106 protein-coding genes, 1 tRNA gene and 1 pseudogene (1 of these 108 running past the window's edge) are annotated in these 115,343 nt (G+C 31.6%); 63 read left to right on the top strand and 45 right to left on the bottom strand.

Annotated features, from left to right (window positions below; all coding sequences use genetic code 11):
• A protein-coding gene (locus tag WA327_RS03890; protein WP_336066706.1) for a DUF6427 family protein crosses the window boundary here: on the top strand, positions 1 to 891 show its 3' portion. It extends 33 nt beyond the left edge of the window; only the last 891 of its 924 coding nucleotides appear in the window; the start codon falls outside the window, past its left edge; it ends in the stop codon at positions 889 to 891.
• Here the strand turns inward: WA327_RS03890 and upp are convergent.
• A complete protein-coding gene (gene upp, locus WA327_RS03885; RefSeq protein ID WP_336066705.1) occupies positions 880 to 1,539 on the bottom strand; it encodes a uracil phosphoribosyltransferase in 660 nt (219 codons plus the stop codon). The genes WA327_RS03890 and upp overlap by 12 nt on opposite strands.
• A gap of 110 nt (positions 1,540 to 1,649) precedes the next feature.
• Here upp and WA327_RS03880 point away from each other — a divergent pair, with 110 nt between their 5' ends.
• Both WA327_RS03880 and WA327_RS03875 read left to right on the top strand, forming a co-directional pair.
• A complete protein-coding gene (locus WA327_RS03880) occupies positions 1,650 to 2,258 on the top strand; it encodes a DUF4254 domain-containing protein (protein WP_336066703.1) in 609 nt (202 codons plus the stop codon).
• 23 nt (positions 2,259 to 2,281) lie between these two features.
• A complete protein-coding gene (locus tag WA327_RS03875; RefSeq protein WP_336066699.1) occupies positions 2,282 to 3,298 on the top strand; it encodes a glycosyltransferase family 9 protein in 1,017 nt (338 codons plus the stop codon).
• 186 nt (positions 3,299 to 3,484) lie between these two features.
• On the opposite strand, the gene WA327_RS03870 is transcribed toward WA327_RS03875, so the two are convergent.
• Entirely contained in the window at positions 3,485 to 4,543 is a 1,059-nt protein-coding gene (locus WA327_RS03870) for a ferredoxin--NADP reductase (protein ID WP_336066696.1), read from the bottom strand.
• Positions 4,544 to 4,653: 110 nt separating this feature from the next.
• Here WA327_RS03870 and WA327_RS03865 point away from each other — a divergent pair, with 110 nt between their 5' ends.
• The 25 genes from WA327_RS03865 to WA327_RS03745 all read left to right on the top strand — a co-directional run bounded on the left by WA327_RS03865 (position 4,654) and on the right by WA327_RS03745 (position 26,552).
• Positions 4,654 to 4,992, top strand: coding sequence for a helix-turn-helix transcriptional regulator (locus tag WA327_RS03865; protein WP_336066695.1), 339 nt, complete (start codon positions 4,654 to 4,656; stop codon positions 4,990 to 4,992).
• A gap of 674 nt (positions 4,993 to 5,666) precedes the next feature.
• Positions 5,667 to 6,296 carry a hypothetical protein gene (locus WA327_RS03860; protein WP_336066694.1) on the top strand — a complete coding sequence of 210 codons (630 nt, stop codon included), beginning with the start codon at positions 5,667 to 5,669 and terminating at the stop codon, positions 6,294 to 6,296.
• 1 nt (position 6,297) lies between these two features.
• Positions 6,298 to 6,987 carry a hypothetical protein gene (locus WA327_RS03855; protein ID WP_336066692.1) on the top strand — a complete coding sequence of 230 codons (690 nt, stop codon included), beginning with the start codon at positions 6,298 to 6,300 and terminating at the stop codon, positions 6,985 to 6,987.
• 53 nt (positions 6,988 to 7,040) lie between these two features.
• The gene (locus WA327_RS03850) at positions 7,041 to 8,519 is read left to right on the top strand and encodes a DUF5687 family protein (RefSeq protein ID WP_336066690.1); all 1,479 of its coding nucleotides are present in this window, start codon (positions 7,041 to 7,043) and stop codon (positions 8,517 to 8,519) included.
• Positions 8,520 to 8,538: 19 nt separating this feature from the next.
• Positions 8,539 to 9,246 (top strand): ABC transporter ATP-binding protein, encoded by a 708-nt coding sequence (locus WA327_RS03845; RefSeq protein WP_336066688.1) that lies wholly within the window; start codon positions 8,539 to 8,541, stop codon positions 9,244 to 9,246.
• Positions 9,247 to 9,384: 138 nt separating this feature from the next.
• Entirely contained in the window at positions 9,385 to 11,937 is a 2,553-nt protein-coding gene (locus WA327_RS03840; RefSeq protein ID WP_336066686.1) for a tetratricopeptide repeat protein, read from the top strand.
• Positions 11,938 to 11,950: 13 nt separating this feature from the next.
• Positions 11,951 to 12,340 carry a polymer-forming cytoskeletal protein gene (locus WA327_RS03835; protein WP_336066684.1) on the top strand — a complete coding sequence of 130 codons (390 nt, stop codon included), beginning with the start codon at positions 11,951 to 11,953 and terminating at the stop codon, positions 12,338 to 12,340.
• Positions 12,309 to 12,530, top strand: a complete 222-nt coding sequence (locus WA327_RS03830) for an AtpZ/AtpI family protein (RefSeq protein WP_336066683.1) — start codon at positions 12,309 to 12,311, stop codon at positions 12,528 to 12,530. The genes WA327_RS03835 and WA327_RS03830 overlap by 32 nt, the downstream gene beginning before the upstream one ends.
• Entirely contained in the window at positions 12,527 to 12,922 is a 396-nt protein-coding gene (locus tag WA327_RS03825; RefSeq protein WP_336066681.1) for a DUF6168 family protein, read from the top strand. The genes WA327_RS03830 and WA327_RS03825 overlap by 4 nt, the downstream gene beginning before the upstream one ends.
• Before the next feature lie 105 nt (positions 12,923 to 13,027).
• Positions 13,028 to 14,104: a F0F1 ATP synthase subunit A gene (gene atpB, locus WA327_RS03820; RefSeq protein WP_336066680.1), complete on the top strand. Its 1,077-nt coding sequence runs from the start codon at positions 13,028 to 13,030 to the stop codon at positions 14,102 to 14,104.
• 32 nt (positions 14,105 to 14,136) lie between these two features.
• A complete protein-coding gene (gene atpE / locus WA327_RS03815; RefSeq protein WP_298499142.1) occupies positions 14,137 to 14,328 on the top strand; it encodes an ATP synthase F0 subunit C in 192 nt (63 codons plus the stop codon).
• A gap of 79 nt (positions 14,329 to 14,407) precedes the next feature.
• On the top strand, positions 14,408 to 14,908 hold the full coding sequence (locus tag WA327_RS03810) for a F0F1 ATP synthase subunit B (RefSeq protein WP_336066675.1): 501 nt from the start codon (positions 14,408 to 14,410) through the stop codon (positions 14,906 to 14,908).
• A gap of 7 nt (positions 14,909 to 14,915) precedes the next feature.
• The gene (gene atpH / locus WA327_RS03805; protein ID WP_336066672.1) at positions 14,916 to 15,452 is read left to right on the top strand and encodes an ATP synthase F1 subunit delta; all 537 of its coding nucleotides are present in this window, start codon (positions 14,916 to 14,918) and stop codon (positions 15,450 to 15,452) included.
• 42 nt (positions 15,453 to 15,494) lie between these two features.
• On the top strand, positions 15,495 to 17,075 hold the full coding sequence (gene atpA, locus WA327_RS03800) for a F0F1 ATP synthase subunit alpha (RefSeq protein ID WP_336066671.1): 1,581 nt from the start codon (positions 15,495 to 15,497) through the stop codon (positions 17,073 to 17,075).
• Positions 17,076 to 17,130: 55 nt separating this feature from the next.
• Complete coding sequence (gene atpG, locus WA327_RS03795; protein WP_336066670.1) at positions 17,131 to 17,991, top strand: ATP synthase F1 subunit gamma; 861 nt, start codon at positions 17,131 to 17,133, stop codon at positions 17,989 to 17,991.
• A 108-nt stretch (positions 17,992 to 18,099) separates the two neighbouring features.
• Positions 18,100 to 18,570, top strand: coding sequence for a hypothetical protein (locus tag WA327_RS03790; RefSeq protein ID WP_336066668.1), 471 nt, complete (start codon positions 18,100 to 18,102; stop codon positions 18,568 to 18,570).
• Between the two features lie 19 nt (positions 18,571 to 18,589).
• Entirely contained in the window at positions 18,590 to 19,048 is a 459-nt protein-coding gene (locus WA327_RS03785) for a hypothetical protein (protein ID WP_336066666.1), read from the top strand.
• 53 nt (positions 19,049 to 19,101) lie between these two features.
• Positions 19,102 to 20,556 carry an oligosaccharide flippase family protein gene (locus tag WA327_RS03780; protein ID WP_336066664.1) on the top strand — a complete coding sequence of 485 codons (1,455 nt, stop codon included), beginning with the start codon at positions 19,102 to 19,104 and terminating at the stop codon, positions 20,554 to 20,556.
• Between the two features lie 6 nt (positions 20,557 to 20,562).
• Entirely contained in the window at positions 20,563 to 20,997 is a 435-nt protein-coding gene (gene dut / locus WA327_RS03775) for a dUTP diphosphatase (protein WP_336066662.1), read from the top strand.
• Between the two features lie 35 nt (positions 20,998 to 21,032).
• The gene (locus tag WA327_RS03770; RefSeq protein ID WP_336066659.1) at positions 21,033 to 21,347 is read left to right on the top strand and encodes a GIY-YIG nuclease family protein; all 315 of its coding nucleotides are present in this window, start codon (positions 21,033 to 21,035) and stop codon (positions 21,345 to 21,347) included.
• Positions 21,348 to 21,424: 77 nt separating this feature from the next.
• Complete coding sequence (locus WA327_RS03765) at positions 21,425 to 22,444, top strand: sugar phosphate nucleotidyltransferase (RefSeq protein ID WP_336066657.1); 1,020 nt, start codon at positions 21,425 to 21,427, stop codon at positions 22,442 to 22,444.
• Positions 22,445 to 22,545: 101 nt separating this feature from the next.
• Positions 22,546 to 23,910: a tetratricopeptide repeat protein gene (locus tag WA327_RS03760; RefSeq protein WP_336066655.1), complete on the top strand. Its 1,365-nt coding sequence runs from the start codon at positions 22,546 to 22,548 to the stop codon at positions 23,908 to 23,910.
• Positions 23,910 to 24,683 carry a DUF4292 domain-containing protein gene (locus tag WA327_RS03755; RefSeq protein WP_336066653.1) on the top strand — a complete coding sequence of 258 codons (774 nt, stop codon included), beginning with the start codon at positions 23,910 to 23,912 and terminating at the stop codon, positions 24,681 to 24,683. Before WA327_RS03760 ends, WA327_RS03755 begins: the two co-directional genes overlap by 1 nt.
• A 2-nt stretch (positions 24,684 to 24,685) precedes the next feature.
• The gene (locus tag WA327_RS03750) at positions 24,686 to 25,909 is read left to right on the top strand and encodes a peptidoglycan DD-metalloendopeptidase family protein (RefSeq protein WP_336066651.1); all 1,224 of its coding nucleotides are present in this window, start codon (positions 24,686 to 24,688) and stop codon (positions 25,907 to 25,909) included.
• A 10-nt stretch (positions 25,910 to 25,919) separates the two neighbouring features.
• Positions 25,920 to 26,552: a DUF6705 family protein gene (locus WA327_RS03745; RefSeq protein ID WP_336066648.1), complete on the top strand. Its 633-nt coding sequence runs from the start codon at positions 25,920 to 25,922 to the stop codon at positions 26,550 to 26,552.
• 28 nt (positions 26,553 to 26,580) lie between these two features.
• Here WA327_RS03745 and WA327_RS03740 read toward each other — a convergent pair whose 3' ends face one another.
• Both WA327_RS03740 and WA327_RS03735 read right to left on the bottom strand, forming a co-directional pair.
• Positions 26,581 to 27,090 (bottom strand): acyl-CoA thioesterase, encoded by a 510-nt coding sequence (locus WA327_RS03740; protein ID WP_336066645.1) that lies wholly within the window; start codon positions 27,088 to 27,090, stop codon positions 26,581 to 26,583.
• Positions 27,091 to 27,215: 125 nt separating this feature from the next.
• Positions 27,216 to 28,154 (bottom strand): SPOR domain-containing protein, encoded by a 939-nt coding sequence (locus tag WA327_RS03735; protein ID WP_336066644.1) that lies wholly within the window; start codon positions 28,152 to 28,154, stop codon positions 27,216 to 27,218.
• A 106-nt stretch (positions 28,155 to 28,260) separates the two neighbouring features.
• On the opposite strand from WA327_RS03735, the gene dprA reads away from it, so the two are divergent.
• Positions 28,261 to 29,364: a DNA-processing protein DprA gene (gene dprA, locus WA327_RS03730; protein ID WP_336066642.1), complete on the top strand. Its 1,104-nt coding sequence runs from the start codon at positions 28,261 to 28,263 to the stop codon at positions 29,362 to 29,364.
• Here the strand turns inward: dprA and trpS are convergent, their stop codons facing one another.
• A complete protein-coding gene (trpS, locus tag WA327_RS03725) occupies positions 29,365 to 30,333 on the bottom strand; it encodes a tryptophan--tRNA ligase (RefSeq protein ID WP_336066640.1) in 969 nt (322 codons plus the stop codon).
• Positions 30,334 to 30,411: 78 nt separating this feature from the next.
• On the opposite strand from trpS, the gene WA327_RS03720 reads away from it, so the two are divergent.
• Positions 30,412 to 31,173: a lysophospholipid acyltransferase family protein gene (locus tag WA327_RS03720; protein WP_336066638.1), complete on the top strand. Its 762-nt coding sequence runs from the start codon at positions 30,412 to 30,414 to the stop codon at positions 31,171 to 31,173.
• Positions 31,174 to 31,223: 50 nt separating this feature from the next.
• Here WA327_RS03720 and WA327_RS03715 read toward each other — a convergent pair whose 3' ends face one another.
• From WA327_RS03715 to recA, 4 genes are all read right to left on the bottom strand, one after another.
• Positions 31,224 to 32,696, bottom strand: a complete 1,473-nt coding sequence (locus tag WA327_RS03715) for a hypothetical protein (RefSeq protein WP_336066636.1) — start codon at positions 32,694 to 32,696, stop codon at positions 31,224 to 31,226.
• The gene (locus WA327_RS03710; protein WP_336066634.1) at positions 32,697 to 33,239 is read right to left on the bottom strand and encodes an RNA polymerase sigma factor; all 543 of its coding nucleotides are present in this window, start codon (positions 33,237 to 33,239) and stop codon (positions 32,697 to 32,699) included.
• Positions 33,240 to 33,261: 22 nt separating this feature from the next.
• Complete coding sequence (locus tag WA327_RS03705) at positions 33,262 to 33,672, bottom strand: hypothetical protein (RefSeq protein ID WP_336066632.1); 411 nt, start codon at positions 33,670 to 33,672, stop codon at positions 33,262 to 33,264.
• 94 nt (positions 33,673 to 33,766) lie between these two features.
• Complete coding sequence (recA, locus tag WA327_RS03700) at positions 33,767 to 34,771, bottom strand: recombinase RecA (protein WP_336066631.1); 1,005 nt, start codon at positions 34,769 to 34,771, stop codon at positions 33,767 to 33,769.
• 414 nt (positions 34,772 to 35,185) lie between these two features.
• Between recA and WA327_RS03695 the strand changes: the two genes are divergently transcribed.
• The 9 genes from WA327_RS03695 (at position 35,186) to WA327_RS03655 (ending at position 44,184) form a co-directional block, all read left to right on the top strand.
• Positions 35,186 to 35,647 carry a hypothetical protein gene (locus tag WA327_RS03695; RefSeq protein WP_336066629.1) on the top strand — a complete coding sequence of 154 codons (462 nt, stop codon included), beginning with the start codon at positions 35,186 to 35,188 and terminating at the stop codon, positions 35,645 to 35,647.
• Positions 35,648 to 35,824: 177 nt separating this feature from the next.
• Positions 35,825 to 36,898 carry a rhodanese-related sulfurtransferase gene (locus WA327_RS03690; protein WP_336066627.1) on the top strand — a complete coding sequence of 358 codons (1,074 nt, stop codon included), beginning with the start codon at positions 35,825 to 35,827 and terminating at the stop codon, positions 36,896 to 36,898.
• Between the two features lie 4 nt (positions 36,899 to 36,902).
• Complete coding sequence (locus tag WA327_RS03685; protein ID WP_407942434.1) at positions 36,903 to 38,147, top strand: peptidase U32 family protein; 1,245 nt, start codon at positions 36,903 to 36,905, stop codon at positions 38,145 to 38,147.
• Positions 38,147 to 38,377, top strand: a complete 231-nt coding sequence (locus tag WA327_RS03680; protein ID WP_336066625.1) for a ferredoxin — start codon at positions 38,147 to 38,149, stop codon at positions 38,375 to 38,377. The genes WA327_RS03685 and WA327_RS03680 overlap by 1 nt, the downstream gene beginning before the upstream one ends.
• Positions 38,378 to 38,529: 152 nt before the next feature.
• A complete protein-coding gene (locus tag WA327_RS03675) occupies positions 38,530 to 39,789 on the top strand; it encodes a regulatory iron-sulfur-containing complex subunit RicT (RefSeq protein ID WP_336066622.1) in 1,260 nt (419 codons plus the stop codon).
• The gene (locus WA327_RS03670) at positions 39,776 to 40,258 is read left to right on the top strand and encodes a gliding motility lipoprotein GldH (protein ID WP_336066620.1); all 483 of its coding nucleotides are present in this window, start codon (positions 39,776 to 39,778) and stop codon (positions 40,256 to 40,258) included. The genes WA327_RS03675 and WA327_RS03670 overlap by 14 nt, the downstream gene beginning before the upstream one ends.
• A 10-nt stretch (positions 40,259 to 40,268) precedes the next feature.
• Positions 40,269 to 42,608, top strand: a complete 2,340-nt coding sequence (locus WA327_RS03665) for a transglycosylase domain-containing protein (RefSeq protein WP_336066618.1) — start codon at positions 40,269 to 40,271, stop codon at positions 42,606 to 42,608.
• Between the two features lie 85 nt (positions 42,609 to 42,693).
• Entirely contained in the window at positions 42,694 to 43,395 is a 702-nt protein-coding gene (locus tag WA327_RS03660) for a CoA transferase subunit A (protein WP_336066616.1), read from the top strand.
• A gap of 135 nt (positions 43,396 to 43,530) precedes the next feature.
• Positions 43,531 to 44,184, top strand: coding sequence for a 3-oxoacid CoA-transferase subunit B (locus tag WA327_RS03655; RefSeq protein ID WP_336066613.1), 654 nt, complete (start codon positions 43,531 to 43,533; stop codon positions 44,182 to 44,184).
• A gap of 316 nt (positions 44,185 to 44,500) precedes the next feature.
• Here WA327_RS03655 and WA327_RS03650 read toward each other — a convergent pair whose 3' ends face one another.
• Entirely contained in the window at positions 44,501 to 46,189 is a 1,689-nt protein-coding gene (locus WA327_RS03650) for an ABC transporter ATP-binding protein (protein ID WP_336066611.1), read from the bottom strand.
• A gap of 182 nt (positions 46,190 to 46,371) precedes the next feature.
• Between WA327_RS03650 and WA327_RS03645 the strand changes: the two genes are divergently transcribed.
• A complete protein-coding gene (locus WA327_RS03645; RefSeq protein WP_336066609.1) occupies positions 46,372 to 49,230 on the top strand; it encodes a GEVED domain-containing protein in 2,859 nt (952 codons plus the stop codon).
• A 153-nt stretch (positions 49,231 to 49,383) separates the two neighbouring features.
• Here WA327_RS03645 and WA327_RS03640 read toward each other — a convergent pair whose 3' ends face one another.
• The 13 genes from WA327_RS03640 to hemA all read right to left on the bottom strand — a co-directional run bounded on the left by WA327_RS03640 (position 49,384) and on the right by hemA (position 61,897).
• Positions 49,384 to 50,097: a 3'-5' exonuclease gene (locus WA327_RS03640; RefSeq protein WP_336066606.1), complete on the bottom strand. Its 714-nt coding sequence runs from the start codon at positions 50,095 to 50,097 to the stop codon at positions 49,384 to 49,386.
• Between the two features lie 13 nt (positions 50,098 to 50,110).
• Positions 50,111 to 50,854: an NADase-type glycan-binding domain-containing protein gene (locus tag WA327_RS03635; RefSeq protein ID WP_336066604.1), complete on the bottom strand. Its 744-nt coding sequence runs from the start codon at positions 50,852 to 50,854 to the stop codon at positions 50,111 to 50,113.
• Entirely contained in the window at positions 50,847 to 52,001 is a 1,155-nt protein-coding gene (locus WA327_RS03630) for a serine hydrolase (protein WP_336066602.1), read from the bottom strand. Before WA327_RS03630 ends, WA327_RS03635 begins: the two co-directional genes overlap by 8 nt.
• Positions 52,002 to 52,080: 79 nt before the next feature.
• Positions 52,081 to 52,620, bottom strand: a complete 540-nt coding sequence (locus tag WA327_RS03625; protein WP_336066599.1) for a methylated-DNA--[protein]-cysteine S-methyltransferase — start codon at positions 52,618 to 52,620, stop codon at positions 52,081 to 52,083.
• Positions 52,620 to 53,732, bottom strand: a complete 1,113-nt coding sequence (locus tag WA327_RS03620; protein WP_336066597.1) for a CNNM domain-containing protein — start codon at positions 53,730 to 53,732, stop codon at positions 52,620 to 52,622. The genes WA327_RS03625 and WA327_RS03620 overlap by 1 nt, the downstream gene beginning before the upstream one ends.
• A gap of 71 nt (positions 53,733 to 53,803) precedes the next feature.
• Complete coding sequence (locus WA327_RS03615; RefSeq protein WP_336066594.1) at positions 53,804 to 54,685, bottom strand: hypothetical protein; 882 nt, start codon at positions 54,683 to 54,685, stop codon at positions 53,804 to 53,806.
• 79 nt (positions 54,686 to 54,764) lie between these two features.
• Complete coding sequence (gene hemB / locus WA327_RS03610) at positions 54,765 to 55,760, bottom strand: porphobilinogen synthase (RefSeq protein ID WP_336066592.1); 996 nt, start codon at positions 55,758 to 55,760, stop codon at positions 54,765 to 54,767.
• Between the two features lie 34 nt (positions 55,761 to 55,794).
• Positions 55,795 to 56,160 carry a YchJ family metal-binding protein gene (locus WA327_RS03605; protein ID WP_336066590.1) on the bottom strand — a complete coding sequence of 122 codons (366 nt, stop codon included), beginning with the start codon at positions 56,158 to 56,160 and terminating at the stop codon, positions 55,795 to 55,797.
• A gap of 3 nt (positions 56,161 to 56,163) precedes the next feature.
• Positions 56,164 to 57,066 carry an oxygen-dependent coproporphyrinogen oxidase gene (hemF, locus tag WA327_RS03600; RefSeq protein WP_336066588.1) on the bottom strand — a complete coding sequence of 301 codons (903 nt, stop codon included), beginning with the start codon at positions 57,064 to 57,066 and terminating at the stop codon, positions 56,164 to 56,166.
• Between the two features lie 3 nt (positions 57,067 to 57,069).
• Positions 57,070 to 57,813: an EI24 domain-containing protein gene (locus WA327_RS03595; protein ID WP_336066586.1), complete on the bottom strand. Its 744-nt coding sequence runs from the start codon at positions 57,811 to 57,813 to the stop codon at positions 57,070 to 57,072.
• A 195-nt stretch (positions 57,814 to 58,008) separates the two neighbouring features.
• On the bottom strand, positions 58,009 to 59,034 hold the full coding sequence (gene hemE, locus WA327_RS03590) for a uroporphyrinogen decarboxylase (protein WP_336066584.1): 1,026 nt from the start codon (positions 59,032 to 59,034) through the stop codon (positions 58,009 to 58,011).
• A gap of 27 nt (positions 59,035 to 59,061) precedes the next feature.
• Positions 59,062 to 60,642: a hydroxymethylbilane synthase gene (gene hemC / locus WA327_RS03585; protein ID WP_336066583.1), complete on the bottom strand. Its 1,581-nt coding sequence runs from the start codon at positions 60,640 to 60,642 to the stop codon at positions 59,062 to 59,064.
• On the bottom strand, positions 60,635 to 61,897 hold the full coding sequence (hemA, locus tag WA327_RS03580) for a glutamyl-tRNA reductase (RefSeq protein WP_336066581.1): 1,263 nt from the start codon (positions 61,895 to 61,897) through the stop codon (positions 60,635 to 60,637). Before hemA ends, hemC begins: the two co-directional genes overlap by 8 nt.
• Before the next feature lie 199 nt (positions 61,898 to 62,096).
• Between hemA and WA327_RS03575 the strand changes: the two genes are divergently transcribed.
• Positions 62,097 to 62,990: an AraC family transcriptional regulator gene (locus WA327_RS03575; protein ID WP_336066579.1), complete on the top strand. Its 894-nt coding sequence runs from the start codon at positions 62,097 to 62,099 to the stop codon at positions 62,988 to 62,990.
• Between the two features lie 133 nt (positions 62,991 to 63,123).
• On the opposite strand, the gene WA327_RS03570 is transcribed toward WA327_RS03575, so the two are convergent.
• Complete coding sequence (locus WA327_RS03570; RefSeq protein ID WP_336066577.1) at positions 63,124 to 66,609, bottom strand: TraB/GumN family protein; 3,486 nt, start codon at positions 66,607 to 66,609, stop codon at positions 63,124 to 63,126.
• 155 nt (positions 66,610 to 66,764) lie between these two features.
• Between WA327_RS03570 and hemH the strand changes: the two genes are divergently transcribed.
• Genes hemH through WA327_RS03545 form a run of 5 tightly spaced genes read left to right on the top strand, consistent with a single transcriptional unit; the run spans position 66,765 to position 71,998 of the window.
• Positions 66,765 to 67,808: a ferrochelatase gene (gene hemH / locus WA327_RS03565; protein ID WP_336066574.1), complete on the top strand. Its 1,044-nt coding sequence runs from the start codon at positions 66,765 to 66,767 to the stop codon at positions 67,806 to 67,808.
• Positions 67,809 to 69,158, top strand: coding sequence for an MATE family efflux transporter (locus WA327_RS03560; protein WP_336066572.1), 1,350 nt, complete (start codon positions 67,809 to 67,811; stop codon positions 69,156 to 69,158).
• On the top strand, positions 69,158 to 69,706 hold the full coding sequence (locus WA327_RS03555; protein WP_336066570.1) for a CopD family protein: 549 nt from the start codon (positions 69,158 to 69,160) through the stop codon (positions 69,704 to 69,706). The genes WA327_RS03560 and WA327_RS03555 overlap by 1 nt, the downstream gene beginning before the upstream one ends.
• Positions 69,707 to 69,749: 43 nt before the next feature.
• The gene (locus tag WA327_RS03550) at positions 69,750 to 71,201 is read left to right on the top strand and encodes an ATP-binding protein (protein ID WP_336066567.1); all 1,452 of its coding nucleotides are present in this window, start codon (positions 69,750 to 69,752) and stop codon (positions 71,199 to 71,201) included.
• Positions 71,202 to 71,215: 14 nt separating this feature from the next.
• Positions 71,216 to 71,998, top strand: a complete 783-nt coding sequence (locus WA327_RS03545; RefSeq protein WP_336066564.1) for an enoyl-CoA hydratase-related protein — start codon at positions 71,216 to 71,218, stop codon at positions 71,996 to 71,998.
• Positions 71,999 to 72,074: 76 nt separating this feature from the next.
• Here the strand turns inward: WA327_RS03545 and WA327_RS03540 are convergent, their stop codons facing one another.
• Positions 72,075 to 72,677: a hypothetical protein gene (locus tag WA327_RS03540; protein WP_336066562.1), complete on the bottom strand. Its 603-nt coding sequence runs from the start codon at positions 72,675 to 72,677 to the stop codon at positions 72,075 to 72,077.
• Between the two features lie 207 nt (positions 72,678 to 72,884).
• Here WA327_RS03540 and WA327_RS03535 point away from each other — a divergent pair, with 207 nt between their 5' ends.
• Entirely contained in the window at positions 72,885 to 73,757 is an 873-nt protein-coding gene (locus WA327_RS03535; protein WP_336066560.1) for an AraC family transcriptional regulator, read from the top strand.
• Positions 73,758 to 73,837: 80 nt separating this feature from the next.
• Complete coding sequence (locus WA327_RS03530; protein WP_336066558.1) at positions 73,838 to 74,911, top strand: PA0069 family radical SAM protein; 1,074 nt, start codon at positions 73,838 to 73,840, stop codon at positions 74,909 to 74,911.
• 124 nt (positions 74,912 to 75,035) lie between these two features.
• Here WA327_RS03530 and WA327_RS03525 read toward each other — a convergent pair whose 3' ends face one another.
• The 3 genes from WA327_RS03525 to WA327_RS03515 form a co-directional block, all read right to left on the bottom strand.
• Positions 75,036 to 75,692, bottom strand: coding sequence for an HD domain-containing protein (locus WA327_RS03525; protein ID WP_336066555.1), 657 nt, complete (start codon positions 75,690 to 75,692; stop codon positions 75,036 to 75,038).
• A complete protein-coding gene (locus WA327_RS03520) occupies positions 75,685 to 76,425 on the bottom strand; it encodes a lysophospholipid acyltransferase family protein (RefSeq protein WP_336066554.1) in 741 nt (246 codons plus the stop codon). The genes WA327_RS03525 and WA327_RS03520 overlap by 8 nt, the downstream gene beginning before the upstream one ends.
• Before the next feature lie 85 nt (positions 76,426 to 76,510).
• Positions 76,511 to 76,921, bottom strand: a complete 411-nt coding sequence (locus tag WA327_RS03515; protein ID WP_223077702.1) for a BrxA/BrxB family bacilliredoxin — start codon at positions 76,919 to 76,921, stop codon at positions 76,511 to 76,513.
• Positions 76,922 to 77,165: 244 nt separating this feature from the next.
• On the opposite strand from WA327_RS03515, the gene WA327_RS03510 reads away from it, so the two are divergent.
• Positions 77,166 to 77,978: a DnaJ domain-containing protein gene (locus WA327_RS03510; protein WP_336066551.1), complete on the top strand. Its 813-nt coding sequence runs from the start codon at positions 77,166 to 77,168 to the stop codon at positions 77,976 to 77,978.
• Between the two features lie 26 nt (positions 77,979 to 78,004).
• Here WA327_RS03510 and WA327_RS03505 read toward each other — a convergent pair whose 3' ends face one another.
• Complete coding sequence (locus WA327_RS03505) at positions 78,005 to 80,257, bottom strand: TonB-dependent receptor (protein WP_336066549.1); 2,253 nt, start codon at positions 80,255 to 80,257, stop codon at positions 78,005 to 78,007.
• A 103-nt stretch (positions 80,258 to 80,360) separates the two neighbouring features.
• On the opposite strand from WA327_RS03505, the gene WA327_RS03500 reads away from it, so the two are divergent.
• Positions 80,361 to 81,014 (top strand): metal-dependent transcriptional regulator, encoded by a 654-nt coding sequence (locus WA327_RS03500; protein WP_336066547.1) that lies wholly within the window; start codon positions 80,361 to 80,363, stop codon positions 81,012 to 81,014.
• A 3-nt stretch (positions 81,015 to 81,017) separates the two neighbouring features.
• Positions 81,018 to 81,839, top strand: a complete 822-nt coding sequence (locus tag WA327_RS03495; protein WP_336066545.1) for a ZIP family metal transporter — start codon at positions 81,018 to 81,020, stop codon at positions 81,837 to 81,839.
• 139 nt (positions 81,840 to 81,978) lie between these two features.
• Here WA327_RS03495 and feoB read toward each other — a convergent pair whose 3' ends face one another.
• The 3 genes from feoB to WA327_RS03480 all read right to left on the bottom strand — a co-directional run bounded on the left by feoB (position 81,979) and on the right by WA327_RS03480 (position 85,052).
• Positions 81,979 to 84,075 (bottom strand): ferrous iron transport protein B, encoded by a 2,097-nt coding sequence (gene feoB, locus WA327_RS03490; protein ID WP_336066543.1) that lies wholly within the window; start codon positions 84,073 to 84,075, stop codon positions 81,979 to 81,981.
• Positions 84,072 to 84,305 carry a FeoA family protein gene (locus tag WA327_RS03485; RefSeq protein ID WP_336066541.1) on the bottom strand — a complete coding sequence of 78 codons (234 nt, stop codon included), beginning with the start codon at positions 84,303 to 84,305 and terminating at the stop codon, positions 84,072 to 84,074. Before WA327_RS03485 ends, feoB begins: the two co-directional genes overlap by 4 nt.
• Before the next feature lie 72 nt (positions 84,306 to 84,377).
• Positions 84,378 to 85,052: an SCO family protein gene (locus tag WA327_RS03480; RefSeq protein ID WP_336066538.1), complete on the bottom strand. Its 675-nt coding sequence runs from the start codon at positions 85,050 to 85,052 to the stop codon at positions 84,378 to 84,380.
• A 166-nt stretch (positions 85,053 to 85,218) separates the two neighbouring features.
• Between WA327_RS03480 and rseP the strand changes: the two genes are divergently transcribed.
• Positions 85,219 to 86,559 carry an RIP metalloprotease RseP gene (gene rseP, locus WA327_RS03475; RefSeq protein WP_336066535.1) on the top strand — a complete coding sequence of 447 codons (1,341 nt, stop codon included), beginning with the start codon at positions 85,219 to 85,221 and terminating at the stop codon, positions 86,557 to 86,559.
• A 71-nt stretch (positions 86,560 to 86,630) separates the two neighbouring features.
• A tRNA-Asn gene (locus WA327_RS03470) sits at positions 86,631 to 86,704 on the top strand.
• Positions 86,705 to 86,764: 60 nt separating this feature from the next.
• Here WA327_RS03470 and WA327_RS03465 read toward each other — a convergent pair.
• A complete protein-coding gene (locus WA327_RS03465) occupies positions 86,765 to 88,072 on the bottom strand; it encodes an MFS transporter (protein ID WP_336066965.1) in 1,308 nt (435 codons plus the stop codon).
• Between the two features lie 95 nt (positions 88,073 to 88,167).
• Here WA327_RS03465 and WA327_RS03460 point away from each other — a divergent pair, with 95 nt between their 5' ends.
• Positions 88,168 to 89,193 carry a LacI family DNA-binding transcriptional regulator gene (locus WA327_RS03460; RefSeq protein WP_336066532.1) on the top strand — a complete coding sequence of 342 codons (1,026 nt, stop codon included), beginning with the start codon at positions 88,168 to 88,170 and terminating at the stop codon, positions 89,191 to 89,193.
• Here WA327_RS03460 and WA327_RS03455 read toward each other — a convergent pair.
• The 4 genes and pseudogenes from WA327_RS03455 to WA327_RS03440 form a co-directional block, all read right to left on the bottom strand.
• Positions 89,190 to 90,071: a carbohydrate kinase gene (locus WA327_RS03455; RefSeq protein WP_336066529.1), complete on the bottom strand. Its 882-nt coding sequence runs from the start codon at positions 90,069 to 90,071 to the stop codon at positions 89,190 to 89,192. The two genes, WA327_RS03460 and WA327_RS03455, sit on opposite strands and share 4 nt — an antisense overlap.
• On the bottom strand, positions 90,071 to 91,576 hold the full coding sequence (locus WA327_RS03450; protein ID WP_336066526.1) for a glycoside hydrolase family 32 protein: 1,506 nt from the start codon (positions 91,574 to 91,576) through the stop codon (positions 90,071 to 90,073). The genes WA327_RS03455 and WA327_RS03450 overlap by 1 nt, the downstream gene beginning before the upstream one ends.
• A 79-nt stretch (positions 91,577 to 91,655) precedes the next feature.
• Positions 91,656 to 93,008: pseudogene (locus tag WA327_RS03445) on the bottom strand (sugar porter family MFS transporter); the annotation flags it as partial.
• Positions 93,009 to 93,203: 195 nt separating this feature from the next.
• On the bottom strand, positions 93,204 to 94,154 hold the full coding sequence (locus tag WA327_RS03440; protein WP_336066524.1) for an NAD-dependent epimerase/dehydratase family protein: 951 nt from the start codon (positions 94,152 to 94,154) through the stop codon (positions 93,204 to 93,206).
• Positions 94,155 to 94,308: 154 nt separating this feature from the next.
• On the opposite strand from WA327_RS03440, the gene WA327_RS03435 reads away from it, so the two are divergent.
• The 7 genes from WA327_RS03435 to WA327_RS03405 all read left to right on the top strand — a co-directional run bounded on the left by WA327_RS03435 (position 94,309) and on the right by WA327_RS03405 (position 104,836).
• Positions 94,309 to 94,830 (top strand): hypothetical protein, encoded by a 522-nt coding sequence (locus WA327_RS03435; protein ID WP_336066522.1) that lies wholly within the window; start codon positions 94,309 to 94,311, stop codon positions 94,828 to 94,830.
• A 2-nt stretch (positions 94,831 to 94,832) separates the two neighbouring features.
• Positions 94,833 to 95,339 (top strand): nuclear transport factor 2 family protein, encoded by a 507-nt coding sequence (locus WA327_RS03430; protein WP_336066520.1) that lies wholly within the window; start codon positions 94,833 to 94,835, stop codon positions 95,337 to 95,339.
• A gap of 95 nt (positions 95,340 to 95,434) precedes the next feature.
• Complete coding sequence (locus tag WA327_RS03425; RefSeq protein ID WP_336066518.1) at positions 95,435 to 98,875, top strand: T9SS type A sorting domain-containing protein; 3,441 nt, start codon at positions 95,435 to 95,437, stop codon at positions 98,873 to 98,875.
• Positions 98,876 to 98,976: 101 nt separating this feature from the next.
• Positions 98,977 to 101,082 carry a M13 family metallopeptidase gene (locus tag WA327_RS03420; RefSeq protein ID WP_336066514.1) on the top strand — a complete coding sequence of 702 codons (2,106 nt, stop codon included), beginning with the start codon at positions 98,977 to 98,979 and terminating at the stop codon, positions 101,080 to 101,082.
• Between the two features lie 138 nt (positions 101,083 to 101,220).
• Positions 101,221 to 102,984: a hypothetical protein gene (locus tag WA327_RS03415; RefSeq protein WP_336066512.1), complete on the top strand. Its 1,764-nt coding sequence runs from the start codon at positions 101,221 to 101,223 to the stop codon at positions 102,982 to 102,984.
• A gap of 13 nt (positions 102,985 to 102,997) precedes the next feature.
• Positions 102,998 to 103,522: a hypothetical protein gene (locus tag WA327_RS03410; RefSeq protein WP_336066510.1), complete on the top strand. Its 525-nt coding sequence runs from the start codon at positions 102,998 to 103,000 to the stop codon at positions 103,520 to 103,522.
• A 705-nt stretch (positions 103,523 to 104,227) separates the two neighbouring features.
• Positions 104,228 to 104,836 carry a hypothetical protein gene (locus WA327_RS03405; protein WP_336066509.1) on the top strand — a complete coding sequence of 203 codons (609 nt, stop codon included), beginning with the start codon at positions 104,228 to 104,230 and terminating at the stop codon, positions 104,834 to 104,836.
• Between the two features lie 276 nt (positions 104,837 to 105,112).
• Here WA327_RS03405 and WA327_RS03400 read toward each other — a convergent pair whose 3' ends face one another.
• Complete coding sequence (locus tag WA327_RS03400; protein ID WP_336066506.1) at positions 105,113 to 105,817, bottom strand: hypothetical protein; 705 nt, start codon at positions 105,815 to 105,817, stop codon at positions 105,113 to 105,115.
• 77 nt (positions 105,818 to 105,894) lie between these two features.
• Positions 105,895 to 108,198, bottom strand: coding sequence for a M28 family peptidase (locus tag WA327_RS03395; RefSeq protein ID WP_336066504.1), 2,304 nt, complete (start codon positions 108,196 to 108,198; stop codon positions 105,895 to 105,897).
• Positions 108,199 to 108,308: 110 nt separating this feature from the next.
• Here WA327_RS03395 and WA327_RS03390 point away from each other — a divergent pair, with 110 nt between their 5' ends.
• Positions 108,309 to 108,776, top strand: a complete 468-nt coding sequence (locus tag WA327_RS03390; RefSeq protein WP_336066501.1) for a CBS domain-containing protein — start codon at positions 108,309 to 108,311, stop codon at positions 108,774 to 108,776.
• On the opposite strand, the gene WA327_RS03385 is transcribed toward WA327_RS03390, so the two are convergent.
• The 6 genes from WA327_RS03385 to WA327_RS03360 are packed head-to-tail and all read right to left on the bottom strand — an operon-like array spanning position 108,773 to position 112,679.
• On the bottom strand, positions 108,773 to 109,462 hold the full coding sequence (locus WA327_RS03385) for a hypothetical protein (RefSeq protein ID WP_336066499.1): 690 nt from the start codon (positions 109,460 to 109,462) through the stop codon (positions 108,773 to 108,775). The two genes, WA327_RS03390 and WA327_RS03385, sit on opposite strands and share 4 nt — an antisense overlap.
• A 57-nt stretch (positions 109,463 to 109,519) precedes the next feature.
• Positions 109,520 to 110,611 (bottom strand): DUF2891 domain-containing protein, encoded by a 1,092-nt coding sequence (locus tag WA327_RS03380; RefSeq protein ID WP_336066498.1) that lies wholly within the window; start codon positions 110,609 to 110,611, stop codon positions 109,520 to 109,522.
• 2 nt (positions 110,612 to 110,613) lie between these two features.
• Entirely contained in the window at positions 110,614 to 110,961 is a 348-nt protein-coding gene (locus tag WA327_RS03375) for a hypothetical protein (protein WP_027879173.1), read from the bottom strand.
• Positions 110,958 to 111,494: a GNAT family N-acetyltransferase gene (locus tag WA327_RS03370; RefSeq protein ID WP_336066495.1), complete on the bottom strand. Its 537-nt coding sequence runs from the start codon at positions 111,492 to 111,494 to the stop codon at positions 110,958 to 110,960. Before WA327_RS03370 ends, WA327_RS03375 begins: the two co-directional genes overlap by 4 nt.
• Positions 111,484 to 111,987, bottom strand: coding sequence for a DUF6265 family protein (locus tag WA327_RS03365; RefSeq protein ID WP_336066494.1), 504 nt, complete (start codon positions 111,985 to 111,987; stop codon positions 111,484 to 111,486). Before WA327_RS03365 ends, WA327_RS03370 begins: the two co-directional genes overlap by 11 nt.
• Positions 111,988 to 112,028: 41 nt before the next feature.
• A complete protein-coding gene (locus tag WA327_RS03360; protein ID WP_336066493.1) occupies positions 112,029 to 112,679 on the bottom strand; it encodes a fused MFS/spermidine synthase in 651 nt (216 codons plus the stop codon).
• A 137-nt stretch (positions 112,680 to 112,816) separates the two neighbouring features.
• Between WA327_RS03360 and WA327_RS03355 the strand changes: the two genes are divergently transcribed.
• Complete coding sequence (locus tag WA327_RS03355) at positions 112,817 to 115,240, top strand: LamG-like jellyroll fold domain-containing protein (protein WP_336066491.1); 2,424 nt, start codon at positions 112,817 to 112,819, stop codon at positions 115,238 to 115,240.
• Positions 115,241 to 115,343: the final 103 nt, after the last annotated feature.

Genomic DNA, 115,343 nt, shown 5'->3' with positions numbered 1-115,343 from the left:
ATTAATTTTTTAATTGTGTTTTGTATACTGCTTTTATCCTTTTTTATGTTAGGATTTAAGTTTACCGAAAACCTATCCGTTAATTACGGTTTAGGAGAGAAAATTACTATGTTTTTAGGGGCGTATTTTTCGGTGTTAATACTTCATTTTATAGTAGTAAAAAACGGATTATCACAGCAAAATAATATTGAATTACTAGTAGTTGCTTTATTCTTTTTAGCTGTCCCTCAATCGTTTATTTCTTTAAAGCTAATTGTCTCTAATGTGTTTATTTTATTGGCTTTACGCCGAATGATTAGCATTCGGTCTAAAAAAGAAATCATTAAAAAATTATTCGATTCTGGGTTTTTAATTGGGCTAGCAAGTGTGTTTTATTTTTGGTCTATTTTATTCTTTCCGTTAATCATAATTTCACTATTATTTTTTTCTGAATCTAAAGCAAAATATTATTTCATACCTGTGTTAGGTTTAGCAACTTTAATTATCATTTTGTCTGCAATTTCAGTAATACTTTATGATGATATTTTTTCGATTTTTCCTCAGAGAATAGACTTTAGTTTTAATTATACAGCATACAATTCGTTTCAACTTATTGGTGCAATAACAATCTTATTGTCTTTTGGTTTATGGTCTTCTGTGTTTTATTTAGCAGATATAAAAAAGAAAATGAGAAGCTACAGACCGTCATACAAAATCATGTTTGTAGCCTGTATGTTAGCCAGTGCAATAATTATAATTACTCCAAATAAAAATGGTAGTGAGTTGTTGTTTTTATTTGCGCCATTATCTGTAATTATCATGAATTACATAGAAACGATTACCGATAATTGGTTTAAAAACACGTTCTTATTGCTATTAATCATAGCACCAATAGTACTTTTAGTGTTGTAGTTTTTCACCAAAAGCTAAGTCGCCAGCATCACCTAAACCAGGTACTATGTAGCCTTTACTATTAAGTTTTTCGTCTATGGTTGCAATCCATAAATGTGTGTCTTTTGGCAAGTTTTTTTCTAAATAATCAACACCTTCTTTTGCGCCAATAACTGCGAAGATGTGTAAGTTTTTAGGTGTTCCAAAAGGTTGTAAAGCTTTGTATGTTGCCACTAAAGATTGTCCAGTTGCTAGCATCGGATCTGCCAAGATTAATGTTTTGTTATTTAAGTCAGGACAAGCTAAATATTCAACCACAATTTCAAAAGATTCTGGATTGTCCAAATGATGTCTATATGCCGATATAAATGCATTTTCTGCAGCATCAAAATAGTTTAATAACCCATTGTGTAATGGTACACCAGCACGTAAAACTGAGCATAAAACAATATTGTTGTCATGAGTTTTAACTTCCTTTTCGGCTAAAGGTGTTGTTATTTTTTTAGTAGAAAACTGTAAAGTTTTACTCATTTCATAACTTAAAATTTCACCAATGCGTTCAATATTTCGTCTAAAACGCATACTGTCTTTTTGAACAGAAACGTCTCTAAGTTCAGCTATAAATTGATTTAGGATAGAGTTTTCTTCAGATAAATTATGAACAATCATGACTTAATTTTTAAAGTGAAATACAAATTTATTATTATTTGTAAAGCCTTTTGATGTATAGCTCATTTTATTTTTAAAATGTGTAATTTTACAATCTTAAATTACAAGACATGTTTACAGACAAAGCCAATAAAATTTTTCAAGACGTTATAGAAAAATACCACGTTATCAATACCGTAGATCAACCGTTTGCAAATCCTTACGACGAAAAATCTAACCTTTTAGAACATTTATTATACCGTAAATGTTGGATTGATACCGTACAATGGCATTACGAAGATATTATTAGAGATCCTCAAATAGATCCTATTGCAGCTTTAAAACTGAAAAGACAAATTGATGCCTCTAACCAAGACAGAACAGACATGGTTGAGTATATTGATAGTTATTTTTTAGAAAAATATAAAGACGTTACACCTAAAGCAGATGCGACTATTAATACTGAAAGTCCAGCTTGGGGAATAGATAGATTATCAATCTTAGCATTAAAAATCTATCACATGCATGAGGAAGCAACGCGTGAAGATGCAACCGAAGCACATAGAGAAGCTTGCCAAAAAAAACTTGACGTATTATTAGAGCAACGTGTAGATTTAAGCACTGCAATAGATACACTTTTAGACGATATTTCTAAAGGTGATAAGTACATGAAAGTGTACAAGCAGATGAAAATGTACAATGATGACGAGCTTAATCCTGTGTTAAGAAACCAGAAATAATTTCAATTTAATTATAAGTTGAAATGCAAACAACACAACACATTTTAGTTATACGTCTCTCTGCAATGGGCGACGTTGCTATGACAGTTCCTGTGTTACGGGCATTAACACAACAACATCCAAAGGTCAAGTTAACGGTGTTAACGCGACCTTTTTTTGCGCCTTTTTTTAAACATTTAACCAATACTTCGGTTTTTATTTTTGACGAAAAACAAAAGCATAAAGGTGTTTTTGGGTTGTATAAATTATACAAAGAACTAAAAGCGCTAAATATTGATAAAGTAGCCGATTTGCACAACGTTTTACGTACCAAAATTTTAAAGTTATTCTTTTTCAGAAAGACGTTTGTACAAATAGACAAAGGAAGAGCAGAGAAAAAGGCATTAATAAATGATGAAAGTTTTAAACCCTTAAAATCTACCCACGAAAGATATGCCGACGTGTTTAGAAAATTAGGCTATTCTTTAGATTTATCAAACCCAACGTTTCCTGAAAGAAAAACGCTTCCTAAGTTAATTGTAGAGCAAGTACAACCATCAAAAAAACAATGGATAGGTATTGCACCATTTGCTCAATATCCTTCAAAAATGTACCCTTTGTCACAAATGAAAAACGTTGTTAATGCTTTAGAAGAGCAATACAATATATTTTTATTTGGAGCTAAAGCAGAACAGCAACAATTAAGTGAATTGTCAAATTCTAAAAATGTTATAAACGTTGCTGGTTTATTGAGTTTTGAAGAAGAGCTACATTTAATTTCGAACTTAGACTTAATGTTGTCTATGGACTCTGGTAATGCACATTTAGCAGCCATGTTTGGCGTAAAAGTATTGACAATTTGGGGCGTAACTCATCCTTATGCTGGTTTTGCAGCGTTTAATCAACCACAAGATTTTCATTTGTTACCTGATAGAGAAAAATACACTCAAATACCAACTTCTGTTTATGGTAACAAATACCCAGAAGACTATATGGATGTTGCAGGAAGTATTCATCCAAAAGAAGTTGTAGAGAAAATTCAATTTATTTTAGGAGCATAAAAAAAGCCTCAATTTCTTGAGGCTTACAGATTTTAACTACTAATTCATATTAATATTATCCCTTAAACTAACACATTTGTAGCATTATAATCTTTTGCTAATTTAAAACGTTTAATCGAAGAGATTAAAAAAATTGAACGAAAACGTTTGATTAATCGACTAAACACTTAAATATCCGATAAAATACTATATATCATCATAATCAATGACAATTTTTGATGTTGTAGGATGTGCCTGACACGTTAAAACTAATCCTTCGGCTACTTCGTTATCTGTTAAAATGTTGTTTTGACGCATGGTAGCTTTACCTTCTTTTATTCTAGCTAAACAACTACTACAAATTCCACCTTGACAAGAATATGGTGCATCTAAATCATGATCTAAAGCAGCTTCTAAAACAGATTGTTGCTGTGACATGGTAAATGTTTTTTCTTCATCATCTACAATTACTGTGATAGATGTTGTTCCGTCAGAGATTTCTTCAACATCTTCTACAGGAATAGCAGACGTTGTTGAGAATAATTCAAAAAACACTTTATTGTCTTCAATATTATTTTCTGCTAACACATCTTTTACGGTGTTAATCATACCTTCTGGTCCACAAAGATAAAACGCGTCAATATCTACATGTTTGTATTTATTCTTTACAATAAAGTTAACGGTGCTTTTTTCGATACGACCAAAAAGCGCATTGTTTTCTTGTGATTGACTATACACAAACTGGATAGTTAATCGGTCGCTATATTGATGTTGAATATCTAAAAGTTCATTTAAGAAAATAGTATCGTTTAAAGTTTTATTACCATAAACTAGCACAAATTGACTATTTGGCTCTTCTTCTAAAACGGTTTTTAAAATGCTTAACACAGGTGTAATACCACTACCAGCAGCAAACGCAGCAATAGTTCTGTTTTTTGAAGCGTCAGGTGTAAAAGTAAAACGACCTTGTGGTTTTGCTACCTCTAAAGTGTCACCAACTTTTAATACTTGATTGGCGTATTTAGAAAACGTTCCGCTTTCTACTTCTTTCACAGCAACGGTAAGATTTCCGCTTGACGGAGAAGCGCACAATGAGTAATCACGTCTTACTTCTTTTCCGTCTAAATCTGCTTTTAGTGTTATATATTGACCAGCTTTAAATTGATAATCTTGTTTTAAATGGTTTGGTACGTCAAAAGTTATAGAAACACATTGGTTAGTTTGACGTGTAATATCTTTAATACTTAGCGTATTGAATTGAGACATAATTTTAAATTTTATACAAAAATAATGAAGCCTAAACGGAAAGTCATATAATTATTAAAAAATTAATACCTAAGTTTATTATGCATAAGAAAATTATGTATATTTGATTTATGGCAAATTCTAAATTATATAAAGGTAGTTTAATCACAATTATTTTAAAGCTTTTAAACGAAAGTGATAAAATGTATGGTTACGAGATCACACAAAAAGTAAAAGAAATCACTAAAGGCGAGCTTAAAATTACCGAAGGCGCTTTATACCCAGCATTACATAAATTAGAAGCAGACGGTTTATTAGATGTTGAGGTAAAAAAGGTAGATAACCGTCTGCGCAAATACTATAAACTTACAGAAAAAGGAAACACAGAAACGGTTAATAAACTAAACGAATTACAAGAGTATATTAAGACCATGCAAATTTTAGTAAACCCTAATTTTAGTTTAGAGTAATGAAAAAGTTAAGTAGAGAAGAAATACAATATATAGACCAATATGTTCAAAAAAGTGGGATTAAATGGTTTGATTTAAAAGTTGAATTAGTGATCACCTTACGTATAAAACCGAAAGTGTCTTAAACCAAAATCCAAATTTAGATTTTAAAGAAGCTTTATATCAAGCAAAATTATCCTTTGGTAGCAAAGGATTTAAACCAATAATTTTAGAAAAAACAAAGCAAATAGAAAGACAGTTTTTTAAAGATGTATTTAGATATTTTAAATCCTTTTTTACAGTGCCAAAAATTATAATTACAGTTGTTATAACTTTTTTTTTATTTGGGATGTATACAAGACTAAAGGATAAAGATTTATTTTTTACAAGTCTTATAGGTGTCTTATTTATTTGTGCAATAATATTCTTTTTTAATGCCTACAAAAGAAAGAAACTAAATAATAATTTAAGTTTAACATTAAGCCATATGCTTCAATTTTCAACTTTAATAAATACAATGGTAATTTTCTTAAACCTAGGATATTCTATCCTTAGAAACGACCTTATTAAAGGCAATAACTATATATTTTTTATTTGTATATGGTTAGTTATGTTTTTAATCGCATTATCCATAGAAAATGTTTCTAAGAAAATATATGCTAATCAAAAAAGGCTGTATTTTAAATATTTATAATATGGAGAAGTTAAGTAGAGAAGAAATACAAAAAATAGAAAGCTTTTTACTAAACCTAAACATTAAATTTATTGATGTTAGATTAGAATTAACAGACCACTTAGCTACAGAATTTGAGCAAAATAGCGAATATGTTCTTTTAGAAGATTTTCTTAAAACTAAAGTTAACTTTATTAAGGATTTTGAAACTAAAAGACAAAAATCCATACATTGGAGTTATCAACGATTGCTTTTAAAACAATTATCGAAGTTTTTTTATGTACCAAAGCTTTTGTTTTTCAATGTTTTAATTTTTTTAATTGTTTATGGATTTGTAAATATTTCTCAGTTAAAAAACGGTTATGTAACTATACTGCTGTCCATTTTTACTATAAACATTATAGGTTTTGCTAAAAGAGCATATAATGAAAAAGAATTCAAAAAATTACAAATAGCACAACCACTGTATTCCATTATGGCTTTGCCATCGTTGTTTTTATATTTTGCAAATCTTATTAAAGAGCCATTACTTGAACAGCCAATTATTTTTATAGTTTACTTTTTTATAGGGTTATTAATTAATATATCGGGTTTAATGGTATTATTGAGGAAAAAGAAAGATATACAAGAATATTACAAAATGATTAAATAATTTGAAACTAACTAAAGAGCAAATACAAAACCTATATTCGTTTACAAGAAATCATTATGTGTATCATTACGACTTACAAACCGAGCTTGTAGATCATTTAGCTAATGATATAGAATCTATTTGGCAAGAAAACCCAAAGTTGTCTTTTGAAGAAGCAAGAGACCAATCCTTTAAAAAATTTGGTGTTTTTGGTTTTATGGATGTGATAGAGCAACGACAAAAAGCAATGAATAAGCGATATTATAAATATTTACTTAAAGAATTAAAATTATGGTTTTCTATCCCAAAAATAATAATAACTGCAACTTTATTTGTTACTTTTTTTACATTACTTCAAACAAGTTATGCTAAATATTTTTTCTTTATAATATTTGGTGTATTAGCAATTTGGACAATGTATAGAAGTATACAGCTTAATAGAGAATTTAGAAAAAGAAAAGAGATTTCAAGCAAAAAGTGGTTATTAGAAGAGCTTATTTTTAAACAAGCAGGAAGTATTGGTATAATTTTCTTATCTCAATTTTATAATATCTCAATGTGGAGTGATGTTTTTATATCTAATACCAAATTAGTTCTATTAACTGCAGCAATTTTTACACTCTTATATTTAGTTAATTATATAAGCTTTAGAGTTATACCAGACAAAGCAGAAAAGATACTAAAAACAACCTATCCAGAATACAGCTTGTAACAAATCCGTAAATTTAGCTACCAATACATAAAACCAAACCAAAATACTAATCTATGATAAGCAAATTTATAAGTTTAGAGTGGAAGCAGTTTTTTCGTTCTGCTAGTTTCGGAAAAAGCTTAGCGCTAAAAATTTTAATGGGCTTTTTTGCTCTTTATTTTATAGTTACTTTTTTAGCTTTAGGTGTAAGCCTTTACCCTGGTCTTAAAAAAGCGTTTCCTGATCAAGATCCTTTTATAATTGTAAACAAAGCTATATTCTATTGGGTTTTAATGGAGCTTTTGATTCGTTTTTTCTTTCAGAAACTACCAGTAATGAGTGTTAAGCCGCTACTTACACTTCCAATTAAAAGAAACACTGTAGTTAACTACGTTTTAGGGAAATCGGCTTTGTCTTTTTTTAATTTTTTACCACTTTTTGCAACAATACCTTTTAGTATTGTTTTAGCTTTTGAAGGTTACTCCAAATCGATAGTAATTACTTGGGTAATTGCTATGGTACTAATCTCTTTAATTAGCAACTTTTTAAATTTTATTATTGAAAGTGTCTCGTCAGAAACCGAGTTATCTTTTCTACCAATAATCGTAGTTGCAGGTGGTCTTTTTGCTTTAAATTATTTTGAAATTCTAGATATTTCAGGATTGCTGTCTACAGCTATTTTAGCTATTGCTAATCATCCAATTTACTTATTAATTTTAGTTGCGATTTTGGGTATTTGTTATTGGTTTAATTTCAAAATCTTAAGACAAAAACTGTATTTAGATCATTCGCTTAAAGCTAAAGTTAAAGAAGTTAATACTTCTAATCTTGGTTGGACAAAAAACTTCGGAGACATTGCTCCTTTTATGCAATTAGACTTACGTTTAATATGGCGTAATAAAAGACCAAAATCTTCAGTATTTATTTTAGTTGTTGGTTTGCTTTATGGATTATTCTTCTATCCTAATCCACAATTTCAAGATTCACCAATGATATTTGGTTTTGTAGGTATTTTTGTAACTGGTATTTTCTTAATCAATTTCGGCCAATTTATTCCAGCTTGGGATAGTGGCTATTACAAAATGCTAATGAGCCAAAACATTAAATACGAGCAGTACCTAAAATCTAAATACACATTAATGATTTTAAGCGTGATCATAATGTTTGTGCTTAGTATTCCGTATGTGTATTTTGGATGGAAAATTTTAGCAGCGCACTTTGCGGCAGCTATTTATAATATTGGTGTTAATAGCTATGTGATTATGCTTGGCGGAAGTTTTAACCGTAAAAAAATAGATCTTAACCAACGTGCTGCTTTTAACTATCAAGGTACTGGCGCAGTACAATGGATTATTGGTATACCATTATTAATCTTACCAGCAGCAATTTTTGGCTTGACTTCATTTTTTATCAATTTTCAAGTCGGTCTTTTTGCACTAGCCTTTTTAGGTTTAATAGGTATTGTGTTTCATCAAAAGTTAATGAAACTAATCACAAAAAAATACCTTGATTCTAAATATAAAATGATTGACGCTTTTAGTCAAGACAACTAACCTTAATTCACTTTTAATCATGATAAAGACAACAAACCTTTCAAAAAAATATAGCAGTAAAGAAGTTTTAAATATTTCAACTTTAGAAATTCCAAAAGGACAAAGTTTTGGATTAGTAGGAAATAACGGAGCAGGAAAAACCACCTATTTTAGTTTACTTCTTGATTTAATACAACCAACAACTGGTCAAATAGAAAATAACGGAGTAATCGTTAATAAAAGTGAAGACTGGAAACCGTTTACCTCTGCATTTATAGACGAAAGCTTCTTAATTGGCTACCTAACACCAGAAGAATATTTTTATTTTATTGGTGATTTACGCGGACAAAACAAACAAGACGTAGACAATTTATTAGCGCAGTTTGAAGACTTTTTTCATGGTGAAATATTAAATCAGAAAAAATATTTACGCGATTTAAGTAAAGGAAACCAGAAAAAAGCAGGAATTGTCGCAGCATTAATTGGTAATCCAGAAGTAATTATTCTTGATGAGCCTTTTGCAAACTTAGACCCAACAACGCAAATTAGGTTAAAACAAATCATAAAAGATTTAGCCGAAAAGCAAGGTGTAACTGTATTAGTGTCAAGTCATGATTTATTGCACGTTACCGATGTATGCGAGCGTATAGTGGTTTTAGAAAAAGGTCAAATAGTAAAAGATATAAAAACTAGCGAAGCCACTTTAAAAGAATTAGAGGCGCACTTTTCTGGCACAGCAGAAGTGTAATATCTTATAGTTTTTTCTTGGTAAATTGCCTTGCGTTAAGTTATTTCAAAAAAGATGCTTATTTTTACGCTCTTACATGCAAAATAATATAATAAAATAGCATGTAATCAGTTATGTATTACACAAAATACAACCGCATTGAAAATAGCATTTAAAATAAGTTTAGCCATTACGGTCATTGCGCTAACAATTACCAGCTGCTCTCGTAAAAAAGACAGTTTTATAAGTCGTAATTTTCACGCAGTAACCGCAGAATATAATACGTTATTTAACGGTTACAACGCGTTAGAGCAAGGACGTAATAGTCTTAATGCCACTTATTTTGATAATTATTGGGAAATACTTCCTGTAGAGCGTATGCAAGTTACAGATGAAGTTGTTTTACCAGGTCAATCCAAAAATTCTGATTTTACAAAAGCTGAAGAAAAAGCAGTAAAAGCCGTTCAAAAACACGGTATGAATATTCAAGGTAAAGAGCACAATCCACAAATAGATGAAGCTTATTTGCTATTGGGTCAAGCCCGTTATTTTGACCAACGTTTTGTACCAGCCTTAAACGCTTTTAATAAAATTTTATCAAGTTATGGCGATTCTGATAAAATCAACACAGCAAAAGTATGGCGAGAAAAAACCAATATGCGATTAGAAAATAACGAAATTGCTATTGAAAACCTTAAACGCCTATTAGAACAAGAAGATCTAGAAGACCAACAACTTGCAGATGCCACATCTACTTTGGCACAAGCTTATATTAATTTAGAGCAGTTAGATAGTGCAATTGTGCATATAAAAACAGCGTCTAAAGCTACAAAAAAGAATGAAGAAAAAGGTCGTTTCAACTTTATAAAAGGTCAGCTTTACAATGCTTTAGAAGATAAAGATAGCGCAAACATAGCTTTTGATGAGGTTATTGATTTAAACAGAAAAATACCACGTCAATATCTTATTGCTGCTGAAGTGGAAAAAGCTAAAAATTTCGATTATGAAAACGGTAATAAAATTGAATTTTTAGAACATCTAACTAAGCTTGAAGAAAATCGTGAAAACCGTCCGTTTTTAGATAAAATTTATTATCAAATTGCCGAGTTTCATTTAGAAAATAAATTCGATTCTTTAGCAATAGCATATTACAATAAATCACTTCGCACCAACTCTAAAGACAAAATTTTAGTAGCCAAAAACTACGAAACTTTAGGTAATTACTATTTTGACAATACAGAGTATAAACTAGCTGGTGCCTATTACGACAGTACTTTAATCAATATGGTAGAAAACAGTAAACCATACCGTGTAATTAAAAAGAAAAACGAAAATTTAGAAGATGTTATCTTTTACGAAGGTATTGCAGAAACTAACGATAGTATTTTAAAGTTAGTTGCTATGCCAATAGCAGAAAGAGAACAGTTTTTTGTAGAATATACAGATAAATTAAAAGCTAAAGCCGAAGAAGAGCAAGAGCGTTTAGAAACCGAAAAGCGCATAAAAGATTTTCAACAAAATACTCCAGATACTAAAAGCGGTTTTGGTCCACCACGTGGTGCTTCGCCAGCAGGTAACGCAGCAAGTTTCTATTTTTATAATCAAGAAACTGTAGCTTACGGTAAAAACCAATTTGATCAACTTTGGGGAGAAAGAAGTAATGAAGATAATTGGCGTTGGTCAACAAACGGTAGAAGTGGATTTGCTAATCAAGACGCAATTGCTTCTGCAGGAGAAAATAGTTCTGAAAACGAAAAATTCTCTCCAGATTATTATTTAAAACAATTACCAAGCACAGATAAAGAAATTGATAGTATAATGAAAGATAGAAACTATGCTTACTATCAATTAGGTTTAATTTATAAAGAGAAGTTTAAAGAATACGAGCTTTCAAAAACTAAATTTAAAACGCTTTTAAAAAGTGCTCCAGAAGAACGTTTAATATTACCTTCAAAATATAATCTGTATAAAATCTATGAAATTTTAGGACAAACAAATGAAGCTGAAATTACTAAGCAAGATATAATAAGTAATTATCCAGATTCTAGATATGCCTTTATTTTACAGAATCCAAATCAAGCAGTTGCAGACAATGAAAGAAGCCCAGAAAATCTTTACGAGCAAACCTATAAAAAACTTGAAGAGCAACAATATCAATCTGTTATAGAAGATAGTGACCAATATATAAACTACTTTGACGGCGATCCAATTGTGCCAAAATTTGAATTACTAAAAGCAACAGCAAACGGTAGATTAAATGGTTACACAGCTTACATGGATGCCTTAAACCAAATAGCATTAGATTACGCCAATACCGAAGAAGGTAAAAAAGCTCAAGATTTAGTAAATAGCTTACAATCTTTAGATAGTCAGGCATTTGTGCCAAACGATATTTCTAAAAACTTTAAAGTAGTGTATCAGTTTGAAAGCAACCAAACAGAAGATATCAAAGAATTTAAAGAAACATTAGATAAAGTCATTGAAAAAATAACATATTATGATTTATCAACGTCTATAGATGTTTATAACAAAGACAAAACGTTTTTAGTAGTACACGGTATAAAAAGTATAGATGGTGCAAAAGGCTTTGCAGATATAGTAGAAGAAAAGGATAAAAAGAAAATAGCAAGACCATTTTTTGGAATTTCGCAAGAAAATTACCAGATTATACAAATACACAAAAACTTAGATACATATATAGCAAATCAATAATCTCCCCTAAATTATGAAGAAGAGCAAAAATCAAGAACATATTTCTATCCAAAATATAATAGCAAAAGGAACAAAAATTGTAGGCGATTTTATTAGTGAAGGTGACTTACGAGTGGATGGAATTATTGAAGGAAACATACAAACACCAGGAAAAGTTGTAGTAGGAAAAGACGGCGAAATCTCTGGAAAACTATCATGTAGTAATGCTTATTTTGAAGGAAAACTTACTGGAACTTTAGAGCTTAGCGGCACATTAACATTAAAGTCTACAGCGCATATTGAAGGCGACGTTATTACCGAAAAATTAGCTGTAGAACCAGGAGCTACATTTAACGTAACTTGTGAGATGAAATCTTCTGTAAAAGATATAAATGGAACCTCAAAAACCCAAAAAACAGCTTAAGCAACTTGCTGCATTAACGGGTATTGCAATACAAATGGGTGTGACTATTTATTTGTTTGTTTTACTTGGTAAGTGGTTAGACTCTAAATATACAGAATCAGGTAAAACCTTTTTAATAATATGTACTTTAGCAGGAGTAGCTATTTCTCTTTATGCAACTTTAAGGCAAATCAAAAAACTTAATCCTTGACACTTAAATGGATAATAAATAATTGTCTAAAGCTAAGTCTCGTTGCTTTGGTATTTTTTGTAATACATGTTTATATCAACAAAAATATTGATACCGAAATTACAAGTAGACAAATTATTTATTCATACATCATAAATTATTTATTAGCCTGTGGCGTAATTGTGCTTTTATTTCTTTTAAAAAAGAAACTAAAAGACCAATTAGGTTTTATATTTATGGCAGCTAGTTTATTAAAGTTTGTATTCTTTTTTCTTCTTTTTTATCCATCATATAAAATGGATGGTGATATGACTAAGCCTGAGTTTTTTACCTTCTTTATTCCGTATGCAATTTGCCTAACGATAGAGTGTATAATTTTAGCCAAATTTTTAAATAATTTAGATAAATATTAAAGCCTAATTATAAGCCTATTAAATAATATTAAATTTTGTTTTTTGATTTTGATATAAAAGCATACCTTTGCACCGATTTTTAAGCCACTATTTATAATAAGTGATATGCAAAATATTATTTCTATAAAAACAATTAGTTTACTATTACTTTTTGTATCATCTTTTTCTTTTGCTCAAGAATATACTGAAGAGCACGTAGATAAAAGTATAAAAACTGAAATTAAAGAATACATTAATCATCACTTACTTGACTCTCATGATTTTAGCTTGACGTCATATACAACAGATAGTGGAGAGCATAAATATATTGGATTTCCGTTACCTGTAATTCTTTGGGATAATGGTTTACAGGTGTTTTCTTCATCAAAATTACATCATGGAGAAGCTGTAGCAGAAGTTAATGGTAACTACTACAAATCTTTTCACGGTAAAATTTACAAAACCGATGCAGAAGGAACAATTAACTTAGACGATCACGATCATCCAACAAATACTAAGCCTTTAGATTTTTCGATCACTAAAAACGTATTTACAATTTTTATTGTAGGCTTATTAATGTTTTTTATGTTTAGTCGTATGGCTAAAAAATATAAAACGGGAAGCATGCCAAAAGGTATGGGTAGATTTTTAGAGCCAATTATACTTTACATTAGAGATGATATAGCACTTCCAAATATTGGAAAAAAGAAATACAAAAGGTATATGCCATATCTATTAACTGTATTTTTCTTTGTTTGGATTATAAATTTATTAGGATTAACGCCTTTAGGAGTAAACGTTACAAATAACATAGCAGTAACTTTAGCGTTAGCTTTAATTACTTATCTTTTAACAACATTTACAGCTAATAAAAATTATTGGGGACATATTTTCTGGATGCCTGGTGTGCCAGTTCCAATGAAAATTATTTTAGCACCAATAGAATTATTAGGAACAATTATTAAACCTTTTTCATTAATGATTCGTCTTTATGCAAATATTACCGCAGGACACATCGTATTAATGAGTATCATAGGTTTAATGTTTATATTTAAAAACTGGTTAGGTAGTTCATTATCATTTGGTTTAGCATTTGCTTTATCATTATTAGAATTATTAGTTGCAGCATTACAAGCGTATATTTTTACAATGTTATCTGCACTATACTTTGGTTCTGCGGTAGAAGAACACCACGACCACTAAAATAAGAATGTTTAATTTTTAATATATATATTATGACAGGTTTAAATTTCGTAGGAGCTGGTTTGATCGTTATCGGTGCTGGTTTAGGTATTGGTAGAATCGGTGGACAAGCAATGGATGCTATTGCACGTCAACCAGAAGCTTCAGGAAAAATCCAAACTGCTATGCTTATTGCAGCAGCACTTATTGAAGGTATTGGATTCGCAGCGTTATTCGCAGCTTAAAAACATAAAAACAGCTTTAACGGTTGGTTAAAGCTGTTTTTTAAACTAAAAAATATTTATTAAAAAACTATAGATATAAATGGACAAGTTAATTAACGAGTTTTCAATTGGACTATTTTTCTGGCAACTAGTATTATTTGTTGGATTAGTCTTACTTTTAAGAAAGTTTGCATGGAAGCCAATTCTTGATGCAGTAGAAAAAAGAGAAGAAGGTATCCAAAATGCATTAGATGCAGCAGAAAATGCTAAGTTAGAAATGCAAAACCTTCAAGCAGATAACGATAAGTTATTAAAAGAAGCACGTGCAGAGCGCGAAGCTATGCTTAAAGAAGCACGTGAGCTTAAAAACAAAATGATTGAAGACGCAAAATCTGAAGCTCAAGAACAAGCAAACAAAATGATTGAGCAAGCGCAAGCAGCAATTGAAAGCGAAAAGAAATCTGCTATGGCAGAATTAAAAGGTCAAGTAGCTGGATTATCTTTAGAGATAGCAGAAAAAGTAGTACGTCAAGAATTATCTAACAAAGACAAACAAGTCGAATTAGTTGAGTCTATGTTAGGAGACGCTAAATTAAACTAGTCAAAAAATGGCAGGAGAAAGAGCAGCAATACGTTACGCAAAAGCAGTATTAAGTTTAGCTACAGATAATAATACAGCAGATGCTGTAAACACAGATATGGAGCTAATAAAAAATACAGTTGCTGAGAGTAAAGATTTAAAAGATATGCTTTACAGTCCTGTAATACGTTCATCTGTTAAAAAAGCAGCATTGTTAGAAATCTTTAAAAACGCTAACAAAGCAACAGTTAATTTGATAGATGTACTTATTGCTAACAAGCGTACATCTCTATTACCAGAAGTAGCTTCTAGTTATGTAACACTTTTTGAGCAACAAAAAGGAAATCAAATTGCAGAAGTAACTACAGCAGTACCTTTAACTAAAGAGTTAGAAGAAAAAGTACTAGAAAAAGTAAAAGAGCTTACAGGTAAAGAAACAGCAATAACAAATATAGTAGATGAAGACATTTTAGGTGGTTTCATCCTAAGAGTTGGCGATACACAATACAACGCAAGTATTGCAAACCAATTAAGCAAATTAAAAAGAGAATTTACAATAAATTAAATATAGTTAGATTTAAATCTAACATCTAATATCTAAATAAAGATGGCAGAAGTAAAACCAGCTGAAGTATCAGCAATCTTAAAACAACAATTGTCAGGATTTGAAGCAAACGCTTCTTTAGACGAAGTTGGAACAGTATTAACAGTAGGAGATGGTATTGTACGTGCTTACGGATTATCAAATGCTCAATACGGAGAGTTAGTAGAATTTGATGGTGGATTAGAAGGTATTGTACTAAACCTAGAAGAAGACAATGTAGGTATTGTATTATTAGGAGGATCAACTGGAGTAAAAGAAGGTTCTACAGTAAAACGTACTAACCGTATTGCCTCTGTTAAAGTAGGAGAAGGTATTGTTGGTCGTGTTGTAGACACTTTAGGAAACCCAATTGATGGTAAAGGACCAATTGTTGGTGATACTTATGAAATGCCATTAGAGCGTAAAGCGCCAGGTGTTATCTATCGTCAGCCAGTAAACGAGCCATTACAAACAGGTATTAAATCTGTAGATGCCATGATTCCTGTAGGACGTGGTCAACGTGAGCTTGTAATTGGTGACCGTCAAACTGGTAAAACAACAGTTTGTATAGATACTATCTTAAATCAAAAAGAATTTTACGATGCAGGACAACCTGTATATTGTATATATGTAGCAGTAGGACAAAAAGCGTCTACAGTTGCAAACATTGCTAAAACTTTAGAAGAAAAAGGAGCTTTAGCTTATACTACTATTGTAGCTGCAAATGCATCAGATCCTGCTGCAATGCAAGTTTACGCACCATTTACAGGTGCTGCAATAGGTGAGTATTTTAGAGATACTGGTAGACCAGCTTTAATTGTATTTGATGATTTATCAAAACAAGCGGTTGCTTACCGTGAGGTATCTTTATTATTACGTCGTCCACCAGGACGTGAGGCGTATCCAGGAGACGTTTTCTACCTTCACTCTAGATTATTAGAGCGTGCTGCAAAAGTGATTGCAGATGATGATATTGCTAAAAACATGAATGATTTACCAGAATCATTAAAGCCTGTAGTAAAAGGTGGTGGATCTTTAACAGCATTACCAATTATCGAAACACAAGCTGGAGACGTTTCTGCATATATCCCAACTAACGTAATTTCGATTACAGACGGACAGATTTTCTTAGAGTCAGATTTATTCAATTCTGGTGTACGTCCTGCAATTAACGTAGGTATTTCGGTATCTCGTGTTGGTGGATCTGCGCAAATTAAATCAATGAAAAAAGTATCAGGTACGTTAAAATTAGACCAAGCACAGTTCCGTGAGCTAGAAGCATTTGCTAAGTTTGGTTCAGATTTAGATGCTGCTACTTTAAACGTAATTGAAAAAGGTAAGCGTAACGTAGAAATCTTAAAGCAAGCACAAAACGACCCTTATACAGTGGAAGATCAAGTAGCAATTATTTATGCTGGATCTAAAAACTTATTAAGAGATGTTCCTGTAGAAAAAGTAAAAGAATTCGAAAGAAATTATATTGAGTTCTTAAACGCTAAACACAGAGATGTTTTAGATACTTTAAAAGCAGGTAAATTAACTGATGAGGTTACAGATACATTATCTGCAGTAGCAAAAGACCTTTCAGCTAAATACAAAGCTTAAAAATAAATTAATGTCACTCTTCTGTGTAAGAAGAGGCTTTATAATAAAGTAAAGAATGGCTAATCTTAAAGAAATACGTAGTAGGATAACTTCGGTATCTTCAACAATGCAAATAACCAGTGCCATGAAAATGGTATCTGCTGCAAAGTTAAAGAAAGCCCAAGATGCTATTACAGCAATGCGACCTTATGCAGATAAGTTAACAGAGCTTTTACAAAGCTTAAGTGCAACTTTAGATGCAGATACAGGAAGTAAGTTTGCAGATCAACGTGAAGTAAAAAGAGTATTAATTGTAGCAATATCTTCTAATAGAGGATTATGTGGTGCTTTTAACTCTAACATTATCAAACAAACTAACAATTTAATAGGTAATGTTTATGCTGACAAAGAAGTATCTGTATTAGCAATAGGAAAAAAAATAAACGATGCTTTTTCAAAAAGAGGAATCGTAATTGCTAATAAAAGTGAAATCTTTGATGATCTTACTTTTGATAACGTTGCAGAAATAGCACAAATGCTAATGGATAAGTTTGTTACAGGCGAGTTTGATAAAATTGAAATCGTTTACAACAAATTTAAGAATGCAGCAACACAAATAGTAATGACAGAACAGTTTTTACCTATTGTTCCAATACAACAGGATGAAAACGTTAATTTAGATTACATTTTTGAGCCTTCTAAAGCCGAAATAGTAGAAGAGTTAATCCCTAAATCTTTAAAAACTCAGCTTTATAAAGGTGTAAGAGATAGCTTTGCGAGTGAGCATGGAGCACGTATGACAGCAATGCATAAAGCAACAGATAATGCTACAGAGTTAAGAGATCAATTAAAATTAACTTACAACAAAGCACGTCAAGCAGCAATTACTAATGAAATATTAGAAATTGTTGGTGGTGCAGAAGCATTAAATAATTAATAGTGCTAAACTCAAAGCAATTATAAAAAATAAAAAGCCTTATCAATTTTGATAAGGCTTTTTTTATGGAATGCAATTTGATTATTATATTTATAAAAAACTAAGCTCATGATTAACTTTTTTAAATACATCACGTTTACATTTATAGTATTTGCATTTTTTTTACAATGTTCTAGTGTCCAAAAACTTCAAGATAGTGTAAGTTTTAAAATAGAACAACCTTATTATCAAAACTGGGTTGCAGGAGTTAAAAATGGCGGATCAGGTATTAATATATTTATTCCTGTAACTAACTTAAAGACTAATATATCATTAGACAGTTTATATTTTAGAGGGCATAAAGTTTTATTAGAAACTAAACCAAATAATCCAAATCTGTTTATAGGACGTATTTTAACTGAAGCTAATCAAAATGAAGATTTCTCTCCTAATACAGAAGAAGAAACTTCTTTCGATTTAAAAGAAAATGAAGCAGTTGTCATTTATACCGAAAACGATAAAAAGAAGTATTATAAAATTGATAATATAAAAGAAAAACAAACTGAGTATTTTCCGAGTGCGCCACCAAAACAAAATTAATTATTAACCTACTTACATTATGAAAGCCCTTAAATCAATAACACTAATTGTGTTATTTATTTGTATTTGTAATTGTTCACCTTCTAAATACGCATTACAAAAACAAGCACCAATTCAATTAACGCAAACCTATTTACAGCATTGGACAACCGGTGTAGCTATTGGTAGCTCTGGTGTCAATCTTTATTTTTCTAACCTTTATCCAAACCATTCAAGTATTAAAATGGATAGTGTGTACTTTAGAAAAATGAAAGGAAAACTAACACCTTTAAAAGGTCAATATTTTTCTCGATTAACAAAAAGATTAACTAATGAAGAAGGAAATGCACTAACAACTAAAGGTTTTTTTCCTTTTCAATTAGAAAATAGAGAATGTGTAATTAGTTATATAGAAAATGGTACAACTAAGTATTACAAGGTTTCAAATATAGAAGAAAAAGAAGGTGTTTACTATCCAGAAGGACCACCAATTAATTAATGTTTTTATTACTGTAACAAATTCAATACATTTAGGTCAAAATAAACAACCTTTTGAGCGGATTTAAATCTCTTTTTAAGCAAACATTTATTTATGGTTTAGCAACAGTACTACCCAGAATGTTAAGCTTTATACTTGTGCCATTATACACAGATCCTTCAGTGTTATCAAGAGCTGAATATGGCGAAGTATCTTTTATTTTTGCTTATTTCGTTTTATTTAATGTGGTTTTAGCCTACGGAATGGAAACCGCGTTTTTTAGATTTTTTAATAAAGAAGAAAATCAAAAAAATGTTTTAAATACATCAGCAACATCTTTAACAGTAAGTAGTTTAGCTGTTCTAGGTATTGCTTTTCTTTTTAGAAATCAAATTTCATCTTTAATTGAAATTGACTTACAATACTTAAACTTAGTCTTTTTAATATTGCTTTTAGACGCATTAGTAATTATTCCATTTGCTTGGTTAAGAGCTACAAGTCAACCTACAAAATACGCTATAATTAAGATTTTAAACGTAGCTGTAAACTTAGGACTAAATGTGTTTTTATTAGTCTATTTAAAAGATTTAGCCGAAACTAACTCCATTTTCAATTCTATTTATAAACCAAAATTTGAAATCAATTATATTTTCATTTCTAACGTCATTGCAAGCGCATTAACGTTACTTTGGTTGTTACCATTTTATAGAAAAGTGAAGTTTAAAATAGATATTAAACTTTGGAAAAAGATGATGAACTATGCTTTACCTGTACTTATTGCAGGCGTTGCGTATTCTATAAATGAAACCTTTGACCGAATTCTTTTAAAAGAATTATTGCCCGAAAATATAGCAGATGACCAAATAGGTATGTATTCTGCATGTTATAAACTAGCGTTATTTATGACGCTTTTTGCAACAGCTTTTAGATTAGGCATAGAGCCTTACTTTTTTAGTCATTCAAAAGCTAAAGATCCACAAAAAAATTATGCCAAAATATTAGAGTTTTTTATTGCATTTGGGGCAATTATCTTAGTAACGGTAGTTGTTTTTGCAGATATAATAAAACCTATAATTATCAGAAGTGAAGCTTATTATGACGCCATGTGGATAGTGCCTTTTATCCTATTAGCAAACTTTTGTCTTGGTATTTATCATAACCTATCCGTTTGGTACAAAATTACAGACAGGACTAAATATGGCGCCTATATTTCGGTTTTTGGTGCAGTAATTACATTGTTAATCAATTACATTTTAATACCTAAAATAGGATTTAAAGGCTCTGCAATAGCTACACTTTGCGCTTATAGTTTAATGATGTTTTTATCTTATTTCTTCGGAAGAAAATACTATCCAATTCCTTACAATTTAAAGAAAATAGTCATTTATTTATTGGTGTCGATTAGTTTCTCTTTCATCTATTTTTATAATTTTAGAGGTAATTATTTTATTGGTTTTACTGCAATAATTGTACTTTTAGGCATAGTTTTTCAACTTGAAAAAAATGAAATTAAAAAACTACTCAAATAACATTTCATGCAAATAAAAATCATTAATAAATCTAATCACGCTTTACCAAACTACGAGACTATAGCGTCTGCTGGAATGGATTTAAGAGCAAATATTGAAGAGTCAATAACCTTAAAACCTTTAGATCGTACCATAGTTAAAACAGGTTTATTTATTGAGTTACCAATAGGTTTTGAAGCGCAAGTTAGACCTAGAAGTGGTTTGGCAGCAAAAAAAGGAATAACCGTCCTAAACGCGCCAGGAACAATAGATGCAGATTATAGAGGAGAAATAGGTGTTATCCTTGTCAACCTTTCTAACGAAGATTTTACGATAGAAAACGGCGAGCGTATTGCACAGTTAGTAATTGCAAAACACGAACGTGCCGAATGGATTGAAGTAGAAACTCTTTCTGAAACATCTCGTGGAAAAGGAGGTTTTGGCAGCACAGGAGTCAAATAATTCATGCGAAAGCAGGAATCTCTAAGCAGGTAAAAATGAAACTTTGGTACGTCTATAACATGACAAATAAACCTAATGGAGTTTTATACATAGGTGTAACTAACAATATAGATGAAAGAGTTAAGGAGCATAAGTTAAAAGTATACCCTAAATCATTTACAGCTAGATACAATTGTGATAAATTAGTTTATTTTGAAGAATATGAAAATGGTTTAATTGCTAAAAAAAGAGAAAAGCAATTTAAAAAATGGAAAAGAAACTCGAAAATTGAGTTAATAGAAGAAATGAATCCTAACTGGACAGATTTGAGTCTGAATTGGAATCACAACTTTAATAAAATAAGAGAATAAATTCCTGAAAAAAGAAATCTAAAACCCAAAAAATAAGTTTAATTAAAAAAGATACCTGCTTTCGCAGGCATAAAAAAATGAAAATAATAGTACCTATGGCGGGAAGAGGATCTCGTCTAAGACCACATAGTTTAACAGTCCCAAAACCATTAATTCCTGTTGCTGGACAACCAATTGTACATAGATTAGTAAAAGATATCGCAAAGGTTTTAAAACAACCAATAACCGAAGTTGCTTTTGTTTTAGGTGATCCAGCTTGGTTTGGAGACGATGTGGTAGATAGTTTAACAGATTTAGCGACAAGTTTAGGTGCAAAAGCCTCAATCTATCGTCAAGATCAACCTTTAGGTACAGGTCATGCTATCATGTGTGCAAAGGACAGTTTATCAGGACCAGCAGTAATCGCTTATGCAGATACTTTAATACGTGCAGATTTTAATTTAGATCCAGAAGCAGACTCAGTAATTTGGGTAAAGCAAGTAGATCAACCAGAAGCTTACGGCGTTGTTAAATTAAATGACAAAAAGGAAATTATAGAGCTTGTAGAAAAACCACAACAATTTGTTAGCGATTTGGCAGTTATAGGTATTTACTATTTTAAAGAAGTAAGCCAATTAAAAGATCAGCTACAAAAGGTATTAGATAATAATATTATTAATGGTGGCGAATATCAAATTAACGACGGAATTAAAGGCATGATGGCAGACGGAAAAGTCTTTAAAACAGGCGAAGTTAGCGAGTGGATGGACTGCGGAAACAAGACCATAACATTAGATACAAACCAACGTATGTTAGGCTTTTTACAAGCAGATGGAGAAGAGCAACTTGTTTCTGATTCTGTTAAAAATGAAAATTCAAGTATCATAGAGCCTTGTTATATCGGAGAAAACGTAGTACTTAAAAATGCAACGGTTGGACCATATGTTTCTATTGGTAATAATTGTGTTATCGAAAACTCAACCGTTAAAAATAGTTTAATACAAAACCAAACTAGTATAAAAAATGCTAATTTAGACGAAGCTATGATTGGTAATCACGTTAAGTACGACGGTAAGTTTACTAAAATTAGTATTGGAGATTATTCTGTTTTGGAATAAATTTCTGCGAAAGCAGAAATCTTATAGACATAAATTGGAATAATTATTGACCTAATTAAACTAAAAAATCACTTAAACCTTAGTCACAATAGGTTATTTAGATGAAAAAAACGCTTTACATCTTATATTTCCTTTTCGGAATGTTATGCATTCCGCAGACTAATTATGCCCAAATAGATTTTAATAAAACACCAAATGACGACTTAGGAAATTTTGAAGACGAATTTCAAAATAATTTCTACGAAGCTATGAAACAACACGGTATAGAAAATTATGACCGTGCTGTAGATAACTTAAAACGTTGCTTAGAATTAGACGATTCTCATGTGGTTATTTATTATCAATTAGGAAAAAACTACAACAAGCTTAAAAATTTTGGAGAAGCTGAAGATGCATTAAAAGATGCATTAAGAATAGAGCCTGATAACGAATGGGTTTTAGACGAGTTGTATCATGTTTACATTCAGCAAAAAGAATATAACAAAGCCATAAAAACTGTAAGACAATTGGTGAAATACCATCCAGATTATAAAGAGGATTTAGCCAATATTTATGTACAAACAGGTAATTTTAAAGATGCGCTTAAAATTTTAGACGAGTTAGATGAAGAGTACGGTATTACAGACGATAGAGACTTACTACGTAACCGTATTTACAACGCAACAGGTAGAAAAAAAGATCAAATTGAAAATCTTGAAGATCGAGTAGATAAAAACCCAGAATCTGAAGAAACTTACTTAAGATTAATCTATCGCTACAGCGAAAATAACGATAAGAAAAAGGCTTTTGAAACAGCAAAAAAACTATTAGAAATTAACCCAAAAAACGAGCTTGTTCACTTAGCATTATATAAGTTTTATTTAGATGAAGGTAGCCACGATAAAGCAATTAATTCTATGAAAATTGCTTTACAAAGCTCAAAAATTAATCCAGATTCTAAAATAAAAGTGCTGGCAGATTTCGTGAAATTTGTAAGTAAAAATCAGCAATACGAACAAGATTTAGTAGATGTTACCGCTATGCTAACAAAAATAGAATCTAGTGGTAAAACGTTGGTAGAACTAGCTCAATATTATTTACTTAAAGGCGAAAAACAAAAAGCAATAAACTTTTACGAACAAGCATTGCAAAAGGAAGAAGAAAACTTTGGTATTTTAAGAAATATCATCCTTTTACATATAGATTTAAAGCAATTTAAAGAAGCCGAAGCACGTAGCCAAGAAGGTATAGAAATTTTCCCATCACAGCCTGTTTTATACCTTACGCATGGCGTATCTTTAAACTATCTAAACAGACCAAAAGAAGCTATAGAAAGCTTAGAAATGGGCTTAGATTACATTATAGATGACAAACCAATGGAAGCCGATTTTTACAATCAATTAGCCAAAGCTTATACGGCAACAAACAATTTAACTAAAGCAAAAACGTTTATTGATAAAGCAAAAAAATTACAATTATCTAATTAATGACTATTAAAACTCAATTTTCTCTGTATACAATACTATTCTTGTTTGTATTTGTTGGTTGTAAATCAACCAAAACTATTGTTGCCAATGGCGAACTAAACAGTAGATTAACAGCAAGACAATTAATCAAACAAACCGAAAAAGTAGAATCAGATTTTAAAACTTTAGTCGGTAAAATGAAAATTGAATACATCGAAAAAGATAGATCTGAAGGGACAACAGTTAGTCTTCGTATAGAAAAAGATAAAACCATTTGGATGAGTAAATTAGGTTTGGTAAAAGCACTAATAACACCAACAAGAGTGGCGTTTTATAACAAACTAGACAATACTTATTTTGATGGTGATTTTACGTATTTAAGTAATCTTTTAGGAACAGAATTAGACTTTCAAAAAGTACAAAATATGCTTTTAGGTCAATCTATGTTTGCTCTTAATGATAAGGATTATGAGATTGATTTATTTGACCAATCTTACCAATTAAAGCCAAAAAAACAACGCGATTTATTCGAGCTTTTTTTAATGTTCAATCCAAGTCATTTCAAAATGGACTCGCAGCAAATTGCACAACCTAAAGAACGTAGAATTTTACAAATAGACTATCTATCTTATCAAAAAGTAGACAATCTAACCTTGCCTTCAGAAACAAAGATATTTGCTATAGAAAATGAAGATCAGTTAGTGATTAATTTAGAATTAAAATCTGTAGATTTGAATGAAGATGTACGTTTTCCGTTTAGCATTCCTTCAGGATATAAAAAAATAGAATTATAACCATGAAATTCAACCAGTTTCTAACTCTTTCATTAATGTTTTTGTTGCTTGGCATCACTTCCGCGCAAGCGCAAAACAATAAAAAAGACCAGCTTGAAGCAAGACGAATAGAGCTTAGAAACGAAATAAAAAAAATAAACAATCTTCTTTTTTCTAACCAAAACAAAAAGAAAGATCAAACGGCTTTAATAGAAGACTTAAACTATAAGTTAAGTGTGACCAATAATCTAATAAAAGTCACCAATCAACAAGCTAATTTATTAACAAGATCTATCAATAACAATCAAAAAGAAATTTCGCAATTGCGTGACGAGCTTACCATTTTAAAAGAAAATTACGCAAAAACAATTCAAAAAAGTTATAAAAATAAAAGCGAACAAAGCCGTGTAATGTTTTTATTGTCTTCAGATAATTTTAGACAAGCTTATAAGCGTTTACAGTACATGAACCAATATGCGAAGGTACAGAAACAGCAAGCCGAAGACATAAAAGTAAAAGCTAAAAAACTTCAAGATTTAAACTTAGACTTAGTTAAGCAAAAAGAAGAAAAAGATAAGTTAATTGCTGAAAACAAGGTCATTCAAAATCAATTAGAAGCCGATAGAAAGCAGCACCAATCTATAATGGCAGAGATTAAAAAAGACTTAAATAAGTACGCATCTCAAATAAAAGAAAAGCAACGCGAAGCTGCCGAAATAGATAGAGAAATAGACCGAATTATTAAAGCAGAAATAGCAAAATCTAATAAAAAAGCAGGCAAAACTTCTACCTACGAATCTGGTTTTGCACTTACAGCAGAAGCAAAATTAGTAGCAGCAGACTTTTTAAATAACAAAGGAAAATTACCTTGGCCAGTAGAAAAAGGAGTTGTTAGATTACGTTATGGTAAACAACGCTCTTTAATAGACCCAAAACTAGAAATACAAAGTAATGGTGTGCGTATAGCTACCGAAAAGGACGCAAAAGTTAGAGCAGTTTTTAAGGGTAAAGTTTTAGCTGTTATGGTACAAAAAAAGAGTAATCCTGTAGTGTTAATACAACACGGTAATTACATTACAGCTTACGGAAACTTAAAAACAGTTTACGTAAAAAAAGGTGATGAAATTTCTACAAAGCAAGATATAGGCGAAGTGTTTACAGATAGTGATGGACAAACTATGCTTAAGTTTAGTGTTTATAAAAACAACGCATCACAAAACCCTGCAGAATGGGTTTATAAAATGTAATTATTAGGTTATGAAACAATTATTAATTACAACAATAGCATTAATTACCTTTTTTTCTTGTAAGGCTCAAAACCCAATCATTCCATTATATAATGGAAGCGATTTATATGAGACAGAAAATGCATATTATAAAGATATAGATGGAGACTTTACAAAATTGGTAGGAACATGGCAATATACAAATGGGAATGAAATTTTGACTTTAAAATTAAGAAAGGAAGAATTAAGCTATTATAATGAAGATAATGATATTTCATTTTATGAAGATTTAATGTATGGAGAGTTTAAATACATAGATTCAAACGGAACAGAAGTTATCAATACCTTAAACCAAATAGATAGCTTTAATGACATTTCAGAACATTTGATCTATGGTGGTTATATAAAAGGAAAATACAGTTATCCCGTTTGTGAAGACTGTTCTGAAACAGAAAGAAGAGTAGAAGTCTTAATTGAAGATCCAGAAAGAAGTTATTTTGATTATGAAATGGAAATAAGACATATACCAGAAGACCAATTAGCAGGTAATCCAGAGCAAATAAAAATTAGAATAAAACCAGGACATTTAATGACTTACGAAGAAGGACAACCAAGTGATCACAGATTACCAACTTATCAAGAAATAGTTTTAGAAAAACAGTAAACAGTTAATTAAGCTAATAAAAAATAATTTACTCAAACAAAGCTTTTAACTCAGTAGCATCTTTTGGTTGCATTTTACCTGCTAACACTAAGCTTAGTTGCTTACGTCTTAAAGCTGCAGCGTAACGCTCTTTTTCAATGTCTGTTTCTGGGACAAGTTCTGGTACTTTTACAGGTCTTCCTATTTCGTCAACAGCTACAAAGGTGTAAATAGCTTCATTAGCTTTTGTACGTTCTCCAGACTCACGATCTTCAATCCAAACATCAATATATATTTCCATAGAGCTTTTAAAGGCTCTAGACACTTTAGCTTCAACAGTAACAACACTTCCTAAAGGTACAGCTCTATTAAACGCTACGTGATTAACAGATGCAGTTACCACAATACGTCTACTATGGCGTCTTGCACTAATACTTGCAGCACGATCCATACGTGCTAATAATTCACCACCAAAAAGATTATTTAACGGATTAGTTTCACTAGGTAATACTAAATCGGTCATTGTTGTTTTTGTACTTTCTGCAGTTTTTGGTGTCATGTCTTAAATTTTTTGCAAAGGTAAGGCGATTTGTAGTTTTAGTTTTAGCTTTTTACAAATAATTATGAAAACAAAAAGCCTCACAATTTAATGTTGTGAGGCTTTTATTATTTGTTTAAAATAGCTTAGTCTAATTGTTTAATAAGTAGCCAAGCGTCTTTATTACTGTTTTTTCTAATACTGTTTAAGGCATTATAAGCATCTTCTCTAGAAGTATAACTTGCATAAATTACTTGATGTAAACCATACTTATTAGTACCTATTTTTCTCGCTTTATAGCCTTGAGCTCTTAATTGCTCTACTTTTTTATCAGAGTTTTCTTCAAATCTAAAAGCACCAGCAACCAAATGATAATTACCTGTTTGTTTATTTACGTTTAAAGTTACGGCTGGTAAAGGATTACTAATTACAAAAGTAGCTTCTTGTATTTGATCTTCTAATTGTGCATCTGCTTCTTCTTGAGCTATTTGGTTATGGTTTTCTATGTTTTTGTAGTAATTATTTACTCCAAAACCACTTAAACCTAAAGCAATAATAGCAACTGCAGCATATTTAAGATAAGGTCTGCTTTTACGTTTTTCTTGTGTAATAGCAATGGTTGGTACTTCTTTTTCAATAGTTTCAACCTCTTTTTTGTATTCTTCTCTAGTTACAGAAGGACTTACAAATTGCGATAACCCAAACGCATCTGTTAAATAATTAAGGTGATAAGATGGTGTAAATTCTATTTTACCTTCGTTATTTAACTTTAAATCTCCAATGTTTTCAAAGGTTAAAGTTTCACCTTCGGTTAAGTAAGATTTTAAAGATTTAACACGCATTGCAATGTTTTGCGTAGCAACTTCAAAAGGTATTTTTTCTACATCGGCAATGTAACGGGCTAAAAGTCCGTCATTATTTTGTATTTGTTCATTAAACGATAATACTTTTTTTGGCGGATAAAACGCGTTGGTAGAATCGTGTACTGTAGCCGATTTACGTTGTGTTAAAAAAGCACCAAACTCTGGCACAGTCACACAATCGTAACGGTATAACAAATCGCTGATGTAGGTTTCTAATTGCATAAAAACAAAGTTATAAATTTTTAAAAGCGAATAAAATTTAGACCCTATTATTTATTAACAGCAATAAATTTCTTTTCTTGTAGCTTAAAAATCAGAATAATATAAAATGAAAGATAGCCAATTACTGCATATTTTAGCCTTACAACACGTATCAAAAATTGGTGATACGACTGCAAAAAAGCTAATAAATCACTGCGGAAGTGCAGAAGCTGTCTTTAAAGAGAAAAAAAGCAATCTTCTAAAAATTGATGGTATTGGTGAAATTCTGTTAAGCGAATTACATAAATCTAATCATCTTGAAGCTGCAGAAAGCGAGTTAAAATACATAAAAGAAGAAGGTATTAATTGCCACTATTTTTTAGATGAAACTTACCCCGAAAATTTAAAACATTGTTTGGATGGTCCTATTTTATTGTTTTCTTCAGGGAATATCAACTTAAATAATCAACACATTATTAGTATTGTTGGTACTAGAAAAATAACAACATCAGGTATTGCTTTTTGCGAAAAATTAGTAGAAGATTTAGCAATATATAAGCCTATAATTGTTTCAGGTTTTGCTTATGGTACAGATATAACCGCACATAAAGCAGCAATAAAAAACAAATTGCAAACCATTGGTTGTTTAGCGCATGGATTAAACCAAATTTATCCTAAAGTACATAAAAAATATGTGGCTGAAGTAGAAAATAATGGCGGTTTTTATACTGATTTTTGGAGTAGTGATACTTTTGATCGCAACAACTTTTTAAAACGAAATCGTGTTATTGCAGGTTTAAGTCAAGCAACCATTGTTATAGAATCTGCAGAAAAAGGCGGAAGCCTTGTAACTGCAGATATTGCTAATTCTTATAACCGAGATGTTTTTGCGGTACCAGGTCGCATAACAGATAGCCAAAGTGTTGGTTGTAATAACCTAATTAAGCAGCAAAAAGCACATTTGCTATCTACACCATACGATATTCCATATATGCTTAATTGGGAATTAGAAGCGTTAAAAAAGCCACCAATACAAAAACAGTTATTTGTAGAGTTAGATGCAGATGAAAAAATAGTATATAACTACCTAAAAGATAACGATAAAGAGCTTTTAGATGTTATTGCTATAAACTGCAAATTACCAACTTACAAAATGGCAAGTATTTTACTTAATATGGAGTTAAAAGGTGTAGTTAGACCTTTACCAGGAAAATTGTTTGAGCTTATTTAATTAATATCCAACCTTTTCTCTAACTCTAGCTAATACATTATCTGCTACTTTTTTGGCTTTTTTTGCACCAATAGCTAACGCTTCGTCTATTTTATCTAAGTTTTGCATGTAAAAGTTATAGCGTTCTCTTTGAGCTTCAAAAGTGGTTAAGATTAACTCGTAAAGCGCTTGCTTAGCATGACCGTAACCGTAATTACCATTTTCGTAATTGGCTTTCATTGTTGCAATTTGTTCTTCGTTGGCTAATAAGCTGTAAATAGCAAAACAGTTACACGTACTCCAGTCTTTAGGTTCTTCTAACGGTGTACTATCTGTTTCAATACTCATTATTTTTTTACGAAGTTGCTTTTCTGGTAAAAAGATGTTGATGTAGTTATCTCTACTTTTGCTCATTTTTTCGCCATCTGTACCAGGAATAAGCATGGTGTTTTCTTGCAGTTTTTCTTCAGGTAAAACAAAAGCTTCACCCATTTTTGCATGAAAACGAGAGGCAACATCTCTTGTAAATTCGATATGCTGAAGTTGGTCTTTACCCACAGGAATAACCTCTGCATCATACAATAAAATATCTGCAGCCATTAGCATTGGATACATAAATAATCCAGAGTTTACATCTTCTAAACGGTCTGCTTTATCTTTAAAACCATGTGCTAATTGCAATCTTTTAAAAGGAAAGAAACAGTTTAAATACCAAGCAAGTTCTGTAACTTGAGGGATATCACTTTGTCTATAAAACACTGTTTTTTCTATGTCTAATCCAAAAGCTAACCAGGTTGCAGCAACAGAGTAGGTGTTATGTCTTAACTCTTCTGCATTTTTAATTTGTGTCAAGGTGTGCAAATTTGCGATAAACAAATAAGATTCGTTATCACTGTTTTCTGATAATTTTATAGCAGGTAAAATTGCACCTAAAATATTACCTAAATGTGGTGTTCCTGTACTTTGAATTCCTGTAAGTATTCTTGCCATGATTAAATTTAATTCTGAATGGCAAAGGTAATTTTTTTAGTAGAATAGCTCAATTAATTTAATTAGTTTTGAACCCAGATGAAGTTAATTAAGTACATTTTTTGGACATTTTACCGTATTTGGTTTTACATTTTGGTAGCCTTGCCAATAGTTGTGCTATTTCCTTTGCTTTTAATTTCTATTTCTAAAGAGTCTTGGTATCCTTTCTTTTTTAGGTTGGCGCGCTTTTGGGCACGTTTTATTTTAGTTGGCATGGGTATGCCAACTAAAATAAATTATTTACAAAAAACCGAGCGTAAAAAAAGCTATATGTTTATTGCTAATCATACATCTATGATTGACATTATGTTAATGTTGGTAGCGGTAAAAAATCCTTTTGTTTTTGTTGGTAAAGCCGAGTTGGCAAAAATTCCGTTGTTTGGGTTTTTCTATAAACGTACGTGTATTTTGGTTGATCGTGGTGACGCAGAAAGCAGAAAACGTGTTTTTATGAGAGCTCAAAGACGATTAAAACAAGGTTTAAGTATTTGTATTTTTCCAGAAGGAATGGTGCCTGAAGAACATATTGATTTAGCCGAGTTTAAAGATGGTGCTTTTAGACTAGCTATAAACCACAAAATACCGATTGTACCATTAACGTTTGCAGATAATAAAAAACGTTTTTCTTATACCTTTTTTAGTGGTGGACCAGGTGTATTAAGAGCGACTATGCATCCTTTTATACCGACATTAGATTTAAGCGTTAATGATACTAAGTCTTTAAATGAAAAGGCTAGAATTATCATAGCTAAGCAATTGGAGAGTTATAAAAGAAAAAAAGCTACTCTTGGCACAGAATAGCTTTTTTGTAATAGCAGTTTTTCTTCTATTTGAAGAAGAACAACTAAAACTTAGAATTTGTAACTCAATCCAGAGTATAACCCTATAATATAAGGGTTAAAGTCTCCAGAAGTGTTGTTGTATGCATTTATTTGATATTTAAAGGTAGGTTCTATATTAAGTTGTATATGTTGTGAGAAATCATAATAAAGACCGATACCTAAGTTAGTAGAAAAACTAACATTATTTATATTGTTTGCCTTTCCGATTGTTGTTTTAAACCCTGCTAATTCAGAAACAACTTCATTATCTTCTAGAAAAAAAGTACTTACACCACCAATTATGTTTAAACTAAATCTTTTATCAAGAATAGCGTACTCAACTTCTAAAGGAACTTCATAATATGAAATACGTTGACTAAGAGCTGCATCTCTCTGTATGCCTAGAGAAGATGCTTGTAAAACGGCATTATCAGTACTCATTAAATTTAATGACTGATTATTGACAGGATAAAGAGAAATGTTTCTTAAAAACTTTTCACTATTACTAACATTTTGAAATACGATAACATCATCTGTATCAAAACTTAAATTCAATCGGTTAATACCTGATCTTATTGTAAGTTTTTTGTTTAATGCGTAGCCAACTTTTACTCCATAGCTAGTGTTAATCTCTCCTGTTTTATTATTTGTGTTAAACTCTTCATCAATGTGAGAACCTTCGCCAAAACTGTTGTAGTAAACAGGTGCAGCATTAGCATAGACGCTCCACCTGTTGTAATTTTCTTCTTTTTCATTATTTGGTTCTTCGTTCTCTGCTTCTGTAATAGCAGTTTCTATAGCATTTTCTTGTTCTTCTTCTTTAGTGTTTGTGTCTAAAAGAGATGTGTTAGATTCATTTTCTTTTGATGAATTTTGTGCTAATGTATTATTATAGGTTTCTTGATTTAAAGTCTCGTTCTGTTCGTTTATAACTTTTTTGTTTTCAACTTTATTAAAAGCATAATTAGAATTGTTTTCTTTTTTTGAAGACTCAGCAATTTTATTGTTTTGTTCATTTAAACTTGCTGATTTGTTGTAATTTGAACTATTACTTTTTTGTTTAGAATTTTTAAAAGTATTGCTGCTAGAAGCAGTTAAATATGTTCCTTTATTTGAGTTACTTCTAAATTGTTTATTAGATGAATCTTCTTTACTTTGATTAGGATTTGAAACAATTTTTTCATCTTTCTTTAAAGTTTCGCCTTTTGATTCTTTTTTAGATGAATTTGATTTAGTATTAACCTCTTTTTTTTGAGGAGAATCTACAATGATTGGTGTTATTTCTTTTTCAGAATTTGATAAAGAGTTTCCTATAAGTAGTAATATTAATAATGATACTGCAATACCTGAAAGCTTTACCCAAAACGGAATAACAAATACAGATCTATCGTCTTTTTCTTCTTCAAGTTGATTTTGAATGTTTTGCCATACTTTTTTGTTTGGCTTAGCATCAAAGTCTTTAAACTTTTCTTGAAATAATCTATCTAAATTCTTTTTACTCATTTATAAACTTTGTGAATTATTTCCGCTAGTATAAGTTGTTATTTTTTCTTTTAAAATCACTCTAGCTCTGGCTAGATTAGATTTGCTAGTACCTAAATTAATTTCTAGCATTTCTGAAATTTCTTTATGCGAATACCCATCTAGGACGTATAAATTAAAAACTAGTCTATATCTATCGGGTAATTCTTGTATGCAGCTTAACAAAAAGTCTAAGCTTACATTGTTTTCATCTATATCTACTTCTTCGTCTTCTATTGCATCTTCATTAACAATATCAAATACTTTCTGTTTTCGGTAGCGTTGTAAAGCAGTGTTGATTGTAATTCTTTTTAACCAGCCTTCAAAACTTCCTTTATTTTTATACTGTTTAATTTTTTTAAATATGGTTATAAAACTGTCTTGTAAATTGTCTTCAGCTTCTGCATAGTTACGCGAATACTTTAAGCAGATAGAGAATAATTTACTTGAAAAAAGTTCATATAATTCACTTTGTGCTTTAGTATCATTTTTTTGACAGTTATATATGAGCTGGTCTAAACTCAATGCATATTTTATTAATTAAAACTTATTGTTCTACTGGTACTTCTATTATTAGATACATATCTTCACCGTTATCATCTACTCCTTGCCAAAAGTTAAAAACATAAGTTTCTTCTTGTTCAGCTCTTACTGTAAATGTAGTTTCAGACTCTTCTACAACTTCGATGCAGTTATTGTTATTTTCTAAAACTTTAGCCAAAACAGCAACTGTACGTTCATTATTATTTTTGGTATAATAAATGTAATCAAATTGATAACAAGAATTTGGTCTTGTATAAGTTACTGTAATTTCATGATCTTCTCCTTGTGTAAAGAATTCAGGCGCATCTACACTTAATATAGGTAAAAACTCTCTATGAAAGGTTACTTCGTTACCATCATCTAAACTGCATGATAAAAAACTTAAGCTTATAAGTAATAAAATTATTTTTTTCATTAGTATTTAATGCTATTAACTAATTAATAGATGCATAAGGATTAAAAAGGTTGCGTATAAAAATAAAAAATCCCGAATTAATCGGGATTTTATTTTATTGTTCTTCTTTTATTGCGGCTTTTATTTTGTCTTCTAGTTCTTCAAATAATTCTGGATTATCTTTTATAACTAGTTTTACAGCGTCTCTACCTTGACCCAATTTTGTGTCTTCGTAACTAAACCAAGATCCACTTTTCTTTACAATGCCTTTATCTACAGCTACGTCTAAAATTTCTCCAACTTTACTAACACCTTCACCGTACATAATATCAAATTCTGCGGTTTTAAATGGCGGTGCTACTTTGTTTTTAACTACTTTAACTCGTGTTTTGTTACCCATTACATCTCCGTTAGAATCTTTAATTTGTGTAGATCTTCTAATATCTAATCTTACAGAAGCGTAAAATTTAAGAGCATTACCACCAGTAGTAGTTTCTGGGTTACCAAACATAACTCCAATTTTTTCACGTAATTGGTTAATAAATATTACGGTACAATTGGTTTTGCTAATAGATGCAGTTAACTTTCTTAATGCTTGAGACATTAAACGTGCGTGTAATCCCATTTTAGAGTCACCCATTTCACCTTCAATTTCACTTTTAGGTGTTAATGCAGCAACCGAATCGACTACAACAATATCAATAGCGCCAGAGCGGATTAAATTATCTGCAATTTCTAAAGCTTGCTCGCCATTATCTGGTTGAGAAATAATTAAATTATCAATATCTACACCTAATTTTTCGGCATAAAAACGGTCAAAAGCATGTTCAGCATCAATAAACGCAGCAATACCACCTGCTTTTTGTGCTTCAGCAATTGCATGTAAGGTTAATGTGGTTTTACCAGAACTTTCTGGTCCATATATTTCTATAACTCTACCTCTTGGATAACCACCAACGCCTAAAGCGATATCTAAACCTAAAGATCCTGACGGTATAGCGTCTACATCTACCACTGCAGCATCACTCATTTTCATTACTGTTCCTTTTCCGTAGGCTTTATCTAGCTTATCTAGTGTTAGTTGTAAAGCTTTTAGTTTTGCTTCGTTTTCTTTGCTCATTTTCAGTACTTTTTATAAAATTTCAATGCTAAAATACTACTTTTTTAACCATTTTTATTTTTCTCACGCAACCTTTTTAAAGTTTTTGCATCTACTTAACAAAAGAGGGAAAAAATAGCTATGAAAAAGAAAAATTTATTCCTCTTTTAGATATTAATTCTAAACTGCTAAGGAATGAAATATTTAAAAAAAATAATCTTGATTAATGCATTAGGCGTTTCAATCTCTATTTTCTTAAATAGCAGTTGTAAAGCCGATGGAGGTTAACTCGTAACATTTTTTAATCGAAAAATTAAAAAATTATTAACGAGTTAGTCTGTTAAAAGTCCTTTGTAAAACACAAAGGACTTTTTTCTTTTATAGAAAAATATTTCTTTTATTTGTAACGTATTGAAGGATTACTCATTTATTTTAATGAAATACAACGAACAATTTTCTTATATTATTTTGGTATTATTCTTTATCAATTGTAAGCCTGTGCAACCTTTCAAATCAATTAAAGAGGAAAGAAAAAGTATGGTCTTAGTCAATAAAGAATTAGATATTAGTAAAAACCAATTAAGACAAATAAAAAAAGAAGATTCTGTTTTGTTCTTGTTGTCAAAATCTTTGAAAAACTCTGTAAAACCAGAACGGTTAGAACGTAGATTAGATTCTTTTTACCAAAAAAGGTATACAAAAAAGGAATTACTAGTAATGTTAGAATTAGAGTATATCTTTAGGAATGACAAAAACCCAAATATAGAACTAGACAGAAGTAAAAAACCTAAACAAGGCATAGATATTACTAATGTTGATGATGGCTCAAAGTTTTTAGATAGTTTAATTGAAAAAAATGTTAAGTTAAATGTTAAGAATAAAGATTCTTTAAATTAAAAATTCTTGTGTACTATATAAAGTCCTTTGTAAAAAAACAAAGGACTTTTTTCTTTTTAAATTTTAAGTGTTTGTTTTTCAAAAAATTAATACCAAAATACAGCCTTTAATCTTGCAATACCCATTTTAAATTCTACCTTTGCACCGATTTATTAACTCTTAAAACGTAAGTATAGCATGCAACTGTACAACAAATTAAGCGCTAATGAACGTGCAGAACTTATTGAAAAAGCAGGTAAAGAACGTCTTACTTTGTCTTTTTACAAATATGCGCGCATTAGCAATCCACAAGAATTTAGAGACCGACTGTTTATTAAATGGAACAGTTTAGATGTTTTAGGTCGAATTTACGTCGCTACCGAAGGTATCAATGCTCAATTATCGCTTCCTGCCGAAAATTTTGAAAACTTCAAAACTCATTTAGACAGTATTGACTTTTTAGAAAATGTTAGACTTAACATTGCTGTAGAGCAAGACAATATGTCTTTTTTAAAACTAAAAGTTAAGGTTCGTGATAAGATTGTTGCCGATGGATTAAACGACGATACTTTTGACGTGACCAACAAAGGAATACACGTTAATGCCGAAATGTTTAACGATTTAATCGAAGACGAAAACACGGTATTAGTAGATATGCGTAACCACTACGAAAGCGAAATAGGTCACTTTAAAAACGCCGTAACGCCAGATGTAGATACCTTTAGAGAATCTTTAGATATTATAGAAGACGATTTAAAAGCACACAAAGAAGACAAAAAATTAGTGATGTATTGTACTGGTGGTATTCGTTGTGAAAAAGCCAGCGCCTATTTTAAACACAAAGGGTTTAAAAACGTTTATCAACTTGACGGCGGAATTATAGAATACACAAGACAAGTCAACGAAAAAGCTTTAGAAAATAAGTTTATAGGAAAGAATTTTGTGTTTGACGAGCGTCGTTCAGAAAAAATTAGTGACGATGTTATTGCACAATGCCACCAATGCGGTAAACCTTGTGATACACACGTAAACTGTGCAAATGATGCTTGTCATTTACTATTCATTCAATGTGACGATTGTAAAGCTGAAATGGACAATTGTTGTTCTTCAACTTGTAAAGAAATAAACGCACTGCCTTACGAAGAGCAAAAAGCATTACGTAAAGGACAAGGAAATAGTAACGACATCTTTAAAAAAGGACGAGCAGACCATTTACCATATAAAAAAGACTTGCGTAATATTTTTGAAACCCTAAAAAGTAAACAAGATTAGTACGATGCAAAAGATAGAATTAATGGCGCCTGCAGGAAATTTTGAATCCTTGCAAGCGGCTTTAGATAATGGTGCAGACTCGGTTTATTTTGGTGTAGAGCAACTAAATATGCGTGCTCGTGCGTCTATTAATTTCACTTTAGACGATTTAGAAGAAATCTCTAAACGTTGTCAAGCCAAAAACGTAAGAACTTACCTAACGCTTAATACTATTATTTACGATCACGATTTATCTATCGTAAAAACCTTGGTAAAAAGAGCGAAAGAAGCTAATATTACCGCCGTAATCGCAATGGATCAAGCGGTAATTGCTGTAGCTAGAGAGTTGGGTATGGAAGTTCATATTTCAACACAAATTAATATCACAAACATCGAAACGGTTAAGTTTTACGCTATGTTTGCAGATACAATGGTGTTAAGTAGAGAGCTTAGTTTACGCCAAGTAAAACACATTACAGATCAAATTGAAAAAGAACAAATTAAAGGACCATCAGGTCGTTTAGTAGAGATTGAAATTTTTGGTCACGGTGCGTTATGTATGGCGGTTTCTGGTAAGTGTTATATGAGTTTACACTCGCATAACTCATCTGCAAATCGTGGTGCTTGCAAACAAAATTGCCGAAAAAAATATACCGTTATCGATCAAGAAACTGGTTTTGAAATGGAATTGGATAACGAGTATATCATGTCACCAAAAGACCTTTGTACTATCGACTTTTTAGACCAAGTAGCAGATGCTGGAATCAAAGTTTTAAAAATTGAAGGTCGTGGTCGTGCACCAGAATATGTGGCTAGAGTCATCAAGTGTTACCGAGATGCAATTGATAGTGTAGAAAATGGCACTTACGATAAAGACAAAGTAATTGGTTGGATGCAAGAGTTAGAAAAAGTCTACAATCGTGGTTTTTGGAGTGGTTACTATTTAGGTCAAAAATTAGGCGAATGGAGTAAAGGTTCAGGCTCGCACGCAACGCAAAAGAAGGTGTATATTGGTAAAGGCGTTCATTTTTATCCAAAAGCTAAAATTGGTGAATTTAAAATTGAAGCGTACGATTTATCATTAGGTGACACTTTGTTAATTACTGGTCCAACAACAGGCGCAAAAGAGTTTGAGCTTAAAGAAATGTTGGTTAATGACCAAGCTTTAGAAAAAGGAACAAAAGGAGACTCAATCACCATTCCGTTAGAGTTTAGAGTAAGACCATCAGACAAACTTTATAAAATTGTAGAAAATAAAGTAGAAGCTTAATGGTTGTTGTTACCTTACAAAGAAACAAGTGTATTGGCTGTAATTACTGTGTAGAGTTGGCACCAAATCAGTTTAGGATGTCAAAAAAAGACGGTAAAACCGTGTTGTTACATTCAACCGACAGGAAAGGTTTTTTTACCCTAAAATCTAACGATTACGAAATTTTAGAACCTTGTACTGAAGCTTCAAAAGCATGTCCGGTAAATATAATTTCGGTAAAAGACATTTAAAAACGCCTAAATTTTATTATTTTAAAGTCATAAGAATAATCTTATCTTTACAAATTGAAGTGGCTCATTTTCCGCGAAAGCGGAAAAAGCTACAAATTATTAATCGTCATCTAAAGCTAACTCCTTTAGATTCAATATATACATAAAATAGTATGGCTTGTCAAAGTTGCGCTACAGGAAAGGATGGACAGCCTAAAGGTTGTAAAAATAACGGAACGTGTGGTACAGATAGTTGCAATAAATTAACGGTTTTTGATTGGTTAGCAAACATGTCTTTGCCTAACGGAGAAGAACCTTTTGATTGGGTAGAAGTACGTTTTAAAAACGGACGTAAACACTACTATAAAAATACCGAAAACTTAACGCTTAGTATTGGAGATATTGTAGCTACTCAAGCACAATCTGGTCACGATATTGGTATGGTTACCCTTACGGGAGAACTAGTGCGTGTACAAATAAAACGCAAGAAAGTAGATACCAAAAACGATGTCTTAAAAATCTACCGTAAAGCATCACAAAAAGATATAGATATTTGGAGTGAAGCAAGAGACCGTGAAGAACCAATGAAGGTTAAAGCGCGTCAATTTGCTATAGATTTAAATCTAAAAATGAAAATCTCTGATATCGAATTTCAAGGTGATGCAAGCAAAGCAACCTTTTATTACACTGCTGAAGAACGTGTAGATTTTAGAGAGCTAATTAAAGTATACGCTAAAGAGTTTAGAATAAGAATAGAGATGAAACAAGTTGGCTTTCGTCAAGAAGCTTCAAGACTTGGTGGTATAGGTTCTTGTGGTCGTGAGTTATGCTGCTCTACGTGGTTAACAGATTTTAGATCGGTAAGTACAAGTGCAGCGCGTTACCAGCAATTATCACTTAATCCGTTAAAATTAGCTGGTCAATGCGGTAAGTTAAAATGTTGCTTAAATTACGAGCTAGACGCGTATTTAGATGCTTTAAAATCGTTTCCTAAAACAGATACAAAATTATATACCGAAAAAGGTACAGCAGTATGCCAAAAAACAGATATTTTTAAAGGACATATGTGGTACGCTTATGAAGGCGAATGGATGAATTGGCACTTAATTACCATAGAACAAGCCAACGAAATTATAGAAATTAACAAACAAAAAAAGAAAGTTGCTAGCTTAGAAGAATACGCTGCAGATCTAACAGTAGATACTAAAACCGAATTTGAAAACGTTGTTGGTCAAGATAGTTTAACACGCTTTGATAAACCAAAACACAATAAGAAACGTAAAACTAATAAAAACCGTAAGCGTAATAAGCCAAAAAAAGTAGAAGCTAATAGTAATACAAATACTAATAGCAACTCAAACAATCAAAAAAGAAGAAATAAAAAACGTCGACCAAACAAAAACAAACCAAACAACAATAATGAAAACAAATAATATAATTGTTTTATTACTATTTGTTTTAGTGATGTCTTGCGACTCTAAAGCTGTTTATGACGAGTATAAAAGCGTGTCTACAGCTTGGAATAAAGAAGATGTTGTAAGTTTTAAAATTAATCCGCCAGATTCCATAAAACCTTACAACTTGTTTGTTAATTTAAGAAACACCAATGCTTATAAATTCAGTAATTTATATTTAATTGTTGAAATGAAATTTCCTCACGGAAAAGCAATAACAGACACTTTACAATACGCAATGACGAAACCAAATGGCGAATGGCTTGGCGAAGGATTATCTTCTGTAAAAGAAAATAAGCTGTGGTATAAAGAAGGTGTTATTTTTAAAGAAAAAGGAGAATATAAAGTAAACATACAGCACGCCATGCGCCAAAACGGAAATGTAAATGGCGTAGTAAATTTAGAAGGTATTACAGACGTAGGTTTTAGGATAGAAAAAACAGAATAAACAAGCATAGATGGCAAAAACTAAAAAACAAGAAACAACAGGTTTTGAAAAATTCGTTAGATGGTTTTGGATGCTTTTTTTAGGAGGCATTCTTTTAATCGTTTTAATATTCTTTTTAGCATCTGTTGGTGCTTTTGGTGAAATGCCAGACCATACCCAATTAGAAAACCCAGAAACCAATTTAGCTACCGAAATTATTTCTTCAGACGGTAAAACATTAGCTAAATTTTATTTAAATGATAACCGTACACCAGTACGATATGAAGACTTACCTCAAAACTTAATAGATGCTTTAGTAGCTACAGAAGATGCTAGATATTATGATCATTCAGGTATTGATGCAAGAGGATTATTACGTGCAGTTTTAAAACCAGGAAGCGGTGGAGCAAGTACCATTTCTCAGCAGTTAGCTAAACAATTATTTCATGGTGAAGGATCAAAAAATATTGCAGAGCGTTTAATTCAAAAAGTAAAAGAGTGGATTATTGCAGTTCGTTTAGAACGTCAGTATACTAAAGAAGAAATTATCGCTCAGTATTTTAATATCTATGATTTTGGTAATAATGCTGACGGTATTAGATCTGCAGCAAGAATTTACTTTGGTAAAGAACCCAATGAGCTAACGGTTAAAGAATCAGCCATGTTGGTAGGTATGTTTAAAAATTCCTCTTTGTACAATCCAAGACGTAATGAAGAAGGTGTTCATAATAGACGTAATGTTGTTCTATCACAAATGACCCGTTATGGTGTTTTAGATGAAAAAGTTAAAGATTCACTTCAAAAAACAAAACTTGATTTAAACTTTAATCCAGAATCACACAACGACGGTACAGCAACTTATTTTAGAGAATATCTTAGAGCATTTCTAAAAGACTGGGCAAACGATAAGAAAAACTACAAAGCAGACGGTTCTAAATACAATATTTATCAAGACGGATTAAAGGTGTATACAACTATAGATTCGCGTATGCAAAAATATGCAGAAGATGCAGTTGTAAAACACATGAAAAAATTACAAGCAGAGTTTTTTCATCAAAATACACCAGACCGTAACCCAACAGCACCATTTTTAGATTTAGATAAAGATGAAATTGAAAGCCTTATGCAACGTTCTATGCGACAATCAGAACGTTGGAGACACATGAAGTACGATTTAAAGAAATCTGAAAAAGAAATTATAGCGTCTTTTGATAAACCAACAGAAATGACCATTTTCTCTTGGGAAAGAGGAGAAATAGATACCATCATGAAACCAATGGATTCTATGCGCTATTACAAGCACTTTTTACAACCAGGTTTAATGAGTATGGATCCTCAAACCGGACATGTTAAAGCTTGGGTTGGTGGTATGAATTATAAACACTTTAAATATGATCACGTAAAACAAGGTAAGCGTCAAGTTGGATCTACATTTAAGCCATTTGTTTATGCAACTGCAATTAATCAGTTACATATGTCACCATGTGATAAATTACCAAAAGCACCATATACTATTGAAGCTGGTAAATTTGGAAACCAAAAAGCTTGGGCACCAAAAAATTCTGATGGAGATTACAGTGGAGAGATGACACTAAAAGCAGCATTAGCTAACTCGGTTAATACTATAACAGCTAGATTAATGGATAAAGTAGGTCCAGAACCAGTAGCTAAACTAGCAAGAGATTTAGGTGTCGAGTCAGAAATACCAGCAGTACCATCTATCGCATTAGGAACACCAGATATTAGTTTATATGAAATGGTAGGCGCTTATTCTGCATTTGCAAACCAAGGTGTTTATACAAAACCAGTTATGGTAACTACCATAGTTGATAAAAATGATACTGTTTTATATCAATTTGTTCCAGAAACAAAAGATGTTTTAAGTGAAGAATCAGCATACGTAACAGTTAAATTAATGGAAGGTGTAACCACTGAAGGATCAGGAGCAAGATTACGTCGTACTTGGATGCCAACTAGTGGTGTTTATACCGAAATTATTACTGGTTACCCTTACGGTTTTACTAATCCAATAGCAGGAAAAACAGGAACTACACAAAACCAATCAGACGGTTGGTTTATGGGTATGGTACCAAATCTAGTAACTGGAGTTTGGGTTGGTGCAGAAGATAGAGCAGCGCATTTTAAATCCATTACTTACGGTCAAGGCGCCTCTATGGCGTTACCAATTTGGGGAATGTACATGAAAAGCTGCTACGAAGACAAAGAATTAGAAGTGTCTAAAGACGAATTTGAAAAACCAAAAGACCTTTCGATAGTTGTTAATTGTGATAACTACGAAGAAGACAATAACTCTAACTCAAATGGGTTAGATATGCCAGAAGAAGACGTACCAGACGAATTAGAATTCTAAAATTCTTCAACAATAAATTTTAAAAGCCATTCTTTTCAGAATGGTTTTTTTTATTCTTAAATTTAAACCACTAAAAAACTAAATGATGATAAAAAAAACCGTTAATACAGTTCAGGAAGCTTTAGATGGTGTAGAAGATAACATGACTTTTATGTTAGGTGGTTTTGGGTTAAGCGGAATTCCTGAAAATGCAATAGCTGAATTAGTAAAACGAAACGTGAAAAACGTGACTTGTATTTCTAACAATGCAGGAGTTGACGATTTTGGCTTAGGGCTTTTACTTCAAAAAAAGCAAATTAAAAAAATGGTATCTTCTTACGTAGGAGAAAACGACGAATTTGAAAGACAAATGCTGTCTGGAGAATTAGATGTAGAGCTTATTCCACAAGGTACATTAGCCGAAAGATGCCGAGCAGCTCAAGCTGGTTTTCCTGCTATTTATACACCAGCAGGTTACGGTACCGAAGTTGCCGATGGTAAAGAAACCAGAGAATTTGATGGTAAAATGTATGTCTTAGAACATGCCTTTAAAGCCGACTTTGCTTTTGTAAAAGCATGGAAAGGTGACGAAGCAGGGAATCTTATTTTTAAAGGAACAGCACGTAATTTTAATCCAGTAATGTGTGGCGCAGCAAAAATTACAGTTGCTGAGGTAGAAGAATTAGTGCCGGCAGGAGAATTAGATCCTAATCAAATACATATACCAGGTATTTTTGTACAACGTATTTTTAAAGGAGAAACTTTTGAAAAACGTATAGAACAGCGTACAGTAAGACCAAAAAGTTAGATATAAGTCTAAAGTTAAAAGTATTTAAAGTGTCTAAAGTTATATTAATCAATTAACAGAAAGTCCTTTATACTCTAAATATTAATTTTGTGCCTAACTTTAAGTATTTAAGGCACTTATAACTTACAACTAAAAATGTTAGATAAAAACGGAATAGCAAAACGCATTGCAAAAGAAGTTAAAGATGGTTACTACGTTAATCTAGGTATTGGTATACCAACTTTGGTGGCTAATTTTGTAAGAGACGATATAGAAGTAGAATTTCAAAGTGAAAACGGAGTACTTGGTATGGGACCATTTCCGTTTGAAGGTGAAGAAGATGCAGATATTATTAATGCAGGAAAACAAACTATTACAACCTTACCAGGAGCTAGTTTTTTTGATAGCGCCATGAGTTTTTCTATGATTCGTGGTCAACACGTACATTTAACCATTTTAGGTGCAATGGAAGTTGCTGAAAACGGAGATATTGCAAACTGGAAAATACCAGGAAAAATGGTAAAAGGTATGGGAGGAGCAATGGATCTTGTAGCAAGTGCAGAAAATATTATCGTTGCTATGATGCATACCAATAGAGCAGGAGAGTCTAAATTACTTAAAAAATGTTCTTTACCATTAACAGGTGTTGGCTGTGTCAAAAAAATAGTGACTAATATGGCTGTTTTAGAAGTTACAGAGCAAGGCTTTAAATTACTAGAACGTGCTCCAGGAGTATCTGTTGAAGATATTAAAAATGCAACTGAAGGCACATTAATTATTGAAGGTGATATACCTGAAATGGATGTTTAAGACTTCCTTTTAATAATTATTTTCTGTAAGTAATTTCACAAAATAAGAATCTAAAAACCGATGAAATGTTAAAAATTTATGCATTTCATCGATTTTTTTTACATTTAAACTGATTAAATGAAAATAAATTAGATATTAGCAGTCCCAAATTTTACCAAATAGATATTCCCATATCTACCATAAACTTTTGCTTATGTATTATACTTCAAATCTACCTGAACAACCTATAAATTACATAAGCAAAGTTTTTGTTACTCTAAAAAACACATTTAGATTAACTAAAAATCTTTTAGTACTTACAAAAAAGTTATTTATGTTATAATCCTTTTGGGATAGCTTCTATTAATTTTTTGGTGTAGTCTTTTTTAGGTGAAGCATAAATAACATCTGCATCATCTAGTTCTTCTATTTTACCTTTATTCATAACCAATAATTGATCGCTCATATATTTAACAACTGCTAAATCATGAGAAATAAAAATATAGGTAAAACCAAAGTTTTCTTTTAATTCATTAAGAAGATTTAAAACTTGCGCTTGTACAGATATATCTAATGCCGAAACAGACTCGTCACAAACAATTAGTTTTGGTTGAAGCGCAACTGTACGTGCTATACCAATACGCTGGCGCTGTCCTCCAGAAAACTCATGCGGATAACGATTAAAAGCACTTTCATCTAAACCAACACGGTTTAAAATGTCTATTGTCTTTTCTATTCTTTCAGTTTTTGAGTTGTAAAGCTTATGTACTTGCATAGGTTCCATAATTGCTTGTCCAACGGTTAAGCGTGGATTTAAAGACGCAAATGGATCTTGAAAAATAATTTGAATGTCCTTACGTAATGCTTTTTCTTCAGCTTTATTAAGAATTGTAATATCCTTTCCTTTGTAAAAAATGTGACCTGATGTTGGTCTGTTAAGTAATAAAATAGCATTTCCTAAGGTAGATTTACCGCAACCAGATTCGCCAACCAGACCTAAAGTTTCACCTTCATATAACTTAAAACTAACGTTGTTGACTGCTTTAAAACTTTCAGGTTTAGAGAAAAGACCAGATTTAGAAATGTATTCTTTTTCTAAATTAATGACTTCAAGAATCGGTGTTTTGCTATAAATTTCTTTGTGAGTTTTTGCTCTTAATTCGGCACTAATAGTTTCTTTAGAAACCGTTTTTTGCATGACATCTTTTATGGTTGGAAGTCGTTTAAGCCTTTCGTTTAAAGAAGGTCTAGCTTTGATTAGTGCTTTGGTATATTCGTTTTGTGGATGTTTAAAAATAGAATCGGTTTCATTTTGTTCTACAATTTCACCTTGATACATCACTAACACACGTTGTGCAATTTCAGAGATTAAAGACAAATCATGAGTAATAAATAAAATACTCATTTTAGTGTCCTGCTGAAGTTCTTTCAACAATAAAATAATATCCTTTTGTACGGTAACATCTAGTGCAGTTGTCGGCTCGTCGGCAATCAATAATTTTGGTTTACATGCAATAGCCATAGCTATCATAACGCGTTGTTTTTGTCCGCCAGAAATTTCATGAGGATACGCTGTATAGGCACGATTTGGGTTTGGTAGTTTTACCTTTTCAAAAAGTGAAATCACTTCTGCTTTGACTTCTTTTTTGCTTAATGATGTGTGTTTAAATAAAATTTCTTCTACTTGTTTACCGCAACGCATAGATGGATTTAAAGAACTCATAGGTTCTTGAAAAATCATAGCAATCTCGTTACCTCTTATATTTTGAAATTGTTTATCGTTAAGTGTTGTTAATTCGGTAGTATTAAAAATGATGTCTCCAGAAGTAATTTGACTTATTTTTTTTGGCAATAATCCCATTATTGCTAGTGATGAAACAGACTTCCCAGAACCTGATTCGCCAACAACACCAACAATTTCATTTTCAAATATGTTGTATGAAATATTTTTAATAATTGGTTTTAATCCATTTTCAGATTTAAAACCAATAGAAAGGTTTTTTATTTGAAGTAATTTTTCGCTCATTTTAGGTAAAAGTAATCAAATTCTTTCAATGCGATACGGTTAAAACCGTAGGTAAAGTCTTATAAGATTTTTTTAAGTGTTTTTTATCGAATATGTTAAGTATTTCTTATTTAATTAATTGTTTTATTGATACATTCAGAAAATATTTCACAAATTATTAACTAATTTATTAATCATTACACATGAAAAACAAAATTACTTTAACAATTTTAGGCTTGTTTTTTGTAGTTTTTGCATTTGCACAACAACGTCACTGTGCAACTATGGAAAACTTAGAACACAGAAAACAGTTAGATCCTAAACTTGAGCAAAGAATGGCTCAAATTGAGGCGTTTACTAAAACTAAAGTTCAGCAAATGCAAAGTAACACCAATAGGGTAGATGGTAGTATAATTACCATACCTGTTGTGGTTCATGTTTTGTATCGAAATTCTACCGAAAATATTAGTGTAGCTCAGATACAATCTCAATTAGACGTATTAAATGAAGATTTTAGAAGAACAAATCCAGATGCAGATAACACGTGGTCGCAAGCAGCAGATACCGAGATTCAATTCTGTCTAGTAACTGTAGATCCTAACGGAAATGCTACAACAGGTATTACCAGAAAACAAGTAACTAGACAAGATTGGGGAACAAGTGATGATATGAAAAGATCATCTACTGGTGGTGTAGACCCATGGAATACAAGTGAATATTTAAATATGTGGATTGTCCCAAAAATGACAAGTGGCGGAAGTACTATTTTAGGGTATGCACAATTTCCTGGCGGAAGTGCAGCTACAGATGGTGTTGTAATGGCGTATAATTATTTTGGACGAGTTGGTAATGTTTCTGCACCTTTTGATGGTGGTAGAACAACAACTCACGAAGTTGGTCACTACTTTAATTTAAGACATATTTGGGGAGACTCTAACTGTGGTAACGATTTTGTTAGTGATACACCAACACATCAAACAGCTAATTATGGTTGTCCAATAGGACAATCTTCTTGTGGATCTACAGATATGCCACAAAACTATATGGATTACACAGACGATTCTTGTATGAACCTATTTACACAAGGTCAAAAAAACCGTATGCGTGCTGTTTTAGAAGCTGGTGGAGTTAGAAGAAGTCTTGCTTTATCTGACAAATGCGGTGCTGCTCCACAACCTACATGTAACGATGGTGTACAAAATGGAGATGAAACTGGTGTAGACTGTGGCGGATCTTGCACACCTTGTCAAACAGGTCCTCAATACTGTGCTTCTCAAGGGAACAATGTTAATGACGAATATATTTCTAGAGTACAATTAGCAAGCATTGATAATGCTTCTGGTGCACAAATGTATTCAGATTTTACAAGTATATCTACAGACTTATCTAAAGGTTCTGGTTATACAGTAACTGTTACACCAACTTGGACAGGAACTACTTATTCAGAAGGATATTCTGTATGGATTGATTATAACCAAGATGGAGATTTTACAGATTCAGGTGAGCAAGTTTGGACAAATGCAGCAACACAAAACTCACCAGTTAGTGGAAGTTTTACTGTACCAGCTTCTGCAACAAACGGAGCAACAAGAATGAGAGTTTCTATGAAATATAACGGTATTCCAACGTCTTGTGAGGCATTCTCTTATGGTGAAGTTGAAGATTATACGGTTAATATTATAACAGGAACACCAGATACAACGCCACCAGTAATTACTTTAACAGGAGCATCTACAATTAATTTAGAAGTTGGAGACACTTATACTGAATTAGGAGCAACTGCGACAGATAATGAAGATGGAGATATTTCTTCAAGTATCGTAATAACAGGAACTGTTAATACAAATGCAGCAGGAACATATACAAGATTTTACAATGTAAGTGACTCAGCAGGAAACGCTGCTACACAAGTAACAAGAACAGTAATTGTTACACAACCAACAACAGGATCTTGTACAGGAGGCATTAGTGCATTCCCTTATTCTGAAAGCTTTGAAAATACTTTAGGTGCTTGGACGCAATCAACGTCAGATGACTTTAACTGGACTGTTGATGCCAACGGAACGCCTTCTAGCAACACAGGACCATCTAGTGCAAGTGCTGGTACATATTATGTGTTTATGGAGTCTTCTTCACCTAATTACTCAACAAAAAGAGCAATTTTAAACTCACCTTGTTTTGATTTAAGTGCAGAGTCACAAGCAACTTTTAGTTTTGATTATCATATGTACGGCGCAACTTCTATGGGAAGTTTAGCTTTACAAGCAAGTGATAATAACGGAGCAACTTGGACTAACGTTTGGAGCCAATCAGGTAACCAAGGTAATTCTTGGCAAACAGCTACTGTAGATTTAAGTGCTTATGTTGGTGGTACTGTTCAATTACGTTTTAACGGTGTAACAGGTACAACTTGGCAAGGTGATATGGCGGTAGATGCCATTAACTTATCTACTTCTGGTGCCGGTAATGCAGGTTGTTCTAACGTGACATTATCAATTACTTTTGATAATTATCCAGAAGAAACAGCTTGGACATTAACTAACAACTCAGGTCAAACAGTTGCATCTGGTGGTACTTATGGATCACAAGCAGATGGTTCTACTTTAAATATTCCTGTTGGATGTTTAGATGATGGTTGTTATAACTTTACAATTACAGATACTTACGGAGATGGTATTTGCTGCTCATACGGAAATGGTTCGTACACGTTAACTAACACAGATACTGGTGCTACATTGGCTTCTGGTGGTTCGTTTACAAGTTCAGAAACTACTAATTTCTGTCTAACGAATAATGTTAAAACATTTACTAGCACAGTAACTAATACAAATGATTTTGATAAGCAGTTTAAACTATATCCTAACCCTGTTAAGCAAACACTTAATGTAGATTTAGTTGGTTTTGAAGCACAAAGTTTTGAAATTAAAAATATGCTTGGTCAAACAGTATTAAAAGGTACTTACAAATCTAGCATAGATGTATCTAAGTTTAATAGCGGTATTTATATTTTACAATTGAATATTGGTGAAAAAACCAAAATCAAACGATTTATAAAAGAATAATCCCTCAGCTTACCAACCAGCCATTAAACTGAAAAATCCAGAGTGAAAGCTCTGGATTTTTTTATTTTCAGTCACCTCAAATGTGGTCTAGAGGTAAAAAAACTTAGGTCTTGACTGCGCTCGAACTGACAACTTTAATTTTGAATAAAGGTTTTAAACATGAAGTATTTCGTCATCCTCTAATAAATTATCACCTCTTAATCGCAATAACACTTGTGCTACAGCAATAGTGTCTTTTTCGCAATAGGTAATAATTCTGTCTATATTATTTTCTTCATAATAAACTCTAAAAACTTCACTACCATCAATATCATCTTTTGGCGAAGGTATGCCTAAAACATTAGTTAATAATTTAAGAGAAGTAAAGGTTTTATAGTCACCAAACTTCCATAATTCTAAAGTGTCAAGATGAGGTACTTCCCAAGGTTTTTTACCAAAAAGGTTTAGTTTATATGGCAATTCCATATTATTTATAATCATGCGTCTAGCAATGTATGGGAAGTCAAATTCCTTACCATTATGCGCACAAAGTAAATGTTTTGCGTGACTAAAATGAGTAGTAAGCAGGTTTTTAAAATCTTGTAAAAGTTGTTGTTCTTCACCATAAAAAGAGGTTGTTCTAAACACTCTTGTATCACCATGAATTTTAAAATAACCAACCGAAATACATATAATTTTACCAAACTCAGCCCAGATACCTGCACGTTCATAAAATTCTTCTGCGGTAAAATCGTCTTTACGTTGGTATTGCGATTTGTGTTCCCAAAGTGCTTGCTTAGTAGCATCTAAATCAGAAAAATGTTGCGTTTCCGGAACCGTTTCAATATCTAAAAATAATATGTGTTCTAGGTTGAGTTTGCTAATCATTATACTTAATTATTTAATGAACACCAGTACCGTCAAAGTAAATTTCTGTTATTGCGGTATCATTGTATTTATTGCCTTTATAAATATCTAATATTTCAAAACGTAGTACATTATCTTCATTTTCTCCTTTACTCCAATTATAATCAAAAACAAATTCTTGTGAGGATCTATTATCTTTTAGATTTAATATGGCGAATGGTTTATTATTAACGTAAAGTTTTAATTTTTTTACTCTATTGTTATTTTTCCAACTTTTTTCAGTTTTCATGTAACCATTACTAACAAAAATTTTATTTACTGGAGGACTATGCTTTTTAAAATGATACTCAAGATATTCACCTATTCCAGAATCATCTTTTCCTTCTACCCAAGCAGTTTCATAGCTTAAGTCATTAGCTTTTTTTGCATCATAACTAAACGTTTTCATGGATTTTAATTCTGAGGATGCTATTACTTTATAATTACCGCCGCCACAATACCAGCTACATCCGCCATCAATAATATCCCAGACACTTTCAGTTGTTTCATCATAATTCTCATAAAGTTTTTCTAGCTCTTTATTTTCTTGGTCTGTTAACTCTACTTTTTCATCACCATACTTTTTAGAGTACAATTCATAAAATCGTTCTAAGTTTTTTTGAGCTTCAATACTTAAATCAGGGATAACTTCACTGATAGGATTTAATTCTTTAACTTCATTTTGATTAATGAAGATAATTGATAAAATTGATATAACTGCAAGATAAATTTTACTCATTCTCCAACATTTTATAAGCTTCTTCTATATACGTTGAAATATCTGGTGTAAAAGTAGCTACAGCATCACCAGGTCCTTTGCTATGTCCAAGCCTAACAATAATCACGTTATCTTCTGGCTCTACAATAACATATTGTCCTAAATGACCGCGCATCATAAAAAAGGATTTATCGCCCATAGTTTTTAGCCACCATCCGTAACCATATTGCGGACTTTCTTTAAATCTAGGTATTACTGATTTTGCTATAAATGTCGAATCTAATACTTGTTGTCCATTCCATTTTCCGTGGTCTTTGTATAGTTTTCCTAAACGTGCAAAATCTTTAGCATTACTTGCAATACAGCAATAGGCTTTTACCAAATCGTGTGCTTCGCTGTCTAATTGCCAAAGGGTTTGATTTTCGCTACCTAAGGGTTTCCAAAAACTTTCTTCTAAATAGTCGTATAGTTTTTTACCTGTTGCTTTTTCTATAACCATAGCAAGCATTTGTGTGTCACCACTTGCATATTTAAAGGCTTGTCCTGGTTCATTTACAACTTTTAAACCATTTATTACTTTAGCTAAGTCATCATCAAAATAAGCACGTGTGGTGATTGAAAATGGCGAATAATAAGCTTCATCCCAATTGGTACCAGAGCTCATTGAAGATAAATCTCCAACCGTCATTTTTGAAGCTTTTTCATCACAAAAAGCAGGTAAAAAATCGCAAACTGGCTGATCTAAACTTTTTATATGACCTTGCATTATGGCTTTACCCAACATGGCAGAGACATAACTTTTTGCCATAGAAAAGGAGTTAGATTTTGAGTTTTCATCATAACCATCATAATACTTTTCAAACCAAATACTATCATTTTTAATGATTACATATGCTATTGTGCCTAAGTCTTTATTGGTTTTTTCTAAGGTTTCTGTTGGCGCTACGCTGTTGTAGTTTTTATGATTTGCCCAAGGTTGAGGTTGACCAATATTTATGGTTGCATTGTCGAATTTTTTGTAATCATCAAGAAATGCTGTAGTATAACCACGAAGATAAATGGTACGTACAGCTTTTATTAAATAGTCAGTATCGGTAATGTAAAGTACTGCAATTAATAGCGCAAAAAGGATTACGATAACTTTTAGGGTCTTTTTAAGAAATTTCATTTAGTGATTTATTTAGTTGAATAAATATAACAAAACTTTGAAAGTAAATTCTGTTTTTAGCCGAATACTTATTCTTAAACTAAAATAAGCTTTGCTGTTTGTATGGGCTTTCGTGCTCTAATAACCATTGTTTACGGTGTAAACCGCCAGCATAACCAGTTAAACTTCCATCGCTTCCAATAACGCGATGACACGGAATAACAATCCACAATGGATTTTTACCATTAGCATTAGCAACAGCTCTAATCGCTTTTACATCGCCTAATTGTTGTGATAATTTAAGGTAAGTCGTTGTAGTTCCGTAAGGAATAGTTTGCAAAGCTTTCCAAACTTTTTGTTGAAAATCTGTGCCTTGCGGATTTAATTTTAAACTGAAATATTCTCGCTTACCTTCAAAATATTCGTTAAGTTGATAAACACAATCTTGTAAGATTTCTGGAATTATATCGGTTAGTTTTTCTTTAGATTCCCACTTTCGTGGGAATGACAAATTATCGGTTTCGCCTTCATTATAATCGGCGAGTTCATTATTATTTAATACCGAAATTGAAATTATGCCATCTTCATCACCTTCTATTTTAGTGACTCCTAAAGGTGAATTGATGTAGCAGGTTTCCATTATTTTCCGTTTTCGATGATACCTAGTTTTTTAGCGCGTGCCTCCCAGCTTTTTCTTGCTAAATGTTGAAGGTCTGAAACGTTATCACTTTCGTCCATAATTTCAAGACCTAAAAGGGTTTCAATGACGTCTTCCATAGTTACTAATCCGCTTACGCTACCATATTCGTCTACCACTAAAGCCATGTGGTTACGGGTTTCAACCAATTTTTCAAATAAGATAGGAATAGGTAAATCTCTTTCGACGATTATGATGTTTCGTTGTAAATCGGCAAGTTTTTTATTACCGTTACCAAGTGCCATTTCTTTAAAGATTTCGTCTTTAAGAACTAAGCCCTTTATATTGTCTTCTACATCAGTATAAATTGGAATACGAGAAAAACGAAGGTTTAAATTTTTGTTGAAAAAATCTTCTACCGTAGTCATATCGTTTTCTATTTTCATGACGGTTCTTGGTGTCATGACGTCTTTAGCTTTAACTTCTTTAAACGTTAGTAGGTTTTTGATGATTTTGCTTTCGTTTTCTTGAAAAACGCCTTCTTCATGCGCCATATCGGTCATAGCATGAAAGTCCTCGCGACTTAACACACTACCATGATGTCCTTTACCACCAATTAATTTTGTGGTTAATTGCAATACCCATAAAATACCGGTCCATTTTAACGGAAATATTAAAACATTTAAAGCTTTTGAGGTGAAATTAGCTAACTGTCTCCAGTAGGTAGCACCAATGGTTTTTGGGATAATTTCTGAAGCAACTAAAATAAGAATGGTCATTATAGAAGACACCACACCAACCATTAAGTCTTCTGTAAACTGTATGCCAAAAATAGTTTTTGTTTGTGTGCCATAAAGCTCTGCATAAGCTGCTTTGGCTTGTACACCAACTAAAATAGCACCAACGGTATGAGCAATTGTGTTAAGGGTTAAAATGGCAATTAAAGGTCGGTCTACATCTTTTTTTAAGATTTCTAAATTTTCTGCGTAGTGTTTACCTTCTTGTTTTTTTACATTGATAAATGTAGGTGTAATACTAAGTAAAACCGCCTCAAGAATAGAGCATAAAAACGAAAAGAAAATAGATATAAAAGCGTAAAATAGGAGTAATCCCATGGGTTGTTTTTGTTTTAGTTTATGCTAAGTTAATGAAATAGAAATTATCATTAAAATATTAGTCTTTGCTATTAATTTCTTACTTCTAAGCCATAATTGAATGACTGAATTTTTTCTTTACTATAGAAGGGCTCACTCCATTGATATACACCATTTATTGTGTAGTAATGCATTTCTCTAAAATTTGAGTTTTTTCTTAGTTGAACAATGCCAAAAGACGGTTTATTGATAAAACCATTATCTAAATAATAATTTTCATCGTATAAAGATACAACTACAAAAATGCCATTTTTAGGAAAAGGGATTTCTTTGATTTTGGCTAAATTAATTTCAACTAATGGTTGATTTTCAAATTTTCCTACAACTAAATCCTCCTTAAAAATTGGTTTATCAGGAATGTTATTTACAGTATCACAGGTCATTAAATTAACTTTAAAAGGAATGAATTTACTATTAGAAATTGCCTTTTTATTTTTTGATTTTAAAATAATTTTTTTGATAAAAAAATTTGTTTTTTCTTCATTTGGAACATAAACAGCTATTTTAAAACCGTAAGGAAACATCAGGTCTTTATTACCATAATTTAACTCTCTTATAGATTTTTTTGGCAATAAAACTTTAGTTACTTTTTTAACTTTACTTAAAAATACTTCATCTAGAACAGTAGAGTTTTCTTGTAAATAAATAGTGTCATTTTTAATAATATCATCAAACAAAAGGTTTTTCGTTCTAAATTCGAGATGAGATATACTTAAAGTATCAATTTTGGTGTCTAGATTTAATTTAAATTTTCCCTTTTCATTTGAATAGGTTTTTAATTTTCCATCAATAATTATGTGAGCATATTCAATTGAAGTTGAATCTATTTCACTTAAAAGTTTAAATTCTTTTATAGACTGTGAGTAGCTATAATTAAAAACAAAAAAGGTTATATAGATTATCTTTTTTAACATTAAAGTAATTTTACAACATCCTTAGCAACCCTTCGACTACGCTCAGGATGACAGATTATGTTTGTTTTTTTTATAAAAGTTAAATATTATTAATAATCTTAACAACATCCTTAGCAAAATACGAAGCTATAATATCAGCACCAGCGCGTTTAATAGCAGTCACTTGCTCCATCATAACAGCATCGTAGTCTAACCAACCTTTTTCGGCAGCAGCTTTAAGCATCGCATACTCACCAGACACTTGGTAAACCGCAACAGGCACGTCCACTTCGTTTTTAATCTCACGAACAATATCTAAGTAGCATAATCCTGGTTTTACCATGACGATGTCTGCACCTTCGTCTATATCCATTTCAGTTTCTCTTATAGCTTCAAAACGGTTAGCATAATCCATTTGGTAGGTTTTTTTATCTTTTGGTACATCAACCATATCTACAGGAGCAGAGTCTAACGCATCACGAAAAGGTCCATAAAACGCAGATGCATATTTGGCTGAATAACTCATAATGCCTGTGTTGATAAAACCTTCGTCTTCTAAAGCCTCGCGAATGGTTAAAATACGACCATCCATCATATCACTTGGTGCGACAAAATCGGCACCAGCTTTGGCGTGAGAGACGCTCATTTCTGCTAAAACTTCAGCAGTATCATCATTAATAATTTGTCCGTTGTCTACAATACCATCATGACCGTAAGACGAAAATGGATCTAAAGCCACATCTGTCATTACTAAAATCTCTGGACAGGCATTTTTTACTGTTTTGATAGCGCGTTGCATTAATCCGTCTGGATTTAAAGCTTCTGTCCCTTTATTGTCTTTTAAGTTATCAGGTACTTTTACAAATAGTAATACCGATTTTAAGCCTAACTTCCATAGCTCTTTGATTTCATGTTCTAATAGATCTAAGCTGTAACGATAGTAGTTTGGCATAGAAGCAATTTCTTCTTTTATGCCATTACCTTCTACCACAAAAAGTGGTACTAAAAAATCGTTTGGAGATATGATGGTTTCTCTAACTAAGCTTCTAATGGCTTCGTTAGTTCTTAGTCTTCTATTTCTTTTTAAAGGATACATGTAATTGTGTTTTTAAGTATTTAACTTAAGTGATTTATTTTGCAAAACCTAGATAATACCAACGGTTATTTTCTTTTACAAATTTAGAATTTTCATGGATAACATCTGGTTTTCCGTTTTCAAAAAAGAACGCATTAAATTTTACCGTATCTACTGTAGTTTCTAATACTTCTAATTTTAACCATTGAACAGATTTTGCCCATTTTTCGATATTTTTCTTGTCTTTTATAGGTCTTGTACTTTTATGATGTGTTTGCATTAGATAATCGCCATTTGCTAATACAAAAGCAGAATATCTTGAGCGCATTAATTGCTCAGGTGTTTCTGTTTCACCTCCATTTTTATGAAAGATTTCGCAGCACTCTTTATAAGGTTTTTGTGATCCGCAATAGCAATCCATAAGTTACACCCAGTTTTTAGGGTTTTTTAATACGTCCAATAATTTAGCTTCGTCACTACCTTCTTCTGGGTTATGGTCGTAAACCCATTGTACATGTGGCGGAAGACTCATTAAAATACTTTCTATACGTCCGTTAGTTTTTAAACCAAATAAAGTGCCTTTATCATGTACTAAATTGAATTCGACATAACGACCACGACGTATTTCTTGCCAATCGCGTTGTGCTTTTGTGTATGGTAACTCTTTACGTTTTTCTACAATAGGAAGATAGGCTTGAAGGAAACTATTACCAACTTCGGTTACAAAATCGTACCAGTTTTCCATGCTCATATCTTCGGTTGCTTTGCAATAGTCAAAAAATAATCCGCCAATACCTCGTGCTTCGTTACGATGTGTGTTATGAAAATACTCGTCACAACGTGCTTTGTATTTTGGATAAAACTCAGGATTGTGTTTATCGCAAGCGGTTTTACACACTTGATGAAAGTGTTTTGCGTCTTCTTCAAAAAGGTAATAAGGTGTTAAATCTTGTCCGCCACCAAACCATTGGTCTACAATATTTCCATCTTGGTCATACATTTCAAAATAGCGCCAATTAGCATGTACTGTTGGCACCATTGGACTTTTTGGGTGAATAACTAGACTTAAACCGCATGCAAAAAAATCGGCATCTTCTACGCCAAAATACTTTTGCATACTATCTGGTAATTTACCATGTACTCCAGAAATATTTACACCCCCTTTTTCAAACACATTTCCGTTTTGGATCACGCGTGTACGTCCGCCGCCACCTTCTGGTCTAACCCAAATATCTTCTTCAAATTTGGCTTCTCCATCTATAGCTTCTAAACCAGCAGTAATTGTGTTTTGTAAGTCTTGTATGTATTGATAAAATTTATGTTTCATTTTTTAATTTTTATCTGCTTTAATCAGTTGTACAGTTTTTAAAGACGCCGCAGTTACAGATAATGGTAATACTAAAATAACGCCAATAACAGGAATAAGTAAAAATAGCATAAAAACAATGCCATTACCTATAGCAACACCACGATAGCGTCTTACAAAGTCTATACTTTCACGGTATTTAAAATGACGCTCTAAGGTGTAATCCATATTACCAAAACCAGCGTAATAAGCTTGTGTTAAAAAGAGTAATATACTTGAAGCTATACCAATAACAGGAATAAAACTAATTAGTAATATTGGAATGGTAAGTAGTAATTCTTTAACTAAATTTCTTAGATTTATTTTGATACCTCTTGATAATTGTTCTGAAAACGAGGTGTTACGATGTTGGTGTTTTTGGATACCTGTTAAATGTACTTCAATTTTTTCTGAAACTGGACTCATAAAAGGAGCAGAAAGTGCCATTATAATATGCTTGTAAAGAATTAATCCTAAAGCAACAACTACAAAACCACCAATAAAAGATGAAATGGTTGTAAAGGTCTCTTTTCCCCAATCCCAAAACCATATTTTTGCAATAAAATTACCAATATTATCCGATAATCCGTAAGCCGAAACTCCAATAATTACGGCTGTTACAAAGCTAATGATGATGGGAATGAAAAAATATTTCCAGAGTTTTAATTTTGAAATTAAGCCGAAAGCTCCTGTATAACCTTGTAACCCTTGTAGTATGTTTTTTATCATAACTTTAGTTTAAAAGTTGTGCTTTGACTACGCTCTACTTGAGACGTTAGCGATTGAGGCTTTGTTGAAGCTCTTTTATTTGCCATTAAAAGCAAATAAAAAGCGACTGCCGAAAGCGCGACCTACTTTTTATGTTTATTAGTAGAATTTTTTGACTAATTGTTACTTAAAAAAGTAGGTAACGCCCAAAAAATGTTAGGCTTTATAGTTTTTTACAGCATCTATAAATGCTTTTGCGTTTTCTAAAGGGATGTCTGGTAAAATACCATGACCTAAATTTACGATGTATTTATCTTTGCCAAATTGGTTAATCATATCGGTCACCATGTCTTTAATTTTTTCTGGTGAAGAATATAATCGTGTTGGATCAAAATTACCTTGTAAAGTAATGTTTCCGCCAGTTAAATAACGTGCGTTTTTAGGAGAACACGTCCAGTCTACACCTAAAGCAGATGCGCCAGATTTTGCCATAACGTCTAACGCAAACCAACAACCTTTACCAAATGCAATTACAGGAGCATCTTCTTTTAAAGCATCTATAATTTGTTGAATGTATTTCCATGAAAACTCTTGATAATCTTCAGGAGAAAGCATTCCGCCCCAAGAATCAAACACTTGCACAGCGTTACAACCTGCTTTTACTTTTTCTTTTAAGTAGGCAATGGTTGTATCTGTTATCTTTTGAAGCATTTGATGTGCAGCAACTGGATTTGTAAAACAGAATTTTTTGGCTTTATCAAAGTTTTTACTGCCTTGTCCTTGTACACAGTAGCATAAGATTGTCCATGGAGAACCTGCAAAACCAATTAACGGAATCTCGTCATTAAGTTTTTCTTTTGTGGCTTTTATAGCTTGGTATACGTAGTCTAATGCTTCTGTAACGTCTGGTACAATTACATTGTCTACATCTTGTTGTGTGCGAATTGGATTTGGTAAATAGGGACCAAAATTAGGTTTCATTTGTACCTCAATATTCATGGCTTGAGGAATTACTAAAATATCGCTAAACAAAATAGCTGCATCCATACCGTAACGACGTATAGGTTGTACGGTAATTTCACTTGCTAATTCTGGTGTTTGACAACGTGTAAAGAAATCGTATTTGGCTTTAATTTCCATAAATTCTGGAAGGTAACGACCTGCTTGACGCATCATCCATACTGGTGGACGTTCAACAGTTTCTCCTTTTAATGCTCTTAAAAATAAATCGTTCTTAATCATATTTTTATGTTCCGTTAAAACGGTTTTTTACTTGTTGGTGTAAAAGTCATTTACTAATTCTATAACGCTTTCTACAGTTGGTACTTTGGCAATGCGTACATCTTCAAAATGTTTGCTTGCTTCTTTTGCTGTAGTTTCTCCAATGCAAAACGCAATACCTTTAGCAACGTTTTCTTTTTTATAACTCTGTACTGTTGAAGGACTGTAAAACATAACGCCTTCTACAGATTCAGGTACTTTTAAACTATCGTATTTAGTTTGATAAGCTTCGATTTCGTTTACCTTGATATTGTTGCTTTCTAAAATGCTTGGTAAATCGTCTAAGCGTAAGTTACTACAGAAATAAGTAACTTCTGTACCTTCCATATATTCAACTAAATAATTGGCTAGTTTTTTTGCGTTTTTTTCGCTGTGTTTAACTTTACCAATTCGTTTTTCTATTAGTTTTTTGGTGCGTCTTCCAACGCAGTAGATATTTTTAAATTGAAGCTCGATAGGAGAAAAGCTTGTTAATAAAGCTTCGACTGCATTTTTACTTGTAATAACAACGTTTTCAATTTCGTTTTTTACAAATCTTGGATGAATACGATTAAGGCTTATTTTAATAAAGTCGCTACTTTCTGGCGTTACTTTTTCGTTGAATAAGAATCGTTGATCTTCTGTAAACGATTTTGTTGAGTAGATATTTACTTCTTTATTCTCGTCCTTTAGTTGATCCATTAAACGTTTTCCGCCGCGTTCTATAATATATTCTGCAGCCCATTCGGCTAAATCATGATGCTCACCGACAGCTTTTGTGCGTTTAACTTCAATTTTTTTGGTACCATCTTTACTTAACAATACACCGTGAAAGTGAATTTCGTCATTTTTAATGTAAGCAGATCCACCAATTGGTGCAGTACAGCCACCTTCTAATTTATTTAAAAATTTACGTTCTATGGTTGTACAGATTTCTGTCTCTTCGTGATTAATTTCTGAGATGATGTTTTTAGTCTCTTCGTCTTCATCTAAAACAGCAACCATAATAGCGCCTTGTGCTGGCGCAGGAACCATCCATTCTAAATTTACAGAGTTTTCGGGTCTTAAATTAAGACGACCAATACCTGCAGCTGCAAAAATTGCTCCGTCCCAATCATTATCTTCAAGCTTTTGTAAGCGTGTGTTTACGTTACCTCTTAAATCTACGACGTTATGGGTTGGATAGCGGTTTAACCATTGCGCGCGTCTGCGTAAGCTACCTGTAGCAATGGTTCCTTTTTTTGAAGCTAAAAACTCTTCATTTTTTTTAAAAACTAATGTGTCTCGAATGTTACCACGTTTTAAAACAGCACCTTGTACAATGCCTTTAGGTAATATTGTTGGGACATCTTTTAAAGAATGTACTGCAATGTCTATATCGTGATTAAGCATTGCTATATCTAAAGTTCTAGTAAAAATTCCGGTTATTCCAAGCTCGTAAAGTGGTTTGTCTAAAACGATATCTCCTGTAGATTTTACAGGAACTAATACGGTTTTATGACCTTTTTCTTCTAATAATTTTTGGACAACTTTGGCTTGGTAAAGGGCTAGCTCGCTATCGCGAGTTCCTATTCTAATGGTTTTAGACATTGGTTGTGGTGTTTTCTAATTGAAACACTTTTTTTATAAGTTCTAGACTATCGTCTGTTGAGGTTAAATCGTCTTTTAAATGATGCGCAAAATGATTAGTAATTTTTTGAATGATGTTATTACTAATTAATTCGGCTTGTTCTTCGTTAAAGTTAGCCATTTTTTTGCGTTGCGTATCTAATTCAGAAGTTTTAAAGTCTAATAATTTATCTTTTAAAGCTTTAATTGTAGGTGCAAATTTGCGGGTAGTTAACCACGCGTCAAATTCGGTTTTTATATCTTCAATAATAGATTCTGCTAAAGGAATATGCTTTTTTCTGCGTTCTAAAGTCTCATCGGTAATTTGTGATAAATCATCTAAATGAACCAATTTTACATTTTTTAAATCGGTTACATCTTCGTTTACATTTTTAGGTATCGATAAGTCTAAAATTAATAAGCCTTTTTTAGATTGAATAAGATGTTTATCAACCGTTGGGTTTTGTGCGCCTGTAGCTACAATTAAGATATCTGCTTTATTAATTTCTTCTTGAAGGTTTGCATAATCTTTTACAATAAGATTAAATTTTCCTGCAATAGCTTCGGCTTTATCCTTTGTGCGGTTAATTAAAGTGATGTGCGAATTCTTAGAGTGTTTTACTAAGTTTTCACACGTGTTACGACCAATTTTTCCTGTTCCGAACAATAAAATGTTCTTTTCTGAAACATCATCTACATTGTTCAAAATATAATGAACTGATGCAAAAGACACACTAGTTGCGCCTGTAGAAATATCGGTTTCGGTTTTTATACGCTTGCTAGCTTGTATAACCGAGTTAAGTAAACGCTCTAAAAACGGATTTAATAAATTAAGCGCTTTAGACGCTGAAGCACTTTTTTTAAGTTGCCCAATAATTTCAAAATCACCTAAGATTTGGCTGTCTAAACCAGAGCCAACCTTAAATAAATGCGATACTGCATCATTACCTTTATAGATGTAAGCGTATTTTTGAAACTCTTCTACATTACCTTTTGAGTTATCACAAAGTAATTGAATTAGCTGATATGGATGTTGTGCAAAACCGTAAATTTCGGTTCTGTTACAAGTTGAAGTGACTACTAAACTTTCTATTCCGTTGGCTTTGGCTTGTTGTAATAACGCACTTTTAGAGGTTTCATCTAAACTAAAATGACCTCTAATTTCTGCATCTGCTTTTTTATAACTTAAACCTAAGGCATAGAAATACGTGCCTAACGATTTTTGATAATGCTCCATGTTTTACCTGACTGGGACTTTATTAGGCTACAAATTTATACAGGAAGCTAAATAAAAAATAACGCTAAAAGAACTTTTAATATCGATTAGCGTTTTTTATGCGTCTTTTTTTCAAAACAATAACAAATGTCATATTTTAGCAGTGAATACAATGGTTTTAAGCTCTTTTGTTTAGAATCATTCTAAATAAAAGCTAAATATGTCGCTTTCAGCAACTAAAAAAAATAACGCTACAGGTTCTTTTGAAGAAACACAGGTTGATGATGAAGTTTTTGTATTAACTTATCAAAATGAAACTTCTGAAAATCAGATTATTGAGCGCTATATTGATAACAGTTACATCCAATTTCATTTTTGCTTAAAAGGCTTTAGCACCTTTGTTTTTAATAATGGAAATTACCGTTTAGATATTAAAGAAGAAACGTCTTTATTGCTTTATAATCCTGAACGTGATTTGCCTATTTACTTAGAAGTTAACCCAAATTGTTGGTTGGTTACGTTATTGATTTCAATTGAAAAATTTCATGGATTATTTTCTCAAGAGGCTAATTATATTACGTTTTTAAGTGAAGATAATCGCGATAAAAAATATTACAAAGACGGAAAAATTTCGCCATCTATGGCTATTACATTAAATCAAATTGTAAATTATAATTTGAATTCGTCTATCAAAAATTTATACTTTAAAGGAAAAGCTTACGAGTTGTTAAGTCTTTATTTTAATAAAGGTGAAGATGCAGATATAGAGCAATGTCCGTTTTTAGTAGACGAAAGTAATGTGGCAAAAATTAAAAGAGCTAAAGATATTATTATTGCAAAAATGGCAGAACCGCCAACGCTACAAGAATTATCTGAAGAGATAGGATTGCCATTAAAAAAACTAAAGGAAGGATTTAAACAAATTTATGGCGATTCTGTATTTAGCTTTTTGTTTGATTACAAAATGGAAGTTGCTAGAAAATTATTAGAGTCTGGAAAGCATAATGTAAATGAAGTAGGACTGCGTGTTGGCTACAGTACAGCAAGCCATTTTATAGCGGCTTTTAAGAAAAAATATGGGATAACACCTAAAAAGTATATTTTATCAAAATAAAAAAGCTGTCTGAAAACTGTCATTCTGAATGAAATGAAGAATCTCTTGGAATTACAAAGTGTCGATTAAATCTAAATAAGATTCTTCGCTTCGCTCTGAATGACAAAAAAATAGTATTTAAACAGTTTTTTTATTAATCGTTAAGTCGTTTTCGGTTTTTGTGTATGACTAGTTCTAAGACTTCTTCAATAAGTTCTTCGTCTTCTTTGTTTTCGTCTATGTAATCACCGCTATATCCAGATTTATAAAATACTTTTGTTTGTAATTTTTTAGGATCTTCTGGTTTTAAAAATGCTGCGTAGTAGAAGCGTTTATCTTCGTCTTTTTCACGTTTTTTGATAAACATGTAGAAGTAAATTTCACCTTCTTTATCATTATCGGTAATAAATTCTCTTTTACCAACAAAGTGAATAGAATCGCGTTCTTCTTGAATAGTTTTACTTTCAAAAAGAGTAGATTTTGCGTACATCTCTTGAGTTATTTTTTCTTTTAAATAAGGTTTAAATAACTTGTGTCTATACATTTTATCTACTAAAGTCGATTGGTTTTTAAACTCTTCTATTGTTTTTTCTTTAAGCTTTTCAGGTATGCTTTCGTTAGCTTTTTCTAATAAAACATAATAGGTTGTAAGTGCTTGATTATTGTTGCTATCTAACAGTTTTTCAAAGAAGATTTTTACGTTTTGCTCGTTTCTGTAAGGGAATAATAATTTTACATACTCTGGTAAAATGCTACTATAAGATCTGTAACCATAATTGTTGCTGTTACTTAAGCTACGTTTTACTTCAATCTTACCATCGGTTAAAATTTGCTTTTTATACTTTTTGTAAATTTTTGTTTTTACAACGTTACTATCTTTAAGGCGTGTTAAAAGCTCGTAAATTGGTTCTTTGTACTCTTTAATTGTGGTGTACTGCATGATGTTTGGAAACAGCGTCTTTTTAAGTTCTAAAGAGTCGCGATAACTGTAAAACATATAATTTATAGATTTATCTAACGGTAAATCTTTGCTTAATAAATCTAAAAACTGCTCGTAAGATTTTTTAGATTTTTTATTGATTAAAGATTTTAAGATGGTTGTTTGAATATCTGGCTCTGAGTAAGAATCTAGATATAGTTGTCTTAAAAAAGCATCGGTACGCGGATCTTCTAAATCGCTTAATTCTGAAATTAAAAAGGTTTTTAAATCTTCTTTATTCTCTGGAAATTCGAAATTTTTAATCAAATCTATCATTGTACTAGCATTAGCTTTGCTAAACTCAACTTTAGACTCTGCATTAAAGACAATACTATCATTATCTCTTAATGCTTCATAGAAAATATTGGTTTTATCGCTAAATACCGATTTACCTAAAAGTGTATCTAATGGTTCAAATGAATCATAAAATTTAGTGATAAATTCTGAAGGCCCAGAAATAGAATCTGTTAAGGTTTTAAGTTCAAAAAGCGCACCTTCTTTAAGGATGTTTTTTACTAAAATTTCTTTAGCACTTAAAGAGTCTTTTATGGTAAAATCATAATAGTACTTACCATCTTTTTGATACTTTTTCTTATCTACAACTTTATACTTTTTAAAGTCGTCAGTGTAGTCTTTATAGCTGCTGTAAGGGTTTAGATCATCATCTACTTCTTGCCATAAACTATCAATATTTTTATACATCTGTAAGTCATGAAATTTAACTTTAGAGATGTTTATTTGCTCGTTAGCTTTAGAAAAATAAGTGGTGTTTTTTGTCTTTTCTTCGTAGTCTTTTTTCTTACTACTGTAACCATAATAGTTATCATAAGATGGCGCCTTGGTGTTTGTGACTACTGAAAAATAAAGCGTTGTATCTGTAATTTTTTTAAACCCATCGTGCTTGGTAGCTTTAAATTTAAATGAATCAAAAAAGGCTTTTGCTTTTTGATCATCTTCACCAACATAACCTAACAAATAATAACTTCCGTCTTTTACAATACTTTTAAGATGAATATTTTCTGTACTAGTCGAATCTTTTTTGGCAATACCCATATAACTATAATATGGTGTTTTCTCAAAGCTTCCTGTATGGTCTTCAATTTCTAAATCTTTATAAAAGTTTGTGACAATAAATTTAGCTTCAAACTTATCTTCTTCAATGTAATATGTGTCATTATAAGCGCCTTCTTTTAAGAAATAGTAGTTGTTTCCAACTTTACCTTGTATAAGTTTTTGTCCAGCATTTTCAAGGTTTTCTGTAACTATATATTTAGGAAAGTTAACCTCGTATTTATTATAGTTTGAAGTGAAGTTTTCAAACTCTGAAGTTGGTTTTTTAAAAGTAATAGAATCAAAAATATCTGCTTCTTGGTTTAAAACATAGTCTTTTGGACCAGCTAACTTTACAATGATTACCTCTAAAGGTGTTTTGTAAATATGGTATTTTTGATAGTCTCCTTTTTTAGTTTTGTTTAAAACACTTATACCAGGATATGGTGAAGTAATTTCTTCTTTCTTAATAATATCTCCAGGAATATCTTCAAACAAAAAGTCATTTAAACGCTCTAAAGTAATGTCTTTTTCGTGCGGTAAATATTCAAAAGTATTAAAACGATTAATGGTTAAATATGCGCCATTAGTCATGTCTGGAGAGATGTAATATTTTTGACTTCCGTAAGCAAATTCAAATAACTCGGTAAAACTATTGATACTTATAAATTGATCTGGCGTACTATTTAAAGTTGTTTTTTCTGGTAGGATGTAATCCTCAATCGCGTCTTTTTTTGCTTTACCAACTTCGGTTTGTTCAGATAGTAAAGGTTTTACGGTGTATCCTTTCTTTCTAAATAACTCTAACATACCTTTTTTGCCAGGTAAATGTGCTGCGCCAACACCAGCAAATACAGTTTTGGTTTGCATTAAGCTATCCATAACATGTACCATATTTGCATTACGTTTGTAAAGCATATGCTCTCTAAAAAACTCGGTATTTGTTGCTTCACCAATAGAGTCTAAAAGCTTTAAATTTCTGTCTCTATAGGTGTTTTCTTGAACTAAATATGGACTTTCTTTTTCGTAAATTTTCTGCAACCAAGGATCGATTTTAGACTTTCTGGCATTATACTGCGCTTTTCCAACTAAAAAACGAGATTCTTCTAAATCTTCTAAACTAAAAACTTCTTTTTCTTTTTTCTTACCAGCTTGATAGATAAACATATCTAGGTAAGTTTCTTCTTCAAAATTGTCAGAATAGCCATCTTTACGGTATAAATAGCCGTTAATCATACGGTTATCTGCTCTTATGCTTCCTCTAATTTCAACTTCTTCAGGATGATCAATGCCCATTAAATTAGAGTAAAAGTTTTTATCGTAATTTCTGTAGCTATAATTTTGAGGAGAAAGTATAAGTGTTTCGTAATTGAAAGGTAACCAAGATGATGGATCAGACTCTAATGCTACGGTTTCACTTTTATCTAAAGCTTCAAAAAAAACATCGTCTAATCTAAACGCCACTTTTTTACTAACATGCATTGTACCATAAATGTATGATGGTTTGGTTAAACCATTACCAGATATTTCCCATAATAAACTTTGATTTTTTTCCTGAGCAATTGATGTAAGCGAAATTGCGCAAATAAGCGCAACAATATATTTTTTCATATGTTAAAACAGTATAGGTAAGGTAAATATATTAAACTAAATTAGATAACAAAGGTTTTGATTATATAATCATAGACTTTTAGTATTTTAACGAATAAAAATAAGACGGTATTATAAAATTAGAGTTGTATTTTTACAGTCTTAAATTTTTGCAAATGAAAAAAGGAGTACTTCTAGTTAATTTAGGCTCGCCCGATAGCCCAAACCCAAAAGATGTCAAAAAATATTTAGGCGAATTCTTGATGGATCCGCGTGTAATTGATGTGCCACAATGGGCAAGAACCCTTTTGGTAAAAGGAATTATCCTTAACACAAGACCAAAACAAAGCGCTAAAGCTTATCAAAAAATTTGGTGGGAAAACGGATCGCCATTAATTGTGATTAGTGAAGAATTACAGCAAAAAGTGCAAGAACAAGTAGAATATCCTGTTGCTTTAGCGATGCGCTACGGAAGTATAACCATTAAAAAAGGGTTACAAGAACTGGTAGATAAAGGTGTAGAAGACGTGTTTTTAATTCCTCTTTATCCGCAATTTGCTATGGCAACTACCGAGACTATTTTGGTGTTAGCTGAAGAAATCAGGCAACAACATTTCCCTAATTTAAAGATTGAAAGCTTGCCAGCGTTTTATAATAAACCAGAGTATATCAAGACGCTTTCAGAATCGATAAAATCTCATTTACAAGATAAAAATTACGACCACTTATTGTTTTCTTACCATGGTGTTCCAGAAAGACACATTAGAAAAAGTGATATTACCAACGGACATTGCAAACCTAGTGATATAATAGATTGTGCATGTTGTAAAACTGAAAGTAAAGCACATGAATTTTGTTACAAACACCAATGCAAAGAAGTGACAAGATTAGTTGCAGAATATTTAAATTTAGAAGAAGGAACTTACTCAACATCCTTCCAATCTAGATTAGGATTTGATCCATGGTTACAACCTTATACAGACCGAACTATTGAACGTTTAGGTCAAAGCGGTGTGAAAAATATGGCAATAGTAACGCCTGCTTTTGTTAGTGATTGCCTAGAAACTTTAGAAGAAATTGCTATGGAAGGTGAAGAAATTTTTCATGAAGTTGGTGGTAAAGACTTTACTACGGTTCCGTGTTTAAATACCGACCAAAATTGGGTAAATAATTTGGCAAAATGGATTGAAGAATGGGCTAAAACACCAGCAACAGTCTAAATGAAAAGTAGCAACTCATCTAACTTAGGAACAGAAACCATTAGTAAATTACTGGTAAAACAAGCAGTTCCGGCATCTATTGGTATACTAGTCATGTCTTTAAACATTTTAGTAGATACCATTTTTGTTGGAAATTGGATTGGATCGGTTGCTATTGCTGCAATTAATGTGGTACTTCCGGTATCCTTTTTTATTGCTGCTTTAGGGATGAGTATTGGTGTTGGAGGATCTTCTATTATTTCTCGCGCTTTAGGTGAAGATAATTACAAAAAAGCATTACGTGTTTTTGGTAATCAAATTACTCTAACTCTATTATTCACAATAATATTTGTAATTTTTGGATTGCTATTTGTAGATAATATTATTCCCGCTTTTGGCGGAAAAGGAGATATTTTTGAGCCTGCAAAAGTCTATTATACAATAGTGCTTTACGGTGTTCCGTTTTTGGCGCTTTGCATGATGGGTAATACAGTAATAAGAGCTGAAGGAAACCCAAAATTTGCAATGTACGCTATGTTAATTCCATCTATTGGTAATCTTATACTTGACGTTGTTTTTATCAAGTTTTTAGATTTAGGAATGGCAGGAGCAGCATGGGCAACAACAGGATCGTACTTATGCTGTTTTGTTTATATATTGTGGTATTTCTATTCAAAATATTCAACGTTAAAAATTCAAGCTAATCAATTTAGGTTAGACAAACCTATAGTTTCAGAGATTGCTAGTCTTGGTTTCGTAACATTGTCTAGGCAAGCTGTGGTTAGCGTAACCTATTTATTTTTAAATAACATACTATACAAATTAGGAGGAGAAAACTCTGTTACTGCTTACGCTATTGTTGGTCGTATGTTAATGTTTGCTTTATTTCCTGTGTATGGTATTACTCAAGGATTTTTACCAATTGCCGGTTTTAATTACGGTGCGAAAAATTATAAACGTGTTAAAGAAACCATTTTCACAGCCATTAAATACGCTGTTATTTTAGGAACAGTTGTCTTTATTTTGTTAATGGTTTTTCCTGAATTTATCACAAAATTGTTCACTTCAGATACCGAAGTTTTAAAAGAAACACCTCATGCTATGCGTTGGGTTTTTGCAGTAACACCAATTATAGCAATACAGCTAATTGGCGCAGCGTATTTCCAAGCAATTGGAAAAGCAACACCAGCTTTATTATTAACGTTAACAAGGCAAGGTTTCATTTTTATACCTTTGTTGTTAGTGCTGCCAAAGATGTTTGGAGAACTTGGTGTATGGATTAGTTTTCCAATTTCAGATGTACTTTCAACTATAATCACTGCTTATTTTTTATATCGCGAAGTCAAAACTAACTTAGTACCAAAAGACTAATGGAATATTATAATTATATAAAAGCGTTACACCTTATTTTTGTTGTGACTTGGTTTGCAGGTTTATTCTACATTCCACGATTATTTGTATATCAAATTGAAGCGTTTCATAAACCATCGCCAGATAAAGAAATTTTAGGTAAGCAATTAAAACTAATGGCAAAACGCTTATGGTTTATCATAACTTGGCCAAGCGCTATTTTAGCAACTATTTTTGCAATTTGGCTACTTGTTTTGCAACCATTTTGGTTAAAGCAACCTTGGATGCATGTTAAATTAACCTTTGTTGTTTTATTATACATTTACCATTACATGACCCATGTTTACTATAAACAATTACAAAAAGATGAAGTTAAAAAAACTTCAAACTTTATGCGACTTTGGAACGAAGGCGCAACATTTATACTTTTTGCAGTCGTATTTTTAGTGATTTTAAAAAGCGCCATCAATTGGGTGTTTGGTGTTGTTGGAATAATTGTTTTAGGCGTTTTATTAATGCTTGGATTTAAGATGTATAAACGCATTCGCGAAAAAAATCCTAACGCTTAAATCATAATCTAATTTTTGGTTTGATTATTGCTATATTTAAGGAATGAAATTCGGAAAACTTTCTTTACGCGTACGCATATTTATAGCTATGATTTTTCTGGTGCTATTAGCTTCCATATTAATAGCATTAGTAGCTGCCTATCAATATAGCGAAGAAACGCAAGATTACCACAAACAACGTTTAGAGCGTAAGGAAACTAGCATAAAACGTCACATAAATTTTGTGATAAGAGAAACGTCTTTTGAAGTTGTTTCAGAAAAAATTCCTTTCATTTTTAAAGAAGAAATCTATAAAATAGCAGACGTACATGGACTACAAGTTAATCTTTATGATTTAGAAGGTTCTTTATTGATTTCATCTAAAGCGGCATTACCACAAGACGTTAAAGAAAAATGCTTAAATGCAGAAATACTTAATATTTTAAACTCTACAGTTAATCATAGATATGTACAACAACGTGATGTAAAAGGACAAAGTTTTAGGTCATCTTACACCTATATTACAGACCAAAAATTTAAGCCTTTAGCTATTTTAAATCTACCATATTTAGAAAATGACGATTTTCTTTCGCGAGAGTTAAATGAGTTTTTTGAGCGCTTAAGTTATGCCTATCTTTTAATGCTAATTATAGCTGTGTTTTTGGCGTTTTTAATTTCAAAATATATTACCAAATCACTAAAAACAATTAGTGAAAAAATTCAGCAAATTAGGCTAGAAAAACGAAATGAAAAAATTGTTATAAAATCTTCTTCTTCAGAAATTGATACACTTGTAAAATCGTACAATAGTATGCTTGACGAGCTTGAAGAAAGCGCTGTAAAACTTGCACGAAGCGAACGTGAACAAGCATGGCGCGAAATGGCAAAACAAGTAGCGCACGAGATTAAAAACCCTTTAACGCCAATGCGATTAACGGTGCAAAGTTTTCAAAGAAAATTTGATCCTCAAGATCCTGATATTGTCAAAAAGTTAGATGAATACAGTAAAACACTTATTCAGCAAATTGACACTATGAGTTCTATTGCAAGTGCATTTTCAAACTTTGCAAAAATGCCTGCACAGCAAAACGAAATGCTTAACGTAGTTAAAATTATAGATTTAGCACTAGATATTTTTAACGAAGATTATATAGAGTTTTTACCTGAAAAAGAAGAAATTATTGCCAAGTTTGATCGTACTCAATTAATAAGAGTAGTCACTAATCTGGTTAAAAATGGTATACAATCCATACCAGAAGACAGGCAGCCAAAGATTGTAGTGCAAGTTTTGGATTTAGAAAAAGATGTACAAATTAATATTTCTGATAATGGATCAGGAATTTCAAAAGAAAACTTAGACAAAATTTTTGAACCAAAATTTACTACAAAGTCAAGCGGAATGGGACTTGGACTAGCTATGGTTAAAAACATTGTAGAAACTTACAAAGGAACCATTACCTTTGTAACTGAAGAAAATACAGGAACGACTTTTACCGTTTCGTTTCCTAAAGAATAAAAAACACTTCTATTATGAATTTTGAAAATATACTAAGTACAACCAATCAAGGTATTACTACGATTACAATTAACAGACCATCAAAGTTAAATGCTTTAAACAAAGCAACTATTGAAGAGCTTCATCAAGCTTTTAAAGCGGCAGATCAAGATAAAGAAACTAAAGTGATTATAGTTACTGGTAGCGGCGAAAAAGCATTTGTAGCTGGCGCAGATATTAGCGAATTTGCCAATTTTGATGTTGAAAATGGCGGAAAATTAGCAGCAAAAGGTCAAGAAATTTTATTTGATTTTGTTCAAAATTTAAATACGCCGGTAATTGCAGCAGTTAATGGTTTTGCACTTGGTGGCGGATTAGAATTAGCTATGTCTGCTCATTTTAGAATAGCAAGTGATAATGCAAAAATGGGCTTACCAGAAGTTAGCTTAGGTGTTATACCAGGTTATGGCGGTACACAACGTTTGCCACAATTAATAGGAAAAGGTCGCGCTATGGAAATGGTTATGACAGCAGGAATGATAGACGCACAAACCGCATTAAACTATGGTTTAGTAAATCATGTGGTAACTCAAGACGAATTATTGCCACTTGCAGAAAAGATTGCTGGAAAAATCATGAAAAACTCCAGCGTAGCTATTGGTAAAGCAATAGATGCAGTTAACGCAAATTACAAAGATGGCGTTAATGGTTTTGAAGTAGAAATTGAGCAATTTGGGGCTTGTTTTGGTACCGAAGATTTTAAAGAAGGTACTACTGCGTTTTTAGAAAAAAGAAAAGCAGATTTTCCAGGTAAGTAAAACGATAAATTTAAATTTCAAGCATAAAAAAAGTGAGCCTAACAAGCTCACTTTTTCATTTTTCAACTAAATCTAACTATAAGTCAAATTTCTCTTCAAATACTCTACCTTCTGTGGTGAATACTAATTTGTAATTTCCTTTTTCTTTTTCAGATAATTTAAACACTTTGTCAAGTGTAATATCATTTTCTAAAGTTTCGGTATGGATTAATTCGTAATCTCCGTTAAAATCTTTATCAAAAAATAACTCTATTTTTAAAGGTGCTTTTCTTGTAGATAATTGAGATACAAATAATAATTCGTTTTTTAATCTTACAGACGGTTTGTAAACAACAGTTTCTTTGTCTTTATTAAAAGTAACATTGTTATAAGCCACAGTAAAAGGAATGGTATGCACTTTTAATGTTTTTTCTAACTCAAAAAAGTAATCTCCGTTTGGTAATGCTGTTAAGTCAAATGTTTTGTTGTAATTACCATTTTTGTTAATCGTCTCTTTGTAGATTACAATGTTATTTTGGTCTATAATAGATAATTGTTGTCCTTCTTCTACATCATTGATGCTAACCGTCGTTTTTTCTGCATTTGCGTTTACGCTAAAAGTTCTGTCTTCGTTTGCAATTGTTAAAGTAGTTGCTAAAACAGCTACAACTAACAAGCTTTTTTTAATTAATGTTTTCATAATTTTTCTTTTTTGAGGGTTACACTGCAAATGTATGTGCGTTTTACAGTTTAGAAAACAGCTAAATTGGTAAAAATATATGCTATATTAACAGATATGATTATTTCGAAAACGTTATAGTGAAATATAGCATATTTTCAGGTTAAATTTGCATAGATTTTAAAACAGATAATTTGTAATTTTGTTTTAGAATTAATCTTGAACGTTTTGGCAAACAATAAACCAACATTCGAAAAAATAACTCCAGACTTTGGAAGCTCTATTACCGCTATTCAAAAAACAAAAAAGCGTAAAAGGAGTGATGCGTTTTGGCATTTTCATCCAGAAATAGAGTTGGTTTACGTTAATAAAGGAAAAGGTAGACGTCACATTGGTAACCATCTATCTTATTTTAATAACAGTCAGTTAATATTAATTGGCTCTAATTTGCCACATAATGGGTTTACAGACCGATTGACTTCTAAAGGAAAGGAAACACTAATACAATTTAGACCAGATTTTTTAGGCGATCATTTTTTTAATATTCCAGAGATGGCTGCAATTGCAACCTTACTTGAAAAAGCAAAAAAAGGAATTTTATACAGACCAGAAACAAAAAAACTGGTAGGTCCAAAAATTGAAAAGTTACCAAAACATAAAGGCCCAAAGCGAGTAATTAAGCTTTTAGAAATTTTACATCTTTTATCACAAGCAAAAGACTATGTTTTGTTAAATGCAGATGGTTATGCTTTTGAAACACAGCCACAAGACAGCCAAAAGATTGATAAAATTTTCAAGCACATCAATGCTAATTTCCAAAGTCATATAAGTTTAGAAGAAGCTGCAGACCAAGTTAGTATGACGGTTCCTGCATTTTGTAGATATTTTAAAAAAGCAACAGGAAAAACCTTTACGCAGTTGGTTAACGAGTATAGAGTAGTGCATGCAACTAAGCTTCTTTTAGAAAGCAAAAGCAGTATTACAGACATCTGTTTTGAATCTGGATTTAATAACTTCTCTCACTTTAATAAAACCTTTAAGGAGAATACAGGTAAAAGTGCATCGCATTACAGAAGCGAAATGCAACATCTTATTGGTTAATCAAACATTTTGTTGATAATTATTCGTTTATGTGAAATTTCAGAGTCATATATTTTGTAATTTTACAAAAATTATAAAATATGTTGAATAATTCTATTAAAAAAGGACGCGGAGCACAGCAAAATGTTCATAATCGTTTTTTTGAGTTGTCTCATGAAGTAAGAGATGATTTTTTAGAATTTTGTGAAAAAGAAGGAGAAATAGCAGATAAGGACAAAACCCAATATTTAGAAGTCTATCCAAAAACAATCGTAAATAAAGTAAATTCTCCAGATGTTGGTATGTCATATTCTATGAATATGTATCAAGGTTGCGAGCATGGATGCATTTATTGTTATGCAAGAAATAGTCACGAATATTGGGGCTATAGTGCAGGTTTAGATTTTGAAAGACGTATACTAGTAAAAAAAAATGCCCCACAACTTTTAGAAGATTTTTTAAAGAAGAAATCATGGAAAGCACATCCAATTGTTATGTCTGGCAATACAGATTGCTACCAACCAGCCGAAAAGCAATTTGAAATAACCAGAAAATGTTTAGCGGTTTTTCTAAAATACAAACATCCCGTTGCTATTATTACTAAAAATACATTGATTTTAAGAGATTTAGATCTTTTAAAGGCATTGCAAAAAGACCAGTTAATTAGTGTAAATATTTCTATTACATCTTTATCAGAACAAACACGACGTGTATTAGAACCAAGAACAGCTACCATAAAAAAACGACTTGAAACCGTAAAAATTTTAAGCGAAAATAATATACCTGTTAATGTTATGTTGGCACCAATAATACCATCTATAAACAGTCATGAAATTTTACCTTTAGCAAAAGCAGTAAGTGAAGCTGGAGCATTAAGTATTGCGCATACTATAGTAAGACTTAACGGTGCAATTGGACAAGTATTTACAGATTGGATACAGAAAAAAATGCCAGATAAAGCAGAGAAAGTACTTAATCAAATTAAAGACTGTCACAACGGAAATTTAAACGATTCTAGATTTGCAACACGCATGAAAGGTGAAGGTAATATTGCAAAACAAGTTTCAGATTTAATGCAACTGGCTAAACTTAAATATTTTAAAGATAAAGTAATGCCAACATTAAACACAAACCTACACGAAAGTTGTAAAGACGGACAATTAAAGTTATTTTAGTATTAATTTGTTAGTCATTTCGAACGTAGAGAGAAATCGCATAACGTATAAAAGATGGTGTGTTTTACTTTTTTATTTCACTTCGACTTCGTTCAGCGAACAAGATTAGGAATAATATTTTAAACTACTTCTCACCATGCCATTCAGCATAAAACTGCTTTAAAAAATCAACCATGTAGTTGTGTCTTTCTTCAGCAATTTTACGACCAGTTTTGGTGTTCATTTTGTCTTTTAACAACAATAGTTTTTCGTAAAAATGATTAAGTGTTGGTGCTGTAGACGCTTTATACTCTTCTTTTGTAAGGTTTAAATTAGGTTTAATTTCTGGATTGTAAAGTGCTCTGTTTTTAAATCCACCATAATTAAATGTACGTGCAATACCAATAGCGCCAAGTGCATCTAACCGATCTGCGTCTTGTATCACTTCTAATTCTTTAGAGTGAAATGCAGCAGTCTTATCTATATTAGAACTAAAAGACACGTTTTCAATAATTTTAATAACGTGATTAATCACTTCGGTAGAGACGTTTTGTTTCACTAAAAATTCGGCAGCAATTATTGGCCCAACAGTATCATCTCCATTATTAAATTTACTGTCTGCAATATCATGTAATAAAGCACCAAGTGCAACTACCAATTCGTTTACAGTTTCAGCTTTACCAATTAATAATGCATTTTTAAACACACGCTCTGTATGAAACCAATCGTGTCCGCCTTCAGCAATTTTTAAAGTGGTTTTTACAAAGGTTTTAGTTTGTTCTATAATTTGATTGTTATCCAAAAGTTATAGCGTTTTTTATCGTGTTTTCGGTAGTATCAATAAGCGTTTGTGTATCGTCAAAATCACTAACTTTTAATGGTTTGTGTACAGTATATTTTAGACGGTAACCAATACCCATTGGAAATTTTCCATAAATCAAAGTCTTCCAAGAATTGTTTATCGTAATCGGGAAAATATAAGCATTTGGCGCATGCTCAATTAAAGTAGCTAAACCACGTGTTTGAAACGGTTTTGGTTGCCCATCACGACTACGTGTTCCTTCAGGAAAAATAACAACACTTCTGTTATTTTTTTCAATATAAGTAGCCATTTCTTTAATCTTGCTAAGCGCTTGTTTAGCGTCTTTTCGGTCAATTAAAACCGATCCGCCATGTCTTAGATTATAAGATACACTTGGTAAACCTTTACCTAATTCTTTTTTACTAATAAATTTAACATGAAACTTGCGCATAAACCAGATTATTGGCGGAATATCATTCATACTTTGGTGATTAGCCACAATAATTACAGGTACATTTTTAGGTAAATCTTTGGGTACTTTAAACTGATAGCTACAACCTAAAAAATGTAAGCAACGTGTCAAGCAAAGATTAAGGTAATCTACACTTTTTTTATGTGCTTGATAGCCAAACACATTAAAACAAAACCATTGTATTGGATGAAAAACAAGTAAGCTTAACCCAAAAAATAGGAAGTAAATACAAGTTAACGGATAAGCTAAAAGTTTTCTCATTAGTAGTCATTGTTTAAGCTTCAAAAATAAAAAAACCACGATAAAAAACCGTGGCTTTTAAATAATACTTTATTGTTATAAAGGCTTAGCAGTGCTCGTTATAAGCATCCATAAGGTTTTGTGCAATAAGTTCTGCTGGTCTACCTTCAATATGATGTCTTTCTAACATGTGTACTAATTCGCCATTTTTAAAAAGCGCCATACTTGGTGAGCTTGGAGGAAATGGTACCATGTGTTGTCTAGCAACATCAGTAGCTTCTTTATCTACACCTGCAAAAACCGTAACCGCATGATCAGGTTTTTTAGGATTGTTTAAACTCATTTTTGCTCCTGGACGTGCGTTAGCAGCAGCACAACCACAAACCGAATTTACAACTACTAAAGTTGTTCCTTCTTTTGCTAATGCAGCTTCTACAGCTTCAGGTGTATGTAATTCTTCAAAACCAACGTTTGTTAAGTCTTCGCGCATTGGTTTTACTAATTCTGCTGGATACATATTTATGTAATTTTTGTATTTATAAATCTATTCTTTGCAAAGATAAGCAAAAACCATGCAAAAGTTATTTTGGCGTTACCTGATAACACTTATGGTGTCATAAGGTCAGGCTATCGGCAGTCGCGCTTTGCAAGGCGCTCCAACAAAGCCTCTATCCTTAACGCAGTTACCAGCCAAAACCAGTAACAAAACCAACAAAAAGTATACTTACAATGTGTTATATTTACAGCAAAAAATTAAATCTATGAGCGGATTAAAATGGATTGGGGCAACCTTAGGTTGGTCTTTAGGTGGACCAATTGGTGCAATTATCGGATTAGCATTAGGTAGTATTGGCGATGCGTTTGCAGACGGAAAAGGTGGCTCTTTATTGGGTGACGGACAAACAAAACAGCAAAGACCAAGATACAATCAACGTCAACCAAAATACAGAACAACACCAAACTACCGTACTCAAGAGCAAAAGAGAGCACAAACGACTTCAGGAGATTTTGAAGTTAGTTTACTAATCTTAGCTTCTGTAGTGATAAAAGCAGATGGTAGTCAAGACCAACGTGAGCTTGATTTTGTACGAATGAAGTTTGTAGAAATGTATGGTAAAGATAGAGCCAACAAAGCCTTTAGGTTATTTAAACAAATTAATAATCAGAGTATTAATACGCGTCAAGTTTGTATGCAAATTAAGCACATGATGGATCATGCAGCGCGCTTACAACTACTTCATTTTTTATTTGGAATTGCCAAAGCAGATGAGATTGTAGTTGACGAAGAAGAACGTCAAATCTACACCATATCAGGTTATTTAGGTATAAGCAGTCGTGATTATAATAGTATAAAGGCGATGTTTTATAATCAATCAGACAATGCTTATAAAATTTTAGAAATAGATAAAACAGCAACTGTAGACCAAATAAAAAGAGCCTATCGTAAAATGGTGATGAAGTATCATCCAGATCGTGTAGAGCATCTTGGCGAAGAACACAAACAAGGCGCAGAAGCGAAGTTTAGACAAGTACAAAAAGCTTACGAACAATTACAGAAAGAACGTGGGTTTTAATTTGTTATTCAGCTGTTGTTGCTGACCTATTCTAAAGTATAACGCATCCCAAAAAACACTCTAATTCCTTGGTTTGGGGCATAAACATAAGAAGGATCAAAGGTTAGTGCATAAGGATTATCTGGTGTAGCAACAACATTACCGTTATTATCAAATTGTACGTTCTCGTCAAAAGGATCGTTAGTTCTAGCAATAATAAACGGATTACCTTTATTTGGTGTCCAATCCAATACGTTTTTTACGCCTCCATAAATATCAAGATTTTTAAACTTATCGTAGGTTAATTGTATGTTTTGTATGCTCCAAGTAGGCGAGTAGTCTTGTCTTGGGTCTAAACTTCCTAAAGTGGGTAATCGCATAGGTCCATAAACATTACCAGTATAATCTATGGTTAAATGGGTCGGATAATGTTTGTAGGATATTCCCCAAGTTCCTGTAAAACGTTCGGTTAAAATTTGTCGTGTACTTATGTTGTTTTCAGTTTGTGTAACATCTTGTATTGTCGCACCAATATTCGCTTTAAAACCAGCAGCAAAAGTAGCATTTACATTAACACTAATTCCTTTAGAAACTGAATGTCCATCTAAATTATCGTAAATTATTTGATTTGGGTTAGAATCGTAATCTGGTAAAATAGCATTAGTAAAATAGGTGTACCAAGCCGAAGCATCAAAGGTGAAAATCATGCCTTTTTTGGTGTATAGTTTTTTTAGATAGTTAAGGTTGATGTTGTAGGATTGTTCAGGTTTTAAAGTTTCTTCAATTATTACATCTCTTGCGCCAGTTAAAGCAGCATGATCTTCAGTAAAAAGGTTTACAACTCTAAAACCTGTTCCTGCATTAATTCTAATAATATCATCTTCGGTTGGTTTGTATTTGTAGGCAATACGAGGTGTTAATATAGAGCCATGTCTATTGTCATAATCATGTCTTAATCCTAAAAGCAAGTTTTGTTTATTGTTTAGCTTAATTTCATCTTGAATAAAAAGTGAAGGTATTATAACTTCATCTGCATTTAAAGTCGCTGTTGTATTATCGTTATAATAGTTGTATCGTAACGCTGCACCAAATAATAAATCGTGATTTTTTAAGGGTTTATCCCAAACCAATTGCGTAAAACCAATACGTTGTTTTGCTAAGTATGGCGTATCACCATAAACAGAGTTTTGGTCATGATCAGAATATGAAAATTGCAGATTAATATGTTCTTTAAAAGGTAATTGATATTTACCTAAAACTTCAAATCGGCTAGTGTAAATGCTTTCGCCGTAAACTTCATTTCCACCACGAAAACTTTTATTCCATTGTAATTCTCCGCCCCAACGATCTTCATAAAAATAACGTCCAGCAAGCGAAAATTTGCGGTTATCTTTTCGTTTAAAATCCCATTTATTAAATATTGAAACTCGGTCTTGAAGCGTTAAATCTGTAAAATTATCATTGTTATTATCTATTGGATTATCATATTTAAAGTAGTTAGTTACAAAAAGCAACGTTGCTTTTTCTCCAATTTTAGTTTTAAAACCAGCATCAACATTAAGTTCTCCCCAAGAATTGATAAAGCTATCTGCAAATACAGTTGGAGCATTTTCAGAAGCTTTGGTAATGATATTAATTAATCCACCAACAGCTTCACTACCGTACAAAGAAGAAGCTGGACCTTTAACAATTTCGACTTGTTCGATCAAAGAATTTGGTATACCTGACAATCCATAAACAGTAGACAAACCACTAACAATTGGCATACCGTCTATTAAAACTAAAGTGTACGGACCTTCAAGTCCGTTAATATGTATATCTCCAGTATTACACACATTACAATTTAATTGCGGTCTTACACCATTGACATTTTGTAAAGCCTCAAAAATATTTGGAGTTGGATTTTTTTTGAAAAACGTTGGTGTGTATACTTCAACAGGAACAGCACTTTCTAATCTGTTCACAGCTTTTAATGTTCCAGAAACTACAACTTCATCTAAAGATTGGTTGTTTATGAGTTGAAAAGTTAGATTTTGAAAGTTTTTATCAATTAAAATATCTTTTCTTTCAGTCTTAAACCCAACGTAAGACGCGATAATAGTGTGATGTCCTTCGGGTACGTTTTTAATTTCAAAATGTCCATTTTCATCAGTTGTAGTACCAATTTTAGTATGTTCTAGATAGACATTTGCATAGGGTATTCCTTGGTTTTCAGAAGAAATTTTACCTGAAATACTAAACGTATTTTGTGCTGTACTGATAGTTGAAAATAGTATAAAGAATAGTAAAAATCGTTTCACTTCTGTCTAATTTTTATGCAAATATAAATAAAAGTTTAGACTAGTCTAAAAATATGTTTTTGAATATAAAAATTTGTATCTTTGCTTATCTAAAACATAAATTGTGACATTATCTGAAGAAAATTATCTAAAAGCTATTTATCATTTAGGAAAACAAGGAAGTGAAGCTGTAAGCACAAATGCTATTGCAGAGCAGATGGAAACTAAAGCGTCTTCGGTTACCGATATGATAAAAAAATTAGCCGAAAAAGATTTAGCTAACTATGTTAAATATCAGGGAACAAGTTTAACTAAATCAGGTAAACTAGCTGCAACTTCAGTAATAAGAAAACATAGATTATGGGAAGTTTTTTTAGTTGAAAAACTTGGTTTTACTTGGGATGAGGTGCATGATGTTGCAGAACAATTAGAGCATATTAAATCTGAAAAATTAATTAATCAATTAGACCAGTTTTTAGGTTTTCCGAAGCATGATCCTCACGGCGATCCAATACCTGATAAAGACGGAAATATGGTTGCTAAAGAGAAAACAATCTTAGCAAAAGTAAATCCTAATTCACAAGGCGTTTGTGTTGGTGTTAACGACTCTTCTTCAGATTTTCTAAAGTATTTAAGTAAGAATGATATCGAATTAGGGACAACAATTAAAGTCTTGGCAAAAGAAAGTTTTGACGACTCTATGACTATAGAATTTAATGACAAAACGCTTCAAATTTCAAAGTTAATTTCAAATAATATTTACATTAAATTGATATAAATAATGGATAGTATTGTACAATATTTTGAGTCTATAGATCCAATATTAGGTGCGTTATATGCATCGTTATTCACTTGGATAGTTACAGCTGCAGGTGCATCTTTAGTATTTCTTTTTAAAGGAATGAATAGAGCATTGCTAGACGGAATGCTAGGTTTTACTGGCGGTGTTATGGTTGCAGCAAGTTTTTGGAGTTTATTGGCACCAGGAATTGAAATGAGTCCTGGCGAAGGTTTTGTAAAAGTGATTCCGGCAGCAACAGGTTTTGCTTTAGGTGCGCTTTTTATTTTTGGCTTAGACAAAATTTTACCGCATTTACACATTAATTTTAAAGAGGAAGAAAAAGAAGGCGTAAAATCTCCTTGGCGTAGAACAACCTTATTAGTTTTAGCAATCGCTTTACATAACATCCCAGAAGGTTTAGCAGTTGGTGTGCTTTTTGGTGGTGTTGCAGCAGGAATACCAGAAGCAAGTATTGGCGGTGCAGTAGCTTTGGCTTTAGGTATTGGTATTCAAAATTTTCCTGAAGGTTTAGCTGTATCTATGCCATTAAGACGTCAAGGTGTAAGTAAGTTCAAAAGTTTTTGGTATGGACAAATGAGTGCTATTGTCGAGCCCATTTTTGCTGTTATTGGCGCAGTAGCAGTAACCTTTTTTATACCTATATTACCTTATGCACTAGCTTTTGCGGCAGGTGCAATGATTTTTGTAGTTGTTGAAGAAGTCGTGCCAGAAACCCAACGTGATAACTATACAGATATTGCTACCTTAGGATTTATCGGCGGATTTATTGTGATGATGACTTTAGATGTGGCTTTAGGGTAAGTAAGTTAGTTATCTAACAACCACAATCATCGCTTCCGCAGGCTTTTTTGGCTTTCTTTTTAAAGAAGAATTTTTTGATTAAAAATGAAAGCGCCAAACCAAAGGTTAAAAAAACTAATATGTTTTGAAAAGTGTTCATTTATTTTAAAAATTGAAATGCCATTAAAGCAGTAATATAAGCAATTGAGGTCATAATTACAAGCTGCAAAACTGGCCATTTCCAGCTATTAGTTTCTCGTTTAACAATGGCTAACGTACTCATACATTGCATGGCAAACGCATAGAATAATAACAGTGAAATACCAGACGCAAAGTTAAATAACGGTCCGCCAAGTATCGGGTTCACTTCTCCTGCCATTCGGTTTTTTATGGTGTCTTCATCATCATTTCCTACACTATAAATAGTTGCTAGTGTACCAACAAAAACCTCACGAGCAGCAAAACTACTTACAATTGCAATACCTATTTTCCAATCGTAACCCAAAGGTCTTATTGCAGGTTCTATAGCGCGACCAGTAATACCAATAAAAGAATATTCTAATTTTTGAGCCGCTATTTTTTGGTCTAATTCGTCTTCACTTAAATTTTGTGAAGCGTATTCTGTTTTTATAATTTCTTCAGCATTATTAAACTCGTCACCAGGACCATAAGACGCTAAAACCCAAAGAATAATTGAAATGGCTAAAATGATTTTACCAGCACCAAAAACAAACGATTTTGTTTTTTCTAAAACCGTTAAAGCTACATTTTTAAATAAAGGTAGTTTGTAGTTAGGCATTTCTACTACAAAAAAGGTTTTACTCTTTATTTTTAAGACTTTATTTAAAATATATGCTGAAAGAATTGCGGCACCAAAACCAATTAGATACAATAACATTAAAGTTAAGGCTTGATAGCTTAATCCTAAAAATCGTCCTTGAGGAATAACCAGAGAAATGATAATTAAATACACTGGTAATCTAGCCGAACACGTTGTAAAAGGCGTAACTAAAATGGTAATTAGACGTTCTTTCCAGCTTTCAATATTACGAGTTGCCATAATTGCAGGAATAGCACAAGCAGTTCCTGAAATTAAAGGAACGATACTTTTTCCGCTTAAACCAAAACGTCGCATAATACGATCCATTAAAAACACCACACGACTCATATAACCACTTTCTTCTAAAATGGAAATGAAGAGGAATAAAAATGCAATTTGCGGTATAAAAATAACAATACCGCCAAGTCCAGAGATAATACCTTCGGCTAATAAATTAGTAAAAGCACCTTCTGGAAGTGTATTTTTTACCCAATCACTTAGATTAGCAAAGGTACTGTCAATAAAATCCATTGGTACAGCAGACCAATCGTAAATAGCTTGGAAAATAGTTAATAGGATGACAAAAAATATTGCGTATCCCCAAACTTTATGGGTTAGAATACGGTCAAATTTGGTACGTAAATCTTTGGCTTGACTTACATCTATAGTTTGTCCTACTTTAAGCGTATTATTAATAAATTGGTAACGTTTTATGGTTTCCTTTTGCTGTAAACGTTTTAAATCGCTTTTAGATTTGGTTTTAAAACTAGCAATGGTATCCATTTCATTTCGGTCTGTTTTTCCAAAATTAACATCTTGGGTAATGACCAACCAAAGTTTGTATAATAACTGATTTGGAAATGCTTTACGAAGTTTGTCAAAGTAATCTGGATCAATTTCAGATGCATGTAAACACGGTTCTGTAGACAATTCTCTAAAATTAGAAATCAAATCTTTTAAACCTTCAATACCTTGTTTTTTTCGTGTACTTACTAAAGCAATCTTTGTATTAAGCTCTTTTTCTAAATATGGAATATCTAATGAAATACCTTTATAACTCATTCTGTCTGCCATATTGATAACAAGAATGGTTGGGATTTCTAGATCTTTTATTTGTGTGAAAAGTAAAAGGTTTCGTTTTAAATTTTCGACATCACTTACAACAACAGCAACATCTGGGAAGTCTTTATCGTTTTTGTTTAAAAGAAGCTCGATCACTACATTTTCATCTAATGAAGACGCATTTAAACTGTAAGTCCCTGGTAAATCTATGATATGAGCCTTAACACCTCGTGGTAATTTGCAAATACCTTCCTTTTTTTCAACAGTAATCCCTGGGTAATTACCAACTTTTTGGTTAAGACCTGTTAAGGCATTAAAAACTGAGGTTTTTCCTGTATTTGGATTACCAATTAAGGCAACATTTATCTGCTTCATATTGCTTCTTTTTCAATAATAATATGAATAGCGGTCTCTTTTCTAATAGCCAAATGACTTCCGTTTATGTTAAGGTACATTGGGTCTGCAAATGGCGCCAGCTGTACTAACTCTACACTATTGCCAGGTAAACAACCCATTTCGAGTAGTTTTAATGGAACGTGTTTTGAAGATACATCAATAATGATAGCACGTTCTCCTCGTTTTAAAGTGTCAAGTGTTAGATTCAAGCTTATTTAGATTGATTTTAAAGAAGCAAAAGTAATGGAAAAATTTAGCCTAAAAAAATTGTAGGCAAAAAACTAGTCTTCGTACTCTTTTTTTAACGTTTTAATATCTTTTAATAGACGTTGTATTTCTTCTTTTTTAGTACCGTCGTAATAGCCTCTAATTTGTCTTTTTTTGTCAATTAGCATAAAGTTTTCGGTATGTACCATACCGTAATCGTCTGGCATTCCATCGTCTTTAACTGCTAGATAGCTCTTTCTGGCTAAACGATAAATTTGACCTTTGTCTCCGGTAACTAAATTCCATTTACTATCAATAACACCCTTTTTTATAGCATAGCGCTTAAGCTGTGCAACACTATCAATTTTTGGGGTTACTGAGTGTGATAGAAGCATAACTTCGTCATCATTTTTAATTTCTTTTTGAATATCTACCATATTATCTGTCATAATCGGGCAAATGGTTTGGCAGGTTGTAAAAAAGAAATCGGCAACGTAAATTTTGTTTTTATAGTTGTCTTGGGTAATGGTGTCTCCGTTTTGGTTGATCAAACTAAAATCGGCTATTTTATGATATTTAATTTGATGTTGAATAGTGCTATCAACCAACTCTGTGCTTACATCTGCAGGTTGGTAGATTGGTAAAGGTTTTTCAACTTTAAGAATATTGTAAAAAATGGAAATAATTATAATTGAAATAATTCCAAAAACGATAGCAAATTTTTTATAAGCTTTAAAAAAGTTAAGCATGCCAAGTAAATTTAATTTCGGACTACAAAAATACAAGTAAAAAGAGGATTAACTCTATGACATTGCTCATAAAATTTGTTAATTCTACTTAAGCATAAGGTATTAAGTTTTTTATACTAAGCTTAAATACTTACTTTTGCCGACTACTATTGAATAAAAATACTAAATGGAATTTATCATAAAAATAGGACAGTTTTTATTAAGTCTGTCTTTGTTAATTGTTTTACACGAATTGGGGCATTTTATCCCAGCAAAAGCATTTAAAACTAGAGTAGAGAAGTTTTACCTGTTTTTTGATGTAAAATACTCTTTATTTAAGAAGAAAATAGGCGAAACCGTTTACGGTATAGGTTGGTTACCATTAGGAGGTTATGTGAAAATCTCTGGTATGATTGACGAAAGTATGGATACCGAACAAATGGCACAAGAACCACAACCATGGGAATTTAGATCAAAACCAGCATGGCAACGCCTTATTATCATGTTAGGTGGTGTTTTTGTTAATTTTTTATTGGCCTTAATTATTTACATTTTAGCGTCTTTTGCTTACGGAGATACAGATATTTCAGCATCTAGTTTAAAAGATGGATTTGCTATTGAAAATCCAATTTTAACAAAAATTGGCTTTAAAACAGGAGATAAGGTTGTAAAAGTAGATGGAGAACCTGTTACTTACGAATCAGATATTAGAAGAAATATTATTGGAGCAAGTAATGTAACTATAGAGAGAGATGGCGCAGAAAAAACTATAGAATTACCTATTGACTTTTTAGGGCAATTATCTTCTAGTGAAGATAGAACTTTATTTGGTTTGCGTCAACCTTTTATTGTTGATAAGGTTATGGATACCTCTTTAAACAAATCTGTTGATTTGAAGAAAGGAGATATTTTTAAATCGATAAACGGTAAACCTGCCGAGTATTTTGATCAAATAGTACCAATTTTAGAAAATACAAAAGGACAAACAGTAACAGCAACAATAAAAAGAGGAAATACAACAATTAATCGTGAGTTAAAAGTTGATCAATATGCTAAATTAGATATTCTAACAGAAAGAAGCATGAAACAATATGAAGAGTTAGGATATTTAAAAATTATAACTAAAAATTATTCTTTTGGAGAAAGCTTCGGAGTTGGTTTTAATAAGTTTACAAGTCAAATAGGTTCTTATTTTAGTCAATTAAAAGCAATTTTTAATCCAAAAACTGGTGCTTATAAAGGTGTTGGAGGTTTTAAAGCAATCTATGACATTTTTCCAGATACATGGAGTTGGCCTGCATTTTGGGGATTAACAGCGTTTTTATCTATTATGTTAGGTGTGTTAAACTTATTACCAATACCAGCTTTAGATGGTGGTCATGTTATGTTCTTATTATATGAAATGATCTCTGGGCGTAAACCTGGAGAGAAGTTTCTAGAAAAAGCTCAAATGGTTGGATTCTTTATTTTAATTGCTTTAGTATTGTTTGCTAACGGTAATGATATTGTAAAAGCAATTTTTAATTAAATTTTTTAAAATTATTATTTGTAGTATTTAAAAAAACATATATATTTGCGCTCGCAACAGCGAAAAAACACTCCTCCTTAGCTCAGTTGGTTAGAGCATCTGACTGTTAATCAGAGGGTCCTTGGTTCGAGCCCAAGAGGGGGAGCAAAAATTAACCCGATACGAATGTATCGGGTTTTTTTGTACTTAATATTTAGAGGTTTTTTTATCTAGTTTTTACAGATTCTTTTAAACGCATCGCTAATACTGCTGCAATTGCAAAAAACATTCCAGCAAATAACATTGCGTTTATAGCATTATCAGATAAAAGATATTTATAAATAGGACCAAACGATAATGTTTGTATAAACATTGGTATTACAATCATCATATTTAAGATTCCCATGTAAACACCTCTTCTTTCTTTAGGAACAATTTTAGACACCATAGTGTAAGGTATTCCCATCATAGCTGCCCAACCAATACCAAATAAAATCATCGGAATTAAAACCATATAAGGATCAGAAATATATGGAATCGAAAATAATGCTATTGCTGTACCCGCTAAACTTAATGCGTATACTTTTTTTCCTCCATAACGAAGGGTTAGAGGTACTAAAGCTAAAGCAACTATCATTGTAACTGTATTGTAAGTTAAGCTCATTTTCGCTGCTTGTGAAGCTGCTTCAGAAGTTGTATATCCCATTGTTTTTTTAAATAGAGGTGTAGTAAATTGCCAATAAATAAAAAGAGCATACCATTGGAAAAGGTAAACACCACCTAACTTCCACATAAATTTAGGCATCTCTTTTACAGCTTCTTTAATTTCAAAAAAAGGGTTTAAAATTCGTTGACTTAAAGAGAGTGTTTTGATTTTATTAATGTCTTTTAATTCTTCTTCGGTTGGAGGGATTTCAGGAGTTTTAAAAACAGACCACAAGATAGTTGTTAATGATAAAAAAGCACCTATGTAAAACGAGTAGTAAATCCATTGCGGAATTTTACCAGCTTCCTCTACAGATTCACCTCCAAACAAATATTGAAATAAAACAATAGAACCATTTGCAAGTAGTATTCCTGCACCAACAAACAAGCTTTGCATTTGGTAGCCTAAGCTAAGTTGTTTTTCTGGTAATTTATCACCTACAAATGCACGATAAGGCTCCATAGCCATATTGTTACCTACATCTAAAATCCATAATAATCCAACAGCAAACCAAAGTATAGGACTATGCGGAAAGGCAAACAAACATAAACTACCTAATAAAGCACCAATTAAAAAATAAGGTTTACGTCTTCCCCAACGGTTAGACCAAGTTTTATCAGACATGGCACCAATTATAGGTTGTACTATTAAACCTGTAACAGGACCAGCAATATTTAGTAATGGTAACATATCTTCTGAAGCACCTAAATATAAAAATATCGGGTTTATTGCTGTTTGTTGTAAACCAAAGCTGTATTGTATACCAAGAAATCCAACATTCATGTTTAGGATTTGCCAAAAGGACAATTGTGGTTTTGCGACTTTCATTTTATGTGTTAAATTCATAAATTTAGTATTAAAATATTTAGGTTTCACTATTATTTTATCACTATATTGTCTATTCATCAATAATTAATTAACCAATGTCCAAGCCTACGCTAAGAGAAATAGCTAATACTTTAGGGCTTTCAATTGCTACAGTTTCTAAAGCTTTGAAAGGTTATTCTGATATTAGTATTGAGACTAAGCAAAAGGTTAAAAAGCTTGCAGAACAACTTAATTATAAACCAAACTCTTATGCGCAAAGCTTGCAGAGTAAAGAATCTAAAACCATTGGTTTAATAGTGCCAGAAATTGTTCATCATTTTTTCTCTAATGTTATTTTAGGTGTTGTTAAAACTGCTGAAAAACATGGGTATTTAGTTATTACACTTCAGTCTGATGAGAAATATGATGTTGAAAAAGCTCAAATAGAACAATTGCTTAACAAAAATGTAGATGCTATTTTAATGTCTTTAGCAGATAATACAGTAGATCATAAACATGTTGAAAGTATTAGAGATAGTGGTGTTCCTGTAGTTTTATTTGACAAGATTTCAAAACTTATAAATTGCCATAAAGTTGTAATTAATGACGAAAAAGCTGCGTTTGAAGCAACCAATTATTTAATAGAAACTGGCTGTAAAAAAATTGCCCATATTAGAGGTGTTTTAAAACCGCAAACAACAATAGATAGATTAAAAGGGTATAGAAAAGCTTTAGAACACCATGATATAGAGTTTGATAAAAACTTAGTTTTTGAAGCCACAAATCTATCTTTAGAAGACGGGCAACGTATTGCACAAACCATTTTTGATAAACATAAAGACGTAGATGGAGTTTTTGTTTTAACAGATTTAATTGCTTCTGGTGTGCTAATGCAGTTTAACGAATTAGGTGTAAAAGTGCCCGAACAAATATCTGTAATAGGTTTTAGCAATTGGTTAATTACACAATTAACAACACCAACCTTGTCTACCGTAGATCAACCAGGTTTTAAGATGGGGCAAGCTGCTTTTAATTTACTTTTAGACGAAATTTATAATTTAAAAAACAATAAAGAAGTGAATTATAGAACTATTGAAATCCCGACGAAAGTTATTGCCAGAAATTCAACAAAGCATATTTAGTTATTCATTATCAGTTTTATATCTTCGTCTAAAATCTTTGGATTTGCACCTTCAGATGCAGCAACAATAGCACCAACAGCACAAGCATAATCAATAGCTTTATTAGAAGCCTTTTCATTAATAATTTTATATAACAAAGTTGCTAAAAATGAATCGCCAGCTCCAACCGTATCTACTACGTTAACTCTAAAACCTAAACTTTCATAAAAATTAGAATTAGAAAGTAAAATAGCGCCTTTATCACCTCTAGTAACACAAACATGAGATGCGTTAAATGTATAAGAAATGTAAGTCATTTTATCTTCAATTGAAGTGAAGTTTTGATTCAATTCTTTTAAAATTAGTTCTAATTCTTCGTCATTAAATTTGATAAAATCTGCCGAATGCATCAATTCAAATATTAATTCAAAACTAAAAAATGGCGGACGCAAATTAACATCAAAGACCTTAAATTTTGCAACTTTTAACAATTTAAAAAGAGTGCTTTTAGAGACTTCATTTCGGCAAACTAAACTACCATAAATAAAAACATCGCTTTGCCTTACTTGTTCTAGATTTTGCTTATTTATTTCAATATTATCCCAAGCTGTTGGAGATTTTATTTCATAACTAGCAGATCCTTTTGAGTCTAAAGTAACATTAACTTGACCAGTTTGATAGTTGTCTTTTAATTGAATATTGCTAGAATTTATTTTATTCTCTTTTAAATATGCAATCAATTTTTCACCTAAAATATCGTTTCCTACAGCACTAATTATCGAAATATCATTACCAAAAGCGTTAAGTCTTAACGCAACGTTTAATGGTGCTCCGCCAATTTTTTTATTGTCAGGAAACATATCCCAAAGCACTTCGCCAAAACAAGTAAAAGAGGTCATTATTTGGAAGTTTTAATTTGACTTACTATTAATGTTTTTAATAGTGTTTCTGAGTTGTTTTTTGTTGAAATGGATAAATTTTCAAACGGTTCTGTAGGGAAAAAAATCTCGGTCATTACAGTTTCTCCTTCATTATAAAAAATTTCAACAGATGTTTTATCTATTACAATTTCAACTTTAATTTTAGATTTTAGATGATTAAAATTCGCTTTAGAAACTGTATTTGCAAACTTATCAGAAAAACTCAAATTTCCAGATTTAGAACGATCTATAAAGTAGTTTAGAGTTTTGTTGTTAATACCAAATTTCAACTTTTCATCTAAATTATTAGATAAAGTGAATGTGTAAATATCACTTTTTAAATTTGATAGCTCTACTTCAATTATAGATTTATTTATGTCAATATTCTTACCTTCTATTAGATTGAAATCTTTAGAAAAAACTATGTTCTCTTTCTTTATTTCTTTGGTTTTAAATTGATTAAATTCATTTACAGGCTGGGATGTGATTATAAACTCGTTATTAAATTTCTTTAATTTTAATTCTCTAGGAATTGTCATGGCACTACGCCAAGTTTCAGTTGGGACTACTTGTGCATATTCCCAGTTAGATATCCATCCAATAAATAATTTTCTACCATCACTTTCTGGAATATTTGACCAAGTAACGCCTGCGTAATTATCTCTTCCATAGTCTAACCAAACAGCTTCATTTTTTTCTAATTGATTTTTAAATGTTTTATCTATAAAAAAACGTTCTCCATCAAAATCTCCAACAAAATATTGTGTGCCAGAGCCACCGTTAATATGACCAGGATTAATACTTTGTAGTAAAACCCATTTGGTTTCGTTAGTGTTTTCAACTTTTAAAGGGAAAAAATCCGGACATTCCCAAACGCCATCATGATTACCTAGGTCTTCTCCAAAACTTGAAAGGTATTTCCAATCTTTTAGATTTTTAGAGCTGTAAAAAAGTGTTTTTTCATAAGTTGCTAAAGCCATTAACCACTGTTGGTGTTGCTGATCCCAGATTACTTTTGGGTCTCTAAAATCTTTAATTCTAGGGTTTTTTAGTACAGGGTTGTTAGTATATTTTGTCCAAGTTTGTCCTTCGTCTAAAGAATAAGCAATACCTTGGGTTTGATAATCTATTTTACCTTCTTTTTCTGCTTGTGCATTATGATAAGTAAATATAGCAACTATTGGAGTTTTACCTTCTTTACCAAAACCCGAAGTATTGTTTTTGTCGACTACTGCACTACCAGAAAAAATATAACCTAAATCATCAGGATAAAGTGCAATGGGTTGTTCTGCCCAAGTTACTAAATCTTTGCTTACAGCATGTCCCCAATGCATTGGTCCCCAAATATTATCTTTTGGGTAATATTGAAAATATAGATGGTATTTACCATTTAAAAAAAACATACCATTTGGGTCATTCATCCAACCATGTTTTGGTGTAAAATGAAAGTTTGGACGGCATAGCTTATCTTCTGGAGTAACCATTGATGATTTGTTATCTGCTTTGATAATGTTTTTACAGTTAATTGCTATTGAAAAAAATAGAATACAGCTTTATATTATTTCAAGCGTCTTCACTTCTAATTAATTTTTTACTTAAATCTTCTAAAGAAATTCCTTTAGTTTCTGGCATTAAGAATAATGCGAAAGCTAATTGAAATACCATCATAACAGCAAAAAACGCAAAAATAGGCCAAGGATTATCTTTAAAAATACCTTGATCTTTATCTAAAAACAACGGAGTGACTAATGTTATTATTGCTGCAAAAACCCAATGTGTACCACAACCAAAAGAGTTACCCATGGCTCTAACTTTATTTGGAAATATTTCTGAAATAAACACCCAAATAATAGCCCCTTGTCCAATAGCATGAGATGCTACAAAAATGATAATAAATGATAAAAGTATTATAGCATCTGCATTAGTTTTAAAAGCCCAAGCAACTATTGATAAACTTATAATATAGCCTATAGAACCTATGATTAATAATTGCCTACGTCCAAATTTATCTATCAAACTCATACCTATTATTGTAAAAATTAGATTAGCTAATCCAACATAAACAGATGCTAAAAATGGATTTTCTACACCTGCTCGATTAAAAATTTCAGGTGCGTAGTAAAGTAGAAAATTGATGCCTGATAATTGATTAAAAAACGCAACTAAAAAAGCTAACAGCAAAGGAAAGTTGTATTTTTTATTAAACACGCTAGTTGTGTTTTTTTCTAAACCATTAAATTCAGTTTTAATTTCATCAAGTTTTTGCTTAGCTTCTTCCTTAGTGTGAATAATATTTAATATTGAAAGCGCTTCTTCATCATTATTTTTTTTTGTGATTAACCAACGCGGACTTTTTGGTACACCTAAAATCATAATACAATAAAAAAGAGCTGGAGCAGCTTCTACACCAAGCATCCATCTCCAATCATTTACACCATCAAAACCTTTAAGCCAATAGTTTGAAAAGTAAGCTAGTAAAATTCCGAAAACAAGATTAAATTGATATAGAGCAACTAATTTACCGCGATTTTTAGCAGATGTAATTTCTGTAATGTACATAGGTGCAACTACAGAAGACGCTCCAACACCTATACCTCCTATAAATCTAAAAAAGGAAAACGAATATTTATCTAAAGCTAAAGCAGAACCTAAAGCAGATATTAAAAATAGTAACCCAATCCAAAATAATGTTTTTTTACGTCCAAATTTATCCGCAGGTAAGCCTCCTAATAGCGCTCCTATCACTGTTCCCCAAAGCGCCATAGACATAATAAAAGTCCCATGAAATAGAGGAGAAGTGTTCCATAATTCTTTTATTGGCTCATTGGCACCAGAAATAACTACGGTGTCAAATCCAAATAAAAAGCCTGCAATAGCAACAGTTAAAGACCAAAAAACTGTTTTGTTTCTCATAGATTTAGTTTGTTTAGTTACCTGTAAATTTAATCAACAAATAATAAAACATAAATTTACTGTAAGAAACAAGGTTATTTTTATACCGAAAACGTTTAAGAGTCAAAAAGATGAAAAAAGCTTGGTTTTTAGGCTATACAAATAATGATTTATTTTGATATGAGAAAAAACAGTAAAATTTTATGAAGCCTCTTTTTTTTAATTTTGAGATTTATTTAGATTAGTAAGCATTTCTTTAGTGATAGCATCTAAATCAAAATGATGTTTCCAATCCCAATCCTGTTGTGCTTCTGTATCATCTATACTGCTAGGCCAAGAATCGGCAATAGCTTGTCTAAAATCAGGTTGATACGATATTTTAAAATTTGGAATTTCTTTTTTGATGGAATTAGTTATTTCTTCAGGTGTAAAGCTTATGCCGGCTAAGTTATAAGAAGATCTAATTTTTATATCTTCTGCTTTTGCAGTCATCAATTTAACGGTTGCATCAATAGCATCATCCATGTACATCATTGGTAGTGCTGTGTCTTCACTTAAAAAACACTCGTAAGATTCATTTTTCAATGCTTCATGATAGATTTCTACAGCATAATCTGTTGTTCCTCCGCCAGGTAAAGTTTTCCAGCTAATTAATCCTGGATATCTTAAACTTCTTACGTCAACATCATATTTTTCATGATAATATTCGCACCAACGTTCGCCAACTTGTTTTGTTATTCCGTAAACTGTAGTTGGCTCCATCACAGTGCGTTGTGGAGTGTTTTGTTTAGGTGTTGTAGGTCCAAAAACAGCAATGCTAGATGGCCAAAATATTTTTTTTATGGCTTTGCCTTTAGCAAGATTTAAAACATGAAATAAAGACTGCATGTTTAAATCCCAAGCTTTCATTGGGTATTTTTCTCCTGTTGCACTTAAAATTGCAGCCATAAGGTAGATGGTGTCTATATTATGTTTTTCGCAACAAATTTTAAGAGACGCATAATCCATTGCATCAATAATTTCAAAAGTACCAGAGTTGACTAAATCAACATTATTGTAATTAATATCACTAGCAATAACATTTTTATTGCCGTAAATTTCTCTTAATTTATAAGTTAACTCAGATCCAATTTGGCCACAAGCCCCAATAATTAGTATTTTTTCGCTCATTTATTAATGAATTATGCAAATTTCAGCTCAAAAGTAAGAACAATTTTAAAGATATTTCAATAAAAAAATGCTAAAAGTTACAATAAAAGATTAGTTAAAACTTAAGGTTTAAAAGTAGTATCTTTTATATTTGTTTTTAGATATTTTTTAAGTCATGAAAAACCTATTTATTATTCTGTTTTGCTGTGTTTTATCTGTTAGTTGTAAAAATAAAACAGATCAAAATGTTGGCACAGATCAAAGCAAACAGACAGATTCTTTAGCTATAAAAAAGGAAGATATTAATAAAATTAATTATGTAGATATTGGTTTAGATGTAAAGACTAATAAGATAGTGCCTACTTGGCAAGCATACCAAACGTTGGCAGATGCTGTACAAAGTCTAAAGCAAGCCGATTATTCTTTTTTTAATTCAGATATAGAAGTTTTTACTACTGCAATTAAAGATTTAGAAGAAACTATACCAGCAGATATAAAAACACAATCTATAGAAGCCAGAGTTTTAGCTTTTAAAACTAAATTGCTAAATCTTAAAGATCTTAAAAATCTCAGTTTTATCGATAAGAAAGATATCCTTTTTGCTACTAAAGAGGTTTTTGTAGCTTTTTCTAATCTTAATTTGCAGATTAATAAAAAGCTTGAAAAAGATAGTCAAAACATTGAAAGACCGTATTAATTATGAAAAACCTAGCCATTATGTTTCTGCTATTTGTATCAGTATTTCAACAACAATCAAGTGAAACCGAAATAAAAAAACTAATCAATACCACATTAGACAATTGGCATAAAGCAGCTTCAAATGCAGACTTTGATGCTTATTTTGATTTAATGGCTGATGATGCTATTTTTATTGGTACAGATGCTACTGAAAATTGGAAGTTAGAAGAATTTAAAGCATTTTCTAAACCCTATTTTGATAAAGGAAAAGCGTGGAGTTTTACTGCTTTAGAACGAAATATATATTTAAATAAAGAAGAAAATTTAGCTTGGTTTGATGAGCTTTTAGACACTCAAATGGAAATTTGTCGTGGATCTGGAGTTATGAAGTTAACTGACCAAGGCTGGAAAGTACAGCATTACGTTTTATCCATTACGATACCAAACCCTAAAGTTGAAAATGTCGTAAATATTAAGAAAGAAACAGATAGTTTATTAAAACAAAAACTGACTATTAAAACAGAATAAATGCTCTAAACAAACATTTTAACTCTTTTTGTTGTCTGTTTGTCAGGTTTTTAAATAAATTCTTCTATTTTTGTACGTCAAAAAAATTAAGATAAATGAAAAGAATTTTACTTATTGTAGTAACACTATTATTATCAATAACAGTCCAAGCTCAGTTTAACGAGAGCGCTCCTTGGATGAAGTTATTAAACACAACTAATAGATCAAGTGATAATCCAATTAAATTTCAAGAAATTGTAGATGCTTTTAATACTTATTGGTTAACACACGATAAAGACCAAAAAGGAAGCGGTTATAAACCATTTAAAAGATGGGAAGCATATTGGGCTAACTTCGTAAAAGAAGATGGTACTTTACCTACTTCAGAAGAATTGTGGAATACGTATTTACAAGTCAAAAATCAATCACAAAGTCATCGTAGTAGTAATATTTTAGTCGATCAAAGTAACTGGTTGCCCGTAGGACCTTTTACTCATACAAATACAGGATCTTGGTCTTCTGGTCAAGGACGTGTAAATGTTATTGTTAAAGATCCTAGTAACTCATCAACGTATTATGTTGGAGCACCTGCTGGTGGAATTTGGAAATCTACAGATGCAGGTATGACTTGGAATACTACAACAGATGATTTACCTCAGATAGGAGTTTCTGGAATCGCTGTAGATGGTAATAATTCAAATATCATTTATATAGCAACAGGAGATGATGATGCGGGTGACTCGTATAGTGTTGGTGTTATGAAGTCTACAGATGGAGGGCAAACGTGGAATACTACAGGTTTAAATCCTGGTAACTCACCAAGTTCTATGAATGATATTTATATCCATCCCTCAAACTCTAATATTTTATGGGTTGCGACAAATAATGGTGTTTTTAAAACAACAGATGCAGGTGTAACTTGGTCTAATCAAAATTCTGGTGGGACTAGTAATGGTACTTCTGGTTTAAACATTAAAGATGTAAAGTTACATCCTACAAACCCAGATATTATTTATGCAGCTTCTAGTAGTAGGTTATATAAATCGATAGATGGAGGAGAGAATTTTAGCCTTATTATAAGTGGGTTACCGTTTAATGGCGTATCACGTTATGTTATTGATGTTACACCAGCTAATCCCAGCGTAGTTTATGCTTTAGCAGCTAATAATAGTAGCGAATTTTTAGCTCTTTATAAATCTATAGATTCAGGAAATACTTTTACTACTGTTGCTACCTTGGCATCGGTAGGAGATATTTTTGAATCTCCTCAGGCTTGGTATGATATGGCAATGACCGTTTCTGATACAGATGAGAATGAAGTATACACAGGTGTTTTAAATGTTTGGAAGACAACTAATAGTGGCTCAACCTTTACTAAATTAAACAACTGGAGCTCACCATTTTCTAGCGCATATACCCATGCAGATATTCATTTTTTAAGATTTTTTGACGGAGAATTGTTTGCAGGTACAGATGGAGGTTTTTATAAATCAAGTAACGGAGGTACAAGTTTTACAGACCTTACTGCAGGTATGCAAATAAGTCAGTTTTACCGTATATCTGTATCAAAACAATCTTCAAGTAAAATGGTTGGAGGTTTACAAGATAATGGTGGTCATGCATTTTCTAACGGACAGTGGCAAAATTATTATGGCGCAGATGGTATGGATACTGCAATAGACCCTAACAACTCTAATATATATTATGGTTTTACACAAAATGGAGGAGGATTGTATTATTCTACAAATGCAGGCGCATCACTAACAGGTAGTGTAAGTGCTCCTGCAGGAGAAAGTGGTAACTGGATTACACCTTTAGCTATGAGTGCTAATGGCGAATTATTTTCAGGTTATAATAGCCTTTACAAATTACAAGGTGGAAGTTGGACAGCAGTTTCACCTTCTTTTGGAACTAATATAGATGTTTTAGAAATAGACGAAATTAATCCTAATAATATTTACGTAGGTACTAATTCTTCATTAAATAAAAGTACAGATAATGGTGTAACATTTAATTTTACATATTCATTTTCTTCAAATATTACTTCTATAGAAGTTAATAATACAGACAACAATATTATTTATGTTACAACATCTGGTGTTGCTGGACAAGTTTATAAATCTGTAGATGGAGGGATTAATTTTACAAGTATCTCAACAGGCTTACCAAATGTGACAAAAAACAGTATTAAACATCAAGCATTACACACTAAAAATCCTTTGTTTTTAGGAACTAGTTTAGGGGTATATAGGTATGATGATGATACTTTAATGTGGGAATTATTTAATAATAATTTACCAAACGTATCTGTAAGAGATATAGAAATTAATCTAATAGATAATAACATTACAGCAGCAACATATGGAAGAGGTATTTGGCAATCAAGTATTCCTTATGAGTTACCTCTGGATGACGTTAAATTAGTTTCGGTTTCTGGAATAGGACAAACAATTGAATGTAACGCAAATTTAGCACCACAAGTAGAGCTTTATAATAACGGACAAAATACGATTACATCTATCGACTTAACTTATAATATAGATGGCACACCTAATATGTTTACTTGGACCGGTACATTAGCATCAGAAACTTCTGTAATAGTAACTTTACCTTCATTAACATTGTCAAAAGGAACACATTCATTTAACGTGTCATCTACAATAAATAATGATACTTTTGCCGAAAATAATACCTCAGAAACTTCATACATAAATGCAAACGCGACTGGAGCAACACTTGTAGTTAATACTTTTGAAACACCTGAAGAAGCATTATTAGTTTATGACGCAGGTACTACAAATCAATACTGGCAAAGAGGTTTAGCAAGTGGCATAACCTTAAATAGCACTGTAAACAGTACAAATGTATATGGTACTAATTTATCAGGTAATTATGCAGATAATACTAAAAGTTATTTAGTATCAGAATGTTTTGATTTAACAACAGTGTCATCACCAACGTTAGAATTTGATATGGCTTTTGATTTAGAACAAGATTGGGATATTGTTTATGTAGAATACTCTTTAGATCAAGGTGCAACGTGGAGTTTACTAGGCTCAAGTACAGATGTAAACTGGTATAATAATGGACTAACATCAGGACAAAACGAAACTTGTTATAATTGTCCAGGAGGACAGTGGACTGGTGTAAATACAACTATGACACACTATACTTATAATTTATCTGCGTTTGGTACGGAGACTAACTTTATGTACAGATTCGTATTTCATTCAGATCAAGTTGTTAACGAAGAAGGCGTGATTATAGATAACCCAATCATATCTGGTACACCTTTAAGTACAGAAACTTTTAATAGTGAAACATTTAAAGTATATCCAAACCCTTCTACAGGTATATTTAATTTAAAGACTGATAGCGTTCAGCAATTAAGTATATCAGTAATAGATATAACAGGTAAAGAAATATTTAATCAACAAAACGTAAATATTCAAGACAATAATTATAAAATAGATTTAAGTGATTATTCCTCAGGTATTTACGTGTTAAATATTAAAACTTCAACATCAACAACAATTAAAAAGTTAATAGTTAAATAAAAGTTAATATAAACTTAAAAAAAGCGCCTTTCAAACTTATGTCAGGCGCTTTTTTTATATCTTGAGTCGCGTAATAACTAACATAGTCAATACTTATAACAATGAAATTCAACTTTAAAAATTTAGCATTATTGAGTGCTTTAGGCGGTGTTTTTCTTCTTGGTTGTAAAGAAGAAAAAAAAGCTGAAGAGATGGAAACAGCTCAAGTAGAAGTTTTGCCTGGTATAAATACAGAGTATATGGATACTTCTGTAAAGCCTAGCGAAGACTTTTTTAGATTCGTAAACGGAAAGTGGTTAGACACTAACGAAATCCCTGAAGACAGAACCGTTTGGGGTAGTTTTAACGAGTTAAGAAAGAAAACAGACGATGATGCATTAGCTATCTTAAAAGAAGCTATGTCTAATGATAAGGACTTAAAAGGTATCCAAGTTGTACCAGGTTCAGATCAAGAAAAAGCAGTGTTTTACTATCAAACTATTATGGATACTGTTGGACGTAACAAAGCTGGTTTAGATCCAGTAAAACCTTATTTGGCAAAAGTAGAAGCTATTAACAACATCCAAGATTTACAAAACTACATGATAGAAATGGAGCCAGCTGGTGGTGGCGGATTATATGGTGTTGGTGTTGGTGCAGATCCTAAAGACAGTAACCGTAACGTAGCTTATTTAGGTGGTGGTAGTACAGGTTTACCAGACAGAGATTACTACGTTAAAGATGATGCAGACTCTAAAGAAAAGAGAGAGAAATATGTTGCACACATCACAAGAATGTTACAGTATTTAGGAGATACCGAAGAAGAAGCAAAAAAGCAAGCTGATCAAATTTTAGCTTTCGAGACGCGTCTTGAAGAAGCTAAAATGGACAAAGTAGACAGACGTGATGCACGTAAGCGTTACAACCCAAGATCTGTAGAGCAAGTACAAGAAATGGTACCTGAAGTAGACTGGAAAGCGTTTTTTGCAGGTGTAGGTTTAAAAGATTTAGATACGGTAATTGTTGGTGATTTAGGTTACTTTAAAAGATTACACGAAGTCTTAGCAGATAATAATGTTGATGATTGGAAAGCATATTTAAAATGGAATACTTTTAGAGGTGCTGCTGGATTCTTAAGTACAGATATAGAAACTGCAAATTGGGAGTTTTACGGTAAAGAACTTAACGGAGCAAAAGCACAAAGACCAAGAGAAGAACGTGCTTTAGCTTCTTTAAATGGTACTATGGGAGAAGCTTTAGGTAAATTATATGTAGACAAAAAATTCCCACCAGAAGCTAAAGAAAAAGCAGAAAAAATGATTAAAAACGTGATTCTTGCTTTTGAAAAACGTATCGAGAAGTTAGATTGGATGAGTGAAGAAACTAAGAAAAAAGCAATTGAAAAACTTAGAGCTACAAACGTTAAAATTGCTTACCCTGATAAGTGGAAAGATTATTCTGATTTAAAAATTGAAAGTGTAGAAGAAGGTGGATCTTACCTACAAAACGCATTAAATGCAAGAACTTGGAATTTTAATGACGATATCAATAAATTAGATAAACCAGTTGATAAGACAGAGTGGTACATGGCACCTCAAATTGTAAATGCATATTTTAATCCGCCATATAACGAGATTGTTTTCCCTGCAGCTATTTTACAACCTCCTTTTTATAATTTTAATGCAGACGATGCTGTAAATTACGGTGGAATTGGAGCAGTAATTGGTCATGAAATTTCTCATAGTTTTGACGATTCTGGTGCACGTTACGATAAAGACGGAAACCTTAACAATTGGTGGACAGATGAAGATTTAAAGCAATTTGAAGCTTTAGGTGAAGACCTTGCTAATCAATATTCTGAAATTGAAGTTTTACCTGATACAAAAATCAACGGTAAATTTACTTTAGGTGAAAATATTGGTGATTTAGGCGGTGTTTTAGCTGCTTATGATGCGTTACAATTAAGCTACGAACAAAACGGTAGACCTGAAGAGACTATTGATGGGTTTACACCAGAACAACGTTTCTTTATGAGTTGGGCAACAGTATGGCGTACAAAAATGCGTGATGATGCTTTAAAAACAAGAATCAAAACAGATCCACATTCACCAGGTATGACAAGAGCTGTACAACCCTTACTTAATGTAGATGCTTTTTATGAAGCATTTGGTATTAAAGAAGGAGACAAAATGTACATTGCTCCAGAAGACCGCGTTAGAATTTGGTAATTTATAGAGATTTAAAACTAAAAAGCCTTCAGACATCTGAAGGCTTTTTTTAATCGATAATTATTGTTTTTAATCGATAATTTTTTTTGAACATTCGCTTTGTTTTATATTTGCTTAATAATAAATATAAAGCCACATATGAGAAAAAATCAATTACAACAATTCTCTTTAAAATCTTTAATTGTTTTAGGCTTATTACTTTTAGTATTTACCTGTCAAAAAGAAGACGATTTAATAGAAGAAGAAAAGCACACAGCACAAATAACAAGTCAGAATTTTACAGCTACAGTTTTTAGAAAAAGCTCTGTTATAAATACAACACCAAAGCTAAAACAGCATATAGACAAAATATTAAGCAAAGAAAATAATAGTACAAAAAGAACAATTACTTCTCAAGAGTATGGTTTTAGTATAGACACAACCAAAATACTTCAGTTACAGTCTGATTATTACACAAGTTATATATTTATAGTAGAAAGAGAAAACCAACAAGAGTTTGTACTAGAAAATTATATAATCACTCAATTTGCAGATAATACAATAAAGCAATATCTAGTAAATTATCCAATACATACAGATGGCTCTTTAGATATAGCAATGGCACAACTAGAAGGATTAGAAGGTCAAGGATTATATTTAAGAGAAGGAACAACCTGTTATACTTTTGAAGAATATGAAGAACCATCTTATAATAATATTCCATGTCATGGTCAAGGCGCAAGTGGAGAACATACTGTAGAAGATGGCGATGAATGTGATTATTGGGGAAATCCAAACCAAATGGCAACAGTAGAGTATGTACCTGGTGGTTGGATAAGCCATGAAGATTGTATATCAGGCGGTGGCTCTGGCGGAGGCATAACAGATCCTATATCTGGAGGAGGTACGGTAGACCCAACCGATTATGACCAACCTGTCATACCAGTATTTAAATATACATGGGAGAAGATAGAGTTGTGTATAAATGGAGAAGACATCTCTCCAAGCTCGCCGTTATATGGGCAATTACCAGAGGATGGTGTTACGATAGAACCAGGATTAATAGCATCATTAAATCTTCCTGAAGAAACATTATTAGCTATAGATAGTTATCTAATAGAAAATAATTGTAGTGAAGAGGCGCAGGAATTTACTGTTGAAGCTATGCAAGCCTTGATGGACGGTAGTGAGGTCGATTTTGAGGATAAATTGATTTACGATACAACTTTACAAGATTGCGTGAAAAATATTATAGATGAAATTAAGAACAGTGATAATTTTATAGCTTTAGATGAATTTCCTAATTATGTGCTTTTACAATTAAATATATCTAACTATATATTAGATTTATTCGAAAATTCAAATAATTGGAAGTTAACATTCAAGTCAGAGATTATTGAAGCAAATTCTAATGGACTGTTGAGTAATGCTAAAACAAATGCTGGATTTGTTCAAGGTAGTTCGGGTATGTTTTATGTAGATATTATTTTAGACTCAACATATGTAAGTAATGCAACAGATTTAGCTATTGCAAGAACAGTTATTCATGAACTTGTTCATGCGTATATTTTATACACTTATCAAACAGATATTTTTTCTGACTTATCTCAATCATATAGCCATCTATTAGCTGAATCAGGTGTTGATCAAGATCCAAATTCTGCTCAACATCAATTAATGGTTAATCTTTTTATTAATGCGATAGCTGATTCTTTAGCTAATTGGGATAATTATAGTATATCTAATTCAGTATATTATGAATATTTAAGTTGGTCTGGTGGTATGACAAACACAGAAACTTTTTCAAATAAACCAATAGAGTATAAAGCTAATGTGATTAATGCTAATTTAGCTGAAGGTAATGCTGGTAGCACAGGTGCTTATAATCAAAATGAAGCTTTAGGTGTAAAAAATTGTAATTAAATTATATGTAGTTATGAAAAATATTTTATTAATCTCTTTATTAATTTGCTTTTCTTCTAATCATTCTAATATAAGTGAAAATATTACAGATGAGCAATATAAGATAATAAACGATTTATTTTCAAATGAAAAAAATAAGAAAGAACTATATACTTATACAGATTATTCTAAAACATGGGCTTTCACTTTGTTGAATTATGAAAGTTTGAAAAACTTGTTAGGACCACCATGCACAAAAGATGGTTTAATAGTTAAATGGGAAAATATTTTTTCAAATAAAGAATTGAAGATGCTTAGAGATAAAATTGCACATCATAAAGTAATGAAGCTAGATAATAATAAGTTAAGTAAAAATATTTCACTAAAAAAGACAATTGATGATAAAACAATAATTATCTCTGTTCCCGAAATAATAAATAATTATTCAGTTGTAAAAATTTCTGGAAATAAAGGTGAATTAATTATTGTTGCAAAAAAAGTTAATAATAAATGGGAAATAATATGCAGAAAATGGGTTTATCAAGTAATTGATGATTAGGATTTTAAACACAAAACACTATCGTTATATCATTTATGTGATTTGCTATAGAGGGATTAGAAAAAACAGATGCTTTTATAGTATGGGCGCAAAATAATAATATTAATTCAATATTAAACTCTAATGGAGAAATTCAAGATGTTTTTTATAATGGTATAATTTCAAGTTTAAAAGATTATGGGAAAAGTGATTGTTTATAGTATAAATAGTTTTGTAAAAAAATATAACAATTATATTTTTATTATTAAAGAGTAATTCTATTCTAATTTAAGTAAGTAAGGAATATGAAATATTTTTTTTAATTCAGAGAAGAAAGAGATGGTAACAGATACATTAAATTCCGATACAGATACAATATTAGATATTTTATTTCTAAAACTGAAATAAAAAAAACATCTTTTGTGATTAAAAAAAAACAAGATGGTGTTTTGAAGAAATATTTAAAAGGAACAACATCTTAGAACTATTGTAACCAAACCTTGTACCAAATTTCTAAAAAGAATAAAAAAAGAAAATATTGAAGTTTAATTCAAAAGAAAATATAATAGAATATGAAGACTTTATGGATGTTTCTTTAGTCAACTTTACTTATATTATAGATAAGGCAAATAAAATCTATAAAATTGATACTAGATAAGAGGTGAGTGATTGTTTATATTATACAGCCTATGAGGCTAACTTTTGAGTAAATTTAATAATCAAACTATGCAAAAGGGATTAAAACATGCAACTAAATTATTAATAATTTGTTGCGCACTATTTATTAATTATTGTTTCTCACAATCAAGCAATTCAGAATACTTTTTTTTAGATAAAATAATTGAAAAGACAATTTCTGAAACAGATAGTGTTTATGTGTTAAGCAAGACTCAATCTGCAGAGCATACTTTTTTAAAAAAGTATTATAACTATAGGTATAAAAATAAGCCTTTATATTACAGCTTTGAGGAAGATTCTTTAACGAAAGAAATTAAAATAGATAGTTTAAGTTTAAAGAAAAACAGTAAAAACTGGAAAGATAAATATAGAGTTTTAGATAGTCTTTTTTCTAAAAGAGATTTTGAAAAAATAATTCAGTTAAAAAATTCGAAATGGGATACTACAAATAATTATTTTAATAACAAAAGCAACCTTAAGTTCAATTGGTGTAATTATTATTGCGAAAATGCAATTTCTAAACCTTTTTTTAATGAAGAAAAAAAATATGCTTTTGTATTGCATACAACCAAAAACCATAATACAACTATCTATATTTTTAGAAGACAGGAAAATAAATGGCACATTTACAGTATTATCCATAATGCTGGTGAATAGCTAAAATTCCTTATTAAAATAAGAAATGTATAATGAAAAAGAGAGGTGATTTTTATATTTCAATAATAATCTTAACACTATCAGTAGGCTTTATTTTTAGGAATAAATACGTTACTTTAAATTTTTATGACACGTATTATATGCTTAGTGTTTTATATTTAAGCTTAATAGTAGCATTTATATTTTTAATTTTCTTCCTGTTTAAAATATTAAAATAATAATCATAAAAAAAGCCTTCAGTTATCTGAAGGCTTTTTTTATAATTTCAACTTAAAACTACTCTTTAGTTTCAGTTGTTTTTGCTGTTTTTTGTTGTGTTAAAGCATTTTTAGCTAAACTAGCCATATTAAAATTAGGTGCTAAAGCTAAAGCTTCATCTAACTTTTTAATAGCTAAATCTATATTTGCAGCTTTATCTTGATTGTATTTAACTAATGCGTCTAAATAGTTAAAAGCTGCTTTTAATGGCACTGTGTAAGGTTGTTGCGTTTCGTAGTACGTTTTTCCTTGTTTTTCTTTTATACCAGTTATACCTAAGTTAACATAGGCTTTAGCTTGTGTTAGGTTATTAATGTTTAGATTAAGCTCTGCAATTTCATAAGCCACTAAAGCATTTTTTGTTTTGTTGTAAATTTTAGTGTAAAAAGGAATTGCTCTTTCAAATTCACCTAAGTTTTTTAGCGCTACAGCTTTTACTTCTATTGCAATATCAGAATCTGAGTCATTATTGTCAATACCAATAGTATTTAATGCTTGCGAAAATTTATTGTTTTGAAGATAGATGTAAGCTAAAGTATCTTTTCTTGCTTCAGATGGTTTTAAAATATTTAAATGCGTCATTGCATTAATAATACCTTGTACGTCACCTTGCATTTGCATTTGTTGGTAATACGCTTCGTAATGCTTTATTAAAGCGTCATTATTTTGAGCAGTAAGACTAAGGCTAAAGCAAAAAATAGATAAATAAATTATGTGTTTCATTTGTTAAAAATTTTTGTGGCTCAAAACTAAAAAAATATTTCACTTATTAGGCTTAAAATAAGTGAAATAAGCGTTAATTATTCTAAGCTAATCGTCTTTTTAACAATAATAGCATCATTAAGCACAAAAGGTTTAGGTATCATATCTTTTGATCGTTTAGGAATGCTAAATAATTCGTTTTCTAATAAATCATTTGATGCTTCATAAAGTTCTATGCTTGTTTGTTGATTTTTTGGTACAGAAATTTCTAACTCTAAAGGTTCGTCATTTGTTACATAATAACAGAATAATCTATTGCTTTTTCTTTTGTCGAACACAGCAAAATCTTCTTCAGTTTTCTTTTCAATCTTAACACCATTTATTTTAAAATTATGAAACACATTGGTTGTATCAGTAAACAATTCAATACGTTGCACATGTCTTTGGGGTACAATACAAATATTATATGATCGTAAATTACCAATTATAGTATCGTTAGAAATTTCAACTTTTGGTTGAGGTATATTTTTTACCGGTGCAGATTTAGAATAGCTAAAACCTGTGCCATATTTACTACCAAAGGTGTTAGTGCCAAAAGCTTTGGTTTCATCAGGAGTTTCACCTAAAAAATTAGTCGTATACGTATCTAAAATCTTATCATACGTTGCCCAAACAGCAGTATTTTTATCTGCATCTAACGCGTAAACTAAACTATTTGGTTTTGGCGAATCCTCTGTAAACTGCGAATTGAAATGCGCCACAAAAAAGCTAATAATTGCTAAAGTAAAAAAGCCATAACTCCACCTTTTTTTATGTTTTAAAAATCCAAAAATGGGTAGACAAAGTCCAAATATTAGAACCAATAAGATAGCAGAGACAAATAAGATTTTTAGTCCTAATCCAACAGGAAACATTTTTATTAATGGCGACATAATAAGTAATACAGGTATGCATAAAAATGCCAACACAATAAGGCTAGGCTTTTGTTGTCTTATTAAGACAAAAAGCGCTATTAACCCAAAATATACTGGGATAATAAAATAACTAGCACCTTTTAGACCAAAAGCTGTTAAAGCACAAATTAGCAACCAAAAAAATAGTGGTGCAATAAGTAAACTACTAACATTATTAGACTTATAAACTTTACCGTAAACGTAAAAACTAATGGCTAATGTTAGTAATACAAAAAACCAAATATACGTGTGACCATTATAGGTAAAACCGTGTAAAATTTCGTTGTATTCTGGGTAGATGAATAAAATTAATTTCCATCCAAAAAATCCAACAACTCCAGAAATTAGTAGACTTAATAAAAAGGCAATAAAACCTTTGCCAATGTCTTTTCCTTTTAATTGTCGTTGTTTAAATCCATAAATTAATAACGCAATAAAGGCTAATAAAGCAATAACTAACATTGGTATAATCCAACTAAATGGATAAGTAACTGTCTTAAAAAATGGGATATTAAAATAGATATAATCTTCTGTGCTTTTTAAGTTGGTTAGATTAGCTTGGCTAAAATGTTTTAATAAAGGCATCAAATACGTGCCTTGATGCTCTAAAGTGTTTCTATCTAAACGCTGGTAATTGTCATTAGCGGTATGGTAATCAAAATGATCATCGATAAAAGCAAAATTAAAACCTTCAATGTCGCCATCGCGTCTAAAAACGGTTAAATCGGTATCGTTAGGCAGCATTTTGTAAATACTATACGCTAAACTGTTGGCTACTGGATATTCTGGGTTTGCAGCCACAAACTCTTTCATCAAACTAGCATTTCCGCCATTAGTTTCAATAAGCATATAACTTGGTCCGCCACTTCCTCTAGCTTCAAAATTTAAAACTAAGCCAACATCTTTTACCCAAGGATGTTGGTTTACAAATAATTCGGCACCATTTAAGCCCAATTCTTCAGCATCTGTTATACAAACAATAATATCGTTTTTAGGCGTGTTTCCTTCAGCTAAATAAGCACGTAAACCTTCTAAAATGGTAACTACGCCAGAACCAGCATCACTTGCACCAATGGACGAATGCGGATTACTATCATAATGCGTCAACAGCATTAAAGCTTTGCTGTTACTTTTGCCTTTAATTCGTGCTAAAATATTGACAGGTTTTGTAAAGTTGTTCCATTGACTGTTAGTAAAACCTTCCTGAGTTTTGGTAGTTAAACCTAGTTTTTCTAGTTCAGAAATAATATAATGTCTAACACGTGCATTCTCTTTATTTCCTGTGTAATGAGGTGCTTTAGAAATTTCTGCTAAATGCACCAAAGCTCTATCTGTAGAGAATTGTGATAATGGTGTGTCTAGGTTTGAAATTTTATTAGGAAGAAGTGCATCGAAGCTTAAATATACAGCTAAGCACAATCCAAGAATAGCAATTAGTTTTTTAAACATTTTGAAGGTTTTGGTTTGCAGTATAAAAGTAAGAAATAATTGTGTGTATAAATATTTTAGGATAAGTGATTGAAAATAAGTAACTTTAGTTGAATTGAAAATTGAAAGTTATGGGAATTAAAAGTTTTGAAGGTCCAAGAAAAGGACAAACACAAGTAGATGAGACTTCTTTAAAGGTTAAAGATTACATGACTAGAGATTTAATCACCTTTAGACCAACACAAAATGTAGAAGAAGTTGTAGAAACCTTGATTAAATACAAAATATCTGGTGGACCAGTAGTAAATGAAAATAATGAATTAATAGGAATTATCTCTGAAGGTGACTGCATAAAACAAATTAGTGAAAGCAGATATTACAACACGCCAACTCAAGATAGTCAAGTAGAAAACCACATGGTAAAAAATGTTGAAACCATTGACGGAAATCTAAATATATTTGATGCCGCCAACAAGTTTTTAAGTGCTAAACGCAGACGTTTTCCTATTATTGAAGATGGTAAATTAGTTGGTCAAATAAGTCAAAAAGATATTTTAAAAGCGGCTATGCAATTAAAAGGACATAACTGGAAACCTTAACGACCGTGTTTTGGTTTTAAAGCTTCTGTAGCGTCAGTAATTAAAATCTTATTTTTGTCTTTTGCCACTAGTGTCGCTACACGAGAATAGTTATAATCTGAAACAGGCTGTTCTAATTCTACCCATTTTACATAGCCAGCAACAGTAATACGTTCGCCAATTTCTATAATAGATTCGCGATAACGTAATTGTTTGTTGAAACCAAAAAGTCCTGTCGACTCTATGCAGTAATTATCTAAAAGCGATTGAAACTCTGGTGTTGGATCATTAAATGTTCCTGAATTTGCTTTTTTATCAGAAACCAAATAGGCGTAGTAGTTTTCGGGATTTTGCTTCGGGAAAATTAGTAATCTTTCACCTGTTTGCTCCACAAAAAAATCTTGAATTTTCTCCTCATCAACAATGGTTTTCCAATGCGAATTTTTACCGCTGCCAACTTTCTTTTCAATTAAAATTTGATAAAACACACATTCGCGTTGACTTAATGGCGCTAGTAAAGGTTGGTTAACGTTAAGGGCTTTACCTTCAACTTTAGAATAGTTATGATTTTGCAAACTACTTATTTTACTAAAGCGTAATTTTTTAAGCCGACGTAAAATGATGGTCTTAGGACTAAAATAGTAGATTAAAAAAATAATTATTGCAACAACAGAAATTATTAAGATAATGATAGTTGGTTTTTCCATTTTGAAGATTGAAAAGCGATTAATTATAAATGATAAGTAGGTTTTTACTGAAATAAGTTACAGTTTTTTGCCAGCTTTTAAGGCATGTAATGCAAAAGACGCTAACCAATGTGCACCAGCATATTCACCAGTATCCATTTTAGAATAACTATCATTAAAATGTGTATTAGCTAATGCAATCATTTTATTGTTATTTAGTGCTTTTCCTATTTGGTATAAACACCACGTTCTACTAAAGTTTAATCCATCTAAATGTGCCATTTTACCATCGGTTTTATCCACCACCTCTACAGGAGATATGTATTGTGATGGCTGCTCTCTAAAACTAGGTAAAAATTGATCCAGCCATGTTAAGTATTCTTCTTTAGGTAATACTTTTAACATTAAAGTAGCTTCTTCTAAGCATGGTGATAAAAAATCAAATCCGCCAGGTTCCCAATTTATAGGACAACCTTTATCATTTTGATAGAATACTTTAGCTCTTTCTTTAATGACTTTAGCTAATTCTGGACTGTAATTTTCTGCGTAATCTAAAGCAAAACTCATCCCAAAAGCAGTATTTGGATGTTCTCCTACACGAATAGGGTAGTTTAATTTTTTAAAAAATTCAATACACTTACTTTCTATTAATTGGGTTAAAGGTTCTAAGTTTTTATCTAATGCTTTTAACTCAGGAATATTAGCTTCTTTTAAGCTTTTAGCTAATTTTAATAGCCAAGCCCAACCGTAAGTACGCTCAAAAGTTTTATTATGCACATCATCAAAATATTCTATTTCTTTTAAAATATTTTCTTTAGAAATTGTTGCTTGTAGTTTTCTTATAATTTCATCTTTTTCTTTAAAATCTGGGTATGAGTTAAGTATGTTAACTAGTGTCCAATGACCGTGCACAGCACTATGCCAGTCAAAACAACCGTAAAAAGTAGGATGTAACTCTTTAGGTGTCTTTAAATAAGTACTGTCTCCTAAAACTTGACCTAATTTATTTGGATATTCTTGATCAATACAGGTGTAAGCAAACGTGTATAAATAGTCTGCTTTTTTAGCATCAATACTAATAGGTTTTGCTATTTGCTCAGTTTCAGTTTGTTGATTTTTGTTATTACAGCTTAGTGTTATTAACGCGAAAAAGAGTAGTGTGTATTTCATTATTATTGTCGTTTTACAAGTGCGTAAAAATCATTGTCTAATGGTAAATAACCTTGATCGTACACAAAGTAATAAATTGTTCCTGCTTTTGTTGTGTAAATGCTAGTAAAGTAGTTAAAATCAAATCCTTTTTCTATCAATTTTGTACGTGTAGTTTTTGTTTTTTGATCAGGATTTAAGGCTTCTAATATGCGCCAATTTTTACGTAAACGGTTATTTATATTTCTAATTAAATTTTTTCCGTCTTTATTTAATTTGTTGTTATAAGCGTTACGACAACCATCAGAACAGAATTTTTTATCAATTCTTCCAACTATTTTGTCGCCACATTCTGGACAGGTTTTACTCATAGTTTTGGATTATTAATTTTATACCAACGTAAAGTCATTTTTTCAGGTGGAAAATAAAAATCGTTTAAATAGTGTAAACCAATTTTTAATAATGCATTGTGTGATGCTTGATTATCTATGTGCGTAGTTGCGTAAAGACGTTTTAAATTTAAAACTTCAAAAGCATATTTTGTAGCAGCTTTACCAGATTCGGTAGCGTAGCCTTTTCCCCAATAGTCTTCAATTAGGCGGTAACCAACATCATAATACGTGGTAAAACCATTCATATTATATTCGGTGTTAAGACGTAAACCAGACCAACCCACAAAATTACCCGTAGCTTTTTCTATGACCGTAAATCTGCCAATGCCACGTTCTTTGTATTGTTGTTTTACACTATTTATCACGTTTTGCGCTTCAGCTTTTGTTTTAATAGGTCTGTTACCTAAATATTTATGTACGTTTGGGTTACTGTCTAGTGCAAAAATACCAGCAAGATCTTCATCACGCATTTCGCGAAGCAGTAAACGATCGGTTTCAATATTAAAGGTCATTAGCTTTTTTGTAGTTAAATTTCACCTCTTCGGTTTCTCCATTTTCTTCAATAACAACGTAAATATTAATTTCGTTATCATTTACTTTTTCAAAAGTAAATTGATCAAAATACACACGATTATCTTCTATTTTAGCCAACTTTGCATCAATAGTTTCATTTTTTTCTTCCCAACCTTTAAAATCGGAACCAAAATGTTTTAACTGAAATATTAATGTTTCATCAACTTGTCTAATGCCACCAAGTTCGTAAAAAACAACTTTTCCTTCTGAAACTAATTTGAATGAAAACATCATAGAATCGCCTAATGGCGGACTCCAAATTTCTTCTGTAATGCCACCAAAAGCTTCACCTTTCCAATGACCAGCAATCCAAGACACTTGATTTAAATTGGCTTTTGGTGATACCGAATTTTCTGTAAATTTTAATGTATTGTTCTGCGCGTATGTAAACGAAATAAAGAACAAACAAATGATAATAGCAAGTTGTTTCATAACAATGAAATTAAAGAGTTTAAGGTACAAAAATTATTCGTTTACAAATGGTTACGTTGCGCAATTAATAATGTATTTGTGCCATTTACTTTATTCAAAGTTTCAGTTTTGTACTTGTTTTGATTTAAAATTGAAATAATGCTAGCTAACTTCTGGTCGTTATTTTGATGTAAAGCAGCATTAAAAATGATTTGGTTTTTAGCCGAAGCACTTTTTATAATTGCTGCCCAAAAATTGCCCTCTAAAACAAAGTTTGGTATTTCGGTATCAATAAAAATGTCTATGATGATGAGGTCAAAATTCAATGTATTTTCATTTAAAAATTGAACAGCATCTTGACAAAATATTTTAAGATTTTGATCTGTTTTTAAGTTGAATTCTTCTTTAGCTAATTCAATAATTATTGGATCAATATCTACACCGTATATCTGTTTTTTGAAGTTGAAATCTTTTCGTAATGTTTCAATAACACTTCCGCCACCAAGACCTAAAACCAAAATATTCTTTACTTTTTTTAGTTGGATTTGCTTCAATCCAAATTTTAAAATTTGCTGTAAACTACCATAAGAATAGTTCGCGTTTTTAGTGTTTAAATGCTTTTTTCCATTGTACCAAGTAATTTCTAAAGTATCGCTATACTTAGATTTTATTTTTTTGGTAATCGGGTAGAAGTAGCTTAAAAGTCTTTTCATTACTGGTAAAAGTAAGATTTATAAAATACACTAACAGTCTATTAAAAGTAATATTTAAAAAAAAGCTATATTTAAGTCGTTAAAAGTTATAGAATGTATTTGTAACCAATGATTTATTAAAAAATAGTTTTAAAAACATGTATATAAAAAAGATTTATATTTTTAATTTATTATTAGGGTTATCCTTAATAGCTAAAGCGCAAAACTCTCCTGTAAATCAGACTCTTTCAGTAACAACAAATAGTTGTTTAAATGAACAGATATTAGTTTTACAAGGATCCGAAACCAATTTCAACTATTTTTTACGTAATGACAACACAAAAGAATTGGTTGGAAACCCGCAAACAGGTACAGGCTCTGCTTTAAATTTTCAACCAGGATTGGTTTCAAATCCTACTACTTACCATGTGTTTGGAGCCAACCCAAGCTATGCTTTAGAGTTTAATGGTAGTTCTAGTTTTGTCGAAATACCTCATGATCCAGTGTTAGATTTTACAAGTGGGTTAACCTTAGAGGCTTGGGTTTTCCCTAATAATATTACATCTGGTATTTATCACGAAATCATTAGAAAAGAAAATTCTGGGACTGGAAGAATCTTGCTGTCATTTCAAAATAACGGTACTACCCTGTCCTTTGGAACTCATACTACAACAGATGGTTATACCGAACTGGACGTCCCTATTGACCCTAACGATTATACAAATCAATGGGTTCATATTTTAGCCTATTTTGATGATGCTACAAATACTATGAAACTTTTTAGAAATGGGGTAGAAATAGGAAACAAAATAAGTAATGGTACTTTGGTGTCTCCTTCTGTGTCTTCTAATACTTTTATTGGTTCTTGGAGTGGAACTAGCGAGTTTTTTAATGGTAAAATAGCTTCGGTTCGTTTTTGGGATAGAGCGTTGACTACAACTGCTGAAATCAATCAAGCTCGTGATAATCTCTTTGTTGGTAACGAACCCAATCTTGTAGCTTATTATCCTTTTTTTGAAAATGCAGGTACACAAATAACAGATGTAACTACAAATACCAACAATGGTATTATTAATGGTGCCGTTTGGACTTCAGGTACACAAGGAGGAGTTGGAGAAATTGTAAGTAATTCTCAGTCCATTTCATTCAATCAACCCTCGGTTTATGTAGATGCTTCTGCTACTGGTAGTAATACCGGTTGCAATTGGGCGAATGCCTTCAACAATGTACAGGACGCTGTTGATGTTATAAGTTCAGGAGGGCAGATTTTAATTGCAGGAGGAACGTATTCACAAGGAGCAATAATTTCAATTAATAAGGCTATTAGTATAATAGGAGGCTACCCTCCAGGAGGAGGCACACAAGATATTACTAATAATCCTACCATTTTAGATGGTAACGATACGCATCAGGTTATAGATGCAATTCATACAGAAGGGACACTTTATTTGGAAGGCTTAACCATAACTAGAGGGTTTGGAAATGTTGGAGCAGGAATTAAAAGTACCGGAGATCTTTACTTAAGACAATGTGAACTAACTCAAAATAACAATGCTGACGTTCCACTTGAAGGTGGTGGTGGAGCTGGAATATATGCTTCTCAAGCTAACATTACAATAATACTTAGTAATATAACTTACAATACTGCTTATTGTACTTATGATTGTAATGCTTCTGGAGCTGGGATTTTTCTTTATGGTGGGAATATTATGATAGTTAATAGCGTTGTTTCTAATAACATTGCCCAAGGCGGGCTTATATTAGGAGGAAGTATTACCGCAGTTGATTACTCTGCTTTTGATAATAATACCGCTAATATTACTATTATTAACAGTATGGTTTCAGATAGCACTGCTTATGCTACTGGTACTTCAAATCTAGCTTATGGAGGCGGTGTATATGCTAGCGGAAATGTGATAGTAATTAATAGTTTATTTGCCAATAATGTTGGTGGAGACATCGGATCTTCTATTTATGCCTCTAAAAATATTACATTCTTAAATTCAAGTACATGGGATTATTATTTTGACCCTTTTTATCAAGAGTCAGGGACATTAACCATTAACAATAGCGCTATTATAAGCGATAACCCTGCAGGAATAGATAACATAAATGTTACAGCTCCTGGTTTTAACCCATTATTTGTAGATTATTCTAACGGTAATTTTAGGCTACAAGAAGCAAGTATACTTCGTGATGCAGGCAATAGTTCTTATCTTCCTCTAGATACTTATGATTTAGATAACGATGGGGATACCTCTGAAACTATTCCTTTAGATTTAGATGGTAATCTTCGTGAAGACGGTACAGTAGATATAGGACCCTTTGAGTATCAAAGTACACTTAGTCTTCCTAAAACAATACAAAGTACATTTAAAGTTTACCCTAATCCAGCTAATGATAAATTGTTTATTTCAGGTATAACAGATGTTCATAATGTATCAATTTTTAATATTTTAGGACAAGAGGTTTCAAAATCTTCAATTTCAATTCAAAACAATTTTATTAAAACGGATTTATTAGTTCCTGGATTGTATATCCTTAAAATTGAAGATGTAAGCATTAATTTTGTTAAAAATTAAACTTTTATTAATGTAAACTTGTGTATAAATTCCCTTTTATTGGGAACTATATATCACTTTACACTAAAAAGAATAGAATGAATTATCTACAATATGTGTATAT

It is taken from the genome of Mesoflavibacter sp. CH_XMU1404-2 (assembly GCF_037029465.1).
GTDB lineage: Bacteria > Bacteroidota > Bacteroidia > Flavobacteriales > Flavobacteriaceae > Mesoflavibacter.
The sequence above is the reverse complement of the archived record's forward strand: the minus strand, read 5'-3'. Positions and strand labels throughout refer to the sequence as shown.

What these genes read in the sequence shown, in the direction of transcription:
- WA327_RS03415 (WP_336066512.1), top strand. Translation starts at nt 101,221, where the DNA reads ATGAGAAAAAATCAATTACAACAATTCTCTTTAAAATCTTTAATTGTT.
- WA327_RS03740 (WP_336066645.1), bottom strand. Translation starts at nt 27,090, where the DNA reads ATGACACCAAAAACTGCAGAAAGTACAAAAACAACAATGACCGATTTA.
- WA327_RS03760 (WP_336066655.1), top strand. Translation starts at nt 22,546, where the DNA reads ATGAAAAAAACGCTTTACATCTTATATTTCCTTTTCGGAATGTTATGC.
- WA327_RS03550 (WP_336066567.1), top strand. Translation starts at nt 69,750, where the DNA reads ATGAAATTCGGAAAACTTTCTTTACGCGTACGCATATTTATAGCTATG.
- WA327_RS03510 (WP_336066551.1), top strand. Translation starts at nt 77,166, where the DNA reads ATGAGCGGATTAAAATGGATTGGGGCAACCTTAGGTTGGTCTTTAGGT.
- WA327_RS03665 (WP_336066618.1), top strand. Translation starts at nt 40,269, where the DNA reads ATGGCAAAAACTAAAAAACAAGAAACAACAGGTTTTGAAAAATTCGTT.
- rseP (WP_336066535.1), top strand. Translation starts at nt 85,219, where the DNA reads ATGGAATTTATCATAAAAATAGGACAGTTTTTATTAAGTCTGTCTTTG.
- hemB (WP_336066592.1), bottom strand. Translation starts at nt 55,760, where the DNA reads ATGTATCCTTTAAAAAGAAATAGAAGACTAAGAACTAACGAAGCCATT.
- WA327_RS03745 (WP_336066648.1), top strand. Translation starts at nt 25,920, where the DNA reads ATGAAACAATTATTAATTACAACAATAGCATTAATTACCTTTTTTTCT.
- WA327_RS03455 (WP_336066529.1), bottom strand. Translation starts at nt 90,071, where the DNA reads ATGACCTCTTTTACTTGTTTTGGCGAAGTGCTTTGGGATATGTTTCCT.
- hemC (WP_336066583.1), bottom strand. Translation starts at nt 60,642, where the DNA reads ATGTCTAAAACCATTAGAATAGGAACTCGCGATAGCGAGCTAGCCCTT.
- WA327_RS03785 (WP_336066666.1), top strand. Translation starts at nt 18,590, where the DNA reads ATGAAAGCCCTTAAATCAATAACACTAATTGTGTTATTTATTTGTATT.
- WA327_RS03540 (WP_336066562.1), bottom strand. Translation starts at nt 72,677, where the DNA reads ATGAAAACATTAATTAAAAAAAGCTTGTTAGTTGTAGCTGTTTTAGCA.
- WA327_RS03715 (WP_336066636.1), bottom strand. Translation starts at nt 32,696, where the DNA reads ATGAGTAAAAAGAATTTAGATAGATTATTTCAAGAAAAGTTTAAAGAC.
- WA327_RS03465 (WP_336066965.1), bottom strand. Translation starts at nt 88,072, where the DNA reads ATGAAAGTCGCAAAACCACAATTGTCCTTTTGGCAAATCCTAAACATG.
- WA327_RS03545 (WP_336066564.1), top strand. Translation starts at nt 71,216, where the DNA reads ATGAATTTTGAAAATATACTAAGTACAACCAATCAAGGTATTACTACG.
- WA327_RS03420 (WP_336066514.1), top strand. Translation starts at nt 98,977, where the DNA reads ATGAAATTCAACTTTAAAAATTTAGCATTATTGAGTGCTTTAGGCGGT.
- WA327_RS03735 (WP_336066644.1), bottom strand. Translation starts at nt 28,154, where the DNA reads ATGCAATTAGAAACCTACATCAGCGATTTGTTATACCGTTACGATTGT.
- WA327_RS03655 (WP_336066613.1), top strand. Translation starts at nt 43,531, where the DNA reads ATGTTAGATAAAAACGGAATAGCAAAACGCATTGCAAAAGAAGTTAAA.
- WA327_RS03870 (WP_336066696.1), bottom strand. Translation starts at nt 4,543, where the DNA reads ATGTCTCAATTCAATACGCTAAGTATTAAAGATATTACACGTCAAACT.
- WA327_RS03615 (WP_336066594.1), bottom strand. Translation starts at nt 54,685, where the DNA reads ATGTTAAAAAAGATAATCTATATAACCTTTTTTGTTTTTAATTATAGC.
- WA327_RS03875 (WP_336066699.1), top strand. Translation starts at nt 2,282, where the DNA reads ATGCAAACAACACAACACATTTTAGTTATACGTCTCTCTGCAATGGGC.
- WA327_RS03570 (WP_336066577.1), bottom strand. Translation starts at nt 66,609, where the DNA reads ATGAAAAAATATATTGTTGCGCTTATTTGCGCAATTTCGCTTACATCA.
- atpB (WP_336066680.1), top strand. Translation starts at nt 13,028, where the DNA reads ATGCAAAATATTATTTCTATAAAAACAATTAGTTTACTATTACTTTTT.
- WA327_RS03625 (WP_336066599.1), bottom strand. Translation starts at nt 52,620, where the DNA reads ATGGAAACCTGCTACATCAATTCACCTTTAGGAGTCACTAAAATAGAA.
- hemH (WP_336066574.1), top strand. Translation starts at nt 66,765, where the DNA reads ATGAAAAAAGGAGTACTTCTAGTTAATTTAGGCTCGCCCGATAGCCCA.
- WA327_RS03835 (WP_336066684.1), top strand. Translation starts at nt 11,951, where the DNA reads ATGAAGAAGAGCAAAAATCAAGAACATATTTCTATCCAAAATATAATA.
- WA327_RS03430 (WP_336066520.1), top strand. Translation starts at nt 94,833, where the DNA reads ATGAAAAACCTAGCCATTATGTTTCTGCTATTTGTATCAGTATTTCAA.
- WA327_RS03520 (WP_336066554.1), bottom strand. Translation starts at nt 76,425, where the DNA reads ATGAGAAAACTTTTAGCTTATCCGTTAACTTGTATTTACTTCCTATTT.
- WA327_RS03790 (WP_336066668.1), top strand. Translation starts at nt 18,100, where the DNA reads ATGATTAACTTTTTTAAATACATCACGTTTACATTTATAGTATTTGCA.
- WA327_RS03460 (WP_336066532.1), top strand. Translation starts at nt 88,168, where the DNA reads ATGTCCAAGCCTACGCTAAGAGAAATAGCTAATACTTTAGGGCTTTCA.
- WA327_RS03845 (WP_336066688.1), top strand. Translation starts at nt 8,539, where the DNA reads ATGATAAAGACAACAAACCTTTCAAAAAAATATAGCAGTAAAGAAGTT.
- WA327_RS03530 (WP_336066558.1), top strand. Translation starts at nt 73,838, where the DNA reads ATGTTGAATAATTCTATTAAAAAAGGACGCGGAGCACAGCAAAATGTT.
- WA327_RS03435 (WP_336066522.1), top strand. Translation starts at nt 94,309, where the DNA reads ATGAAAAACCTATTTATTATTCTGTTTTGCTGTGTTTTATCTGTTAGT.
- WA327_RS03670 (WP_336066620.1), top strand. Translation starts at nt 39,776, where the DNA reads ATGAAAACAAATAATATAATTGTTTTATTACTATTTGTTTTAGTGATG.
- WA327_RS03750 (WP_336066651.1), top strand. Translation starts at nt 24,686, where the DNA reads ATGAAATTCAACCAGTTTCTAACTCTTTCATTAATGTTTTTGTTGCTT.
- WA327_RS03495 (WP_336066545.1), top strand. Translation starts at nt 81,018, where the DNA reads ATGGATAGTATTGTACAATATTTTGAGTCTATAGATCCAATATTAGGT.
- dprA (WP_336066642.1), top strand. Translation starts at nt 28,261, where the DNA reads ATGAAAGATAGCCAATTACTGCATATTTTAGCCTTACAACACGTATCA.
- WA327_RS03680 (WP_336066625.1), top strand. Translation starts at nt 38,147, where the DNA reads ATGGTTGTTGTTACCTTACAAAGAAACAAGTGTATTGGCTGTAATTAC.
- WA327_RS03480 (WP_336066538.1), bottom strand. Translation starts at nt 85,052, where the DNA reads ATGCTTAACTTTTTTAAAGCTTATAAAAAATTTGCTATCGTTTTTGGA.
- atpE (WP_298499142.1), top strand. Translation starts at nt 14,137, where the DNA reads ATGACAGGTTTAAATTTCGTAGGAGCTGGTTTGATCGTTATCGGTGCT.
- WA327_RS03635 (WP_336066604.1), bottom strand. Translation starts at nt 50,854, where the DNA reads ATGAGTAAAATTTATCTTGCAGTTATATCAATTTTATCAATTATCTTC.
- WA327_RS03595 (WP_336066586.1), bottom strand. Translation starts at nt 57,813, where the DNA reads ATGATAAAAAACATACTACAAGGGTTACAAGGTTATACAGGAGCTTTC.
- hemA (WP_336066581.1), bottom strand. Translation starts at nt 61,897, where the DNA reads ATGGAGCATTATCAAAAATCGTTAGGCACGTATTTCTATGCCTTAGGT.
- WA327_RS03560 (WP_336066572.1), top strand. Translation starts at nt 67,809, where the DNA reads ATGAAAAGTAGCAACTCATCTAACTTAGGAACAGAAACCATTAGTAAA.
- WA327_RS03705 (WP_336066632.1), bottom strand. Translation starts at nt 33,672, where the DNA reads ATGAAAAAAATAATTTTATTACTTATAAGCTTAAGTTTTTTATCATGC.
- WA327_RS03865 (WP_336066695.1), top strand. Translation starts at nt 4,654, where the DNA reads ATGGCAAATTCTAAATTATATAAAGGTAGTTTAATCACAATTATTTTA.
- dut (WP_336066662.1), top strand. Translation starts at nt 20,563, where the DNA reads ATGCAAATAAAAATCATTAATAAATCTAATCACGCTTTACCAAACTAC.
- WA327_RS03575 (WP_336066579.1), top strand. Translation starts at nt 62,097, where the DNA reads ATGTCGCTTTCAGCAACTAAAAAAAATAACGCTACAGGTTCTTTTGAA.
- WA327_RS03400 (WP_336066506.1), bottom strand. Translation starts at nt 105,817, where the DNA reads ATGAAACACATAATTTATTTATCTATTTTTTGCTTTAGCCTTAGTCTT.
- WA327_RS03690 (WP_336066627.1), top strand. Translation starts at nt 35,825, where the DNA reads ATGCAACTGTACAACAAATTAAGCGCTAATGAACGTGCAGAACTTATT.
- WA327_RS03355 (WP_336066491.1), top strand. Translation starts at nt 112,817, where the DNA reads ATGTATATAAAAAAGATTTATATTTTTAATTTATTATTAGGGTTATCC.
- WA327_RS03830 (WP_336066683.1), top strand. Translation starts at nt 12,309, where the DNA reads ATGGAACCTCAAAAACCCAAAAAACAGCTTAAGCAACTTGCTGCATTA.
- WA327_RS03390 (WP_336066501.1), top strand. Translation starts at nt 108,309, where the DNA reads ATGGGAATTAAAAGTTTTGAAGGTCCAAGAAAAGGACAAACACAAGTA.
- WA327_RS03605 (WP_336066590.1), bottom strand. Translation starts at nt 56,160, where the DNA reads ATGGATTGCTATTGCGGATCACAAAAACCTTATAAAGAGTGCTGCGAA.
- WA327_RS03685 (WP_407942434.1), top strand. Translation starts at nt 36,903, where the DNA reads ATGCAAAAGATAGAATTAATGGCGCCTGCAGGAAATTTTGAATCCTTG.
- WA327_RS03555 (WP_336066570.1), top strand. Translation starts at nt 69,158, where the DNA reads ATGGAATATTATAATTATATAAAAGCGTTACACCTTATTTTTGTTGTG.
- atpH (WP_336066672.1), top strand. Translation starts at nt 14,916, where the DNA reads ATGGCAGGAGAAAGAGCAGCAATACGTTACGCAAAAGCAGTATTAAGT.
- WA327_RS03880 (WP_336066703.1), top strand. Translation starts at nt 1,650, where the DNA reads ATGTTTACAGACAAAGCCAATAAAATTTTTCAAGACGTTATAGAAAAA.
- hemE (WP_336066584.1), bottom strand. Translation starts at nt 59,034, where the DNA reads ATGATTAAGAACGATTTATTTTTAAGAGCATTAAAAGGAGAAACTGTT.
- WA327_RS03425 (WP_336066518.1), top strand. Translation starts at nt 95,435, where the DNA reads ATGAAAAGAATTTTACTTATTGTAGTAACACTATTATTATCAATAACA.
- WA327_RS03365 (WP_336066494.1), bottom strand. Translation starts at nt 111,987, where the DNA reads ATGAAACAACTTGCTATTATCATTTGTTTGTTCTTTATTTCGTTTACA.
- WA327_RS03770 (WP_336066659.1), top strand. Translation starts at nt 21,033, where the DNA reads ATGAAACTTTGGTACGTCTATAACATGACAAATAAACCTAATGGAGTT.
- WA327_RS03850 (WP_336066690.1), top strand. Translation starts at nt 7,041, where the DNA reads ATGATAAGCAAATTTATAAGTTTAGAGTGGAAGCAGTTTTTTCGTTCT.
- WA327_RS03385 (WP_336066499.1), bottom strand. Translation starts at nt 109,462, where the DNA reads ATGGAAAAACCAACTATCATTATCTTAATAATTTCTGTTGTTGCAATA.
- WA327_RS03695 (WP_336066629.1), top strand. Translation starts at nt 35,186, where the DNA reads ATGAAATACAACGAACAATTTTCTTATATTATTTTGGTATTATTCTTT.
- WA327_RS03360 (WP_336066493.1), bottom strand. Translation starts at nt 112,679, where the DNA reads ATGAAAAGACTTTTAAGCTACTTCTACCCGATTACCAAAAAAATAAAA.
- WA327_RS03515 (WP_223077702.1), bottom strand. Translation starts at nt 76,921, where the DNA reads ATGTATCCAGCAGAATTAGTAAAACCAATGCGCGAAGACTTAACAAAC.
- upp (WP_336066705.1), bottom strand. Translation starts at nt 1,539, where the DNA reads ATGATTGTTCATAATTTATCTGAAGAAAACTCTATCCTAAATCAATTT.
- WA327_RS03375 (WP_027879173.1), bottom strand. Translation starts at nt 110,961, where the DNA reads ATGAGTAAAACCTGTCCAGAATGTGGCGACAAAATAGTTGGAAGAATT.
- WA327_RS03720 (WP_336066638.1), top strand. Translation starts at nt 30,412, where the DNA reads ATGAAGTTAATTAAGTACATTTTTTGGACATTTTACCGTATTTGGTTT.
- WA327_RS03370 (WP_336066495.1), bottom strand. Translation starts at nt 111,494, where the DNA reads ATGACCTTTAATATTGAAACCGATCGTTTACTGCTTCGCGAAATGCGT.
- hemF (WP_336066588.1), bottom strand. Translation starts at nt 57,066, where the DNA reads ATGAAACATAAATTTTATCAATACATACAAGACTTACAAAACACAATT.
- WA327_RS03675 (WP_336066622.1), top strand. Translation starts at nt 38,530, where the DNA reads ATGGCTTGTCAAAGTTGCGCTACAGGAAAGGATGGACAGCCTAAAGGT.
- WA327_RS03640 (WP_336066606.1), bottom strand. Translation starts at nt 50,097, where the DNA reads ATGATTAGCAAACTCAACCTAGAACACATATTATTTTTAGATATTGAA.
- trpS (WP_336066640.1), bottom strand. Translation starts at nt 30,333, where the DNA reads ATGGCAAGAATACTTACAGGAATTCAAAGTACAGGAACACCACATTTA.
- WA327_RS03405 (WP_336066509.1), top strand. Translation starts at nt 104,228, where the DNA reads ATGCAAAAGGGATTAAAACATGCAACTAAATTATTAATAATTTGTTGC.
- WA327_RS03765 (WP_336066657.1), top strand. Translation starts at nt 21,425, where the DNA reads ATGAAAATAATAGTACCTATGGCGGGAAGAGGATCTCGTCTAAGACCA.
- WA327_RS03440 (WP_336066524.1), bottom strand. Translation starts at nt 94,154, where the DNA reads ATGAGCGAAAAAATACTAATTATTGGGGCTTGTGGCCAAATTGGATCT.
- atpG (WP_336066670.1), top strand. Translation starts at nt 17,131, where the DNA reads ATGGCTAATCTTAAAGAAATACGTAGTAGGATAACTTCGGTATCTTCA.
- WA327_RS03620 (WP_336066597.1), bottom strand. Translation starts at nt 53,732, where the DNA reads ATGGGATTACTCCTATTTTACGCTTTTATATCTATTTTCTTTTCGTTT.
- WA327_RS03410 (WP_336066510.1), top strand. Translation starts at nt 102,998, where the DNA reads ATGAAAAATATTTTATTAATCTCTTTATTAATTTGCTTTTCTTCTAAT.
- feoB (WP_336066543.1), bottom strand. Translation starts at nt 84,075, where the DNA reads ATGAAGCAGATAAATGTTGCCTTAATTGGTAATCCAAATACAGGAAAA.
- WA327_RS03450 (WP_336066526.1), bottom strand. Translation starts at nt 91,576, where the DNA reads ATGGTTACTCCAGAAGATAAGCTATGCCGTCCAAACTTTCATTTTACA.
- WA327_RS03650 (WP_336066611.1), bottom strand. Translation starts at nt 46,189, where the DNA reads ATGAGCGAAAAATTACTTCAAATAAAAAACCTTTCTATTGGTTTTAAA.
- WA327_RS03630 (WP_336066602.1), bottom strand. Translation starts at nt 52,001, where the DNA reads ATGAAATTTCTTAAAAAGACCCTAAAAGTTATCGTAATCCTTTTTGCG.
- WA327_RS03645 (WP_336066609.1), top strand. Translation starts at nt 46,372, where the DNA reads ATGAAAAACAAAATTACTTTAACAATTTTAGGCTTGTTTTTTGTAGTT.
- WA327_RS03810 (WP_336066675.1), top strand. Translation starts at nt 14,408, where the DNA reads ATGGACAAGTTAATTAACGAGTTTTCAATTGGACTATTTTTCTGGCAA.
- WA327_RS03860 (WP_336066694.1), top strand. Translation starts at nt 5,667, where the DNA reads ATGGAGAAGTTAAGTAGAGAAGAAATACAAAAAATAGAAAGCTTTTTA.
- WA327_RS03380 (WP_336066498.1), bottom strand. Translation starts at nt 110,611, where the DNA reads ATGAAATACACACTACTCTTTTTCGCGTTAATAACACTAAGCTGTAAT.
- WA327_RS03395 (WP_336066504.1), bottom strand. Translation starts at nt 108,198, where the DNA reads ATGTTTAAAAAACTAATTGCTATTCTTGGATTGTGCTTAGCTGTATAT.
- atpA (WP_336066671.1), top strand. Translation starts at nt 15,495, where the DNA reads ATGGCAGAAGTAAAACCAGCTGAAGTATCAGCAATCTTAAAACAACAA.
- WA327_RS03660 (WP_336066616.1), top strand. Translation starts at nt 42,694, where the DNA reads ATGATAAAAAAAACCGTTAATACAGTTCAGGAAGCTTTAGATGGTGTA.
- WA327_RS03755 (WP_336066653.1), top strand. Translation starts at nt 23,910, where the DNA reads ATGACTATTAAAACTCAATTTTCTCTGTATACAATACTATTCTTGTTT.
- recA (WP_336066631.1), bottom strand. Translation starts at nt 34,771, where the DNA reads ATGAGCAAAGAAAACGAAGCAAAACTAAAAGCTTTACAACTAACACTA.